This window comes from Streptomyces sp. NPDC048254, assembly GCF_043201895.1.
GTDB lineage: Bacteria > Actinomycetota > Actinomycetes > Streptomycetales > Streptomycetaceae > Streptomyces.
This window is the reverse complement of the sequence record NZ_JBICZJ010000020.1, coordinates 110728-219806: the sequence shown is the minus strand read 5'-3', so window position 1 is coordinate 219806 and position 109079 is coordinate 110728. Positions and strand designations below refer to the sequence as shown.

Below are 109079 nucleotides of genomic sequence, written 5' to 3'. Positions count from 1 at the left end.
CTGGCGTTGACTTTTGGCACGCTGTTGAGTTCTCAAGGAACGGTCGCTTCCTTTGTACTCACCCTCTCGGGCTTTCCTCCGGGCTTCCCTTCGGTCTTGCGTTTCCGACTCTATCAGATCATTTTCCGATCCGATTTCCTCGGTGCTTTCCAGGTTCCCGCTCTCGCGTTTCCCTTTCCGGCGGTTCCGACTCTATCAGATCCTTTCGGCGTCTGATTCCCAGTCAGCGGGTGTTGTCTTCGCGGCTGTTGGGCCGTTCCGACGTCCCAAACCTTAGCGGATTCGCTCCACGATGCCCAATCGGGCCTTGCGGCTCGACCGGACAGCACAGAGACCCGAAATCGAATTGAATTCGGGCACGCCGAAATCAACCCGGTCGGGAGATCGTACTGGTGGTTTGAGTGCCGCTAATGCGGCGGAGGTGCTGTCGCAGAACCGTTACGGCCCCGCGGCAACCCGAAGAACTTTACGGATCGGGCAGGGGGGTGTCAAGTACCCCCTGTCAAGATCTTTTCCCGGCCCCGGTGACCTGCGTCAGTCCAGGTCGGTGAGGCGACCGCCGGCGTCGGGCTGGGCGTGCTCCACGCGGCGCAGCAGCCGGGTGAGGACCTCGCCGAGCACACCGCGCTCCGCCGGGGAGAGGTCCTGGAGCAGCTCCTCCTCGAAGACGGAGGCGAGGCGCATGGCCTCCAGCCACTTCTCGCGGCCCTCGGGGGTCAGCTCGACGATCACCCGGACGCGGTTGGACTCGTCCCGTTCCCGGGTGACCAGACCCTCGGCGACCATCCGGTCGATGCGGTGGGTCATCGCGGCCGGGGTGAGACCGAGCCGCTTGGCCAGCTCGCTGGGGCCCATCCGGTAGGGGGCGCCGGAGAGGACGAGGGCTTTGAGGACCTCCCACTCGGCGTTGCTGATGCCGAGGGCCGAGGTCTGGCGGCCGTAGGCGACGTGCATCCGGCGGTTGAGCCGGGACAGCGCCGAGACGACCTTCTCGACCTGGGGGTCGAGGTCCTGGAACTCACGCTGATAGGCGGCGATCTGTTCGTCGAGTGTCGGCTCGCCGGCGCCGGTGGTGTCGGCCATGCCCGAAGTATGGCACGAGCAAGCTTGGCATTGAAGTCCTTCGCCATGTAGTCTTTAGCTTCGAACTTTAGCTTCTAAGTCTTCAGACTTGAGCAGTCTGCGACTTGACTACCTGAGAGAGGTGAACGTGACCAGGGCGATGGGCGCAGCGATGCGCCGGATCCACGTGGGCAACGCACTCAGCGCGTTCGGGCTCGGCTTCACCGTCCCCTACCTGTACGTCTATGTGGCGCAGGTGCGCGGGCTGGGTGCCATGACGGCGGGGTTCGTGCTCGCCGTCTTCGCCGTGGCCGCGCTGATCATGCTGCCGTTCGCCGGCAGGGCGATCGTGCGGCGCGGCCCGCTGCCGGTCCTTCTCACCGCCTTGGTCATCGCCGCGATAGGAGCGTTGAGCCTGGGCCTGGCGGGCCATGCGGCGACCGTGCTGGCCGCGGCCGCGCTGCTCGGGGCCGGGCAGGCCGTGATGCAGCCGGCGCTGGCGACGATGATCGTGGACTCCTCGACCGCGGAGACCCGGTCCCGGGCGTTCGCGACCCAGTTCTTCCTGCAGAACCTGGGGCTGGGTGTCGGCGGCCTCATCGGCGGTCACCTGGTCGACACGACCCGGGTCTCCTCCTTCACGCTGCTGTTCGCGATCGAGGCGGCGATGTTCCTGCTGCTGGTCGTGGTGATGTCGACGGTTCGAATACCGCACGCCCCGCGGATCGCGGGCGTTCCGGCCTCGGGCGCCAAGGACGGCTGGCAGCGGCTGCTCGGGAACCGGGCGATGGTGCAGCTGTGCGTGCTGGGCTTCGTGCTGTTCTTCGCGTGCTACGGACAGTTCGAGTCCGGGCTGAGCGCGTACGGCGTCGAGGCGGCGGGGATATCGACGTCCGCGCTGGGCACCGCGCTGGCCGCGAACACCCTGATGATCGTGGTCGCTCAGTTCGCCGTGCTCAAGTTCGTGGAGCGCCGGCGGCGGTCCCGGGTGATCGCGGGGGTCGGGCTGATCTGGGCCGTGGCGTGGGTCGCGGCGGGTTACGCGGGGCTGGGGCACGGCAGTCAGGAGATGGCGACGGCCGCGTTCGTGTCGACGTACGCGCTGTTCGGGCTGGGTGAGGCGATGCTGTCGCCGACGGTCGCTCCGCTGGTCGCCGACCTTGCGCCGACGGGCCTGGCCGGGCAGTACAACTCGGCGTTCGCCCTGGTGAAGCAGTTGGCACTGGCCGTGGGGCCGGCGGTGGGGGGTCCGATGGGAGCCTCACTGCATGGGCCGTACGTCGTGACGTTCCTGCTGTTCTCGCTGGGGATCAGCGTGCTGGCGGTACGGCTCGGCAAGCGGCTGACGGCGGCCCAGGACCAGCCTTGGATCGCCTCGAAGAGCGTGGTCGTGGCACGGGGCGGGGCTGCAGCGGAGTCCGTGTCCGCATAGGGGTGGCTGGGGCGGGGGGTTTCGCTTACCGGCGCTGGCAGGGTGCCGCTGCGCCCACCCGTGCCGCCCATGCGGCACGACTGCCCGCAGCTAGGTAGCTGGCGTGAGTGGAGCGCCCCGTAGCGGCGCGGGGCCGTGTCGATTTGCGGCTCCGCCGCGTGGGCGCGATCAGCCCCCACCCACCCGCAGCCAAGGCTCGACCCTCCCCTACCCCTTCGGCAGTACGAACTCGCACCACACCGCCTTCCCACCCCCCGGTGTCCTTCTCGACCCCCACCCCGAGGCGATCGTCGCCACGATCGCGATGCCCCGGCCCGACTCGTCGCCCGGTTCCGCGCGGCGGCGGCGCGGCAGGTGGTCGTCGCCGTCCGTCACCTCGATGATCAGGCGGCGGTCGGTGCGGCGGAGCCGCAGCCGCATGGGCGGGGTGCCGTGCTGAAGGGAATTGGCGACCAGCTCGCTCGTGGCGAGGACGCCCAGGTCGTGGAGTTCGGCCGGGAAGCGCCAGCTGGTCAGCACGCCGGAGGCGAACGCACGCGCGCGTGGTGCCGCTTCGACGCCGCCGAGGAGTTCCAGCGCCGCGTTGCGGAACAGCTCGCCGTCGGGGCCCGTGCGGGCCGGGTGCTGGAGAACCAGGACGGCGACATCGTCGTCGTGGTCGGCCGTGACGCCGGCCGAGCGGACCAGGCGGTCGCAGATGACCTGCGGGGTGCCGGTGGCTCCCGCCAGCGCGCGTTCGAGCGCGGCGATGCCCTCGTCCAGGTCCTCGTTACGGCGCTCCACGAGGCCGTCCGTGTAGAGGACGGCCGTGGAGCCGGGGCCCAGCGGTACCGAGCCCGACGTGTGGATCCAGCCGCCCGTGCCGAGCGGTGGGCCCGTCGGCTCGTCGGTGCGGAGCACACTGCCGTTCTCGTCGCGGACCAGGATCGGCAGGTGGCCGGCCGAGGCGTACACCAGCCGGCCCTCGTTCGGGTCGTGGACGGCGTAGGCGCAGGTGGCGATCTGGTTGGCGTCGATCTCGGTGGCGAGGCCGTCGAGGAGCTGGAGGACCTCGTGCGGGGGGAGGTCCAGGCGGGCGTAGGCGCGGACCGCCGTACGGAGCTGGCCCATGACGGCCGCCGCGCGGACACCCCGGCCCATCACGTCGCCGATGACGAGGGCGGTGCGGCCACCGCCGAGGGTGATGACGTCGTACCAGTCGCCGCCGACCGCGGCCTCGGTGCCGCCGGGCTGGTAGGTCGCGGCGATGCGCAGGTCGTCCGGTTGTTCGAGCTCCTGTGGGAGGAGGCTGCGCTGGAGGGTCACGGCCGTCTCGCGCTGGCGGCGCTCGCTGGCGCGCAGCCGCTCGGCCGCTTCCGCGTGGTCGGTGACGTCGGTGGCGAAGAGGAGGACGCCGCCGTCGTGGTCGCCGTTCTCCGCGACGGGTGTGCAGGTGAACGTGTAGGTGCGGCCGTCGAGCGCTTTGCGTGACTTCAGGGTGCGGGGCTTGCCGCTGCGCAGAACCTGGTCGAGGAGGGGGAGGAGACCGAGTTCGGCCAGTTCGGGCAGGGCCTCGCGGGCGGGAGCCCCAGGGGGTCGTACGCCGAAGGCCGTCGTATAGGCGTCGTTGACGTACCCGATGTGGTGGTCGGGGCCGTGGACGAGGGCGACCAGGGCCGGGACGCGGTCCAGGACGTCTCGGGCGGGCAGTTCGTCGACGGCGGGCAGACACGGCGAGTCGTCGGCCAGTTGTTCGACGCGGGCGGCGGGTACGGAGCCTTCCCCCCGTCGGTCCGGGGGGACCGCGTGGTCGGTCCGCGCTGCGGCGCGGCGCTGCGTTCCGGGGAGCCGGGCGCTCCAGCGCGTGAAGTTCACGAATCCTTGCCTCGTGTCGTCGTCTCCGGCCGGCTAACGGGAGCGGCCGGGGGCCGGGGGAAGTCCCCCGGTGCAGTTCTGGGGAGAAGCCTTGTGCTCGGTCGGGGGGCAGTCTGGCAGGGTGGCCGTCGGCGGCGACATCCGTCAGACGCCGGGGCGGGCCGTGGAGTTCCTGAGTTCCGTCAGGACGACCCGTTCGAGTCGTCGGAGGGACTGTGAGGAGGCTTTCCACCGGCCGCGAGTTCGAACTCCGCTCGGGGATGTTCGAGTGATCCGAGCGAGACGATCTCCCGTTTGAAGAGTCCGGAGAGGGTCCATTCGGCGAGCACACGGGCCTTGCGGTTGAAGGTGGGCACCCTGCTCAGGTGGTAGACGCGGTGCATGAACCAGGCAGGGTAGCCCTTCAGCTTGCGCCCGTAGACCTGGGCGACGCCTTTGTGCAGTCCCAGGGAGGCGACCGAGCCGACGTAGGCGTGGGCGTAGGTGTCGAGGGGTTCGCCGCGCAGTGCGTGGACGATGTTGTCGCCGAGGACCCCGGCCTGGCGGACCGCGTGCTGTGCGTTGGGGGCGGTCTCGGTGCCGGGTTCGGCGGCGGTGACGTCGGGAACGGCGGCGGCGTCGCCCGCGGCCCACGCGTGGTCGACGCCGTCGATCGCCAGCTCGGCGGTGCATTTCAGCCGCCCGCGCGGGGTGAGCGGAAGATCGGTGGCCGCGAGCACGGGGTGCGGTTTGACGCCGGCCGTCCACACGAGCGTCCGGGCCGGGAAGCGCTGGCCGTCGCTGAGGACGGCGATCCGGTCGGCGCAGGATTCCAGGCGGGTGTTCAGCAGCACCTGGATGTTGCGGCGGCGCAGCTCGGTGACGGTGTAGCGGCCCATCTCGGGGCCGACCTCCGGCAGGATCCGGTCGGTGGCCTCGACGAGGATCCACTTCATGTCCTCGGGCTGGACGTTGTGGTAGTACCGCGCGGCGTAGCGGGCCATGTCCTCCAGTTCGCCGAGGGCTTCCACGCCCGCGTAGCCGCCGCCGACGAAGACGAAGGTGAGGGCCGCGTCGCGGATCGCGGGGTCGCGGGTGGAGGAGGCGATGTCCATCTGCTCGATGACGTGGTTGCGCAGGCCGATGGCCTCCTCGACGGTCTTGAAGCCGATGCCGTGCTCGGCGAGACCGGGGATGGGCAGCGTGCGCGCGATCGAGCCGGGCGCGAGGACGAGTTCGTCGTACTCGAGGAAGGTGGCGCCTTTTCGCTCCTCGGCGGTGGCGAGGGTGGTGACTTCGGCGATGCGCTTGGCGTGCTCGATGGACGTCACCTCGCCGATGACGACATGGCACCGGTCCAGAACGCTCCGCAGGGGTACGACGACATGACGAGGGGAAATCGAACCCGCGGCCGCTTCGGGAAGGAACGGCTGGTACGTCATGTAGGGATCGGGGGTGACGACAGTGATGTCGACCTCGTCCCGCCTGAGCTCCGCCTTCAGCTTCCGCTGGAGCCGCAGGGCCGTGTACATCCCGACGTAGCCGCCGCCGACAACGAGAATGCGCGCACGTTCCTTCACCATCCCATGACGCACCCGTGACTGTTGTTTGTCCACAGCCCCGGCAATTTGTGTGACCGGCGGGCCGCTGTGCGGGGTGCCGGGCGCGCGGCCGGAGCCGGACGAAAGGGACCAGGTCAGCGGGGTCGGACGAGGGGGCGTGAAGGCAGCGAATCGGGATGTAAGCGACCCGTACTCCGATCGGGGGGCGCTCCGTGCGGAACGTCCCCCTTCTGAATTGACAGCCTCTCAACTATGTTCGTGTGTCGACGGGGTGTAGGGGATGTGGCCGAACGGTCCGCGACGGGCGGGTTCACCCGGCGGACGGTCCATGGATCGGCGACAGTTCCACTCGCTCCGGCTTTCACAGTGCGGGGAGAGTCTCCGGGGGGAGACATCATTAACCGGGGGAACACAGATGCATATTCAGGACACACATTGGGCATCGGCCTCCGCCCTCACGACGGGCGGCGGAACGGTGAGCGCGGCGACGGGCAACGGACGCGGCGACGGGCCGCGTACGACGCCGCTGCGGGTGGACGCACAGCGCAATCTGGAGCACGTGCTGCGTGCGGCGCGCGAGGTCTTCGGCGAGCTGGGTTACGGCGCGCCGATGGAGGACGTGGCGCGGCGGGCGCGGGTCGGGGTCGGTACGGTGTACCGGCGCTTCCCCAGCAAGGACGTGCTGGTCCGGCGGATAGCCGAGGAGGAGACCTCCAGGCTGACCGACCAGGCGCGGGCCGCGCTCGGGCAGGAGGACGAGCCGTGGTCGGCGCTGTCGCGCTTCCTGCGGACGTCGGTGGCGTCGGGGGCGGGGCGGTTGCTGCCGCCGCAGGTGCTGCGCGTCGGAGTGCCGGAGGAGGTCGGCGGTTCCGGCACCGGGGCCGAGGAGACCCGGGTGCCGCAGCAGCGGACGCAGCCGGGCGCCGGTGAGTTGCGGCTGGTGCCGGAGGAACGGGAGCCGACGCTCGGCGCCGACGACGACGCGGGAGCGGCCGAGCTGCTCGAAGTTGTCGGGCGGCTGGTGGAACGGGCACGTGCGGCGGGTGAGTTGCGGGCGGATGTCTCGGTGTCCGACGTGCTCCTGGTGATCGCCACGGCGGCGCCCTCGCTGCCGGATCCGGCACAGCAGGCGGCGGCTTCGTCGCGGCTGCTGGACATCCTGCTGGAGGGACTGCGGTCCCGGCCCTGACGGTGCCGTGACGGTGCCCCGTGCTTGGCGGCGCGGGGCCCGTCTGCTGATGCTTCCCCTCAGGGGTAATCGTCAGTGCACCGCACCGACAAGTGCGCTCGGACGAGTGGTACGCCCGTCGCCCGGGGGGCTGAACAAAAGCCAATGTGGCAGTCTGACCCGGTGATTCGGTCGGGTTGGGCAGGCATCGGGGGCGTTCCGCGATGAGCGTTGACGGGTGGGACGAGTCCGCCGGTGAGGAACTGACCTCGCCGCAGGTGCCCAGTCAGGGCGGGCGGGCCGGTGTTCCGCCCGTCGGCGAACCGACGGAAGGGAACGTTCCGGCACAGCGGAGCGGGAGTCTGCTGCCGCCGCCCCGGGAGCTGCCGCCCGCCGACACCCAGTTGATCGAGCGGATGCGGGGTGGCGACGACTCGGCGTACGAGGAGTTGTACCGGCGGCACGCGGACGCGGTACGGCGCTACGCGCGGACCTGCTGCCGGGACGGGCACACCGCGGACGACCTGACCGCCGAGGTCTTCGCCCGGATGCTGCAGGCGGTACGCGGCGGGGCCGGGCCCGAGTACGCCGTGCGCGCCTATCTGCTCACCTCCGTACGGCGGGTCGCCGCGCAGTGGACCAAGTCGGCCCGGCGTGAGCAACTGGTCGACGACTTCGCACTGTTCGCGGCGCAGTCCGCGCGCGGCTCCGAGGCCGCCGACGACACCGCATCCGTCGGCTCTTTCGGAGCGGGGCTGGAGCTCGGCGCCGATGTGCGGGCGATGCACGAGGCCGAGCAGTCGATGGCGATGCAGGCCTTCCGTTCGCTGCCCGAGCGCTGGCAGGCGGTGCTGTGGCACACCGAGGTCGAGGACGAGTCGCCGAGCGAGGTGGCCACCCTGTTCGGGCTGGACGCCAACGGCACGCGCGTCCTTGCCAGCCGGGCCCGTGAGGGGCTGAAGCAGGCCTACCTCCAGGCCCATGTGAGCGCCTCGCTCATCGACGACGAGGAGTGCGCCCGCTACGCCGACCAACTCGGCGGCTACGCCCGCCGCAAGCTGCGCATCCGCGCGGAGCGGGGGCTGCGCGAGCATCTGGAGGGGTGCGCCAAGTGCCGGCTGGCCGCCGCCCAGATCGAGGAGGTCGCCGCCGGTATCCCGGCCGTCGTACCGGTCGCTGTCATCGGCTGGTTCGGGGCCGCCGGATACGCCAAGGCGCTGGGGATCATCGCCGGCGGTGCCGGAGTGGGGGCCGCGGGCGCGGCCGCCGCGGCGGGCGGTTCGTCCGGCGGGGCGGGGGGCGGCGGTGCCGGTGGTGGTGCCGCCTCGGAGGGGCTGGGGGCGCCGGTGAAGGCCGGTATCGCGGCCGGGGTGGTCGCGGTGGCCGCCGCCGCGCTGGCCCTCGCCCTGGTGAACGACAGCCACCCGCCCAAGGAGGTGGCCCGCCCCACCCCCTCCGCGCCGGCCGTCGAGCCCGGGACGCCGACCCCGGCCCCCGCCCCGCCGAAGCGGGCGCCGCGACCCGAGCCGGTCGTCCTCGCCCCGGAGCCGACCCCGACGCCCACCCCGAGCCCCACCCCGACTCCGAAGCCGACCCCGAGCCCCAGGCCGACCCCCACCCCCACTCCGAAGCCCCGGCCGACCCCGACGCCGGCGCCCAGTCCCACCCCGACGCCCACGCCGCCGCCCGCCCCGGTCGTCTACCAGTGGAGCGAGCTGCGCTTCGACGTCACCGGCGACGGCACCCAGCCCGAGATGCGGCTCGGCGAGAGCAGCTGGGTGTGGCAGCGGTACGGGGTGACGGTCGCCGGCGAGCGGTATGCGAACGGCGTCGCCGTGCACGGCCGGTCCTCCGTCACCATCGACCTCAACCGCGAGTGCACCGCCTACGACGCGATGGCCGGCGTCGACGACATGACGCTCGGCCTCGGCAAGGTCGCCTTCGCCGTCTACGCGGACGGGGAACGGCTGTGGCGGTCCGGGACGGTCGAGGGCGGACAGGCCGCCGTGCCCGTCCATGTGAACCTCGCCGGGCACCGGACCGTGCGTCTGGTGGTCGAACCGGAGACCGGCCTCGACTCGGTGGCACTCGCCGACTGGGCCGACTCGAAGTTCACCTGCCGGTAGCGGTGCCCGTGGGCGTCCCGCCCAGTTCGCGCAGGACGTCCTCCTCGGTGAGGGACGCACCGCGCGAGCGCTCGGCCGCGTAACGCTCCGGGGTCAGCGACACGCGCGCGGCCGCGTCGATCTCCACGGCGCGGGTGCGCTCCGGCTCGGGGCGGACGCTGCCGGCCCGCCAGTGGTCGGCGGCGGCGAACAGCCGTACCGCGCCCGCCAGATCGCCGAGCCGGGCCAGCAGGTCGGCGCCGACGTCCGCCAGCGCCGCCGTGATCACCTCGGCGCACCGGGCCTCCATCGCCTCGCGCAGCCCACCGGCCAGGATCGGCAGCCCCTGCCGCGGGCCCTGCTCCATCGCCGTGATCAGGGCATCGACCGCGTGGAACCCCGCCATGAACTGCGGCGGCGGGGCGCCGCCCCGCGTCGCCGCGCGGGCGGCCTCGCAGAACGCGCGCGCCTGGACCAGATCCCCCTCGTGCTGGGCCATGTGCGCCCGCAGCAGCGCCACGAACGCCTGAGACTCCGCCACCCCGTACCGGTCGGAGGCCTCGCTCGCCCGGTCCAGGGTGGCCCGGGCGGTCACCCGGTCGCCGGAGCGGTAGGCGATCTCGGCGAGCCGCGCGATCAGGAACGGCGTCTCGGCGTAGGCGCCGACCTCCTGGGCCAGCCGCAGCGCCTCCTCGTACTCGGTCTCGGCCTCCGTGAACAGGCCGCGCGCCATGGCCGCCTCACCGGCCGCGCTGCACACCTGTGCCCGCATCCAGCGGTCCCCGACCCGGCGGCTGAGGATCCGCAGCTCCGCCAGGTCCTCGTCGACGCCCCGCAGATTGCCGGGCGAGTCGACCATGACATGGGCGCGGTACATCAGGGTGACGCCGATCTCCCAGTCGCCGCCGTACACCCGGCAGTTGGCGACGACCGCGGCCATGTCGGGGCCGACGTCCGCCGAGCTGCCGAGAAACCAGGCGGTCAGCGGCCAGATGATGCCCGGCAGCCGGGCGGCCCGGGGACCGCCCGCCTCGAAGGCGCTCCGGACCAGCGCGATGTACTTCGGGGCCCGCTCGTCCGTCACCAGGCCGGCCGAGGCGGACTCGGACGCCAGGAGCAGGTCGAACAGCCGCAGGTCCATGCGCATTTCGTGCAGCGGGTGCCCGGTGTCGGCGTCCGGAGCGGCCAGCAGAGCGCCCACCGGGTCCGCCGCGTCGGCCAGCGCGCGCAGTTCCTCCGGGCCGGCGCCGTCCGGCAGGGCGTCCCGGGCGACGCCCAGGCGCAGCACCGCGCCCATCCAGGTCATGGCCTCCAGGCGGTAGTTCCGCAGCCACCAGAACCAGCTGACGGCGAGGACGATCCCGCCCGCCAGCGCCTCGTCGCCCGCGTACACCGCGCGGTCGAGGGCGGCGCGGATGTTGTCGAGGTCGGTCTCCAGGCGGCGGATCCACGGGAGCTGCTCGACGGACCGCAGCTTCGGCGCCGCCTCCTCCACCAGCGCCCGCACCCAGACGCCGTGCCGGCGCTCGGCCGCCGCGCGCAGCCCCGGGACCTCGGCGGCACGCTCGACGGCGTACTCGTGGATGGTCTCCAGCATGCGGTAGCGCATCCCGCCGGTGCCGTCCGGGCCGTCCGGGGCGGCGACGACCAGGGACTTGTCGACGAGCGCACCGAGGAGGTCGGCGACGGGGCCGGTGCACACGGCCTCCGCCGCCGCGAGGTCCCAGCCGCCGGCGAAGACGGACACCTCGCGCAGGACCGTGCGCTCCCCCTCGTCGAGCAGGTCCCAGGACCAGTCGACGACCGCGCGCAGGGTCTGCTGGCGGGGCAGGAGCGTGCGACTGCCGGAGGTGAGCAGGCGGAAGCGGTCGTCGAGCCGGTCGGCGATCTGCCGGGGCGTCAGCAGCCGCAGCCGGGCCGCCGCGAGCTCGATGGCGAGCGGCAATCCGTCCAGGCGGCGGCAGATCTCGTCGACCGCGGTCCACTCGCCCGGCGCGCCAGGAGCGCCGGGACGGACCGTGGCGGCGCGCTCCTCGAAGAGCCGGTGCGCCTGCTCGGGGGCGAGGGGCTCGACCGGGCGCACCGACTCACCAGGGACGCCGAGGGGTTCACGGCTGGTGGCGAGGATCGTGAGCCCCGGGCAGCGGGTGAGCAGGGTCTCGGCGAGGGCGGCCGCCGCTTCGATGACATGTTCGCAGTTGTCAAGGATCAGGAGTTGGCTGCGCCGCGCGCAGTACTCGACGAGCAGGGCCGTGGGGTCGGCCTGCGGGGTCGCCAGCTCGTTGGTCATGAGCACGGTCTCGCGCAGACCGAGCGCGCTGACCACCGCGCCTGGCACCGCCTCCGGCCGGTCGAGCGGGGCGAGCTCGACGAGCCATGCCTGCGGGAGCCCGGCGGCGGCCTCCTCGGCGAGACGGGTCTTTCCGGAGCCGCCCGGTCCGGTGAGGGTGACGAGGCGGGCCCTGTGCAATTCGGAACGAACCGCGTCGAGTTCGGGTTCCCGGCCCACGAAAGAGGTAAGCCGTGGACGCAGGTTGCCGGTACGGGGCGGGAGTGCGCCCGGCGGGGCCGGCTCCTGTCTCAGCAACGACGCGTGCAGGGCCTGGAGTTCCGGGCCGGGGTCGGTGCCGAGGCCGTCGGCGAGGGTGCGGCGGGCGGTCTCGTACGCGGCGAGGGCGTCCGCCGGGCGGCCGGTGTCGCGCAGGGCGCGGATGAGGAGGGCGTGCAGCGGTTCGTCGTACGGGTGCGCCGTCGTCAGCTGGGTCAGCTCCGGTACGGCGTCGGAGGCGCGGCCGAGGCGGAGGGCGGCGTCGGCGCGGGCGCGGATGGCCTCCAGCCGGAGCGCCTCGGGACGGGCGGCGGCCGGTACACGGTCGGGGAGGTCGGCGAGGACGGGGCCGCGCCACAGGGCGAGGGCCTCGGTGAGGACACGGTGGGCTGTCGCCGGGTCGGCGGCGAGGGCGGCCGCGCCTTCGCGTACCCGGCGTTCGAAGACGTGCAGGTCGATGTCGTCCTCGGCCGCGTCCAGGCGGTAACCGCCGGGGGTGGAGGCGACGGTGTCCTTGCCGAGGACGCGCCGGAGCCGGCCGACGAGGGCCTGGAGGGCGGCCGGGGCGTCCTGCGGCGGGTCGTCGTCCGCCGCCCAGACCTCCTGGATGAGGGTCTCGGGGGTGAGGGTGCGGTTGGGGTGGAGAGCGAGGACGGTGAGCAGCGCGCGGAGGCGGGGGCCGCCGATGGGTATGGGGGTGCCCTGGTCGTCAGTCGCCTGGGCCACACCCAGAATCCGGTACCGCACCGGGTCATTGTCGCCGGGTCGTGGGGATCGGGCACGAGGGTTTCCGAGGCGGGGCACGGGGGCCGTTGGCTGGGGGTGCCCGGGGTGGGGGCTGGGGGCGGGGGGGTTCGCTTACCGGCGCTTGCAGGGTGCCGCTGCGTAGGACGCGGCTGGGCAGCGCCCCGTCAGGGGCGCGGGGAACCGCGCGACAAGCCCCCACCGGCCCGCACTCCGCTACCGGCCGGCCGCACAGCGGCGGGCCCCGGAGGGTCACGCCCCCGACGCCAGCGCCCCCCTCATCGGCCGGATCCCCGCAGGGACCGCACGCGCGCGTGCCGGCGTTCCCGTCCAGCACGTGCCCCGGCGGGACAGCAGGCGGCGGAGCCACAGTTCCAGGGAGACCAGGTCGGCCAGGCCGTCCAGCGGCAGGGGTTCGCCCGCCGCCGCCGCACGGACCGCCTTGCGGACCACCCTGGCCTCCACCAGGCCCGCCTGCGCCAGCAGCGGCGTCGAGAAGAGGGCGATCAGATCGTCGGCCGCCACGCGCAGCCCGGTGCGGGTGGCGGCTGCCGAGGAGGCGTGGGAGGGGGCGCCCCAGCCCGGCGGGAGGTCGGCGACGCCGGCGCCCTCCAGGACCGTGCGGAGGATGGCGGCGCGGGCCCCCGGCCGCACGCGCAGCGCCTCGGGGAGGTCGCGGCAGGCGCGGACCACCTGGTTGTCGAGGAACGGGGCGTGCAGGCGCTGGGAGCGGATCTCGGCGGCCTGCTCCAGGATGCGGATGTCGGCCGCGTGGCGGGCTAGGACGGCACGCGCGCGGTAGTCGCCGGGGCGCTGCCCGGGGCCGACGCCGGAGCGGTTCGCCGCACCCTGGAGCAGAACCGATACTTCAGCCAGCGCCTCACCCGTCAGCCAGCGCGCCGCCGGGCCGGGTCTCGCCCAGGTGAGTGCCGCGAGGGACGCGCCCACCGCGCCTCCCGGGTCGTCGAAACGGCGCCGCAGCAGGCGCTCGGCGAGGGACTCGACGCCCGCGCGGTACGGCGTACGCGCCAGCCGGCGCGCCGCGCTGTACACGCGCGCGGAGACCATCACCGAGCCGTCGGCCTTGGCGAGCGCGGCGACCGGGCGGACGAGGTGCCGGCGCTTGCGGTCCATCAGCAGGTCGGCGAGGCGCGCGGGGTGCGCGTCCAGGACCTGGCGGGCGCCGTAGCCGGTGAAGTGGTCGGCGCTGCCGGCGGCGAGGCGGGCGCGGTGCCGGGCGGCGTGCACGAGGGACGGCCCCGGTTCGTCGGTCAGGGGGCCCTCCAGGTCGGCGTACGGGAGCATGTCCTCGCCGCCGGTCACCACCACGTGGTGCAGCCGCGGGTTGGCCGCCAGGGTGCCCGCGCGTTGGAGTTCCGCCTCGCGGCCGCCGACGGCGAGGTCGTTGAAGGTGACCGCGAGGAGGCGCTCGCCGGCGCCCGTGCCGTGGCCCAGGACCGTGCCGGGCATGCCGGGCAGACCGGCGGCCAGCAGGGCGAGGGTGCCGGAGGCCGGGCCGCCGGACAGGTCGGCGCCGATGCCCGGCACCGGCATCCCGCGCGCCGCGCGCCGCTCGGCGGGGCCCATGCCGGGCACCGGACCGGGGTCGATGTCCGGGACGTGCCGGGGGGCCGACAGCCGCGCGCGTACGGCTTCTACGAGCGCGTCCCGTACGGCGTCCACCGCACGGTCGGGGTCGGCGGAGGGGGCGGCGACCGCGAGCGAGGCGACCTGCTCGTACCCGGCGACCTCGCGCGCCCCGGTGCGCAGGATCAGCGCATGCCCCGGCGGAATGCGCCGTACGCCCTCGTACGGGGTCGAGTCGTGCACCGCGGCCGGTACGTCGGGGGCGGCCAGGAGCGCGGCGAGGTGTCCGTAGTCGAGGTTGGCCTCGATCAGGTCGGCGAGCGGCAGCGCGGCCGTGGCGTAGGCCGTACCGCCTGCCCAGGGGGTGTGGAAGACCGGGCGGGCGCCCGCGAGGTCGCCGCAGACGGTGATCCGGCGGCCGACCTGCACGACGGCGGTGTAGCTGCCGGGCCAGGCGGTCAGATGCCGGAGTGCGCCCCCGCGCGCCGTGAAGAGGCCGAGGCGCAGCTCCTCGTCGGTGGCGCCGCAGGTGCCGAGGACGGCGATGCGGTTCTGGGCGTCCGCCTTGATGACGCGCACCTCGTCGGGGCGCCAGTCGCCGACCGCCCAGAGCGGATCCGGGTCGCCCCACAGCAGCTGGGAGCCGACGGGGTGGACGGTCTCGCCGTCGTGTCCCAGGGCGCCGGCGGAGCCGAGCGTGGCGGCACCGGAGGCGGTGCTGCTCCATCCCACCAACCACCGCATCGACGCCTCCACAGGCTGTGGACAACCATGCACGGTACGAACTGGATCCCCATGCTGCCATGAAGGACGCGCTCCGGAGGGGCGGTGGGGCCGCCTTTGATCCTCGGAAGATTTCACGGAGTTGCCGCAGGACCGGCCCACGCGCGCGTGCTGTGGAAGAGTCGCGGCAGAGCCGCGGAAGACGCGAACCGCCGTACGGCACAAGGCGACTGCGACGCGAATGCGCCCCCGAACGCTCCCCCAGAACGCCCTTCGCGCCCTCAATTCCCATGGTAGGAGCGTTGATCGCCCACAGAAGGAGGGGTCGATTTTCGGCCAATTCGGCGAGGTCGACGCGGCGGTGCGCACGCTCCGTACATGCTTTGCGCACCGCACGCCCGTGTGCTCGAACGCGCACAGTCCGGGAGGCGGGCATCGCCTCCCGGACCGGTCCGCCACCCGCGGGGATTGAGGTGGCGGTGTCCCCCAGCCCACTGGATCCAGTACAGCGGGCCGACCCACGCACCGACCATGGAACCGCTCCCCCGATGGCTGGAGAAGAGCGCACGGACAGGCGCACGGCCACACGGCGGGGGCACGACGCGACAGGCCGTGCACGGTGCGTATATGGGCCGCACTCGCGTACGGACCACAATCCCGCCATCCGGAACAATGCCCCTTAACGCTTGGGATGCGGCGAACTACGCTGGGTTTACGAATGCCGCGTGGTTATGCCACCGCGGCAGCCGTCTGTGTCGAGGGGTGGCGCATGTCCAGGGAGCAACGCGGGCCGAACGAAAAACTCGGCACCGTTCTCGCCCTCGCGGGAATCAGCAACGCAGGACTCGCGCGACGCGTCAACGATCTTGGCGCTCAACGCGGGTTGACTCTTCGCTACGACAAGACGTCGGTGGCGCGCTGGGTGTCGAAGGGCATGGTGCCGCAGGGCGCCGCGCCGCATCTCATCGCGGCCGCGATCGGCCAGAAGCTCGGTCGCCCGGTGCCGCTCCACGAGATCGGCCTGGCGGACGCGGATCCCGCGCCCGAAGTGGGCCTCGCCTTTCCCAGGGACGTAGGACAGGCGGTGCGCTCGGCCACCGAGCTGTACCGGCTCGACCTCGCCGGCCGCCGGGCCGGCTCCGGCGGCATCTGGCAGTCGCTGGCCGGATCGTTCGCAGTAAGCGCGTACGCAACGCCTGCCTCGCGCTGGCTGATAACCCCCGCCGACAGTTCGGTCGCGCGCGAGGCGAACACCGCCGAGGCCTCCGGCGCACCGCTCAAAGTCGGCCACAGCGATGTGCAGAAGCTGCGGGAGGCCGCCGAGGACGCCAGGCGCTGGGACTCCAAGTACGGAGGCGGCGACTGGCGTTCCTCGATGGTGCCGGAGTGTTTACGAGTGGAGGCGGCACCGCTGCTGCTCGGCGCGTACTCCGACGAAGTCGGGCGGGCGCTGTTCGGGGCGAGCGCCGAACTGACCCGGCTCGCCGGGTGGATGGCCTTCGACACGGGACAGCAGGAGGCCGCGCAGCGGTACTACATCCAGGCGCTGCGGCTCGCCCGCGCGGCGGCGGACGTGCCGCTCGGCGGGTATGTCCTGGCATCGATGTCGTTGCAGGCGACGTACCGCGGGTTCGGCGACGAGGGCGTCGATCTCGCGCAGGCGGCCGTCGAGCGCAACCGGGGGCTGGCCACCGCGCGGACCATGAGCTTCTTCCGGCTGGTCGAGGCACGGGCACACGCGCGTGCGGGTGACGCGCAGGCGGCGGGGGCCGCGCTGAAGGCCGCGGAGGGATGGCTGGAGCGGGCGCGGGAGGGGGACAACGATCCCTCCTGGCTCGGTTTCTACGGATACGACCGGTTCGCCGCCGATGCCGCCGAGTGCTACCGGGACCTGAAGGCACCGCGGCAGGTGCGGCGGTTCACGGAGCAGGCGCTGTCGAAGCCGACGGAGGAGTTCGTACGGTCGCACGGGCTGCGGCTGGTCGTCTCCGCTGTCGCCGAACTGGAGTCCGGAAACCTCGACGCGGCGTGCGAGCAGGGGGTGCGGGCCGTGGAGGTGGCCGGGCGGATCTCGTCGGCGCGGACGACCGAGTACGTGAAGGATCTGCTGCACCGGCTGGAACCGTACGGGGACGAGCCGAGGGTGGTGGAGCTGCGGGAGCGGGCTCGACCACTGCTGATGGCGCCGGCGTGAGGGGCGTCTAGCCGTCTGCCGGGCTCGGGTCGTGTGGCGTGTGCGGGTGCGTGGGGGCTGTTCGCTCCCACGCGGCGGCAGCCGCAGATCGAATACAGCCCCGCGGCCCCCGCGTTTGAAGTGGCTGTCAGTGGCGCAGTGCACTATCGAGCGTGGGAGGTGGTGCAGGTGTCTGCCGGGGTTGCTCATGACTGTGATGTGCTCGTCGTCGGGGGTGGGATCGTCGGGCTGTCCACGGCGTACGCGATCAGCCGGGCCGCGCCCGGTACCCGGGTCACCGTGCTGGAGAAGGAAGCCGGGGCCGCACGGCACCAGACCGGGCGGAACAGCGGGGTCATCCACAGCGGTATCTACTACCGGCCCGGGTCGCTCAAGGCGCGGTACGCCGTCAAGGGTGCCGCCGAGATGGTCAAGTTCTGCGCGGAGTACGGCGTCGCGCACGCCGTCACCGGCAAGCTGATCGTCGCCACCGAGCGGGCCGAGCTGCCCCGGCTGCACGCGCTCGTGCAGCGCGGCCGGGAGAACGGGATACCCGTGCGGGAGCTGGGGGCCGCCCAGATCGCGGAGTACGAGCCCGAGGTGCGGGGGCTCGCCGCCATACACGTGGGGACGACCGGTGTGTGCGACTTCGCGGGAGTCGCCCGGCAGCTCGGAGAGGCCTCGGGGGCGGAGATCCGCTACGGGGCCCGGGTCGAGCGCATCGACCGGCGGCCGGGGCGGGGCGTGGCCGTGCTCACCGCGCGCGGAGACGTCGTACGCGGGCGCGTCCTGGTGAACTGCGCCGGGCTGTACTGCGACGAGATCGCCCGGCTGGCCGGGGACGAGCCGGGGATGCGGATCGTGCCGTTCCGTGGGGAGTACTACGAGCTGGCGCGGCGGGAGCTGGTGCGGGGGCTGGTGTACCCGGTGCCGGATCCGGCGTTCCCGTTCCTCGGGGTGCATCTCACCCGGGGCATCGACGGCGGCGTGCACATCGGGCCCAACGCGGTGCCGGCGCTGGCCCGGGAGGGGTACGGGTGGGGGGTCGTACGGCCCCGGGAGATCGCGGGCACGCTGGCCTGGCCGGGGGCGTGGGCGCTGGCGCGGCGGCACTGGCGGTACGGGGGCGGGGAGCTGCGGCGGTCGGTGTCGAAGCGGGCGTTCACGGCGGCCGTACGGCGGCTGCTGCCGGCCGTGACGGAAGCGGACCTGGTGCCGGCGGCGGCCGGGGTGCGGGCGCAGGCCGTGCTGCGGGACGGCTCGCTGGTCGACGACTTCCTGATCAAGGAGGGCGCCCGGACCGTGCACGTGCTGAACGCGCCCTCGCCGGCGGCGACGGCCTCGCTGCCGATCGGGCGGGAGGTGGCGCGCCGGGCACTGGAGATGCTGGGCTCGGTGTGACCCGGGCCCGACCCGGCCACCCCGTCCCGCACGGGCCGTAAAATCGACTCCACTGTGTCTGACTCGCTCAATGCCCCAGAGACCCCCCGGCCCGCCGAGACCGTCCCCGGCGTGGGCTCCCCGCATGCTCCCGGTGTGTCCGTCCGGCACACCCGGGTCAAGGGGGAGCCGCGGTTCCCGGACGGGCCCAGCGCGGATCCGGCCGGATCGCACTTCGAGCGGCGGATCCGCAGCTTCCAGCCACGGCGGAGCCGGGTGACCGCCGGGCAGGCCGACGCCCTGCAGCGGCTGTGGCCCAAGTGGGGGCTGGACATCGACGGTCAGCACGTCATCGATCTCGGTGAGCTGTTCGGCAACGGCAACCCCGTCGTCCTGGAGATCGGGTTCGGGATGGGTGAGGCGACCGCGCAGATGGCCGCCGGGGACCCGGACACCAACATCCTCGCCGTCGACGTGCACACGCCGGGGCAGGGGAACCTGCTCAACCTCGCCGACCAGAACGGGCTGTCCCACATCCGGGTCGGCAACGGGGACGCGATCATCCTGCTCCGGGAGATGCTCACGCCCGACTCGCTGGACGGGCTGCGGGTGTACTTCCCGGACCCCTGGCCCAAGAAGCGGCACCACAAGCGGCGGCTGATCCAGCCCGAGTTCCTCGACCTCGCCGCGACCCGGCTCAGGCCGGGGGCGATCGTGCACTGTGCGACGGACTGGGAGCCGTACGCCGAGCAGATGCTCGAAGTGCTCGACGCGCACCCGGCGTTCGAGAACACCCAGACCGGGGGCGGTTTCGCGGCGCGTCCCGGGTACCGGCCGCTGACCCGTTTCGAGGGGCAGGGGCTGGACAAGGGACATGTGGTGAACGATCTGCTCTTCCGTCGCGTACAGCATCCGGTGCAGCAGGGCGATCAGCACCGACTGGAGTCACCTCGTTAGGGTCGATGCCGTGGCCACCTTCCCGCCGCCGTACCCGTCGTACCCGTCGTATCCCCCGGACCCCGCCGGCGACGGGCTGCGGCATCCCCGCTGGTGGCAGCGGCGCTGGGTGCGGTACGGGGCGCTGAGCACCCTGCTCGCCCTCTCCGGCCTGGTCATCCTCGCGCTGGTGCGGGAGCAGACGGGCACGGAGGGCTTTCTCGTCGGGCTCGGCCTGGCGGTGCTGCCCGTGCCGCTGCTCATAGGCGCGTTCCGCTGGCTCGACCGGGTCCAGCCCGGGCCCTGGCGGAACCTGCTGTTCGCGTTCGCCTGGGGGGCGTGTGCGGCCGCGCTGATAGCGATCGTCGCCAACAGCTTCGCGACGCGGTGGATAGCGACGGCGACGGCGGATCCGAGCAGCGCGGACACGCTCGGGGCGACCGTGATAGCGCCGGTCGTCGAGGAGTCCGCCAAGGCCGCGGCCGTGCTCCTGGTCTTCCTGTTCCGCAGAAGGGACTTCACCGGGATCGTCGACGGGGTGGTGATAGCCGGGGTCACCGCCACCGGCTTCGCGTTCACCGAGAACATCCTCTACCTCGGTACGGCCTTCGGGACCGACCAGCTGAGCGGCGACACCGGCATCGCCTCCGTCACCGCCGCGACGTTCTTCGTGCGCATCGTCATGTCCCCCTTCGCGCACCCCCTGTTCACCGTCCTCACCGGCATAGGGTTCGGCATCGCCGCGTTCTCCGGGGAGGCGCAGCGGGTGCGGCGCGTTCTCGTACCGCTCGCCGGAATGCTGCTCGCGATGAGCATGCACGCGTTCTGGAACGGGTCGTCGACCTTCGGGCAGTACGGGTTCTTCGCCGTGTACGGCACGTTCATGGTGCCGGTGTTCGGGCTGCTGACCTGGCTGGCGATCTGGACACGGCAGCGGGAGCTGCGGACCGTACGGGAGGAGTTGCCGGCGTATGTGTACGCCGGGTGGCTGGGGGCGGCCGAGCCGTTCGTCCTGGGGTCGATGCGGGCGCGGCAGATGGCCAGGGAGTACGCCGCGTACCACTTCGGCAAGCCGGCCGGGCGGGCGGTCGCCGAGTACGAGGCGTACGCGACGACGCTCGCCCTGCTGCGCCGCCGGGGGCAGCGGGGGCGGGCGGGCGCCGACTTCGTGGTGCGGGAGCGGCAGCTGCTGACGGAGCTGCGCAGCCGACGCGAACTGGTCCGCCCCGCCCTCGACTACGCGGCCCGCACAGCCGCCCCGAACGGCTGGCCGGGCTACGCGCCACCGGCCTACGGGGCACCCGGGTGGTACGGGGCGGCTGTGCCGTATCCGTCCTACAACCCGTACCGGGGTTAGGGCCGGGTTAGGGCCTGTCCGGCAGATCATGCCGCAGACGCGGGACTCACCGGCGCTGATGATGTGCCGTTGTTCTCCTGCGACCTGATCCGCCGCACAGGCCCTGGCGGGAAAGCGGCCGTCAGGCGGAAGCCGCCGTGAGCCGGGTCAGTTCCTGCTCCGTCAGCTCCAGGTCCGCCACGCCCAGCAGGGCCGGGAGCTGGTCCAGGGTGCGGGCCGAGGCGATGGGGGCCGTGACGGTGGGCTGGGCCGCCAGCCAGGCCAGGGCGACCGTGGGGACCGGGGCGGAGTGGGCCTCGGCGATCTCGTCCAGGGCGGCCAGGACCTGCCGGCCCCGCTCGGTCTCCAGGTACTGGGCAGCGCGGCCCGCGCGGGCGCTGTCGACCGTCGTGCCGGGGCGGTACTTGCCGGTGAGGAAGCCGGCGGCCAGGGAGAAGTACGGGACCGCCGCGAGGCCGGTGCGGGAGGCCAGCTCCTGGAGGGGGCCCTCGTAGGTGTCGCGGGAGACCAGGTTGTAGTGGGGCTGGAGGGCGACGTACCGGGCGAGGCCCTCGCGGTCGGAGAGGTCCAGGGACTCCTGGAGCCGCTCGGCGGTGATGTTGGAGGCGGCGATGTGCCGGACCTTGCCCGCCCGCACCAGTTCGTCCAGGGCGCCGATGATCTCCTCGACCGGGATCTCGGGCTTGTCGAAGTGGGTGTAGTACAGGTCGATGTAGTCGGTGCCCAGGCGGCGCAGGGACGCGTCGGCGGCGGCCTTGATGTTGGCGCCCGACAGGCCCGGGTAGTCGGGGTGCTGGCTGACCTTCGTCGCGATCACGACGTCGTCGCGGTTGCCGCGCGCCTTGACCCACTTGCCGATGACGGTCTCGGACTCGCCGCCCTTGTGGCCCTCGATCCAGGCCGTGTACGAGTCGGCGGTGTCCACGAAGTTGCCGCCGGCGGCCGTGTACGCGTCGAGGACGGCGAAGGAGGCGGCCTCGTCGGCGGTCCAGCCGAAGACGTTGCCGCCCAGGCAGAGCGGAAAGACCTCCAGGTCGGAGGAGCCGAGCTTACGGAGGGAGCGGGAAGCGGAAGAACCGGAAGAACCGGAAGAAGGCGTCATGCCTCAGTTCAACACCGGCTGCCGGTGCGCCCATGCCGACGCAACGCGAAGTTCTCGTAAAAGCGGAATGCACCCGGGGCCCGTGGACACACCGAACCGGCAGCCCTGACGTCGGGGGGTTGTCGTCAGGGCCGCCGGGGATCAGTGGGGTCCGTCAGGGGTTGAGGCCCTTGCCGCGCAGCCAGGTCATCGGGTCGATGCCGGTGGCCTGACCGCCGGGGTGGACCTCCAGGTGGAGGTGCGGGCCAGTGACGTTGCCGGTGGCGCCGACGCGGCCGATGACGTCACCGGTGGCGACCTTCTGGCCGACCTTGACGCCGATCGAGGACTGGTGGCAGAACCACAGCTCGGTGCCGTCGTCGAGGGTGAGGATGGTGCGGTAGCCGTACGAGCCGGCCCAGCCGGCCTCCGTGACGGTGCCGCTGTGCACGGCCTTGATGATCGTGCCGGTGGGAGCGGCGAAGTCGAGCCCGGTGTGGTAGCCGGAGGCCCACATCGAGCCGGCCTGCCCGAAGGTGCCGGTGATCGTGTAGGAGACGACCGGCAGCGTGTACTGCTTGGCCAGCGCGGCGAGCCGCTTCTGCTCGGCCTGCGCCTTCTCGGCGGCCTGCGCCTGCTCCTTGGCGTCGGCGGCCTTGGCGGCCGCCGCCTTCTCCGCCTTGGCCTCCGCGTCGGAGACCGCCTTGTCGGCGGCGGCCACGGCCTTGGCGGTGGCCTTGACGTCGAGCTGGGTCTGCTGCTGCTCGGCCTGGGCGATGATCCGGCTGCGCAGCGCCTCACCGGCGTCGGCCGAGGAGTCGGAGGAGTCCGAGTCGGTGGCGGTCGTCGTGGTGACGCTGCTGAGCGCGGTCTGGACGGCCTGGTGGCCGCCGTCCTCGCCGAGCAGGGAGTCGACGGAGGACGGCAGGTCGGGCAGGGAGATGGAGACCGGCGGCTTGCCGGTGTTGGCGCTGGCCATGCCGCCCGCGCCGACGGCGGCGATGACGCCGACGCCGAGGACCGTGGAGCTGCGGGCGAGTCCGCCGCCGCGCTGCTTGGCGACCCGGTGCCGGCCGCGTACCGGGGCGAGGGACTCCTCGGTGGGGTTCCACTCCTCCCAGGGGCCCTCGTCGGTGCGGTAGGCGCCGTAGCCGAAGGTCTCGGGTTGACGCTGGCTGGGCACGAACGGGGCTGTCGGAGCAGGCCGGTTGGACGCCACGCGGGCGCACTCCTTTCCTTCCGCTGCCTACCGGGTTAGCTGACGGGTTCGGAGCGGGAAGGTCTCCTACGCGCGTATACCGGCCGTTTCGTACCCGGCGGCAGCCGTGCGATTCACCCCAAGGTGGTGGTTCCCCGGTTCCCTTGCGGGATTCGGCGCGTGCGCGCGGAGCCGTCGCGGGTGACGGCTGGGACGACCGCGCTGCGTTATCGAACGTTAATAGACCCGGCTGCCAGATTCCAAGCTGTTCGCCTTGATCATTAAGCTTTCAAAGCTTGGACTTAACCGCCATGAACGGTCAAAAACGGTCGACTTGACCCTGCGTTCTGTCCAGCTCAGGAGTCACACGCGTTTTGATGGTGACTCAGACGTTATGCGGAGGGCGGTCGTCCGCGCACCGAGGGTGACAATCCCCAGAACGGCGGGGTGATCGCGCTCAGGGCCGTCGTACGGCGAGCAGCGCCATGTCGTCCGTCATGCCACCGCCGGTGTGCCGGCGCACCTCGGCCGCGAGCCGGGCCAGCAGCGCGCCGGGGGCGGTGACGACACGGCCGGCCAGCCGCCGCTCGGGGTCGTAGAACCGGCCGTGCGCGTCCCGCGCCTCGGAGAGGCCGTCGGTGTGCAGCAGCAGCGTGGCCCCGCTCGGGAACGCGTGCTCGGCGGCCCGGTCCGGCCAGGCCCCCAACTCGGCCATCCCGAGCGGCAGCGCGGCCTCGGGCCCCCGTACCGGGCACACCTTGCCGTCGCCGTGCAGCAGCAGGGGCGGCGGATGGCCGCGGTTGACGACCCGCACCGTGCCGTCGCCGCGCGGGAGTTCGGCGAGTACGGCGGTGGTGAACCCCTCGACCGCGTCGAGGCCGCCGCGCCGGACGCCCTCGCGGGCCAGCGCCCGCTCCAGCCGCCCCGCCACCGCCTCCAGCGTGGCCTCCTGCTCGGCGGCCTCCCGGAACGCGCCGATGACCACGGCGACGGCGGCGACCGCACCCATACCCTTGCCGCGGACGTCGCCGACGACCAGCCGCACGCCGTACGGGGTGTCCTGGATCGCGTACAGGTCACCGCCGATGAAGGCGCCCTCCTGGGCCGCCTCGTAGCGGGCCGCGATCTCGAAGCCGCCGATCCGCTCGGCGGGCTCGGGCAGGACCGCCCGCTGGGCGGCCTCGGCGATCTCGCGGGCGGAGGCCAGGCGCTGGTCACCGAGGCGCACGATCCGGTTGATGCCGGCGGCGAGGGCGGCGACGGTGACCACGGTGAGGACCTCGGTGACCGTGTCGACGTTCGGGCCGAAGTCGAAGCGGGCGTGCACGGCGTAGGCGGCGAGGAAGGAGGCGAGGCCGGTCAGGACGGTGGTGCGCAGCGAGGTGAGGGGCGCGGCGATCAGCGGGGCGGCCGTGAAGAACGGGACGGCCGTGAAGGCCCTCGGGGTGAGGAAGTCGTAGCAGACGCCGGCGACGATCAGCAGGACGGGCAGGAAGCGGGCCAGGGTGCGGACGGCTGCGGACCCGTCCTCCTGCGCCTCTCCAGGGGCCACGGTGCGACTCCCCATATGTCCCAGGTGTCCAATGCGTGTCCGTCCAGGTTTGCGGTTGCGAGCGAGCGGCGGCGAGTGGTGTGGGCCGGGCGGATGAGTGCGGACGGATGTGATGTGGAACACGTGCCGGTATAGGACCCGGTATACGACTCAGGGCCGGAATCCTCGTTCTTGGATTCCGGCCCTGATTCTTCAGTAGCGGGGACAGGATTTGAACCTGCGACCTCTGGGTTATGAGCCCAGCGAGCTACCGAGCTGCTCCACCCCGCGTCGTTGACACCAGCATACGCCATCCGAAGGGGGAGAGTCACACGGGTTGAGGGAGGTCAGCCCAGCAGGTGCGCGTTCGGGGTCTTCGCCAGGTCCTCGTACTGGTCCAGCACCAGCACCGCCACCCCCGTCTCCCGCAGCATCCCCGTCCCGTCGGCCGCCTCGACGAAGGTGTCCGGCTCGCGCCACGCCGTCACCACCCGCCGTACCCCGGCCCGGAGGATCAGCTCGGCGCAGGGGTGCGGCCGGGAGGCGCGGTGGGTGCAGGGTTCGAGGCTGGTGTAGACGGTGGCCGTGGCCAGCCGGGGGTCGGCCGGGGGGATCTTGGCCAGGGCCGCCTCCTCCGCGTGGACGACGGGGTCACCGGCCTCCCGGGAGTGGCCACGGGCCAGTTCCGTGCCGTCGGCCGCGACCACCACCGCGCCGACGCTGAACGCGGTCCCAGAGGGCGGGCAGTCCGCCGCCAGCTCGCAGGCGAGCCGCAGCCAGTGCCGGTCCGCGGCGGACGCCGTCGCACCCGCGCCGGGCGCGGTGGGCTCGTACCGCATCAGGACGACGTCCTCGATACGGCGGCTCTCCAGCAGCCGCAGCCGCCCGGCCTGGTACCCGCCCGGGCCGAACAGGCGCGATGCCTTCGGGTCGCCGACGAAGAGCGGGGCCAGGACCAGCTGGAGTTCGTCGGCCAGGCCCTGCTGGAGGAGCTGGGTGTGGACGGTGCCGCCGCCCTCGACCATCAGCCGGCCGACCGACCGCGCCTCGCGTAGATCCGTCAGCAGCGCGGGCCAGTCGAGGTCGGCGCCGAGGGAGACGACGTCCGCGGCGATACCGAGGCCCCGGATCCGCGCCGCGCCCGTCTCCGTCGTGTACACGACCTTCTCGCCGCCGGTGTGCCAGAACTTCGCGTCCGGGTCAAGGTCGCCGGTCGCGGTGACCGTGACCTTGAGGGGGTACTCGGGCCTGCCCGCGGCGACCCGGGCCGCGCGCCGCCCGGGGTCGTTGACCAGGAGCCGCGGGTTGTCCGCGCGGATGGTGCCGGCGCCGATCAGGATCGCGTCGACGCCGGCCCGTACCTCGTCGACGCGGTCGAAGTCGGCCGGGGACGAGAGCAGCAGCCGTTCGGGGCCGGTGTCGTCGAGGTAGCCGTCGAGGGAGACGGCGGCGGACAGCAGGACGTAGGGGTACGGCATCGGACGTGCTCACTCCCGAGGGCGACGGGCAGGCTTGGTTAAACTTTGAAACAAACCTACACTGGCTGCATGACGACTCGCTGGCTGACGCCGAAGGAGCAGAGCGCCTGGCGCGCCTACGTCTCGGCGACGCACCTCCTGGACGACGCGATGGACCGGCAGCTCCAGCAGGACGCCGGCATGCCGCATCTGTACTACGGCATCCTCGTCAGTCTCTCCGAGGCGCCGGAGCGCAAGCTCCGCATGACCGACCTCGCCGAGAAGTCGAAGATCACCCGGAGCCGGCTGACGTACGCGGTGACCCGGCTGGAGAAGGACGGGCTGATCCGGCGCGAGGACTGCCAGTGGGACAAACGCAGCAGCTTCGCGCTGCTGACCGACGAGGGCCTGGCGGTGCTGGAGCGTGCCGCGCCGGGGCATGTGGAGACGGTACGGGCGGCGGTGTTCGACCATCTCTCCGCCGAGCAGGTGACCCAGCTGGAGGAGATCAGCTCGGTGATCGCGCGGGCGCTGGAGGGTGACGCGACGACCCCGCGGCCGACCTCCGACGAGGTTCCCTGGCGGCGGCGGTCGTCGCCCTGTTCGGGTCCCTCGTAAGGCCCCGGCCCGCCGTGAGACCTCGCGGATATTCCCGCGGAATCCTGTTGCTTCAAATTTAAAACATGGATAGGGTTCCAGCCGTGGATCTGCTTCAAATCTGAAGCAGAGGCCGCTACCGTCCTCCACCCGGACACAGGAGAACCCGATGCCAGACTTCCCCGCCGCCACCCAGCGCGCCCGCGTCCGGGTTCCGCTGCGTTTCACCGATGGCTACAGCGTCAACTCCGACCTCGTCACTTTCCATGGCCTCACCGACGGCCAGGAACATCTGGCCGTCGTCCTCGGCGATCCCGCCCCCGGCACGCTCCCGCTGGTCCGGCTGCACTCCGAGTGCCTGACCGGCGACGTCTTCGGCTCGGCCCGCTGCGACTGCGGACCCCAGCTGCGCGAGGCCGTCGAGCGCATCTCGGAGCGCGGTGGCATCCTGCTCTACCTGCGCCAGGAGGGACGCGGCATCGGCCTCTACAACAAGCTCGACGCCTACGCCCTCCAGGACCAGGGCCTCGACACCTACGAGGCGAACGCCGCCCTCGGCCTCCCCGAGGACGGCCGCGACTACACCGCCGCCGCCCAGATGCTGGCCGCTCTCGGCGTCACCGAGCTCGACCTGCTCTCCAACAACCCCGACAAGGCCGAGCAGCTGCGCGACCTCGGCGTCACCGTCCGCGACCGCGTCCCGACCGGTGTCTTCCGCACCGCCCACAACGTCCGCTACCTGCGCGCCAAGGTCCTGCACACCCAGCACACGCTCCCGCTCGGCGAGCTGACGGAACTCAACGCGGGCTGAGGAACCGGGCGGGACCCGGCACGGCCGGATCAGGAGAGCCAGTCTGTGTAGTGGGTGGGGGCGAGGTGGGCGTCCTTGTCGGTGAGGACGTCGCCCTTGACCGCGGCGAACATGCCGGCGGTGGGGTCGACGACGACGGTGCGGTCGTCGCCCTGGTGGGACAGGGTGAGCCGGCCCAGCTCGTCCAGGGTGAAGATGTCGGGGCCGGCGATGTTGCGGATGCCGTTGAGCGGGGGGCCCGCGGCGACCTCGGCGACCGCCGCGGCCACGTCCCCGGCGGCGATGGGCTGGATGGGCGTGGCGGGCAGCCGGACGGTGTCGGCGTCGGAGGTCCAGGACATGACGGCGTCCATGAACTCCATGAACTGCGTCGCCCGGACGATCGAGTAGGGGATCGGCCCGTCCGCGAGGAGGTGCTCCTGGAGCGTCTTGGCCCGGTAGTAGTCCATCTCCGGCACCTGGTCCACGCCGACGATCGAGAGGATGACGAAGTGGCCGACGCCGCCCCGTTGGGCCGCGGCCAGGAGGTTGTCCATCGAGGTCTGGAAGAAGGCCGGCGAGGCCTCGTCGAAGGTCGGGGAGTTCGTCAGGTTGACGACGACGTCGGCTCCCGCCAGCGCCTCGTCCAGTCCCTGGCCCCCGATGACGTCGACGCCGGTGGACTTCGAGTGCGGTACGGCCTCGTGCCCGGCGGCCGTCAGGTCCTTGACGACCTGCGATCCGATCAGCCCGGTACCGCCGATGACTGCGATCTTCATGGCACACCTTTCGCAGGGGTTATGTACAGAAATATGCCATCTGAACGGTTACGTGGGCGAGGCGAGAAACCGTCCCCTCGTCTGCCGCGGAGGTGCGGCGCCGGAGGCCGTCGACGGACGTGACCGTCTGGCCGAGCGGCGCCCGGCCCGTACGGACGGATCCACGCCGCAGAGAGGACGAGTCCGTCAGGGGGCGACAGGACCTCCGCGACGGTCCGGTGGAACTTCGCCCAGGCCGTCTGCGGACAGCTGCGCAGCCCTTCGGCACGCCGCCGCGGCACGACATGCCGGCGTCGGACCATCGGGGGCGGCTCAGGCCGCGGTCGATGCAGCGGAACAGGGCAGCGTGCGCGCCGAAGCACCGCCGGTTCGCGGAAGCGGCCCGCTGGCGGGCCTCCAGGTCCTCGCGCGGGATACCGAGTGCGTCGTGGCGCTGCGCACCGAAGGCGGACCGGCGCTCGGGCTCGTCCCAGGGGTCGCCCGAGGCCGGGCCGGCGCCGGCGCGCTTATCCCTCGTCGTCCGCGGGATGGGCAAACCGGGTCAGCAGATCCCTCAGCTGCTCCACCTCGCCGGAACCCAGTTCGGCGGCAAGACGTCCGGCGAGCGGCTCCGCCGCCACATGGACCGCGTCGAAGAGTTCCAGCCCCTGCGGCGTGATCTCCACCTCCCGGACCCGCCGGTCCCCCGGAACGGCCTTCCGTACGGCCAGGCCCTTCCGCTCCAGGTCATCCACGACCCGCATGATGCCGGCCTTGTCCGTCCCCGTCGCCGCCGCCAGGTCCCGCTGCACCGTGGGCCCCTGATTGACGAGCACGATCAGCACCGCGAAGTGCCGCAGCTCGATGCCGAACGGCCGCAGCGCCTCCCCCATCACCGAGGCCGCGTGCCAGTGCGCCCGGCGCAGAAGCAGGCCGAGAGCGAAAGGCGAGGTGTCCCCCGGGCGGTCCGTCGCACGCGAGGCGGCGGTTCGGGCAGGAAGGTCGGCGGCCATGAGGCCAGACTACTTCAACCAATACGGTATCGCCTGAAACTAAATGCGGTAGCGGCGCCGAGGACGGTGAGGGTGAGGCACGGTCCGGTCCAGGTAGACAAGGGCACAACCAGGTTCGCGGAATGCCCCATTCCGGCTGACGTGCTTTGTCGTGATGATGTCTCGCCGTAAAGGAACTCGCACCGAGATCGGCGGCCAGAACACCTACCGTTTCGGATCGATATCCGGATGCTTCGCACCATGGTCGTTGCGCAATGGAATACCTTGATGCGATCACGACAGTTGGCGCGAGCGTTCCACCGCTCACGCTTTTCAGTCAACCACCGGCAGCGGAATACCGGACACGGCGCAGACCACCAGCAAGGGCCAGTCCCACCGTCGCCCGACGCGCGGCGACTTGCCGGCGGTCGTGGCGCCCGACTCCCCCGGGTGAAGAGCAGTCGACATCAGGCACCGGCATTTCGCCGGCTGCGGACGCCGAGGTCCGCCGCACGATGCCGCCGTTGACGCGTACCGGGTCTGTGGAGGCCGAGTGGAGGGGGGTTGTCGATCATGAAGGGACTATACATTTGATGTGTACACGTCACAGCCCAGCGGCGTCAGCGGTACGCGACCTTCACCTCATGGGCGCGCCCGCGGCCTCCGACGCGAGGCGGCCGACCTCGAAGAGGGCGAAACCCGTCCCCGGGTTCCGTCCGACAACCGCCCGATCCGCAGGCCATGGCCACATACGCCGGCAGCCGACCGTGCGCGAAACTGTGCAGACAGCAGCGACTACCGCCCCGGCGTCGAACCCCGCCGAGCAGTTGATGCGTAAATAGCTGAATCCCCAAATGACTCTGCATTTGCGCATCATCAAGGCCCCATTAAAATGGGCCACATGACTGAGACAGCAACGAAATTCTACGTAGTAAAGAAAGGCGACAACCTGAACAAGATTGCCGCCACACACGGTCTGACTCTGGACCAGATCCTGAAGTGGAATCCGGAGATCACCAATCCGAACGTGATTCAGATAGGCCAGCGGGTCCGTGTCTCCGCACCGGAGTCCTCCGGCGAGTACCAGCCCTTCCCGGGTGCCGACTTCTTCGCGCCGGACACGGCCAGCCCGATCATCGAGGCCATGGGCAACCGCCTCATCGAGGAGCACTGCTCGGCCTACCCCGGCGGGCCCGACGATCACTGGAGCGACGCCGACCGGGCCTCCTACGTCAAGTGGCAGCAGAAGCTGGGATTCTCGGGCAAGGACGCGGACGGCATTCCGGGCAGGAATTCCTGGGACAGACTCCACGTACCCGCCGTTCTGACCGACTGATCACCCTTCGGCCTCCTCGTCGGCCGAGCGGGAACTTGCTGGTCCGGCACGGGGTGCAGGCCCTGCTGCGGGGACGACGGTCGTGCGGCCGGCGGCGGTCGGAGGATCCAGGGGACCACGTACCGACTCCAGGACCCTTTGGCCCTGCCGGTCGACCCATTTGGTGAAGAGTTCCTGGGAGTATCCGAAGATGACGGCCCAGGCGATGATCTGGGCCGAGGAATCCAGCGCGGTGAGCCCCGGCACGAAGCCGCCCCGCATGAGGAGAAGGCCGAGCACGGCGGTGAGGGCACCCGCGGGGAGCTTCAAGGCAGCGAGGGCGACCGGCACCGGATAGGTAGTCGACGTACCCCTGATATTCCGCAGCGCTGACGCGGCCGCGACTCCGGCGGCGACCAGGCCGACGATCTCCACGACGACGTAGTCGCCCCATGACGTGACGGCGGCGAAGTTCTGGTCGAGTTCGGTGGAGTCGAGAGAGCCCTGACTGGCCGTGGGGCAGACGATCGCATAAGGGACCTTCGAATCCGTGGCGGGCTCGGCACTCTGCCGTGAGGGGTTGAAGCACAGCGGAACGGAGTCCGGGAAGAAAGCCGTCAGTACTGCCACCCCTGCCGCCAGGACGAACAGAAAGGCGGCCACCCCACAGACGATGCGCACGAAACTGCCCGCACGGAGCTTCTCACGCAAGGTCACGCTGTACGCGACATCCACGGATTCGAGGACGACGACCAGATCCGTCTCGTCGATGGCCCGTCGGTGGGCGTACTTCTCCATCACGACTTCCGTGGCAACCCTGCGTGGGTCGTCGCGTGCCAGGTGTTCTCTGACCACGGCGAGGAGTCCCGGAAGATAGGGAGCCACCTCGGCGGGGGACGAGAGGAACGACTTCAACCAGAGCAGGCGTGCGGTGTTCAAGTGGAGCTGCGCCGCGGTGACATGAGACCCGAGCGGCGCCCGGCGATGCTCGTCGAAGGTCAGGGTCTGCTCCGCGCAGTCGATCTCCTCGTCGGCCGCACCCAGAATCGCCTGGCCGTCCGGCCTGCCGGAAGCCTCCACCACGTGCCTGCGCTCGCTGACCAGGGCCCGGAGTTTACGGACCGTGGCACGGGCGTCCTCACCGAGTTCCCAGGAGCGCCGCTCGCGGTACCACTCCGGGTATCGCCCCGGCACCCTTCCGCGAACCCATCGACCAAGACCCATGGGCCCATGGTCCGCATCCAGCCACGCACCGACGGCGATTGCCCCGAACGGTGGTGCGTCGCCCTCAACCCGCCGCCGGCTTTCCCACCCTCCGCCAGTGGCTTTCGCTCTACAAGAGGACGACGCACCCCCGCCGCTCCAGTTCGGTCAGCAGCGACGGGGTCGGCTCGCAGTCGTTCCACCGCAGGTCCAGCTTCTCCAGCGCGGGCATGTCGACGACCCAGTCCGGCAGCCGCGTGAGGTGGTTGCTGCGTACGTCGAGTCGGCGCAGTCGGGACAGGCCGGCCAGCACCTCCGGGAGTTCGGTGAGGGTGTTCTCCCGCAGGTCGAGATGGCGCAGTTCGCGGAGGTCGGCCATGGATGGCGGCAGGCTTTCGACCGCGTTGCCCCGCAGCCAGAGTTCGCGCAGGTTGCGTAGGTCTCCGACGCTGTCAGGCAGCGAGGTGAGTCGGTTGTGCTGTGCCCGGAGTTCGATCAGGGCAGCCATGCGGCCGATGGGCTCGGGCAGGGCGGTGAGGGCGTTCTCGCCGATATTGAGGTAGCGCAGCCGAGTCAGGCTTCCCAACGCGTCCGGGATCTCCGACAGCTTGTTGTCGTGCAGGTAGAGGAAACCTGTGAGGTCGGCCAGATCACCCAGTTCGGCGGGCACCGAGGTGAGGTGGTTGTGGCCGAGGTCCAGGGTGGCCAGCCGGTGCAGTCGTCCGATCTCGGGCGGGAGGTCGGTGAGCCCGTTGTCCGCGAGGATCAGCACCTGGAGGTCGGGGTCCTGCCAGACCGACGCGGGTACTTTTCCGAGCTGTCGACGCCACAGGTTCAGCGTGTGCGGCACGGCGTGGTCCTTCCTCGGAAGCCTGACCAAGACCAGGAGTCACGCCAGGTCTGCCACTGGGGCCTGTGCGCCGGCCGCCGCCAACAGGTTCAACACGTCGCCGAGTTGACGGCGGACCTCCGCGTCGTCGATGAGGCCGTCCGCGCCGACCGTCCGCCGGTCCACCGGGGCCTTCACACAGGCCGACTCCACGATGTCGGCGCCGGTGTAGCCCAGAACCGCTCGTAGCGTGGCCTCCGCGCCCTGGCCGCGGGCGGGCGCCGCCGCGTTGACCCAGGCCACCGGCTTGTCACAGATCTCGGTACCACCGACCGTCCAGTCCAGCAGGTTCTTGAACGAACCCGGCAGGGTTCCGGCGTACTCCGGGGTGCAGATCAGGATTCCGTGCGCCCCCTCGATCGCCGCCCGCAGCCGCGCCACAGGGGGCGGCAACGGGTCGGTGTCGTCATCCGGGTTGAAGTGCGGAAGCTCCGCCAGACCGTCATACATGACGGCACACGCCTGCACCGACGGCGCCACGACCTGCGCGGTGCGCAGCACGGCCTCATTGGTGGAACCGGCGCGCAGGCTCCCCGACAGCAACAGAATCACGGGCACAGCGGACATCTGCTCAACCTACCTCCCTGGCATTCCCATCGGAGGTGTACGACGGATCGCTGCCGCCTCACCGGCAGCGGGGCGACGACCGTGGTAATCGCGAAGGAGTACTGGAACACCGCCACGGTGAGACAGGGGACCCACCAAGCCCGCGGCAACGAGAGCGGTGCGGCCGTCAGGTACGCCCGGGAAGCCCAGAGAGCTCCGGCCAGGCACAGCGACGTGTGCCTGGGCAGCGGTCGGATCAGGCGGCCGACCGGCGCAGGCGCCGTATCACCCTGCGGGACCTGCGCCACGTCGCCGCGTCGCGCACGCAAGGCCCCCGAAAACGCAGCAGGTCAGGGGCCATATCCCCCGCCCACCACCCGTAGGCCGTGTGGGACTCGAACCCACAACCAATGGATTAAAAGTCCTGGCCAAAGCTTGCCTGATGGTTCCGGACGGTGCTTCGAGTTCCGGAACCACCAGGTCAGAACACGTTCACGGCGAGGGGCGTGCTGCCTCGTGACGGCTCGTACCGCACCGTCCGCTCACGCATCGCTCACGCGGAAAGGCGGCTGACGGCTGGTCTTCGGGCAGGTGAAACGGGCAGCAGCGCTGCAGCCGTCCCACCGCGGGCGGCTCTTCCGGGCGGGGCGAGAAGCACCCCGTTTGATGTCATATAAGCCGGAAACTCGTAATTATCCAGGTTGCTGCGTAGATATCCACCAGGCAAAACCAAGGCCAACCGGCGGGCAGTTGAGAACCGAGAGGAACCAGTGCCATGACGACTCCTGATCCTGAGCCGGGCCGAACACCGGGACTCGAACCAGGCGGCGGGGTGTCGCCCGGCGACACTCCACCCGCGGAGGGGAGCACCTCCGGCATCTCTCATCCGGAGCCGCCCGAGCTGCGTAAAGGATGGGGACCTATGGCGCTCGTCCTGATCATGGCCGTGGTGCTGCTGGTAGTGATCGGCCTCATCGCGATGGTGGTGGCGCTGATCGGCTAGCGCGCGCACTACGCGGCGGCTTGAGGACGTGACGTGTCCACTGTGCGTGATCACTGGTACTCGCCGTTGGGCAGGGCGTCCATCGTGACCCGTCGGCAGCTGGTCAATGCCAGGGCGAAAGCGACAGCCTCTCGGGCGCCGAGCTCAGGGCAGGTCCGCGCTGTCGAGGGTGAGCAGTTCAATGAGCTGGGATCGGTGGAGGCCCGCGACGTTCTCCAGCAGGTCGGGATGGCGCAGCAGAGGCACGGCCTGGGTGTCCCGCTCCCCGGGGTCGGTCAGCCGGCGCAGGCCCTCGGCGGCGTGGTGCCCGCTCACGGCGAGAGCCTGGTCTGCGGCGTGGGCGGCCAGGGCGGGGTCGGCCAGGAGGCAGGCTGCCCAGCTGACGACGGTTTCGTCGATCCAGGTCCGCCAGTCGGTGTCGCCGGGCTGCGGCTCGCATCCGGTGAGCCGGTCCAGCCGGTGGGATCCGCTGGGGGCAAGCAGGTGGAGCAGCTGTACGTCGAGGTCGGTGGGGTAGCGCAGAGCGGCGGCGAGTGTGACCGCCTGCCGGGCCTGGGCCTCGGCCAGCGCCCTGCTGAGCGCGCCGCCGGGAGCGGGGTAGGCGGTGAGGAGCCAGCGGGTGGAGGCGGCTATGACAGGCGTCAGGTCTTCGGTCACGGCGGACGGTCCCTCGGGGAGCGTGCTCGCCTGTGTCCGGCAGATCGGTCCCGCGAGCTGTGGTGCGGAGCCGCGCTGCCCCGCTCGTGACACACCAGCCTAGGCAGCCGGGCCCGAAGAGGGAATGAGCCGCGTCACAGGAGGCCGCCCCTGGTGCCCGCCCGGCAACCCGGGCCGGCACCACCCGGCCCGGAACCGGCCCCTGCAACGATCAGGACTTGCCGCGGCCGGTGATCAGGTCGCGAGCCCGGTCCACCAGACCGGCGCCCGGCGCGAGGAGCTTGTTGGCCGGCGGAGTGTTCGGCGCGGAGGGGTGCGGGCGGGTGGGGGCCATGGACTTGGCCCGGCGGATCTTGTCCCCGAGGTCGTTGAGAGCCTCGGGAGAGCAGGACCGGCGCAGCATGGGGAAGAGGTTGTCCTCCTCGTCCTGGACGTGCGCGGAGACCTCGTCCATGAGCTCCTGCAGCAGGGGGCTCATCTTCGGATCGCCGGTGTCCGTCTTCTCCAGCTGCTTGAGGAGCTTCTCGACCCGCCCATGGTCCGCGATCTCCTTGTCCGCGATCCGGTCTCCGCCCTCGATGTGCTTGCGTACCGCCGGGTACAGGTACTCCTCCTCTGCGATCGAGTGCCGTACCAGTTCGATCGTGACCTCGTCCACCACGTCACGGAGTTCCTGTCCGCCGCCCGGCATCCCCTGGATCCGGGCGAACATCTCCTCGACCTCCCGGTGGTCGGTCGTCAGTTCCGCGATCGCGTCTCCGCCGTGCCCCATTGTCCGTCCGCCTTTCGCTGGTCGTGCCTGGGCCGGGTCGGTCCCGCCCAGCTGACAGTGGTTCCCCATCCGGACAGGCACGGCGCCGCACCGGGCGATGTACACCCGGTCGGGCGTGTCCGTCGTTCCGTAAGGGGCGGACGAACCGGCACGTGACCGCGCGTATGGCGGGACGACAGAGCGCCGTGCGTACGGCGGGGTGGCAGAGCGCCGTGCGTACGGCGGGGTGGCAGAGCGCTGCCGACGTGAGCGATGCGGCGGTCAGTCCTCGCCCCTTACGACGTTCCGGTCGTCCCCCTGCCGCAGTTGCCCCGAGTTGTTGTCGAGCGTCGCGCGCAGGCAGGTCCGTATGCCTGACCCGCGCAGGCGACGCGCCCTCGCCCAACCGGTCTCGGCTCGGCGTACGGCTGTCGGGGTACTGGCTTCCGCAGTCACGGCTGCTCATCTTCCTTCTGGCTCGGGCCTGTTGCGGTCCGGCTCGTCCGTCCTGCCCCCGTTGTTCTTCTCATCCCGAGTGTCCAACGGGCCCGGCGTGAAACCTGGTTCGTGGCGGTGAGCTCGACGAGCGAAGCGCCCTGGCGGGGTGGGGCGTTGCGGCAGTCGGGGCGAGCCCACGCACGGTGCGAGTCACACCTGCGGTGTGCACGGCGACGTGATCGAGTACGGCTACTAACTCGTCGCAGGACCTGCCGGGCGCGCAGCCGGCTCGCGGACCGCGACCACGGTGATTTCCGCGCATGCTTTCGCGGCCCCGGTCGACCAAGGAGCGGGCCTCTCGACCAAGCCCTCAGAGCGGCGTGCGCTCGTCTGCCCCCGGCCACGCGGCCCTCTCGTTCTCCCCCGGCGCCGGCCCCTCGGCCACCGCGGACAGGACCTCCTGCGCCTCCTCGGCGGCGTCCTGAGGGGCGGCGCGGGTCACGCAGGTACACGGGGAGGGGCCGGATCACCGCGTTGACCGTGATGCCGAACACGCGCCGAAAATCGCCTCTTCGACGCGCGCGTCCGCGGTGGCGAGGGAGACCTGGCCGCTGGTGAGAACGAACAGCACGCCGGTGGGGGCGCAGCTGCGCTGGCACGTGTCCACAACACGTGGAGTCGTGCGTCCCGGACCACACCGAAAAGGTTGCCGACCGGCTCCCGCGGTGCCTCGCGTCCCTTCGGGGTACTCGGCCGGTCCGGACGACAAGGCCGGCGGGCCGAGCGCCCGCTTCGACACAACGGAACGGAGTGATGCGACGATGGCCAGTGCCACGGAGACCGGACACGTCACCGGAACCCCCGACAAGGACTACAACCTCCTCTGGTACGTCGAGAGCTGCCTGGAGAACGCCCTGCGACTGGACACCTACATCAAGGACGCCGAGCGGGCGAAGGACGAGCAACTGGTCGAGCTGTTCAGCAAGGCGCAGGCTGACAGCCGTAAGGGCGCAGGCCTGGGCAAGGAACTGCTGCGCAGCCGCTTGACCGGCTGATTCCAGGTGCGGGCGGGACTCCGCTCTCTCGACTCAACCGCCGACCGCCTGCGGTAAGGCCCCCGAAGCCAGGTCCCGGGGCACCCAGGGGTCCGTTCGCACTTCATTCGGACTGCCGATCCACAAGACTTGGTCCTCGGTTTGGCGGTCCGTCTGCCTGCCGTCCAGCGCCACGGGGACGACCGAGCAGTACCCGGAGCCATTTTCCCGCCCGCCACGGGTATCCGTCTGCGATGTGAAGGTGAGCCTCGCCCGAGACGGGTATGAGGCTTGTCCAGACGTGACGAGCAGCGGAGGACGACGTGGACTGGGGGGCGGTTCGCGGAGCAGATGGCTTCGATGGCGCGGGATCTTCTGGCACAGGACTCGGTCGATGACACTCTGCGGCGGATCACCGAGTCGGCCACCGAGCTGGTCGACGGCTGTGACGCGGCCGGCATCCTCGTGCTGCACGACTCGCAGGTGGAGACGCTCGCCACCACCCATCAGCTGGTCACCGACAGCGATCGGCTGCAGCAGCGGCTGGGGGAAGGGCCGTGCTTCGACGCCGCCCGGACATCGCAGGGGCGAACGGGTCTTCCGCATCGCGGACCTCACCGCCGAACAGCAGCGCTGGCCCGCCTACGCCCCTCAGGCACACAAGCTCGGTTGTCGGCAGCATGATGGGTTTCCTGCTCTTCACCGAGGAGGAGGACCTCGGCGCGCTGAACTTCTACTCCCGCGAGTCGGGGGCCTTCACCGAGGCCAGTGAGGTGGCCGGATGGTCGCTGGCCTCGCATGCGGCGGTCGCCTTCTCCGCCGCCCGCACCCATGCCCAGCTGGAAAGGGCCCTCGCCACCCGCCACACCATCGGCGAGGCCATGGGTATCGTCATGGGCAGCCACCGCCTCACCGAGGACGAGGCGTTCAACGTGCTGCGCCGTTACTCCCAGGCGAACAACATCAAGCTCCGTGAGGTAGCCCGCCGGGTCTGCGAGGAGGGCACCCTGTCGTGACCCCGGGCGAGCGGCTCCTCCGGCACTTCGGCTGAACCAGAGAAGGCCGGGCCAGGCCAGTCCCCAGGGAAACGCTGCTGAACCGGCTTGCCCACCGAGTCCCCCACCCGACAGCACGTACACCTGCACCGGCGGACCGGCACCAGCCGTGGTGACCGCCCCCGGTCAGGTCGGCCTCGCGGCCCTCACCAGGGGGGCGAGCTCACCCGGCACCGCCCAGCAGTTCGGCCCACCCCCCTGACGCGGCCAGACCTCCGGGCCCCCGCCGTACCACTCGATGAGGCCCGACTCGGCCACATCCACCTCGTCCCGGCACCCGAGCCCGGCGTGCCGCAGCAACATCGTCAGCTCGTGCAGGGAATACGCCGTGCCCAGGAGCTGGTCGTCGAGATACGCGCGGCGCCCTCCACACCCACCGGGCGCCTCCACGATCGCGGAACCCTCGGCCATGGACTCAGCTTCTCCCCAGGAGAGCCGGTCCGCATTCCGGAGGACAGCCGCCGGGTGCCCTGGCGACCGCCGGCCCACCGGACCGCCCCTACAGCCATTGCGTCGCCGAACGGTGACTGGACATCCTGCCCGTGGACATGCGTCGAGCACCGGGACCTCGCTGTCGATCGGTCGGGCATAGCCCAGTAGCTCTACGCCCGCCCGGCGCCCCGGCGCGGCTGCCCTCCGCGACACCGTCAACCCCTCAGCATGTCCGGACAGCCCCGACCGCAGCGAGTGGAGGTCCTTTGTCGCGCCGGAGGAGTACGGGCGGCCTGATGGCACTCGCCTGTGCTGTCTGCCTGAGCTCCTGCAGCACGCTCGGTGAGTGAGAGGCTGCCGCGTCCCGAGCCGCCGTGTGCTTCGAGGAGAGCGTCCGGCGCGCCGACGGGGCGCGCGCCTGTGCGGCGCTGGCCCCCCAGACACGGCAGGAACTTCAGCAGCCGGCGAAGACGTCCTGCCCCAAGGCTCTCTCCGAAGAGCAGCTGTCCCCCGCGGGGGCGGTGCGCACGGTCCAGGTCTACGGGCGGCAGGCACGGGTGGTCCTCGCCGCCGACACGCTGTTCCTGTCGGTCTTCCCGTCCGGCTGGAAGATCACCGCGGCAGGCTGTGAGCCGCGGCCCCACCAGCCGTACCAGTGCCAGGTCAAAGGAGGGTGACCGGAGAATGCGAGCCCTGTTCACGTTGCTGCTGCTCACGGTCGGCGCCGGACTCTCCTACTTCACCGCCGTGGGGCTGATGCAGCGGTGAACCGCCTGACACGGTTCGTGAGCCACAACAGCCTGACCCTGGCCTTCGGTACCGGCTTTCTGCTCACCCTCGCGGGCCAGGCCGTGTCCGGGCACGCGGACTTCGACAACCAGCTGGTCACCGACGGGCTCCATCCCATCGGCTTCCTTTACTACCTCACGACCTCGGACTTCGCGGTGGACGTCACCGAGAACTGGCAGTCGGAATACCTGCAGTTCTCCCTCTACATCTTCGGCACCGTCTGGCTGCTCCAACGCGGCTCGCCCGAGTCCAAGGAGCTGGACCGGGCCGGTGTGCAGAGCGACCGGGAACAGAAGGTCGGCGAGCACGCCGGACCGTTCTCACCCCGCTGGGCGGCCGACACGGGATGGCGGCAGACGGTGTACTCACGCTCCCTGGGCATCGTCATGGGCGCGATCTTCATCTGGTCGTGGCTCGCCCAGTCCATCACCGGCGCGGCCGCCTACAACGAGCAGCACCTGCGCCAGCTCCAGGCATCGGTCTCCTGGCCGCAGTACCTCGGCTCGGCCGACTTCTGGAACCGCACCCTGCAGAACTGGCAGTCCGAACTCCTCGCCGTCGCCTCGATGGCCATCCTCTCGGTCTACCTGCGCCAACGCGGATCCCCTGAATCCAAGCCCGTCGGCGCGGCCCACACCGCCACGGGAGTCGAGGGCTGAGGCCCACCGGTCACGCCGTGGCGTCCTCCGGGTTCGCCTGCACCTTGAGGACCCGGTCGGCCCCGGTGAGCTCCAGCAAGCGCCGCAGTTGGGCCGGCGGCGCGACTATGCGCAGGTCGGTCGTGTGGTGGATGCCGAGCAGGAGATTCAGGAAGGTCGAATCCGCGAAGGTGACGCCACCGGTGTCGACCACCACCCTGGAGTGCTTCTCGGCAGCTGCCTGCAGCGTTTCCGCGAGCGGCGCGATCGAGGCCGGGTCGTAGGCGCCGTGGGCCACGAACACCTGGACCCCGTGCGACTCGTACTGGACTACCGCAGGCGGCCCCGGGCGGGAATGACCGGCCTCGCTGGAACGATCGTCGTCACTCCCGGTTGTATGGGTCATGCCCCCCAGTGTCCCCCCGCGGCCTTGGCGTCACCCCAGGGTCAGCAGAACGATCGCGAGGGCCGCACTCACCAGGCCGGTCACCTGTGCCCGGGTGAGTCTCTCGCGCAGTACCGCGACGCCGAGAACGGTGGGGATCGCCGGGTACAGGGACGCCAGCACGACGGCGACGGCCAGCATCTGCAGCTGGGCGGCCCGCATGTAGAGGATGAGCGCGAAGGCCGCGCCCGCTCCGGTCACCACCGCTTCGGCCAGGAGGCCCGGTGGCCGCCGAAAGCGGGAAACATGCCGTAGGGCGCCCGGCAGCAGGAGGAGAACGGCGGCCAGACGGCCGGCGGCCACGGGCCACAGGCCGCTCGCCGGGCCCGCCTGGGCGAGCCCGATGTACTGCACGGCGATCGCCGAGCTGGCAAGCAGGCCGTCCGCCAGGGCCCTCCGGTCCCCGCCCGGACCGATGCCGCCGGAGACGAGCCACAGGGCGGGCACGGTGGCGCAGATGCCCAGCCAGGCCGCCGGGGTGGGCCGGTCGCCCAGGAAGAACACCCCGCACAGTACGGACAGGGCGACTCCGGTGACGGCGCTGACCGGCACCACGACACTCATGGCTCCCCGCGTCAGGCCCCGGTTGAGGCAGTACATGGCGGTCCCGCTGCCCGCCCCGGACAGCGCTCCCCAGCAGACGTCCGGAGAGCGGACCGCCGCTGCGGGCAGCAGGACCGCGGCCGCCAGCGCGAGCAGCAGCCCGCCGATCTGCCCGAGGAAGGTGACCACCGTGAAGTGCGCCCGGCGTGACAGCAGCCCGCCGGCGAAGTCGACGACGCCGTAACAGACAGCCGAGGCCAGCGAGAGCAGAGCACCCATCAATCCCCAGTGCCCGGCACGGGCGCTTCGACCCGCCTCGGTACCGACCCGTCGGTGCCGCTCCCCGAGGCTTCACGTCGCAAGTGCGCTTGCCGGGCCTCGCCGACTGGTGGATGCACCGGCGGACCCGGGTCGAGCACACCAGCGGAACCAAGGAGTCCGCGGTCCACGCCCTGATGATGACCGAGGCCGGAATCCCCGTCCTCATGGGCCTGCTGGCCCGCGTCAACCCGCTGGTGCTCAGCGTGATGGGCGGCGCCGCCCTCGCCCACGGCGCGACGGCCGTGTACGACGTGTCGCTGGCCGTCAAGGAGCGGGAGGTCCACCCGATCGAGCAGCACATCCACAGCTTCCTGGAGGTGCTGCCGCTCACCGCGCTGGCCTTCACCGCCTGTCTCCACGCCGACCAGGTCCGCAAGACCCTGCGGGGCGGCCCGGACCCGCAGGACTGGCGGCTGCTGCCCAAGGAGCACCCGCTGCCCGCCGCGTACCTCGCGGGGCTCGCCGCGATCATCGCGGGCGGTGTCGCCCTGCCCTACGCCGAGGAACTCCGGCGCTGCCTGCGGACCGCGACCGCGTCGCGCGAAGTCCCGGCCCTCGGCTGATCGAGCGCCGCGGCCTGTCCGCGCGGGCAGTCAGGCCCTGTCACAGTTGTCGGCGGATCCCCAGCTCTTTGGGCACGCGGCGGCCGTTGTCCGTCACCGCCACGGCGTCGACAGCCTGCTCGCGCATCAGCCGGAACGCGCTCAGTGCAGACCGGGGCTCCGCAGTCACGAGGACACTCGCACGCAGGCGCGGGGCGGGCTTCCACATGCGATTGTTCCCGAGGTGATCGGGTTGCCGCTCGTGTCCCGCACCGGCTCCCAGGGACATGCCCCCTGTCCCTTCCTTCGTCCCCGAACGGGCGCCTGCCGGGTGGTGACTGACCGCGCAACGGGCATGCGGTCAGTCGTCGTGGGAACTCCGCAGCCATGTGTCTCAACCATGATGAAGCACCCGTCCTGGACGCCCTCGCCCGCTACCACGAGGCCGACGAGCTGGGGTTCTCCCCGCCGGGGCACAAACAGGCACGCGGCGCGGACCCCCGGGCCCGAGCGGTCCTCGGCGACGCCGTGTACCTCGGTGACGTGCTGGCCAGCGGCGGCATGGACGACCGGCTGTCCCGGGGCCGGGTACTGGAGCGGGCCGAGGAGCTGATGGCCGACGCGGTGCACGCGGAACACACGTTCTTCTCGACCTGCGGCAGCTCCCTGTCGGTCAAGGCCGCCATGTTGAGCGTGACCTGCCACGGCCGGGGCCTGATCGTGGGCCGGGACGCCCACAAGTCGGTGATCGCCGGGCTCATCCTGTCCGGCGTGGAGCCGATCTGGGTCGAACCCCAGTGGGACCCGGAACGCCACCTCGCGCACCCCCCGTCGGCCGCCGCCTACGAGAAGGCGTTCGCGGAGCATCCCGAGGCGGACGGCGCCCTCGTCACCAGCCCCACCCCGTACGGCACCGCCGCCGAGCTGCGCGGCATCGCCGAGATCTGTCACCGCCGGGGCAAACCGCTGATCGTCGACGAGGCATGGGGCGCGCATCTGCCCTTCCACGACGAGCTGCCCACCTGGGCGATGGACGCGGGCGCCGACGTCTGCGTCACCAGCATCCACAAGATGGGCAGCGGCCTGGAACAGGGCTCGGTCTTCCACCTCCAGGGCGACCTCATCGACCCCGCCGAACTCTCCTCCCGCGCCGACCTGCTCGGCACCACCAGCCCCAACGTCCTGCTCTACGCGGGAATCGACGCCTGGCGCCGGCAGATGGCCCAGCACGGCCACGACCTCCTCGACCACGCCCTGCGGCTGGCCGGGCGCACCCGGGCCGCGATCGAGGACATCGACGGCTTCCACGTCAACGACGCCGGCGACTTCTGCGGGCCGGACCGCGCCGCCGAGTTCGACCCCCTCCCGGTCGTCATGGACATCGAGGCGCTGGCGACCACCGGCTACCGGGCCGCCGGCTGGCTGCGCGAGCACCACCACCTCGACATGCACCTCTTCGACCACCGGCGGATCAGCGCCCAGCTCACCCACGCCGAGGACGAGCAGACCGCCGACCGGTTGCTCACCGCCCTGCGCGACCTCGCCGACCACGCCGACGAGTTGCGGGACGCGCCGCGCGTCGCCGTGCCCTCCCCGGCCGAGCTGCGGATGGAACAGGCCCGGCTGCCCCGCGACGCCTACTTCGAGCCCCACGAGGACATCCCCACGCACCGCGCGGCAGGGCGGATCGCCGGCGAGATGATCACGCCGTACCCGCCCGGCATCCCCGCCGTACTCCCCGGCGAACGCCTCACCGACCCCGTCCTGCGCTACCTGACCAGCGGAGTGACGGCAGGCATGAACCTGCCCGACGCGGCCGACACACAGCTGGACACGATCCGGGTGGTCGCACAGGAGTGACCTCCGGGATGGTCGGCGTCCCAGAGAGACTTACCGGCCCAGATGTAGTCCATGACCAGCCAGGTGAAGACTCACAGCCGTTGTCAAGCGCCGTTGGCGGAGCCCGGCAGCCGATACCCGGTGGCGTCCGGAACAAGCCATCGCGGCCAGGAGCCGATCCGTCGCACCCGTCACGACGAGTCCGCGACGTCCGTCGGCACGAGCGTTCGGAGGGGACCTCGAAAAGCCGGCTCGGCTGCGCTCCATGGTCACCCGATCGGAGCTCGAAGAAGCAGCTGGTCACCTCAAAGGTGAGCCCGGCCCGCGCGCAGCCGGTCGGGCTCACCGGCGGCGGTCCGGGGCCCTTGACCGACACCTCGCGATTGGGTGAAGCCGTGGCCAAGCGCCCCAGTGCACGTCACACCTGACCTCCGCGTTTCGAGCCTACGCTCGCCCGGGCCGGTCACGGCTGCTTCCGATGGGCCGAGGTCGTCACAGGCGGATGACGATCAAGGCGATGTCGTCGTGTCCGCCGCCGCCGGCCTGCCAGCCGAACAGGTCCTTCGGCCCGAGCCGGCCCCGGTTCACCCGGTCGCCGGGCCGCCCGCGCACCCCGACGATCCGGCCGCGGGCGACGGCGACGTCCATCGCATCACCGTTGGAGTGCAGCAGCGACGCGGCGGGGACCCATCGCTCGACGGCGTCGGCCGTGACGCCGGATTCGAGATACGAGTCGACGAGCACCGGCCAGGCTCCGCCGCGTCCGTAGGGGGTGCGGTCGCCCCAGGGCTGCGCGATCCGGTCCACCTCGGGCCGCACCCGCCTCACCCCCTCAACGGCCGAGAGCGTTCTGCAACTGCTGCTTGGTCATCGAGGAACGGCCGTCGATGTTGCGCTTCTTGGCCTCCTCGTACAGCTGGTCCTTGGTCGGTCCCTGCGCACCGGTGTGCGAGCGCTGCCCGCCGCGCTGGGACGCGGACTTGCGGTCACCGGTCGAGGACTTGCTCGCGGTCTTCGACTCGCCCGACCTCGCCCGCTCCTTGTTGACCGTCCGCGAGGCGATCTCCTTGGCCCGCCCGGCGGACTCGCCCCGGTCCTGGGCGCTCTTCTTGATGTGCTCGTACTGTCGTTCCCGCTTGGAACTCGATCCGGCAGGCATCTCGTTACCTCCTCGTTCGTTCTCTCGGATGGTCACGATGGTCACGCGGTCCCGGCGGCTCAGGGATGATCGGGCTGCTGGTCCGGCGGCACTCCGCCGCCTTCTCCGCCGCCCTTGTTCCCCTTGTCCGTGCCAGGGCGTGGCCCTCGCCCGTCTCCTCGATCTGGCGGGCCTTGAGCTCGCCGCTGTCCTGCGGCGTTACGCCACGCCCCCCTTACGGCTGCGCCGCTGCTGGGGCCGCTGAGGGTCGGACATGTTCGATCCTTTCCCTCTTCTCTTGCGATGAGGTCGACATTTCGAGTTCCCTGAAGTTGTCGTCCAACCCGTCGGCTTCCCGCTCGGCGTCAACCGGTGAGCAGGACATCCCGGACCGCCCTGACGCGCAGCTCCTCCAGCGTGCCCATCTGCCGCTCGGCCCGTTCGATCAGTCCGTCGAGTTCCTGCTCGTCGATGCGGCCGTCCGCCTCGGCCAGGGCGCGCAACGTGCGCCAGCCGAGTTCCTTGCCCTTCACCCCCAGCCGGAGGAACTCCAGCTCGATCACCAGAGTGAGCGGTGAACGCCGGCAGAGGCGCCCGTTGCTCTTGAGTCGCCCCAGCCGCTCGGCCACGCCGGACGCCGCGACCTTGTAACGGCGCTTGGGCACGCCCAGGCTCCCCATGATGCGCAGCAGACTCGCACGGTCCTCGGCGATCTCGCCCGCGAGGCGCCGCAACGGTTCCGCGAACGGCGGGTCACGATGCGACCGGGCCGCGAACCCGGAGCGAGCGGATCCGACCGTGGCACCTGCCAGATGGTCGTTGAGGTAGATCCCGAGCAGGTTCGTGCGGACCCCACGGATCTGGGTCCCCGGGCGGGTGCCCGGCATCGGTGTCGTCATGGCTCGTGCCCTCGCTTCTCTCCGCCGCGTGCGGCGGCGTTGCACGAGTACCCCGACCGGGCGTACCTGTCCCCGCCATGCTGAGCATCCGCGCCGGGTGTCTGCCCCGTATCGGTCTTCGGTCAGCTGCCGGGTACCGCGACGCAACCGCACACCCGGCTCACCCGGCCCGGGGCCAGGCGCCCGTTCGGACACCTGCGCGTGTCACTTCGGCGGAGAGGGAACTCGGCGGCCATGAACGCCCATGAAGGACTCCGGGGGTCGTACTGGATCGAGACCGCGCCGGGTGGTGAGCCCGCTCCTCCGCCGGCCGGGGACATCTCCGTCGATGTCGCGGTGGTCGGCGGCGGCATGGCGGGGCTCAGCACCGCCTGGGAGCTGTCCCGGCGCGGGCGGGAGGTGGCCGTGCTGGAGGCGGGCCGGATCGCCGGCGGGGTCACCGGGCACACGACGGCCAAGCTGACCGCGCTCCACACCCTGGTCTACGACCACCTGCGCCGCACCCGCGGCAGCGAGGGCGCGCGGCTGTACGCCGAGTCGCAGTCGGCGGCGATCCGCCGGGCCGCCGAGACCGTCGCCGACCTCGGCATCGACTGCGACTGGGAGGAAGCGGCGGCCTGCACCTACGCTGAGGACGCGGAGCATGTCGCGCAGCTCCGGGCGGAAGCCGAGGCGGCGCGCGAAGCGGGCCTGCCGGCCGAGTTCGTCACCGACACCGAGCTGCCCTTCCCGGTGGCCGGAGCGGTCCGGGTGACCGGGCAGGCCCAGTTCCATCCCGTGAAGTACCTGCACGCCCTGGCCGCAGATCTCCGCGACCGCGGCGGCACCGTCCACGAAGGGACCCGTGTCACCGGCCTCACCGAGGGCGAACCCTGCGTCCTGTCCACCGACGCCGGCATCGAGGTGCGGGCGCGCGAGGTCGTCGTCGCCACGCACTACCCCGTCTTCGACCGGGCGCTGCTCTTCACTCGACTCTCCCCACGCCGCGAACTGGTCGTCGCGGGGACCATAGACGCGAACGCGGCACCGCGCGACATGTACATCACCCCCGAACAGAACACCCGGTCCGTGCGCAGCGCCCCCTACACCGACGGGCAGCGTCTGCTCGTCGTCACCGGCGAGCACTTCACCCCCGGCGCCGCCGACGTCGAGGAACGCCTCGCCCGGCTGGCCGCCTGGGCCACCGGCCGCTTCCCGGGCCTGACGCTCACCCACCGATGGGCCACCCAGGACAACGACTCCACCGACTCCGTGCCCCTCGTCGGCCCCCTCCACCCCGGCAGCCGCCACACCTACGTGGCCACCGGCTTCGGCGGCTGGGGCCTGAGCGGCGGCATCATGGCCGGCCTGCTGATCAGCGACCTCATCGAGGGCCGGAAAGTCGCATGGGCGGGCTTGTACGATCCCCGCCGACTGGGCTCCGTGGTCCGCGAGGGCGGCTCGTTCCTCAAGCACCAGGCGCACGTGGCCAGGCACTTCGTCGGCGACCGGATCCCACCCGTGACAGCCCCCGCACCCGAGGACCTCGCCCCCGGAGACGGAGCCGTCATCCGGGTCGGCGGGCACCAGTGCGCCGTCCACCGGGACGACAGCGGCCAGCTGCACGCCGTCTCGGCCCGCTGCACCCACCTCGGCTGCCTCGTCGCCTTCAACCATGCGGAACAGGCATGGGAATGCCCCTGCCACGGCTCCCGCTTCGCCCCGGACGGCAGCATCCTCCAGGGCCCGGCCGTGCGGCCGCTGGAGAAGCGCGAGGTCCAGTCGCCCTGACGGTCCGGGGGTTGTGGGAGCGGCACCTGCTCAGGGCTGGCTTCACGTCCGCTGAGGCGAAGGTGGTGGACGCCCCGAAGGCCGGGCACATCGGCACACTCATCGTCCGAGCCCGCGCCTGACGGTCGCGTCACAGCCCCGGCCGAGCATGTCCGGCCGGCCGGGGCCTCTCTGTGCAACGGCTGAGGCCCCAGCTCGAAATCCCTCCGAGCTGGGGCCTCTTCCGTAGGCCGTGTGGGACTCGAACCCACAACCAATGGATTAAAAGTCCACTGCTCTGCCAATTGAGCTAACGGCCCAGGCGATGTTGCCTCCCCGAGCATAGCCGGACGGAGCCGTGTCGCCGATCGGGTATCGGGGTCGCGGCCGCGTCGTGAGGCAGAAGTGGCCCGGAGCGTCAGAGATCGACCAGTTTGGCGGTGTCCTCGTGGCGTGCTCTGTCCGGGTGGAGGAACCAGTGCCGGGCCGAGGCCTGCCACCAGATCGCGGCGAAGCCGAGGACCGCGAGAACGGCCACCGGAGCGTAGTTGAAGGACTTCCAGGTGACCGGGGAGACCTGCGGGAGCATGAAGAGGACGGTGATGACACCGACCCAGGCCACCGAGATCACGCCGATCACCCCCGACCAGCGGCCCAGATGCCACGGCCCGCGTTCGAACGCGGCGCCCTTCCTGACCCGCAGCAGCGTCGGGATCACGTACGCCACGTACAGCCCGATCACCGCGATCGACGTCACGGCGGCGTAGGCCGTGTAGTTGATCAGGTACGGGAGGCCCAGTGCGAGCGCGGCGAAGGCCGCGAGCCAGACCGCCGCAACGGGGGTGCGGGTGCGCGGGCTGACCGTGTGCCAGACGCGGGAGAACGGGAGCGCCCCGTCGCGGGAGAACGCGTAGATCATGCGGCTGTTGGCCGTCACCGACGCCATCCCGCAGAAGAGCTGGGCACCGATCACGACGAGGAGCAGCAGCTTGCCCGTGGTCGCGCCGAGCGCGTCCAGCAGGATCTGCGCCGGGGGCGCGCCCGTCGGGGAGCCCAGTTCCTTGTCGTACGACTGGATGGCGAAGGTGAAGCCGAGGAGCAGGACGAAGCCGGCGATCCACGACGTCCAGATCGAGCGGACGATGCCCCGCGGGCCCGCCGTCGACGCGTCGTGCGTCTCCTCCGTCATGTGCGCCGAGGCGTCGTACCCGGTGAAGGTGTACTGCGCCATCAGAAGACCGAGCAGGACCACGTACGGGCCGCTGCTCCAGCCCGTCCTGTTCACGAACTCGGTGAAGACGAAGGACGCCGACTGGTGGTGGTCGGGTACGAAGGTCAGCGCGCCGACGATGACCGCGACACCGACGACGTGCCACCACACGCTCACGCTGTTGAGCAGCGCGACGATGCGGACGCCGAAGGTGTTCAGCAGGCCGTGCAGGAACAGGATCGCGGCGAAGAGGAGGATCGTGCGGCCCGGCGTCACCTTGAAGTCGAACTGCAGGTTCAGGTAGGCGCCCAGGAAGGACGCGGCGCCGAAGTCGATGCCGGCGGTCACCGCCACCTGGCCGAGCACGTTGAACCAGCCCGTGAACCACGCCCAGGCGGCCGCGCTGCGGGGCGGGGCCAGGCGGTGGGCCCAGAAGTAGAGGCCCGCCGAGGTGGGATAGGCGGAGCAGATCTCGGCCATGGAGAGGCCTACGAAGAGGGTCATCAGGCCCACGGCCACCCAGCCCCAGGTGATCACCGCGGGACCGCCGGTGATCATGCCGAAGAGGTAGAGGGTGAGGCAGCCGGAGAGGACCGAGATGATCGTGAAGGAGACCGCGTAGTTCGAGAAGGCCGACATACGGCGGGCCAGGACCTGGGTGTAGCCGAGCTGGGCCAGCCGCTCCTCGTCGGAGGTCGCTTTGCCTATCGCGTCATCTGTCATGCCCCCAGCGATTCCCCCGCCAGGGGCGTGACATGCGTCACAGCATGGCTGAAAACACTCTGGAACCCCTTGGAAACAGGGTGCCTAGAAGAGTCCCTTGTAGCCCTGCCAGCCCGTCGCGATCTTCACCCGGGCCGCGAACGAACCCTTGCCGGTCCCGGTCTGCCGGTACAGGTTGCCCCCGGTGTCCCGCATGACCAGGTCGTTCTTGCCGTCCCCGGTGATGTCGCCGACGCCCACGACCGCGTTGTACGACGAGCCCCACCCGGTGGCGATCTTCACCCGGCCGCCGAAGCCGCCCTTGCCGGTGCCGTAGTACCGGTACAGGTTGTTCGCCTTGTCCTGCGCGACCAGGTCCCCGACCCCGTCGCCGTTCAGGTCCCCGGCGCCGACGACCTTCTTGTACGTCTTCCAGTTGCCGTACAGCTTCACGCGGGCGGAGAGCTTGCCCGTGCTCGTCGTCTTGTACAGGTACACCGCGCCGGTCGCGGAGTTGCGGGCGATCAGGTCGGGGCGGCCGTCCTTGTTCAGATCGCCGGGCGAGGTGAGGACGTCGTACTGGTTCCAGCCGCTCGTGCCGAGGCTCGTGTACGACGTCGACGGGGTGAGTGCGGCACCGCAGGCGGGCTTGTAGGCGCGCAGCGCGCCGCCTGGCGTGCGGACCAGCACGTCGTTGCAGCGGTCGTTGTTCAGGTCGCCGTACGGCACGGCCAGCGTCTTGGCCGACCAGCCCTTCCCGGAGACCGTCCCGGCGAAGCCGCCCTTGCCGGTGCCCTGTTGGAAGGCCAGCGTCGTCCCCGAGGAGTTGAGGGTGAGCAGGTCGCCGATGCCGTCCGAACCCACCTGGTCGTGCCGCACCGGGCTGCCGGTCCGGATCCGCACCGAACCGGTCGCCTGGAGCGCCCCGGTCCCGTCGGCCGGGGTGACGGACAGCGACCACTCGTACGTGCCGTTCGGCACCGGCACGTCCCCGGGGGCCGTCCGGTCCATGCCGAACCAGCCGACCTTCAGCTCACCGCGCGCCGACGCAGTGCTCTCCGCCGTGTCCACGACCCTCCCGGTCGCCTTGGAACGCACGGTCAGCCGCCACCCGGACGTCGGCTTCGAGAGCAGCAGGGTGGTCAGCGGGTCCGGTGTCGTGTCGATCGGCGTCGGATCGACCGAGGCCGCGTTCTGTGCGGGAGAGAGCAGCCGCAGGGGCTGCTGCGGCACCCCGGACGGTACGAGGTGGATCTGCTGCGCGCCGTCCACGTAGGCCGCGTTCGAACCGGACTCGTCGACGGTCCAGCGCACGTCCCGCTGCGAGACGCCCGTGTCGGGCAGGTCGCCGATGACCCGGCTGGCGGGAGTCCCGCCGGCGACGGTCGTCAGCACCAGCTTCCCGGCCGTCCTGTCGTGCGTGACGACGTACCCGTCCCCGAGCTTGGCCTCGTCGGCCGGGACGGGCACCGACTTCTTCGCCGTACGGTCGTAAACCCCGGCCGTCGTGCCACCGCAGTTCCAGTACAGGTAGCGGCCGTTCGCCTGGAGTTCGGTGGGTGCGCAGCCGCCGTTGTCGAGGGTGAGCGTCTCGGCGGTCTTCTTCGCCGCCAGGTCGTACGCGCTGACCTGCCCGTGGGCCGTGGCGCTCGCCGTCCAGAGCAGATCGCCGGAGAGGGCGGCGGCGCCGGGGGTGCGAGCGACCTTGGGGCCCGCGTAGTCGCCGATCTCGTAGACGTACTGCTGGGTGGCGGTGGCGTAGAGGACGTACTCGCCGGAGACGTCGGTGATCTGTCCGCCGACGGGGATGTCGTGTTCCCAGAGCGAGTTCCCGGGGCCGTGGGCCCGGAGCAGGTCGACTTCGGAATCGGCGCTGCCGCCGGCGCCGCGCTCCAGCCACACCGTCCGGCCCGCGGCCGTACCGAACAGCTGCGAACAGCCGACATCGGTCGTCGAGCAGATGCCCAGCAGCACGTCCGTGCCGTCGTAGTTCGAGCGCGCGCCGTACGTGGGCGTGCCGGTCGCGGCGACGGTACGGCCGAAGGTGTCGCGCCCCCCGGAGTAGCTCTCGTCCGCTTCCACCAGTCGCCCCTGGTCCAGCGACAGCCCCTGGATCGGGTACGGCGGCTTCGGCAGCGCCTTGACCAGGGTGACGGTCGGCTTGCCGTCGGCGCCTGCGGTGATGTGCTGGACCCCCCAGTCGTCGGCGCCGGTGCGGCCGACGACGACCGCCGTGCCGTCCTGGGCGACCGAGATCCCGCCGTTCGAGGCAGCAAGCAGGGTGACCGGGTCACCGCCCGCGATCGGCACGGCGGTGACCTGTCCCCGGCCCCCCGGCTGGTGGACAAGCCAGTCGCCGACGATCGCGACGCCCGTGGGAGACACCCCGGTGCTCACCGGGTTGTCCAGGGTGACCGCGACCGGGTCCGCCGTCAGGTCGGCGCGGGAGTACACGTACGCCGTGGTGGCGTTGCCCCCGGCGTAGGCGACGACGTGATCGGGCGAGAGCCGGACCGTGGTGCCGGTGCCCGAGGGCAGGGCGGACGTCCAGCTCACGACCTGGCCGCTCTTCGGATCGACCTGGGCCAGGCGCAGGGAACCGTCCAGCGTCGCCCGGAAGACGAACCCGTCCGCGTCTCCGCGCACCGGACCGCCGAGGACCATGCCCTCCGGCGCCCCGCCCACGGTCACCTCGTTCGTCATGCCGTCGGCGCCGGGGGTCAGCAGACGCTTGACCTTGCCGGTGGTGCCGTCCGCGTAGGTGACGTTCTGGTTGGTGGCGACCGTGGTGCCGAAGACGCCGTAGACCGACTGGTTCGAGGGCACCTGGACGGTGCTGGTGGTGCCGTCGACCGCGTTCCACAGGTCGATACGGCCGTCACCGTGGTGGTAGGCGAGGACATCGCTGCCGGTGCCGCCGTTGTAGAACGTGCTGCCGCCCATGGCCGTCGGCACGTCGAAGGACTCGCCGTCCGAGTACCGCGTCCAGACCGTTGCCGAGTGGCCCTCCAGCCGGTGGAAGACGCCCTGCGCCCCCGCGCCGTCACCACCGGCGGTGGAGTTGGTGTAGATGACGTTGGCCGTGAGGTTCGAACTGCGATAGGTGGCCGGTACGACCGTCTCCTGCGCGGTGTCGACCGCGACGGCGGTGCTCACCGGACCAAACGCGGTGACCAGCGCGGTGGACGCGGCGACGGCGACCGCCGCGGACACGAAGGCGTGACGCGCCAAGGTGAATCCTCCCCGTGGGAAAAGGAGGGACACTCGCCGCTCGGTTGCCCCGCCCCCGGCTGTCATGTCCCCCTCTGAAGTAGCTGATCTTACGGCCACTTCACAGGAGCACGGGGATCTGTTTCCGATCTCTTGTCCGGGCCCCGGAAACGGCTGAGCGCCGCGCCCCGGGAGGGACGCGGCGCTCAGCCGTGGTGCATCACAGAACGTCAGCCGTTGCGCTTCCAGCGCGGCTTGTCGTCGCGGCGGCCGAAGGAGCCGCCGGTGCCGGTGCCGGTGCCGCGGTGGTCGTCACGGCGGCCGTACGGGCGGTCGTGGCCGCCGCTGCGGAAGCCCGGACGGTCGTCGCGGTGGTCACGGTTGAAGGGACGGTCGCTGCCCCGGTGGCCGGACGGACGGTCGTCGCGGCGGAAGCCGCCACGGTCGCCGCCGTCACGACGGTCGTCCCGGCGGAAACCACCCGAGGGACGGTCATCGCGACGCTCGAAGGAACGGCCACGGTCGCCGTCACGACGGTCGTCACGGCGGTCGTCCCGACGGAAGCCACCGGAGGGACGCTCGTCACGACGCTCGAAGGAACGGCCACCACGGTCGTCGCGGCGGTCGTCACGGCGGAAGCCACCCGACGGACGGTCGTCGCGGCGGAAGCCGCCACGGTCGCCGCCATCACGGCGGTCGTCCCGACGGAAACCACCCGAGGGACGGTCATCGCGACGCTCGAAGGAACGGCCACCACGGTCGTCGCGGCGGTCGTCACGGCGGAAGCCACCCGACGGACGGTCGTCACGGCGGTCACGGCGCTCGTAGTTGCCCCGCTCGTCGCGCTGCTGACGCGGACGCTCGTACGAGGAGGACTCCTGACGGGCCGGCGCCTCGACGGCCGGCTGCTCCGCCACCTCGGCCTCGGCCTCGGTCACGGCAGCGGCCTCGGCCACCGCCGTCTCCGGGTCCTCGCCGCGCTCGCGGGCGGCACGGGCGACCAGACGGTCGGCCTCCTCGCGCAGCTCGGCCGCACGGCGGGTGGCCCGCTCCAGCTCCTTGGTGAGCTGGGTGACCTCGCGCTCGGCCTGCTGCGCCGCGTTGCCCGCGGACTCGGCCTGGACCTCGGTCATCGAACGGGCGCCGGTGATCTCGGCGACCTCGGGCTCGAAGGCCGTACCGGAGTTGATGATGTGACGGCCGGCGTCGACGCCCGCGTCCTCCATCAGCCGGAAGATCTGGCGGCGCTGGTGCGGCAGGGAGAGGGAGACGACGGTTCCCGTGCGGCCGGCGCGAGCGGTACGGCCCGCGCGGTGCAGGTAGTCCTTGTGGTCGCCGGCCGGGTCGACGTTCAGGACCAGGTCGATGCCGTCGACGTGGATGCCGCGGGCGGCGACGTCGGTGGCGACGAGCGCGTTGACGTAACCGTCCTTGAAGTCGGCCAGCGTCCGGGTGCGGGCGCCCTGGGTCATGCCGCCGTGCAGCGCGTCGGCCTTCACACCGGCGTCACGCAGCTGCTCGGCGATGCGGTCGGCGCCCAGCTGGGTGCGGACGAAGATGATCGTGCGGCCCTTGCGGGAGGCGATCGCGGCGGTGACCGGCGCCTTGTCCTTGGGCTTCACGATGAGGATGTGGTGGGACATCGTCGTGACGTTGCCCTGGGCGCTGTCGACCTCGTGGGTGACCGGGTCGGTCAGGTAGCGCTTGACCAGCGTGGAGATCTCGTTCTCCATCGTGGCCGAGAACAGCATGCGCTGGCCGCCGGCCGGGATCTGGTCGAGCAGCTCCGTGACCTCGGGCAGGAAGCCCAGGTCGGACATCTGGTCGGCCTCGTCGAGGACGGCGATCTGCACGTCTTCGAGGGAGCAGGCCCCGCGGTTGATGATGTCGCGGAGACGGCCGGGGGTGGCGACGAGGACGTCGACGCCGCGCTCCAGGGCGTAGATCTGGTTGCCCATGGACGTACCGCCGCAGACGACCTTCATCTTCAGGCCGAGGACGTCGCCGTACGGCTGGAGGGCGTCCGCGACCTGCATGGCCAGCTCACGGGTCGGGGTGAGGATGACGGCACGGGGCCGCTTCTTCTCGGTGCGGCCGCCGGCCAGCGTGGCCAGGGTGGGCAGACCGAAGGAGAGGGTCTTGCCGGAGCCGGTACGGCCACGGCCGAGGATGTCCTTGCCGGTCAGGGCGTCCGGGATGGTCGCGGCCTGGATCGGGAAGGGGCTGGTCACACCGTTCTGCGCGAGCTTGCGCACGACGCCCTCGGGGAGACCGAGGTCGGCGAAGGTGATCTGGGGGGTGTCGGTGGGGTCAGTGGTGTCGGTGGTGTCAGCGGTCTCCTCGGAGACCTGGGTCACCAGCTCGTTGTCCTCGTTGTTCTCGGGCACGACGAACTGATCAGTACTGGACACGGACATGCGAATGCGAAACCTTCCGGAGTCTCTTCGGCACGCGCCCGTCAACTCCGTGATTCGCTCACGACCGCCTCAATGCGGTCCGCCACGGCAAGGGAGAGTACGCGCCACACGGCGCGCTCTGCGGTGGCGCCGGGCAAATGGGATCAAACGATCTACCACCATACGCACCCAACCCCCCTCAAGGCAAACCACCCCCTAAACCCGCAGCTCACACCCCCTACCCCCCTTCCCACGCCGCCCAATTTTCTGCCCGCCGCAACGGCTCTCGGCCCCCACGGCGCTCTCCGGCGGTGCCGAACCACCGGTGCTCGTCGTGCCCGCGCCCCCCGTGCTCGTCGTGGCGAAGGCCGAGCCGTCGCTCGTCGTGGCGAACCCACCGTTGCGCTGAAGGCCGACGGGAACCTACGCCGGCGTCCCCGCCTCCGGCGCCGGTTCCCGTTGCACCAGCTGCGGCCCCGTGTCCTCGTGCGCCGAGGAGGACGGCTCGGCGGACGGCGGGTCCGTGACCGGCGGTGGCGGTGTCGGCGAGTCCGGCGGTGGCGTGGGGGAGGCCGCCGGCGGTGTGGGCGACGCCGGCGCCCCCGTCGGCCCGGCCGGCACCCCCGGCGCCGCACTCTGCCCCGGCTTCACCGGCACCGTCGGCCCCGCACTCGCACCCTTCGTCGGCTTGGCGGACGCCGACCCGGACTCCCCCGGCTTCGGCTTCCCCCCATGCCCCCGCTTCCCGTCGCCCACCGCACCGCCGTACCCCGCGCCGCCCGCACCGGACGCCCCGGAACCTCCGTCGGCCTCGTCACCGGCCCGGTGCCCGGCGGAGTGCGACGGCTTGGCCTTCCCCGCGTCGTCCCCGACGTTCACACAGCCGGCGGCGGCCGCGACGGCCATCACGGTGACGGCCAGACGGACGGGTACGTACAAGGGGCGCACGGCGGCCACCTCCGGGGGCGAAGAAAGGAGTCAACCTCCCCAACTCCCGCCGCCCACAAGAGGACACGCAACCGAGGCGTCACCCGCACCGGGGAATCACCCGCGCCCGAGGGCGCACGCCGGACCCGCCGCCCCCGTCACCCGTACCCGAGCGCATGCAGCCGCGCGTCGTCGATGCCGAAGTGATGGGCGATCTCGTGCACCACGGTCACCTCGGTCTCCGCGACGACCTCCTCGCGCGACGCGCACATCCGCAGTGTCGGCCCGCGGTAGATGGTGATCCGGTCCGGCAGCACGCCCGCGTACCACTCCCCGCGGTCGGTCAGCGGAGTCCCCTCGTAGAGCCCGAGCAGCTCGGGGTCGGACGGATCGTCGGGCTCGTCCTCGACGAACACCGCCACGTTGTCCATCAACCGGGTCAGCTCCGGCGGGATCCGGTCGAGCGACTCGGCGACCAGTTCCTCGAACTCCTCGCGCGTCATCTCCAGCACAGACCCATTGTCCGGTACGGAACGCCCGTGCGAGAGTCCCGAGCCCCCGACATACGGGCGGCACACCGTCGCATACGCGCCCGCAATCCTGGGCATACGGCACCAATGGTCCGAGCCCGTGCCCATGCCCGCCTGCCCGATCTGGAACTCGCCCCCGACGCGCACGCACCGCCCGTCTGGATCCGCGTCCTCGGCCTGATAACCGTCGTGCTCGTCGGCGCCTGGCTCGGCCTGCTGGTCGTCGGGAACGTCCGGGCCCAGGTCGGCCCGATGGACACGACGATGACCCTGCGCCCGTCCCTGCACGGCGGCACGAAGATCAACGTCTCGCCGCTGGGCGCCCTCTACCTGGACACCCACACCGCCCCCGTCCGTCTGGACGTCAACGTCGACCAGCTCGACCCGGTCCGCTCCCAGGCGCTGGTAGACCACCCCGAGCGCCTCTCCGGCCTCCAGGACGAGGTCGCCCAGGACGTCGCGCACGGCACCCTCGACGTGGCCGTACGCTCCTGCGCGGCCGTCGTCTCCGGCGCCACCGCCCTCGGCCTCGCCGTCTACCGCCGCCCCCGCCGCGCCCTGACCGCCGGCGGCCTCGCCCTCGCCCTGCTGGCCGGCTCCGGCGTGACCGCGTACGCCACCTGGAACCCCGAGTCGGTCCTGGAACCGAGGTTCTCCGGCCTGCTCTCCTCCGCCCCCGCCCTGGTCGGCAACGCGCGCAGCATCGTCACCGAATTCGACGTCTACCAGAAGGAGTTGGCGCGACTGGTGACCAATGTGACGAAGCTGTACGACGCCACCTCCACGCTCCCCGCCTACACGCCGGACCCGACCACCCTGCGCGTCCTGCACGTCTCCGACATCCATCTCAACCCGGCGAGCTGGAAGATCATCGCCTCGCTGGTGGAGCAGTACAAGGTGAACGTGATCGTCGACTCCGGCGACACCATGGACCACGGCACAGCGGCCGAGAACGGCTTCCTGGACCCGATCGCCGATCTGGGCGTGCCGTACGTCTGGGTCCGGGGCAACCACGACTCGGGCATCACCCAGCGCTATCTGTCCCGGATGAAGAACGTGCACGTCCTGGACGACGGCCGAGCCGAGACGATCGCCGGGCTGCGCTTCGCCGGGATCGGCGATCCCCAGTTCACGCCCGACCGCTCGGGCGTGCCGGGCGGGGACGCGGCCGAGGAACAGGCCGGGGACCGTCTGGCCACGGCCCTGCGGGAGCAGCGGGCGGCCGACACCCCGGCGGATGTGGCCATCGTCCATGAACCGACGGCCGCCCGGATGACGGACGGCGAGGTGCCCCTGGTCCTGGCGGGCCATCTCCATCACGAGCAGAGCGAGATCCTGCCGCACGGCACCCGCCTTCGGGTGGAGGGCTCCACGGGCGGCAGCGGTCTGCGCGCGGTCGAGGGCAGGTATCCGGACCCCATCGAGGCCTCGATTCTCTACTTCGACCGCGACACCCGCCGGCTCCAGGCCTGGGACGAGATCAGACTGGGCGGTCTGGGCGAGACGACGGCCGAGGTCAGCCGCCACCTACCGGAAGACGCGTTGCCGGGAGCCACCCCCTCCCCCTCGGAGAGCCCGTCACCCTCAGGAGGCACGCCGGAAACGCCGTCGCCCTCGGGGTCGTAAACCGTTTTGGCGATACTCCCCGCCATCCCATATGCTTCTCACGTCCCCGACGCGCTGAGAAGCGCCCAGGCGGGCCGATAGCCCTCATCGTCTAGCGGCCTAGGACGCCGCCCTTTCAAGGCGGTAGCACGGGTTCGAATCCCGTTGGGGGCACGCAAGATCGTGTGCGACACTGTTGCACGCAGAGCTTGGTCCTGTGGAGCAGTTTGGAGTGCTCGCCACCCTGTCAAGGTGGAGGCCGCGGGTTCAAATCCCGTCAGGACCGCTGGGGTTTCACGTGAAACCTCGTGGCTGGGTAGCTCAGTTGGTACGAGCGATCGCCTGAAAAGCGATAGGTCGCCGGTTCGACCCCGGCCCCAGCCACAACAGACAGCCCCTCCGGCATACCGGAGGGGCTGTTTTCATGCTCCATGCCTTTCATGCCCCACGGCCTCGCCGATCCGGTGCTCGCCGAGGTCCTGACCGGCGGGCTGACCCGATCTCCTTGGCGGCAGGGCCGCTCGGCGCTAGGTTCTGGCGGGTCGACACGTCATCAGGGTGGGGAAGATGAGCCGGGACCAGGACATACAGCTGGAGAAGGACCGCGCGAGATACGGCCTGCTCGCCGTCGTCATCAGCAACCTCTCGATCGCCCTGGTCGCGGTCTTCGGAGTCTGGCGGCTGAGCGGCGACACCTCGGTGATCATCGGCGTGCTCTCCGCCGCCTTCACCGCCGTGAGCAGCATGACCACGGCATACCTGGGCATCAAGGCGGTGTCCAACACGGCGAAGTCGATGGCCGCCGCCGCGTCCCCCGCCGCCCACACCACCCCACCGACTCCGACCACCCCCACCACCACCGCGCCTGCCGCTCCCACTCAGCGCGCCCAGTAGCCGCCCGCCGGCACCCGGAACCACCCGCGGCCGAAGCCGTCCCGCCGACTCCGGCCGCGCCCGCCACCACCGCTCCCACACACCGCGCCCAGCACCCGGCCACAGGCAGCCCCCAACCACCCGACTCCACCCCAACCGCGGCCCCGCCGCCCCGGCGCCGGCCCCGCCGAGGCCCCCTCCGCCGCCACCCCGCCCGCCCGGCAGGGCCGGTGGAGCCGGTGGGTCAACCCCGGCCGAACCGCCGGAGGCAAAAGCGTTCGCCACGGATTTGCCCGAGGTGAGATCCTGGACCGCGTATGTCTACGCACCCCGCCCCCGCCCTCGGCGCTCTCACCCCCCGCCTGACCGAGCTCTCGCTGCGCGACGCGCACCGGCTCGGGCGCAGGCTGGAAGGCGCACGCAAGATCCGTAAACCGGAGGCCCGGGCCGCCGTCCTCGCGGAGGTCGAGGCCGAGGTGGCCAGGGCCGAGGAACGGATGGCCGGCCGACGCGCCGTCGTGCCCGCCGTGTCGTACCCCGAGCAGCTGCCCGTCAGTCAGAAGAAGGACGAGATCGCGAAGGCGATACGCGATCACCAGGTCGTGATCGTGGCCGGCGAGACCGGGTCCGGGAAGACCACGCAGATCCCGAAGATCTGTCTGGAGCTCGGGCGCGGTGTCCGGGGAATGATCGGGCACACCCAGCCCCGCCGGATCGCCGCCCGCACCGTCGCCGAGCGGGTCGCCGAGGAGCTGCGCACGCCCCTCGGGGAGGCCGTCGGCTGGAAGGTCCGCTTCACCGACCAGGTGAACCCGGACGCCACCTTCGTCAAGCTGATGACGGACGGCATCCTGCTCGCCGAGATCCAGACCGACCGCGAGCTGCGTGCCTACGACACGATCATCATCGACGAGGCCCACGAGCGGTCCCTCAACATCGACTTCCTGCTCGGCTATCTGGCCCAGCTGCTGCCCAAGCGGCCGGACCTGAAGGTGGTCATCACCTCCGCGACCATCGACCCCGAGCGGTTCTCCCGGCACTTCGGGGACGCCCCGATCGTCGAGGTCAGCGGCCGGACGTACCCCGTGGAGGTGCGCTACCGGCCGCTCCTCGAAGAGGACGCCGAGGACGCCGACCGCGACCAGATCACCGCGATCTGCGACGCGGTCGAGGAGCTCCAGGCCGAGGGCAAGGGCGACATCCTCGTCTTCCTCTCCGGAGAGCGCGAGATCCGGGACACCGCGGACGCGCTGGAGAAGAAGAACTACCGGTTCACCGAGGTACTGCCGCTGTACGCCCGGCTCTCGCACGCCGAGCAGCACCGCGTCTTCCAGCCGCACACCGGTCGCAGGATCGTTCTGGCGACCAACGTCGCCGAGACCTCGCTGACCGTCCCGGGCATCAAGTACGTCATCGACCCCGGTTTCGCCCGGATCAGCCGCTACAGCCACCGCACCAAGGTGCAGCGGTTGCCCATCGAGCCGATCAGCCAGGCCAGCGCCAACCAGCGCAAGGGCCGCTGCGGCCGTACCAGCGACGGTGTCTGCATCCGGCTCTACGACGAGGACGACTTCCTCGCCCGCCCGGAGTTCACCGACGCGGAGATCCTCCGGACCAACCTCGCCTCCGTCATCCTGCAGATGACCGCGGCCGGCCTCGGCGACATCGAGAAGTTCCCCTTCATCGACCCGCCGGACCACCGCAACATCCGCGACGGTGTGCAGCTGCTCCAGGAGCTGGGCGCGATCGACCCGGCCGAGAAGGACGCCCGCAAGCGGCTCACCGACACCGGCCGCAAGCTCGCCCAGCTGCCCGTCGACCCGCGCCTCGCGCGCATGGTCCTGGAGGCCGACAAGAACGGCTGTGTCCGCGAGGTCATGGTCATCGCCGCCGCGCTCTCCATCCAGGACCCGCGCGAACGCCCGGCCGACAAGCAGACCCAGGCCGACCAGCAGCACGCCCGCTTCCGCGACGAGACCAGCGACTTCCTGGCCTTCCTCAACCTGTGGAGGTACGTCCGCGAGCAGCAGCGCGAACGCGGCTCGTCCTCCTTCCGGCGCATGTGCAAGCAGGAGTACCTGAACTTCCTGCGCATCCGGGAGTGGCAGGACATCTACACCCAGCTGCGTACGGTCGCCAAGCAGATGGGCATCCACCTCAACGAGGAGGACGCCCCCGGCGACCGCGTCCATGTCTCGCTGCTCGCCGGTCTGCTGTCCCACATCGGCATGAAGGACGTGAAGAACGCCGGGGGGGAGGGTGGGAAAAACACAGCGAAGAACGAGTACCTCGGCGCCCGCAGCGCCAAGTTCGCGATCTTCCCCGGCTCGGCGCTCTTCAAAAAGACTCCCCGGTTTGTGATGTCGGCCGAGCTGGTGGAGACCTCGCGCCTCTGGGCCCGGGTCAACGCCAAGATCGAGCCCGAGTGGGTGGAACCCCTCGCCGAGCATCTCCTCAAGCGGACGTACAGCGAACCGCACTGGGAGAAGGACCAGGCGGCCGTGCTGGCGTTCGAGAAGGTCACGCTGTACGGCGTGCCGATCGTCGCCCAGCGGAAGGTCAACTACGGCCGGATCGACCCGGAGACCAGCCGCGAGCTTTTCATTCGCAACGCACTGGTCGAGGGCGACTGGCGGACCCACCACAAGTTCTTCGCCGACAACCGCAGGCTGCTGAGCGAGGTCGAGGAGCTGGAGCACCGGGCCCGGCGCCGGGACATCGTCGTGGACGACGACACGCTCTTCGACTTCTACGACCAACGGGTGCCCGAACACGTCGTCTCCGGCGCCCACTTCGACTCCTGGTGGAAACACAAGCGGCACGAGCAGCCGGAGTTCCTCGACTTCGAGCGGGAGATGCTGATCCGGGAGTCGGCGGAGGCGGTCACCAAGGCCGACTACCCGGACTCCTGGCGGCAGGGGCAGCTCAAGTTCCGGGTGACGTACCAGTTCGAGCCGGGCGCGGACGCCGACGGTGTGACCCTCCACATCCCGCTCCAGGTCCTCAACCAGGTCCGGGACGAGGGCTTCGACTGGCAGATCCCGGGCCTCAGGGAAGAGGTCGTCACGGAGCTGATCCGGTCCCTGCCCAAGCCGATCCGCCGCAACTACGTCCCGGCACCGAACTTCGCCAAGCGCTTCCTGAACGCGGCGGTCCCTCTCCAGGAGCCCCTCACCACGACCATGGCCCGCGAGCTGAAGCGGATGGTCGGGGTGCCCTTCGAGGCCGAGGACTTCGACTGGGCGAAGCTCCCGGACCACCTGAAGATCACCTTCCGGATCGTCGACGAGCGGCGCCGGAAGCTGGCCGAGGACAAGGACCTGGAGGCGCTGAAGCTCCGGCTGAAGCCGAAGGCCCGTCAGGCCATCTCGCAGGCCGCCGCGGCCACCGCGGAGCGCGAGGGCGGCGAGTCGCTGGAGCGCAAGGGGCTCACGGACTGGTCGATCGGCGCGCTCACGCGCGTCTTCGAGACCCGTCGGGCCGGCCAGCCGGTGAAGGCGTACCCGGCGCTCGTCGACGACGGTGACACGGTCTCGGTCCGCCTCTTCGACACCGAGGAGGAGCAGGCCGAGGCGATGTGGAAGGGCACGCGCAGGCTGATCCTCCGCAACATCCCGGTCAACCCCGCGAAGTTCGCCTCGGAGAAGCTCACCAACGCGCAGAAGCTGGCGCTGTCCGCCAGCCCGCACGGCACGATCCAGGCCCTGTTCGACGACTGCGCGATGGCGGCGGCGGACAAGCTGATCGGCGACTTCGGGGGGCCGGTGTGGGACGAGGAGTCGTACCGGAAGCTGTACGACAAGGTGCGCGCGGAGATCGTCGACACGACGGTCCGAACGGTCGGGCAGGTGCAGCAGGTGCTGGCCGCCTGGCAGGCCTGTGAGCGCCGCCTGAAGGCCGCCCGGAGCCCCGCGCTGCTGGCAAACCTGACGGACGTCCGCAAGCAGCTGGACGCCCTGGTGAAGCCGGGCTTCGTGACGTGGGCCGGTATACGACGGCTTCCCGACCTGATGCGCTATCTGGTGGCCGCCGACCGGCGCCTGCAGCAGATGCCGGCCAACGTCCAGCGGGACAACACCCGGATGGAGAAGGTCCACGAGATGCAGGACGAGTACGCCTGGCTCCTGGAGCAGCTCCCCCAGGGACGGCCGGTGCCGCAGCAGGTGCTGGACATCCGCTGGATGCTGGAGGAGCTGCGGGTCAGCTACTTCGCGCACGCGCTGGGCACGGCGTACCCGATCTCCGACAAGCGGATCGTGAAGGCGATCGACTCCGCGGTACCGTAACCGACCAGGCACGCTGCGTGAGTTCGACCAGGACCCTCACCCTCCTGTACAGTCCTTCTCGCAGCACAGCGCAGACAAAGTGCCGCAAAACCTGGTCCTGTGGAGCAGTTTGGAGTGCTCGCCACCCTGTCAAGGTGGAGGCCGCGGGTTCAAATCCCGTCAGGACCGCACAACGCTGAGGCCCGCGCCCCCTAGGGGACGCGGGCCTCTCGCATGTCACGACAAACCCCGTCAGGACCGCACAACGAAAAGGCCCGCGTCCGAGGGAGGCGGGCCCTTTCCGCGCCCCACGGCCCCCAGGGGGCACGTCCGCCGCCGCCGCAACGGCCAGCCGGCATGACAGTGCCGGGCCCGTGGGCGCCGGGCCGGCCGGCTGGTGGCCGGGCAGCATGGGTCGGCTCTTGACGGGGTCACATTCGGTCGGTACCCAGAAGACAGGGCTCGCTTCCCCTCGGCTCCCCTTCTGGAGGTGGCGTATGGCGGCTTCGGTGCGGCATGAGACGCGAGCCCTGCTGCGGGCCCATCTGGCGGCCGCCTCGTCGTACCGGCATGTGACCCGTCACTGCCCGGTCTGCCGTCGGCTGCTGCGGCTGGCCATGGACTCCGCCCCGTACTCCACAGAGGCCCCCGAGGACGCCGCGGAGGACGAAGGTCCCGTCGGCGCGTGAGCGGCGCCGGGCCCAACGGCCGTTCCTCCGTGGGGCGATGGAGCCTCCGGCCCCATTAGCGCACCCGCCCCAGTACAAACAACCCGTGCGGTATGTGACGGGAGTCACCGCATAAGTTCCTGAAACAACGGTACTTACACCCCTCCTACAACAAGTCAATTTAATATGTGCAATTGCACCACCCTGAGACGCCTCCCGCGACCCGGATCCGACAGGCCTCCCCAGACTCCGACAAGGCTGCTCACAGAGCCGTCGGCCATGATCGATCAAGCCCCATGGACGCACAAAAAAGATCGCGCTGGACCCGGCGGAGTCCAGCGCGATCTACGACGCACCCTGTGTCGCTGCCTGAGAAGTTCTGTCGGCTTGGGCGTGGGTCCCGTTGGGGCAGGTCCCGCGTCGCTCGGAGCTAGGGTTTCGGGCTTTTCGGCCAGTTGGGGGACCGGTCGGTTTGCCCGCTATTCAGTTGGTCAGGCCTCGCTGCGCTGCTGCGGAATGCCCGCCAGCAGAGCGCGGACCTCAGCCTCGCGGTAGCGTCGGTGTCCGCCCAGCGTGCGGATCGACGTGAGCTTGCCGGCCTTCGCCCACCGCGTGACCGTCTTGGGGTCGACACGGAACATGGTGGCGACCTCAGCCGGGGTCAGCAGCGGCTCGGCATCAGGGGTGCGAGCGGTCATGAGCGGCCTCCTCGGGAGAACCGAACCTTCTCGGTTCTTTCCTCTAAATTCTGCACCTTGACCCGCGTTGCCCGAAATGGCGGACGCGAGTCGAGTCGGTTATAGGACGAACGGCTTGTCCTCGGCACTACAACTACACCATCCGTCCAGCCGCGTCGGCCAAACCGATGGAATTGCCCTCCCAGGTAGTCATCAGCCGCGGAAGCCGATGGACCATGCCATAGCGGACAGTCACGCCACTGTGACGATCAGTCACATGGCGATCAGGAGTCGTCAGACCCCCCAAAGCAAGTGCAATGCTGAGATACCGCCCACAGTGCACCACAAGTGGACGGAAGGAGCCCTCCCCGGACTCCTTGTCCTATTTTGGCACGAGGAGTGGCAAGAGGCGCAAGAGCCGTGTAAGTGCGGTCCGTCACCCTTGACGCAAAAGCCCGGATCGGGACCAACGTCCCGTGCGTTCACTGAAGTGCCGTCAACGTACGTTGTTTCATGGCATCTGGGCCGTGACGTACATCACTCAGCACTCATACGTCACCGAGGTGTCATCCGACTGTCACACCATCACATGACCTGACACTCAGTACGGAGCAGTCGGCATCAGTGCTCAGACCGGTGCTCAGACCGATGCTCAGACCGGTGCTCAGTTCGCGGACCGCCGGTCCCGCACCGCCCGCCACCGCTCCACCAGCCGCCCGTACGCCTCCCCGGCCGCGGCCCCGTCACCCTGGCGCAGCGCCTCGATGCCGGCCGCCACGTCGGCCGCCGAATGGTCGTCCTCCAGGTCACCGGCCGGCAGGGCGTGCACCAGGCCGCCGTAGTCCAGCTCGACCAGCGACCGCGGATGGAACTCCTCCAGCCAGCGGCCGACGTCCACCAGGCCGTCGATCAGCGGCCCTTCCTCGATGGCGTCCTTGAGCGTGCGCAGCGCCCGGGCCACCCGGCGCCGGGCCTGCACCATCGGCGTGCGGTAGCGCAGCATCGGCGGGATCTCGCCGGTGCCCTTCTCGTACCGGCGCTCCTCGTCGGAGACCAGCACGAACCAGTTCAGCGGCACCTGCCAGGTCGCGGTACGGATCCAGGGCCGGGAGTCGGGGTTGCGGACCAGCCACCGCTCGTAGTCCATCGTGGCCTGCCGGCGGACCACCGGGGGCAGCATCGCGTCCAGGACCGTGTTCGGCAGTTCGTCGGACAGCTCCTGCAGGGCCTGCCAGCCGCGCAGCCGGGTCCGCCACGGGCATACGCACACGACACCGTCGACTTCCAGGACGAAGGCGTCGGCGCTCTCCTGCACCGGCACCGGGATCGGCGGAGTGGGCAGCAAGTCGGCCAGCGCGCGCCGGAGTTCGTCCTGGTAGGAGGGCCGGTCGGAGCGGCGGGCGTAGCGCGTCCAGTAGCCGCGCTCGGGCTCCGGGAAGGCGGCCAGCGGCTCGTACACACGCAAGTAGGTCGCGTAGGGGACGACCACCGAGGACACCTTGGGCACGCCTGCTCCCTCCCCATCGGACCGGGCTCGAAACCAGCGGAACCCACAGTGCGGTCAGCCGTGGTCAGCCGCGAAAACCACAGCAAATCGTCCCACGCTCATACGTGCACTCACGACGCGGGAGAGTGATCCTGAACACGGCGCGGATGGTGGCCGGGCAATAGCTCTACGCTCATGCCAAGCTCCCGCCACCCTCCCCCACTGGCCAAAAGCCGTGGGGGGACCCCCAGGGAGCCCCCGTCTCCACCCGCCGCGAACACAACCGGGAGTCACCACAGTGACCGACGTTTCCACCGGCGTCCTGCACACCCTGTTCCACTCGGACCAGGGCGGTCACGAGCAGGTCGTGCTCTGCCAGGACCGCAAGAGCGGCCTCAAGGCCGTCATCGCCATCCACTCCACCGCGCTGGGCCCCGCCCTCGGCGGCACCCGCTTCTACCCGTACGCGAACGAGGAGGAGGCCGTCGCCGACGCCCTCAACCTCGCGCGCGGGATGTCGTACAAGAACGCCATGGCCGGTCTGGACCACGGCGGCGGCAAAGCCGTGATCATCGGGCACCCCGAGCGTGACAAGACCGAGGAGCTGCTGCTCGCCTACGGGCGGTTCGTGGCCTCGCTCGGCGGCCGGTACGTCACCGCCTGCGATGTCGGCACCTATGTCGCCGACATGGACGTCGTGGCCCGCGAGTGCCGCTGGACCACCGGCCGTTCCCCGGAGAACGGCGGCGCCGGCGACTCCTCCGTGCTCACCGCGTACGGCGTCTACCAGGGCATGCGGGCCAGCGCCCAGCACCTGTGGGGCGACCCCTCGCTGCGCGGCCGCACCGTCGGCATCGCGGGCGTCGGCAAGGTCGGCCACCACCTGGTGGAGCACCTGCTGGAGGAGGGCGCCCGGGTGGTGATCACCGACGTGCGCCGGGAGGCCGTCGGCCGGATCTCCGACCGGCACTCCCAGGTCCAGGTCGCCGCCGACACCGAAGCGCTGATCCGCGTCGAGGGCCTCGACATCTACGCCCCCTGCGCCCTCGGCGGCGCCCTCAGCGACGCGTCGGTGCCGGCGCTGACCGCCAAGGTGGTGTGCGGGGCGGCCAACAACCAGCTCGCCCACCCCGGCGTCGAGAAGGACCTCGCCGACCGCGGGATCCTCTACGCGCCGGACTACGTGGTGAACGCCGGCGGGGTCATCCAGGTCGCCGACGAGCTGCACGGGTTCGACTTCGACCGGTGCAAGGCCAAGGCGGCGAAGATCTTCGACACCACGCTGGCCATATTCGCTCGTGCGAAGGACGACGGAATTCCGCCTGCCGCGGCGGCCGACCGGATCGCCGAACAGCGGATGCACGAAGCGGCAACGGCGGGTGGACGCTGACCGAACGCCGGGTTTCCGCACGGATTTCCGGTACCCGCCGGCGGACAGTTGGAGAGAACTCTCACGTTCGTCGGCGGGTCGCCCGCCAGGAAGTGGTTAAAATCGTCGTTGACCAGCGGGGACAGGGCGCCTCGCGGGTCGTGCAGCCAGGCGCGTGGTGCGGGCGACGTACCGTATGGGCGCGGGCTCAGGTACCGTGGAAGCCCTACGGACCGGTCTCTCCGAGGAGAGCCCGTTCCGGATCATGAACGCGTGTCAGACTCTGGGGCCGTCGAGCCCCGTCACCGAGGGGGTCGAGCCATGGGGCGCGGCCGGGCCAAGGCCAAGCAGACGAAGGTCGCCCGCCAGCTGAAGTACAACAGCGGTGGGACTGACCTGTCACGTCTGGCCAGCGAGCTGGGCGCTTCGACTTCGAGCCAGCCGCCGAATGGCGAGCCGTTCGAGGACGACGACGAGGACGACGACCCGTACGCCCAGTACGCGGATCTCTACAACGACGATGACGACGAGGACGAGGACGACCAGTCCGGTCCCCAGTCTCAACATCGTCGCGGTGCGTAATGCCCGCGGCTGCTTAGCCGTTCACTGACCCGGTCCGGGGTTCTGCCGCCGGACCGGGTTTTGTGCTGGCCTCACCGCCGGCCGGCCTATGCGTAGTCGCCCACCATTTCCGCACCCGTGGTGTGCTCGCCGCGCTCGGTGATCTCGCCGGCCACCCATGCGTCGACCCCGCGGTCGGCCAGTGTGCCCAGCGCCACATCCACCGATTCCTGCGGGACCATCGCGATCATGCCGACGCCCATGTTGAGCGTCTTCTCCAGTTCGAGCCGCTCGACGTTGCCGGTCCGGCCGACCAGGTCGAAGATCGCACCCGGCGTCCAGGTGGCCCGGTCGACGGTCGCGTGCAGGTGGTCCGGGATGACCCGGGCCAGGTTCGCGGCGAGTCCACCGCCGGTCACATGGCTGAACGCGTGCACCTCGGCCGTGCGGATCAGGGCCAGGCAGTCCAGCGAGTAGATCTTGGTCGGCTCCAGGAGTTCCTCGCCGAGGGTGCGGCCGAGGTCCTCGACGTGCGCGTCTAGCGCGAGTCCCGCCTGGTTCAGCAGAACATGCCGGACCAGGGAGTACCCGTTGGAGTGAAGCCCGGAGGACGCCATGGCGATCACCGCGTCACCCGTACGGATACGATCCGCGCCGAGCAGCCGGTCGGCCTCCACCACGCCCGTACCGGCGCCGGCCACGTCGAAGTCGTCCGCGCCGAGGAGGCCCGGGTGTTCGGCGGTCTCGCCGCCCACCAGAGCGCAGCCGGCCAGCACACAGCCCTCGGCGATGCCCTTGACGATCGCGGCGACCCGCTCGGGGTGGACCTTGCCGACGCAGATGTAGTCGGTCATGAAGAGCGGCTCGGCGCCGCACACCACGATGTCGTCCATGACCATGGCGACCAGGTCGTGGCCGATCGTGTCGTACACGCCCAGCTGCCGGGCGATGTCGACCTTGGTGCCCACGCCGTCCGTGGCGGAGGCGAGCAGCGGGCGCTCGTAGTGCTTGAGGGCGGAGGCGTCGAAGAGGCCGGCGAAACCGCCGAGGCCGCCGAGGACCTCGGGACGCCGCGTCTTCTTCACCCACTCCTTCATCAACTCGACGGCGCGGTCGCCCGCCTCGATATCAACACCGGCAGCCGCGTAGGAAGCACCGGAGGACGTGGTCTCAGACATTGCCTGGGATCTTTCGGGTTGGTTGCTACGGGGCTTACGGGCGACGGATCGCGTCGGCCGCGGCCGTGGCTGCCGGACCGGCGGCCAGTTCGGTCTCCAGGAGCTGCTTGCCCAGCAGCTCGGGGTCCGGGAGCTCCATCGGGTACTCGCCGTCGAAGCAGGCACGGCACAGGTTCGGCTTGGCGATGGTGGTCGCCTCGATCATGCCGTCGATGGAGATGTACGCCAGGGAGTCGGCGCCGAGCGAGGTGCCGATCTCCTCGATGGTCATGCCGTTGGCGATGAGCTCGGCGCGGGTGGCGAAGTCGATGCCGAAGAAGCAGGGCCACTTCACGGGCGGCGAGGAGATCCGGATGTGGACCTCGGCCGCGCCCGCCTCGCGGAGCATGCGCACCAGCGCCCGCTGGGTGTTGCCGCGCACGATCGAGTCGTCGACGACGACCAGCCGCTTGCCCCTGATGACTTCCTTCAGCGGGTTCAGCTTCAGACGGATGCCGAGCTGTCGGATGGTCTGCGAGGGCTGGATGAAGGTCCGGCCGACATAGGCGTTCTTGACCAGACCGTTGCCGAACGGGATGCCGGAGGCCTCCGCGTAGCCGACGGCGGCGGGAGTGCCGGACTCCGGGGTCGCTATCACCAGGTCGGCGTCGACCGGGGCTTCCTTGGCCAGCTTCCGGCCCATCTCCACGCGGGAGAGGTAGACGTTCCGCCCGGCGATGTCGGTGTCGGGGCGGGCCAGGTACACGTATTCGAAGACACAGCCCTTGGGCTTCGCATCCGCGAATCGCGAGGTACGCAGGCCGTTCTCGTCGATGGCGACGAACTCGCCCGGCTCGATCTCGCGCACGTAGCTGGCGCCGCAGATGTCGAGGGCGGCGGACTCGGAGGCGATGACCCAGCCGCGCTCAAGGCGGCCGAGGACCAGCGGGCGGATGCCCTGCGGGTCACGGGCGGCGTAGAGGGTGTGCTCGTCCATGAAGACGAGGGAGAAGGCACCCCGGACCTTCGGCAGGACCGCGTGCGCGGCCTCCTCGATGGTCAGCGGCTTGCCGTCGGTGTCGACCTGGGCCGCGAGGAGCGCGGTGAGCAGGTCGGTGTCGTTGGTTGCGGCGACCCGGGTGGACCGGCCGTGGGTGTCCTTCGGGAGGTCGGCGACCATCTCGGCGAGCTGCGCCGTGTTGACGAGGTTGCCGTTGTGGCCGAGCGCGATCGAGCCGTGCGCGGTGGCGCGGAACGTCGGCTGGGCGTTCTCCCAGACGGAGGCGCCGGTGGTCGAGTAGCGGGCGTGACCGACCGCGATATGACCCTGGAGCGAGCTGAGGGAGGTCTCGTCGAAGACCTGGGAGACCAGCCCCATGTCCTTGAAGACGAGGATCTGGGAGCCGTTGCTGACCGCGATACCCGCGGATTCCTGGCCCCGATGCTGGAGGGCGTACAGCCCGAAGTACGTGAGCTTGGCGACCTCTTCGCCCGGAGCCCAGACACCGAAGACGCCGCAAGCGTCCTGGGGGCCCTTCTCACCGGGGAGCAGATCGTGATTGAGGAGACCGTCACCACGTGGCACGGCACCGAGTGTAGGCGAGATCGACCACTGGTCCGAATTGGGGATACCCGGCCGTAATGGATCTACGATCGTGGACGCGTTGGTGGTTTTCTCCATTTCCGCTGGTCAAGGCGGTGGGAGGATTCTCCAGCCGGGGCACGTTCGTGCGGACCGGTGCTCGCGCAACCCCCTCGCACCGTATCTCTGAGTGAGGTGTCGCACATCATTCGGGGCGCCGGAGGTCACTTCCTGGACAGCTCGACCCGGTCGCCGCCGACGGTGGTGAGGGTGAGTTTCCGGCCGTCGGCCCGGGTGGTGAGCGGCCCCGCGGTGAGGGTGCCGGCGAGGGCGCGTTCGAAGGCCATGCGGGTGTTGTCGCAGGCCATGCGGGTGGTGCGGGCGTTGCTCAGCCGGATCCGGTCGTCCGTGACCTTCGCCGTGGCGCTGAACTGGTTGCACCCGTAGCTGCCGATGGCCTTGCCGTCGTCGATCTTCACGTGGGCGGATGCCGGGGCGCGCCGGGTGGTGCCGTCCACGGTCACGCTGTCGACGGTCCACTCGATCCCGGTCACCGGTGGCTGACTCCCCACCGAGACACCGGCTTTCTCACCGCCGCAGGCCACCGCGAGCGGGACGAGCACGGCGGCCGCCGTCATGGTCAGGGTCCTGCGCTGCGTGCGCTGCTTGTACCCGTACATGCCGGTTCGACGGAACACCCCGGTTGATCGGTTCCCTCAGCTCATGAGGGGCAGCAGGGCCCCGATGTCCGCCCGCTCCCCGCTGGCGCTGACCTTGGCGTCCGCCAGGGCCTCCGGCCACCCCAGGCGTCCGGTGGCCAGCCGGATCCAGGTGAGCGGATCGGTCTCGACGACGTTCGGCGGGGTACCCCGGGTGTGCCGGGGGCCTTCGACGCACTGCACCACGGCGTACGGCGGCACGCGCACCTCGGTGGAGCCGCCGGGTGCCTTCACCGCGAGCGCGTCGGCGAGCAGCCGGGTGCAGGCGGCCAGGGCCTGCCGGTCGAACGGCACCTCCGGTCCCGCGACGGCCGCGTTGAGGTCGTCGGTGTGGACGACCAGCTCGACGGTCCGGGTGACCAGGTAGTCGTCCAGGGACATCGCGCCGGCACTGGTGGCGAGCAGCCGGGTGCCGGGGTGTGCCGCGAGGAGCGCGCGCAGGCTGCCGTCGGCGTCGGCGAGGTAGGCGCCGAGGTCGGGGTGGCCGTCGGCGAGCCGCCGGGTGAAGTCGGAGATCGCCGAGGAGTTGGCGGCGGTCCGGAAGGGCCAGTCGAGAAGGACCGCGTCCGCCGTGGCCGGCTCGGGTTCGTCCAGGGCCCGCTGGACGGCGGTCACGGCCATGCCGACGTGGGCGACGAGGTCCCGTACGGTCCAGTCGCCGAGCCGGGTGGGGAGCGCGAGCTGCTCGGGGGTGAGGCTCCCGACGGCCTCTCGCACGTTGCCGAACTGGGCGAGGACCGCGGCGCGGGTCTTGGCCGGGTCGTAACTGCGGGCACGCTTCTTGGCCTGAGGCATGGCGGTGAGCCTATTCATGGGCGCAGCTTCACGGCGAACGAATACAGGCGGGTGATCTGGTCGCCGCTGTCGTTGTCGTCGGAGACCAGGTAGAGCGGGCGCCAGCCCTTGTACCGGCCGGAGGTCCAGGGGGTGCCGAGGGCCATGCCCTCCGCGTTGTCGACGAGCGGGTGCTCCGGGGAGGAGGACGGGACGGCGACCTGGCCGGGGCCGCCGACGGGGCAGGTCGCCAGGTCGACGACCAGTTCGGTACTGGCGAGGATCCTGGCCGGCTGGTGCCACAGGGAGGTCATGCCGGTCACGTCCGCGGCGTCGGCGACGGAGAGCTCCACGATCCGGATGGCCGTGCCGAGGCCTGCGGTGTACTGGCGTTCCAGGGCGAGGAGATGCCCGTCGTCGTCGATGGCGGTCAGCTCGGACAGGTACATGCCGTCGTCGGCCAGGAAGGCGTACTGCCAGTCCGGGGTGTAGCTGCCGCCGGACGTTCCCGAGTAGCGCTGGATACGGATGATGCCCCGGCCGCGCTGGTCGCCGTCCTCGGCGAGCGGGGCCTCCCAGCCCGCGTAGAGATGGCGGCCGTCCGGGGAGGCGGTCAGGGACTCGATGCTGCGGCCGGTCTGCGCGGAGCCCTGGGGCCAGTAGCGCAGTTCCTTGCGGATGGGGAAGTCCTTGCCGAGCTGCCGGCCGGTGGCGATGTCGAAGCGGCGGATGGCCGGTCCGGTCTCGGCGGCGATCAGCATCGTCCTGCCGTCGGTTCCGCCGCCCCTTTCGATGACCATGGCCTCGCCGTCGTACCAGTTGTCGAACAGCTTGCCGTCGGCGTGGCGCAGGGGCACCGCGGTGTCGGCGCTGGGGCTGAGATCGAAGGGGGACCCCAGAGTGAGCGGCCAGACCCGGCCCGGGGAGTTGTCGGCGAGCGCGAGGGCTTTGACGTCCTTGCCCTGCGAGACCAGGGCGAGGGCGGACAGCCCGTAGATCTTCTCGTAGTCGACGTTCGCCTTGTTCAGCTTGTCGGAATGATCGAGCAGTACGGCGCGGGGCGCGGCGGCGTCGGACGGCGAGGGCACCGCGCAGGGACCGGCGGCGGCCGCCGGGTGGGTGTCGTGCCACCAGTGGACGAGCGGCTGGGTGCCCAGGCCGAGGACGAGACCGAGGGCGCCGGCGGTCACGGACAGGACGGGGGTGCGGACGCGCTGCCAGCGTGTGGGAGGGGACGGCGGGGGACCCGTGATCCGCCGGGGCGATACCGCGGCATTGTGGACGAAGCCGAGTCCGCCGACGCCGTTGTGGTCTTCGTCCTGTGGTTCCTGTGGCACCTCGGGTCTGATGGCGACGATGCGTTTTCTGACCTCCTGGAAGAGGTCGCGCAGACTCAGCGTCTCCGGGCCGTCGGCGAGCCCCTGGCGCATGACGTCGACCAGGGCGCCGGTGAACAGGGTGCAGCGTTTGGGGTCGGGGGCGTGGGAGGGCCGGTCGCGGGGTGCGGAGGTCATGACGTAGGCGCCCTCGACGTCGTGCAGCGTCCGCAGGGCCGTCTCGACGTCCTGGCGGTGGCCGTCCGTCATCTCCGTCAGGACCTGGCCGCTGAAGCAGCAGTCGAGGATCAGGACCCGGCGCAGCGCGGAGCCCGTGTCGCGGATGGCGCGGCGGACGTCGCTGGAGCGGACACAGGTGTCCGGCTGGTCCTCGACCGAATCGGGCAGGGTGAGCAGCAACTGCCGTTCGTGGCGGTCGATGAGCCCGTGACCGGCGTAGTAGACGATCAGCGTGTCCTCGGCGAGTTCGGCCGCCTGCCGGATCGGGCGGACCAGGTCGGCCGGGGAGGTCGGGTTGGGGACCGAGCGGATCCGCTTCTGGTCGTCCGGGATCCCCCAGATATCCGGGTCCGTGAGCGCGGCCCGCAGCTCCGTGAGGTTGTGCTTGACGCTGCGCAGCGGGTCCAGGTGTGCGTAGTTGTCCACTCCGATCAGCACGCATGCGGAGCGCTCCGGGTCGATTCGGCCCAGACTCTCGACCATGGGCGTCTGTGTGGTGCCCGTCACCGCGGCTCCCCGTCCGAGTCGTCGGCCGCCCCGAACCTGCGCAGCAGTTCCGCCACCTGGTCGGGGTCGGCCGCGGTGATGTCGATACTGACCCGGGACCGGGGCCGGTGACTCTGCCGCCACGCCAGATACGACAGGTGGAGCTGGCCCACGCCGCTCACGGCGGACAGCACCGCGACAACGGCGTCCAGGCCGGGGCCCATCCGGCCGACGTCGAGGTCGGCTTCCGCGACCCGGGTCACCCGGATCTGGCCGCGCAGGGCGCGGTCGGCCGCCAACCAGTCGTACAGGGACAGCAGTTCTTCTTCGCGAGTACTACCCGCAGCCTCGAACCTGATCTCCATCCGGCCGCTCCCCCAGCTCGCCCACGGATGTGTCCGACTGTCCAACTACCCCACGGACATCGGTAGTTGGCAAGTCACTTTTTCCCGGAGGGTAGCGGTGAAACTCCTGTGCCCGAAGAGGCGGCCCTACTCCTTCACGGCATATCCCCGCAGCCCCTTCCCGACCAGGCCGATGCCCTCACCCTCGGCGAGCCTGCGCTGGTGCTCCTCGGCCGGCAGGTCGGCCGTTTCCCGGGTGCCCTTCTGCATGGCATGACCGCCGTCGGCATCGTCGCGGGCAGGCTGGCCGACCGCGGCTGGTCCGCGCGGACGTTCGCGATCAGCGGCGCGGCGGCCTCCTGCGCGGCCTTCCTGCTGCTGTCCACCCAGGCCCTCGGCACGGTCGTCATCCGCCTGTACGACGGCCCGGGCGGCGCCCCGGACGCGGTACCGCACCTCACGGGCACGGCCAGGACGGCCGGCATCTGCGGGAGGCCGTACCCGCGTGAGGGCGGTCAGCGGGGCGTGATGACCCAGTGGTTGCTGTGGATGACTCGGTCCGCGAAGTCGACGTCGACCTCGCCGAGGAGGCGGAAGCCGAGGGAGCGGCAGATGCCGTTCGAGGGACCGTTGGCCGTCGCCGGGAACGCATGGATGTCTCCCCAGCGGTCCTCGTCCCGGGCCTGCCGGAGAAGGGTGCGGGTGGCGAGCTTGCCGAGGCCACGCCCCTGGAACTCGGGCAGGACCATCCACCCGATCTCCGAGATCGACTTCCCGTCCTCGTCGTGCGCCCAGACGCACACATGGCCCGCGACGATGTCGGGGGTGCCGGGATCAGGGACGATCACCTTGATCCAGGAGGTACCGGCCGCAGCCGCCTCGGCGTCCCGGCGCACCTTGTCCTCCATGCCGTCACGGGGCAACGGCCCACCGAGGTCCTTCATCATGACGGGGTCGCAGCGCATGCGGACATAGGCGTCCACGTCGTCCGGGGTGACGTCACGCAGGAGCATCGCCGGGCTCCTCAGAAGGACGATGTGTCCAGCTCGAACCCGAGGGGTTCCGGGAGGGCGATGGGCTTCCCGAAGGGCAGGGTGTGCCTGGCGACATAGTCTCCGTCCTCCGGGTCACTGAAGAGGGACACGGTTTCCCGTTCGCGGTCCACGAGCAGGTAGAGCGGGATCTGTGCGCGAGCGTAACAGCGCCGCTTGCCTTCACGGTCGATCTGCGGCTTCCCGCTGGTGATCTCGCAGACCAGCTCAAGGCCGGCCGGAGGCATCCAGCCGGGGGCGTCACGGAAGAGTTCGGCGTCCTCCGGCGCGACGGCGAGGTCCGGGACGACGTGGTCCTTGGGACAACCCCCGCCGACGGGTACCTGCACGCCCTTGTGGCCACTGATGTCCATCTCGACGGTGGAGCGGCGGGCGATCTGTGTGTTGATGCGGGACGCGATGTGTTCGTGGTGTCCCTCTGGAACGCCGCTGATGTAGATCTCCCCCTCGATGAGCTCCAGCGTGACGTCTTCGGGGGCCTCTCTTTCGGCGACAGCGAAGACGTTTTCGATCCATGCGCCGTCACCGCCTGCGGACGAGAGCAGCCGAGCTGTGGGTGCGATGGTCACTGGCGATCACCTCCTTCGTCAGCACGGTAGCGGCGGCCACGGCCCACATGCCCGACGAACGCGGCGAACGCCTCCGGCGGGAGAGCCAGGGCGGGGCCGTCGGGGAGCTTGGAGTCCCGGACGGCGACGAGGGTGTGGGTGGGGATGAGGTTGGCTATCTCGACGCAGCTGCCGCCCCCTTGGTCGCTATAGGACGACTTGAACCACGCTGACTCTGGGACGTTCATGACTGTTCCAACTCTCCTGCTAGTCGCTTCAGGAAATCGAAGGTCTGGCTCGGCCCGGCGGCTTCAGCGCGCATGGCGTCGAACCGGCGCCGGAAAGCCCAGATTTCCGTGTCCTTGTCCGTGACGTTCACCGTGGACAAGGCATCGACGCTCACCACGTGGGGCATGGACGGCTCCAACTCCATGAGGATGAAGTTCTGGTGGCATCGATAGACGGGCTGACTCATCGGCAGGATCTGGAGGGTGACATGGTCCAGTGTGGCCAGTTCCGCCAAGTGCTCGTACTGTTCCCGCATCACCTCCGGGCCACCGTACACACGCCGTAGGACTGCCTCGTCGAGAATCGCGTGGATCTCCACTGGACGGTCACTACGGGTGATGATCTCTTTGCGCCTCATCCTGAGCTCGATGTTCCGCTCGACGAACTCGGTGTTGCGCTCGTCGACCGGCTTGGCCGACTCGAACATCGCTCGCGCGTACCCGGCCGTCTGGAACAGCCCGAACACGACGTCGGGCTGGTAGACCCGGAGGATCTTGGCGTCGCCCTCAAGCCCCACACTGATGTTGAAGCCAGAGGGCATGAACAGGCGATACGGCGACCACCACCCCCGGTTCAGCGAGTTCTTGTGGACCTCCAGCAGGAACTCCACGTCCTCCGGGTCCGTGACCCCGTACCGGTCCAGCAACTGCCGTAGTTGCTCGACCTTGGGAAGGCCGGTCATCCCCTTTTCCACGCGGTGCAGTTGCGACTCGGTGACGCTGGTGCCGCGCACCGCCTGCGCCCTCGTCAAGCCCCGCCCCGTGCCGTCGTCCAGCTGTGTCTTCTCGCGCAGCCGCCTCAGCTCCTGCCCGAGTTGCATGCGCCGGATCGTAGGCCCCGTCTTCGCAGCCACCCGTGACCCTCGCCTTCCGTGTTCGTGCCCGCCGACTGAGCCCCCCATGCCCGGTGAATCACTCACCGTGTCGATTCGTTCTCGGTCGGTGTTGGCAGTCTGGCACGCCATGCCCCACTCATGCAGAGCCTTGCCTTTGTTAGGGCATATACCAATTTTTTCGGGATTCCCATGTTTGATTGCTGAACGGATCAACCAAGCCCGACAGTGATCCCATGACCAGCCAAAACCCCCACCCCCGCCCCCTCACCGACGCCCCCTTCCTCGTCGGCGACCGGGTACGCGGCACGACCTACGTCCCGCCCGACCCCCACCGCCGCGAACACCCCGAACCTTTCGAAGGCGTCGTCGTCCAAGTCGGCTCCGGATACGCCGGGGTGGACGCCGAAAAGACCTTCCTCTGGGTGCGGCTCGCCGATCACACCGAGCGCCAAGCCCTGCTCTGCGACACGGAGTTGCTGCCGTGAACCTGCTCCTCGGCAGCCTCGCCGGCCTCCTCGCCCTGCGCGCCCTCTACTTGCTGCTCCCGCGATGCGCCGCACGGCCTGAGCCGGAGACCGAACCCGACCCCGCGCCGGATCCGCCGCCGCCCCCGCCTCCCCTCACGTGGTTCGGGCTGGGCGGTCCGTGGCCTTACGTCATCAGGGGCGATCATCCGTGCGAGTGATCAACGGCGAACGCCGCGCCCGCGGCGCCGGGGGCGGACAACACTGGCCTTCGACTGGAAGGGGCCCCCATGACGGCTATGGCCGAGCCCACGTCTCAGATGTCGGTGGAGGAGTTCGAAACGATCGCCTCCGCCGGTCCCGAGACCGTCACGTTGGAGTTCATCAACGGACGGATCGGGGTCAAGAAGGGGGCGGACGGGGACCACAGCACCATCGTGTCCTGGTTGGCCCGGCGCTGCATGCAGACCAGGCCTGACCTGGACCTGTATCAGGGCCGAGGACTCAGGGTGGAGGCGTACCGGGAGGGCAGGGCGAAATCGGACGCGGTGCTCGCCCCCGAGGCCCACTTCGCGGGACACGGTGAGTGGGCCGACCCGGACGGCGCGCTCATGGTCGTCGAAGTCACCTCGTACGACTCGGACACCGACCAGCGGGACCGGCACGAGAAGCCAGCTGCGTACGGCCAGGCGGACATCCCTCTCTACCTTTTGATCGACCGCGACTCCTGCACGGTCACAGTGCACAGTTCACCGGACCGGAAGGTCGGTGGCTATCGCGTCGTCCTTACCGCGAAGTTCGGTGAGAAGGTGCTCCTTCCCGATCCGATCAGCATCGAACTCGACACGGAGATCCTCAAGAACTACGTCCGATGAGCCGCGAAGGTCCCGTCCGTTGCACACGGGCGGGACCTTCGCGTCGTACCACCGGCTACGCCAGCAGTGCCTCGATCGTGCCCTCGTGGGCCTCGCGGAGTTCGGTCAGGGAGAGTTCGAACTCGCCCTGGATCTCCACCGAGTCCCCGTCCACGACACCGATGCGCGTCACCGGCAGGCCCCGCGCGCCGCACATGTCGTTGAAGCGGACCTCCTCGGAGCGCGGCACCGCGACGACCGCGCGCCCGGCCGACTCGGAGAGCAGGAACGTGAACGCGTCGAGCCCGTCCGGTACGACGAGACGCGCGCCCTTCCCACCCAGCAGCGCCGACTCCACGACCGCCTGGATCAGACCGCCGTCGGACAGGTCGTGCGCCGAGTCGATCATGCCGTCGCGGGAGGCGGAGATCAGGATCTCGGCCAGGAGGCGTTCGCGCTCCAGGTCGACCTTGGGCGGGAGGCCGCCCAGGTGGTCGTGGACGACCTGGGACCAGGCCGAGCCGCCGAACTCCTCGCGGGTGTCGCCGAGGAGATAGAGCAGCTGGCCCTCCTCCTGGAAGGCGACCGGGGTGCGCCGGGCGACGTCGTCGATCACGCCGAGGACGGCGACGACCGGGGTGGGGTGGATGGCCGCCTCGCCGGTCTGGTTGTAGAGAGAGACGTTGCCGCCGGTCACCGGGGTGCCCAGCTGCAGACAGCCGTCCGCCAGACCGCGCACGGCCTCGGCGAACTGCCACATCACCGCCGGGTCCTCCGGCGAACCGAAGTTCAGGCAGTCGGAGACGGCGAGGGGCTTGGCGCCGGTCGTCGCCACGTTCCGGTAGGCCTCGGCCAGCGCCAGCTGCGCGCCCGTGTACGGGTCCAGCTTGGCGAAGCGGCCGTTGCCGTCCGTCGCGATGGCGACCCCGAGGCCGGTCTCCTCGTCCACGCGGATCATGCCGGAGTCCTCCGGCTGGGCGAGGACGGTGTTGCCCTGCACGAAGTGGTCGTACTGCGAGGTGATCCACTTCTTGGAGGCCTGGTTGGGGGAGCCGACCAGCTTGAGGACCTGGTCCTTCAGCTCCTCGGCGGTGGCCGGCCGGGCCAGCTTGTTCGCGTCGTCCGCCTGGAGGGCGTCCTGCCAGGCCGGGCGGGCGTACGGACGCTCGTAGACCGGTCCGTCGTGCGCGACCGTGCGCGGGTCGACGTCCACGATCTTCTCGCCGTGCCAGAAGATCTCAAGGCGGTCGCCGTCGGTCACTTCACCGATGACCGTCGCGATGACGTCCCACTTGGCGCAGATCTCCAGGAACCGGTCGACCTTCGCCGGCTCGACCACCGCGCACATGCGTTCCTGCGACTCGCTCATGAGGATTTCCTCGGGCGAGAGGGTCGAGTCGCGCAGGGGCACGTCGTCGAGTACGACGGTCATGCCGCCGGAGCCGTTCGACGCCAGTTCGCTGGTCGCGCAGGACAGGCCCGCCGCGCCCAGGTCCTGGATGCCGACGACCAGCTTCTCGCGGAAGGCTTCCAGGGTGCACTCGATGAGGAGCTTCTCCTGGAACGGGTCGCCGACCTGGACGGCGGGGCGCTTGGAGGGCTTCGCGTCGTCGAAGGTCTCGCTCGCCAGGATCGACGCGCCGCCGATGCCGTCGCCGCCGGTCCGCGCGCCGTACAGGATGACCTGGTTGCCCGCGCCGGAGGCCTTGGCGAGGTGGATGTCCTCGTGCCGCATCACACCGATGGCACCGGCGTTGACCAGCGGGTTGCCCTGGTAGCAGGCGTCGAAGACGACCTCGCCGCCGATGTTGGGCAGGCCCAGGCAGTTGCCGTAGCCGCCGATGCCGGCGACGACGCCGGGCAGGACCCGCTTGGTGTCGGGGTGGTCGGCGGCACCGAAGCGCAGCGGGTCGACCACGGCGACCGGGCGGGCGCCCATCGCGATGATGTCTCGGACGATGCCGCCGACACCGGTCGCGGCGCCCTGGTACGGCTCGACGTACGAGGGGTGGTTGTGCGACTCGACCTTGAAGGTCACGGCGTAACCCTGGCCGACGTCGACGACACCCGCGTTCTCACCGATGCCGACGAGCAGCGCGTCGCTCTGCGGGGCCTTCTCGCCGAACTGGCGGAGGTGGACCTTGGAGGACTTGTACGAGCAGTGCTCGGACCACATGACCGAGTACATGGCGAGTTCGGCGCCGGTCGGGCGGCGGCCGAGGATCTCCACCACCCGCTCGTACTCGTCCTTCTTCAGGCCGAGTTCGGCCCAGGGCAGCTCGACGTCGGGGGTCTCGGCCGCGTGCTCGACCGTGTCCAGAGGCGTCCGGCTCATGCGTTGACCAGCTTCTTGAGGATCGAGGTGAAGAACGGCAGACCGTCGGTGCGGCCGGAGCCGATGAGCGGCTCGACGGCGTGCTCCGGGTGCGGCATGAGGCCTACGACGTTCCCGGCCTCGTTGGTGATGCCGGCGATGTCACGGAGCGAGCCGTTCGGGTTCAGGTCGAGGTACCGGAACGCCACCCGCCCCTCGGCCTCCAGCTTGTCGAGCGTGTACTCGTCGGCGACGTACCGGCCGTCCATGTTCTTCAGCGGGATGTGGATCTCCTGGCCCTCGCGGTAGTCGCTGGTCCAGGCGGTCCCCGCGTTCTCCACCCGCAGCTTCTGGTCGCGGCAGATGAAGTGGAGGTGGTTGTTGCCGAGCATCGCGCCCGGGAGCAGATGGGCCTCGGTGAGGATCTGGAAGCCGTTGCAGATACCGAGGACCGGGAGGCCGGCCTTCGCCTGCTCGATGACGGTCTCCATCACCGGCGAGAAACGCGAGATGGCGCCGGCCCGCAGATAGTCGCCGTAGGAGAAACCCCCGGGGAGGACCACCGCGTCGACCTGGTGGAGGTCCTTGTCCTTGTGCCAGAGGGCGACCGGTTCGGCACCCGCGAGCCGGATCGCACGCTGGGTGTCCCGGTCGTCGAGACTTCCCGGGAAAGTGACGACGCCAATACGAGCGGTCACTTGGCCGCCTCCGCGACTTCATCCACCCGAACCGTGAAGTCCTCGATCACGGTGTTGGCGAGGAAGGATTCCGCAAGATCGTGGATGCGGGCGAGCGCGGCCTCGTCGACCGGCCCGTCAACTTCCAGTTCGAATCGCTTTCCCTGACGGACATCGGAGATGCCTTCGAAACCCAGGCGCGGCAGCGCACGCTGGACCGCCTGGCCCTGGGGGTCGAGGATCTCCGGCTTGAGCATGACGTCGACTACGACGCGTGCCACTGGCACTCCCGGTGTTGTGGTGCTGGCTGCTGAGCAGTTACCCGCCGACGCTCCGACAGGCGTCTTCAGACTACCCGCACAAAATTTCTACGCGGGTAGAGTTGTAGGAAACTACGTGAGCCGCATCACGATCGGGTGACAGCGGGGGATCCACACGAAAAGTTCTGGGAAAGTTCCCCGGGTTCGCCCACGACATCTATTGCGTCCGGGACACGCGGACGGATTTAGTCGGGCTTCACTTTGTATTGCCAGGCACTGTACAAATGAATTGGCAATAGCCGATACTCGGCACGTCATCTCCGCCATCGCGTCATCGCCGATGAGCTGTATAGACGTGCCACACGAAGGGACCGATATTCGTGGCGCAGAAGGTCGTGGTCACTCTCTTTGACGACATCGACGGCTCGGAAGCGGCGGAAACGATCGCCTTCGGACTCGACGGCAAGTCGTACGAGATCGATCTGAATCAAGCCAACGCCAAGGAACTGCGTAAGGCCCTGGAGCCGTACGTGACGGCCGGCCGCAAGCGGTCGAAGTCGGGCAAGGCGTACAAGCAGACGGAGGTCGCCCCCGACCCGGCGGCCGTCCGCGCCTGGGCGCAGGCGAACAAGATGGATGTCCCGGCGCGCGGTCGTATCCCGAAGAAGGTCTACGAGGCGTTCAGCGCCGCGCAGTGAGACGCGGCTCGGGCTGTCCTCAGGGACCGTCACCGGCCCCCGAGGACAGCCGACTTGCGCTACCCCCCTGCTGATCAGCTAATGTCTGGAGCACGCCGAGGGGCGCGGCCGAAAGGCCGGAACCCACGGAGTACATGCGGGTGTAGTTCAGTAGCAGAACATCCCCCTTCCAGGGGGAAGGCGCAGTGTGCAATTCCTGTCACCCGCTCTGCACCGCCGGTCCTGGTCATGCTTGTGGATCAGGTAGGCTGGTGCTCGCACCGATCGGTGGGAGCCGGTCGGGAGCAGTGCGGACGTAGCTCAGTTGGTAGAGCGCAACCTTGCCAAGGTTGAGGTCGCGAGTTCGAGCCTCGTCGTCCGCTCCAGCTCGTAGGAGAAACCCCAGTCATGTGACTGGGGTTTTTTCATGCCCTGGAGCGGGCCCTGACATTTGTCATGGCGAGTGATGACACCGCGCACTGCTGCCGGGCCCGGTCCCCGGGGAGGCTCGTTTCCATGGAAGCCATGGACGACAACGAACACGTGATTGAGGTCACAGACCTCCGTCGTGTCTACGGGGGCGGGTTCGAGGCGGTCCGCGGAGTCACCTTCTCCGTGCGCCGCGGGGAGATCTTCGCGCTCCTCGGCACCAACGGCGCCGGAAAGACCTCCACGGTCGAGCTGCTGGAGGGCCTCGCCCCACCGAGCGGGGGCCGGGTGCGGGTGCTGGGCCACGATCCGCACCGGGAGCGGGCCGCCGTACGGCCGCGCACCGGCGTGATGCTCCAGTTGGGCGGCTTCCCGTCCGAGCTGACCGTCGGCGAGACGACCCGGATGTGGGCCGGCTGCACGACCGGAGCCCGGCCGGCGACCGAGGCACTCGGCCTGGTCGGGCTCGCCGGCAAGACGGACGTCCGGGTCAAGCAGCTCTCCGGCGGTGAGCGGCGCCGCCTCGACCTGGCGCTCGCGCTGCTCGGCCGGCCCGAGGTGCTGTTCCTGGACGAGCCGACCACCGGCCTGGACGCCGAAGGGCGCCGGGACACCTGGGAGTTGGTGCGATCCCTGCGCGACACCGGAACGACCGTCCTGCTCACCACGCACTACCTGGAAGAGGCCGAGGACCTCGCCGACCGGCTCGCCATCCTGCACGAGGGCCGGATCGCGGCCACCGGAACACCGGGCGAGGTGACCGCGGACCGGCCGGCGCGCATCTCCTTCGGGCTGCCGCTCGGCTACTTCGTGGGCGACCTGCCGCCGCTCGCCGCCCTGGGCGTGTGCGGCCACGAGACCGCCGGCCGGGCCGTACGGCTGCGGACCCGCGAGGTGCAGCGGACCGCCACCGAGGTGCTGGCCTGGGCCCAGCGGACCGGGGTCGAGCTGGACCGGCTGGAGGTGCGGTCGGCCTCGCTGGAGGAGGCGTTCCTGGGGATCGCGAAGGAGGCGGTCGTATGAGCACGGTGGACGGCGGTCGTATGAGCGCGGTGGACCTCGGCGGGCGCCGGGCGGCGCGCGCCGCGTCCTGGCACCGGCTGGGTGCCCTGGGCCGCGCCGAGTTGCTGCTCCTCGGCCGCAACCGCGGTGCGGTGCTCACCGCGCTGCTGGTGCCGCTCGCACTGCCGTTCAGCGTGCGGCCCGCCATCGACCAGGTCGACCTGAAGGCCCAGGGGCTGAACGTCGGCACGCTGATGCTGACCGCCGCGACCGGCTTCTCCTTCCTCTTCGCCGTGTACACGTCCCTGGTGAGCGCGTATGTGGCCCGCCGGGAGGAACTCGTCCTCAAACGGCTGCGCACCGGCGAACCGGCCGACGCGGAGATCCTGGCCGGCACCGCCCTGCCCGCCCTCTGCCTCGGCCTGGCCCAGGCCCTGGTGCTCACCGTCGGCTGCACGGTGCTGCTCGACGCGGGCGCGCCCAAGGCGCCGTATCTCACCCTGCTCGGGCTGCTCCTCGGTCTGCTGGTCAGTGCCGCGCTCGCCGCGCTCACCTCGGTTGTCACCCGGATCACCGAGAGCGCCCAGGTCACCGCGCTGCCCCTGGTCTTCCTCTCGATGCTGGGCTCGGGCATCGCCGTGCTCACGGACGTCCTGCCCGACCAGGTCGCCTCGGTCTGTGAACTCCTCCCGCTCTCTCCGGCCGTCCGGCTGGTCCGCGCGGGCTGGACCGGCGAGCTCGGCGGCTACGAGGCGATGGGCACCGTCCTGACCGCGCTGGCCTGGACCGTGGTCGCGGTGTTTGCTGTACGACGGTGGTTCCGCTGGGAACCCCGGCGCTGAGTGGAGACGGGACAGGACGGGACGGAACCGGGATGAGCGGGGCAGGTGGCTGGTGGCGGGAGAAGACCACTCCCGCCAAGGTCGAGACGTACACACGCTGGTCGTTCCACTTCTTCGCGGTGGTCGAGGTCACCGCGATCGGACTCCCGGTGTTCGGGGAGACGAGGGCGGCGGTCTCGGGCTGGCTGATCGCGATGGTCGTCGTCCACGCGGTGCTCTGCGCGCTGACCGCCTCCCGGGCGCTGGACTGGACGCGGGGCCGCCGGGAGCAGCCGGTGCGGCTGCTGTGGGTGCTCGGGGCGGCCACCTACGTCTTCGCCGTCACCGCCCTGGTGCTGCGCGAGCACGGCGGGCCGGGCGCCATGGACAGCGCGGCGGCCACCGTCTTCGTGGGGATCCTGGCCTTCGGGGCCGGCACCACGGCGCTCGGGGTCCGAAACCGGCGGCGGGCCGTGGCGTTGATCGCGGGCTTCGCGTTCGGGGCGGGCCTGGTCTCCTTCCCGCCGGGCGTGCCCGGGACCGCCGCGCTGATCACGGCGTTCGTGGTGTTCCTGGCCGGCGGCTTCCTCGCCGCCACCTCGGTCTTCTCCCTCTGGCTGCTGAACGCCGTCTACGAACTCGACGAGGCCCGGGAGACCCGTGCCCGGCTCGCCGTCGCCGAGGAACGGCTCCGGTTCGGCCGCGATCTGCACGACGTGCTCGGCCGCAACCTCGCCGTCATCGCCCTCAAGAGCGAACTGGCCGTCCAGCTGGCCCGGCGCGAACGGCCCGAGGCCGTGGAGCAGATGATCGAGGTGCAGCGGATCGCCCAGGAGTCGCAGCGGGAGGTACGGGCCGTCGTACGGGGCTACCGGGACGCCGACCTCGCGGCCGAACTCGCGGGCGCGCAGGGCGTGCTGGCCGCCGCGGGCATCGACTGCGCGGTGACCGGCGACACCGCCGGGCTGCCCGCCGAGGTGCAGTCGGCACTCGGCTGGGTGGTCCGGGAGGCGACCACCAATGTCCTGCGACACGGGGACGCGGGGCAGTGCACGGTGGGCCTGCGGGTACTGGAGGGACACGTGGTGCTGACGGTGGAGAACGACGGGGTCGCTGCGCGGGGCGGTCGTGCGGGCGGCGGGGCCGGGGTCGAGGTTGGCGTGGATGCGGGGGAGGGTGGTGGTGAGGACGTCGGCGGCGGGCGGCGGGACGATGGCGTCGAGGGGAGCGTGCCTGCGGGGGACGCGGGCGGCGGGTCGGGGATCGCCGGGTTGCGGGAGCGGCTCGCGGTGGTGGCGGGGACGCTGGAGGCGGGGCCGGTGGGGGCGGACGGGTTCCGGGTGGTGGCTTCGGTGCCGCTGGCCGGCCGTACGTCCGAAGCGCGTGTGAGCGGAGTCACCTCATGACCTCTCCGGTACGGCTGTTGCTCGCCGACGACGAGCATCTGATCCGGGGTGCGCTCGCCGCGCTGCTCGGCCTCGAGGACGACCTCGTCGTGGTCGCGGAGGCGGCCACCGGGCCGGAGGCGCTCGCCATGGCGCGGGCCCACCGGCCCGACGTGGCGGTACTGGATCTGCAGATGCCGGGCGCGGACGGTGTGAAGGTCGCCACATCCCTGCGCGCCGAACTGCCCGGCTGCCAGGTGCTGATCGTCACCGGCCACGGCCGCCCCGGGCATCTGAAACGGGCCCTGGCCGCCGGTGTGCGGGGGTTCGTCCCGAAGACGGTCAGTGCGCAGCGGCTCGCGGAGATCATCCGTACCGTGCACGCGGGAAACCGCTACGTCGACCCGGAGTTGGCCGCCGACGCGATCTCCGCCGGGGACTCGCCGCTGACCGCCCGGGAGGCCGAGGTGCTGGAACTGGCGGCCGACGGGGCGCCGGTCGCGGAGATCGCCGAGCGGGCCGCGCTGTCGCCGGGAACCGTACGGAACTACCTCTCCTCGGCCGTCACCAAACTCGGTGCGGAGAACCGCCATACCGCAGTGCGTCTCGCGCGGGAGCGAGGTTGGGTATAGTTGCTCTCGCGCCACGGCGCATGCGGACGTAGCTCAGTTGGTAGAGCGCAACCTTGCCAAGGTTGAGGTCGCGAGTTCGAGCCTCGTCGTCCGCTCAGAAGAGAAGGCCCCCGGTTTCCGCCGGGGGCCTTCGGCGTTCCCGGGCCGGGGCCCGGGGGTGCCTGCGTCACGACCAGGTGTTGCCGGTCAGCCGTTCGTACGCCTCGATGTACTTCGCCCGGGTCGCCTCGACCACCTGCTGCGGCAGCGGCGGCGGGGGCTGCTCGCTCTTCCGGTCCCAGCCGGACTCGGCCGAGGTCAGCCAGTCGCGCACGAACTGCTTGTCGAACGACGGCTGGACCCGGCCCGGCTCCCACTCGTCGGCCGGCCAGAAGCGGGAGGAGTCCGGGGTGAGGACCTCGTCGGCGAGGACGAGGGTGTCGTCCTCGAAGCCGAACTCGAACTTGGTGTCGGCCAGGACGATGCCCCGGTCGCGGGCGATGTCCCGGGCCCGTCCGTACACCGCGAGGGTGGCCTGGCGCAGCTGGGCGGCCGTCTCGGCGCCGACCTGCCGGGCGACCTCCTCGTACGACACATTCTCGTCGTGCTCGCCGACCTCGGCCTTGGTGGCCGGGGTGAAGATCGGGGCGGGCAGCTCGGAACCGTCGACCAGGCCCTCGGGGAGGGCGAGCCCGCACACCGTGCGGGACTCCTGGTACTCGGCCAGGCCCGAGCCGGTGAGATAGCCGCGCGCCACGCACTCGACCGGGAGCATCTTCAGCGACTTGCAGACCAGGGTGCGGCCCGCCCAGTCGGCGGGGGCGCCCTCGGGCAGCTCGGTGCTGATGACGTGGTTGGGGACGAGGTCGGCGAGCTTGTCGAACCACCACAGGGAGAGCTGCGTGAGCACCCGTCCCTTGTCGGGGATCTCGGTCGGCAGCACCCAGTCGTACGCGGAGATGCGGTCGCTGGCGACCATCACGAGGTCCCCGGCCGCGTTCTGGTACAGCTCGCGCACCTTGCCGGTGTGCAGATGCACCAGACCCGGCACCTCGACGGGCTCGGGCTTTTCGACGAATCCGGACACGGTTCCTCCCCGTGGTTCTGTGCAGGTGCCCCCGATTCTCCCGTATGCCGGGTTGTCCTCGGACACGGGGTCACTCCCGTTTGCAGATGCGGTCCAGGAGGTTGGCGGTGGCGCGCTGGACGCGGGGGTCGACATGGCCGGGGCGGTCCAGGGCCGGGGACCAGGCGAAGGTCCCGGAGGCGAAGACCAGGGCGCCGGAGGGGGCGCGGTAGAGAGAGGTCTCCTGGTGGCGCAGGGCGCCGTCGCTGTCGGCGTAGGGGGAGTGGGCGAGCAGCATGCGCTCCTCGTGCTCGGGCAGCACGGTGCGCGGGAAGTAACGGTCGGCCTCCCCGGCCACCAGCCCCGGCAGTTCGTCGCCCTCCTGCGCGCCGGTGGCCTCCCAGAGCCAGTGGCCGGCGTTGCGCACGATCAGGGGGTGCGGCTCGGGCACCCGGCCCGCGTACTGGATGCCGACCGTCTGCTGCTCGGGCCGGTCGATCTCGCGCCAGAGCACGGGCCTGCCCGGACCCTTGCGTTTGCGGCAGGTGAGCAGACGGTCCGCGACCCCGGACGGGGACGGCCCCAACTCCACCTGCCAGTACATGGTGTTGGCGGAGAGGAAGACCAGCGAGGTGCCGCTGTCCCGGGCCAGATCGACCGTGCGGCGCATCCGCGGCGACCAGTACTCGTCGTGGCCCGGGAAGACCAGGCCCCGGTAGCGGGTGGGGTCGACACGGCCGGCGTGCAGGTCGCGGGCGTCGGCGTAGGCGAGGTCGTAGCCGTAGCGCTCGGCCCAGCGGATGAAGTCGTAGGCGTGGCCGACGTGCAGGGGCAGGCCCGCGCCCGCGTACGGCCGGTCGAAGGAGACGGTGGTCGCCGCGTCGGCCTCGCCGAGCAGCCGGCCCCGCTCGTCCCAGGCGTGGTAGAGGCTGGCGCCGGTGCGGCCGTCCTCGGGGTAGAGGTTGTAGGCCTGCCAGGTGATGTCCGGCAGGAGCAGGAGCAGGTCGGCGGGGTGGTTGTCGCGGATCGTGAAGGGCACGTGGGAGCGGTAGCCGTCGGCCGTGGTGAGCACGGCGACATACGCTCCGATGCTCCAGAAGGACGGGACCTGCAACCGCCAGGACAGCCACCAGTGGTGGCAGGAGACCGTACGGTCGGCGGCCAGCGGCGGGGGCTGCACGATGCCGGACAGCCGCGGGCTGGTGGTGATCTTGGCGGCGCCGTCGCCGCCGTAGTGGCCGATGCGGTAGATGTCGACGCTGAATTCCTGCGGCGGGTCGACGGTGATGTGGAAGTCGACGGCCTCGCCGGGGGAGACCGCTCCGGTCGAGGCGAATCCTTTGATCTGCCGGTGCACGTCGTCCGCCGAGCGGGGGCCGACCGCACTACGGGGTGCGGGGATCCGCGGGTTCTCGCCGGTGGGCTGTGGCCGGCTCGGGTCGACATACCAGGGGACGACATGACCGGTGTCGTCGAAATAGGTCTCGCTGCCGCGCAGCCAGGGGACGGGACCCTGGCCGAAGGGGTCCGTGACGGCGTGCGCGAGTGCTCCCGACTCCCAGCGGCGGATGTGGTCCGATGCCATGGTGGCTCCCCTCCCTCGTGCCCCCGTGAAGTGTGCTGATACGAGTCGTTGTGCGGTGGTGCGTGCGGTGGTGCGGTGTTTCGTGGCCGAGCTTGTGCTGTTCCGGTCGGGCCTGGTTCGCGCCCGGTTCGTGCCTGGTTCGTGCCTGTTTCCGGTTTCGCCCGTGGTGCTGTGCGGGTTCCGCGGGCTGTGACTGTGCCGTCTGCCTCATGTCGGATGCGCTTGCCATTTCACCGAACGGTCCCAGCACATCACATAACGCACGCGTCTGGTCACGGTTCGTTGCGAATTTGCCTGAAGTGGAACGGTTCGCTCCGCTAAAGCGTCGAAACGCCGAGGTCAGACCAGCCGTACGGGCTTCTCGGGACGTATCCCGGATTCGACCAGCCAGGCCCGCAGCGGGGCCGGGTCTCCCTCCTCGACAAGGCTGAGGACTCTGGGCGTCAGGTCGGCGGCCCGCTCGCCGTCGACCAGCAGGGACGGGCCGTCGAGCCAGTCCAGGCCGGGGGTGGCTCCGGCGGTGTCCACGGCCGCGCAGCACACCATCGCCGTGACGTGGTCCGCGAGCAGCTCGCGGGCGGTGCGCGGGGGCTGGAGGGGGAAGAGGGGCAGCGCGCAGTCGTCCCAGAGGGCGCTGTCGGGGCCCTGCCCGGCGGGTGCGGGTGCGGGTGCGGGCGCGTCGGATCCGGGTCCCGGGGTGACGGCGGCGGCCTCCTCGCGGGCGAGGGCCGCGGTGAGCCCCGCGGCCAGGGCGGCGCTGCGCTCGGTGCCGGTGGCTTCCTCGGCGTCCTCGTCGTAGGCCGCGGGCTCCTTGGGCCTGCGGTGGGCGGCCGGGTCGGTCAGGTGGTCCAGGACCCGGGCCAGGGTGGGGCCGCCGGGGTCGGGGGCGGCGGGGTCAAGGGTGGCGCGGACGCCGAGGGAGTCCAGGACGCGGTGCAGCCGGGCCGCCTCGGTGCGCCAGGTGCGGTCGACGACCTCGTCCGGATACTCCTGCCAGGCCACCGGCGACCAGTCCGGGCCCGGCTCGGCGGGGCCGCCGTGGAAGAGACGGGCGGCGAGCAGCGAGGCGGCCTCGTCCACCAGGCCCGGCTCCTCCAGCAGGTCGCAGGCGGGTCGCTCGCCGAGCCGGGAGGCGAAGCCCTCGGCCAGCCGGTCGCGCCGGGACAGCTCGGTGAGCGCCGCGACCACGCCCGCGTCCAGCCGGGACGGCCAGCGGCCCATCCGCCAGGCGGGCAGCGCGACCCGGGTGAGAAGACGGTCCCAGCCGGCATAGGCGAGGCCGACCTGCTCCTGGGCGACGATCCGCAGTCCGTAGTCCACGGCCTGTGCGCGCTCGGCGGCCGCGGCGGCGACCCCGCGCTCCATCAGCGCCGCGTGCTCCCGGCAGCCCCGCAGCAGCACCCGGGCCACCCAGCCGAGGCCCGCGCACACCAACCGGGTCGCCGGACATCGGCCGGTCGTCGAGGAGACGGCGACCGCCGCGTCCAGCCCGCGCACGAAGCGGCGGGCGGCGGCTATGTCCGGGTGCGCCGAGGGTCCCGTACCGGCGACGACCGGGGCGAGGACCGCGCGCAGCTCGCCGACGCGCATCCACCACAGGAACGGGGAGCCGATGACGAGTACGGGGGCGGCCGGGGTACGGCGGTGCGGGCCGGGGTTGCCGAGCTCGTCGCCGCCCTTGGGCGCGGGCGGGCCGTGCGCCGGGTGGGTGCGGTCCTCCAGCCAGCTGTCGCAGTCCGGGGTGAGCGCTATGGCGGAGGGCACCGGGACGTCGAGGCGGTCGGCGAGGTCGCGCACCATCCGGTACAGGTCCGGGGCGGACTCCTGCAGGATCGGGACCGTGGGGCTCACGGCCGGCCGGGCGCGGGCCACGACCAGGCCGATGCCGGCGGCGGCCAGCAGCACGACGACGGCGAGCACACCGACGATCCAGCGGGCCGTGTCCCAGCTCCGGCCGACGAAGTGACCGGTGGAACCGCCGGTCAGCAGGATCACCGTGGCCGCCGCGGGCAGCAGCGCCACGGCCAGGGCCCGGCCGCGGATGCGCAGCACAGCGAGGGCCCGGGTACGCGCTGCCTGCGCTCCCGCCTCCACACCGATACCGGTACTGGTCACGTCCGGACCTCACCCCCTCCCTGCTGTCCTGGTGCCGTCCTGGCTGTTGCTCACTCCCCCACTGTGGCACCCGCCACTGACATCGCAATGCCGGTGGGCCAAGTGCCGGAACGCTTGCGCCGCACCCTAGTTGGGGCCTCGGCCCCCGTCAGCCGGATGGGGCATCGGTCACTCGATGGAATGGCTTTGGTCAGAGGTGATCGACAGACAGCAACGATCAGGCCCCGGATTTTCGGGGTCCGGGGCCTGACCAGGAGCGGTGCACGCATGGAGGCGCTCAGGCCTCGGCCACCTCGCCCGCCTCGGCCGCCGCCTTCGCCGCGATGTCCGTACGGTGCTGGGAGCCGTCGAGCCCGATCCGCGCCACGGCCGCGTACGCCCGCTCGCGCGCCTGCGTCAGATCCTGACCGGTCGCCGTCACCGAGAGGACCCGGCCACCGGCGCTGACGACCGCCTCGCCGTCCCGCTTCGTCCCCGCGTGCAGGACGTAGGCGTGCGGGGCGTCCTCGGCGGCCACGGTGCCGAGGCCGGTGATGGGGTCGCCGGTGCGCGGGGTGTCCGGGTAGTTGTGGGAGGCGACGACCACGGTGACCGCGGCGTCGTCGCGCCAGCGCAGCGGCGGGAGGTCGTCGAGGGTGCCGTTCGCGGCGGCGAGCAGGACGCCGGCCAGCGGGGTCTTCAGACGGGCGAGGACCACCTGGGTCTCGGGGTCGCCGAAGCGGGCGTTGAACTCGATGACCCGGACACCGCGCGAGGTGATCGCGAGGCCGGCGTAGAGGAGACCGGAGAACGGGGTGCCGCGCCGCCGCATCTCGTCGACGGTCGGCTGGAGAACGGTCTCCATGACCTCGTCGACCAGCTTGGGGTCGGCCCAGGGCAGCGGGGAGTACGCCCCCATGCCGCCGGTGTTCGGCCCCTGGTCCCCGTCCAGGGCCCGCTTGAAGTCCTGGGCGGGCTGGAGCGGGAGAACCGTCACACCGTCGGTGATCGCGAAGAGGGAGACCTCGGGGCCGTCGAGGAACTCCTCGATGACGACACGGTCGCACCCGGCGGCGTGCGCCGTGGCGGCCGCCAGGTCGTCGGTGACGACGACACCCTTGCCGGCGGCGAGCCCGTCGTCCTTCACGACGTACGGCGCCCCGAAGGCGTCGAGGGCCTCGGCGACCTCATCCGCGTCTGTGCAAACGTACGAACGGGCGGTGGGGACGCCGGCCGCCGCCATCACGGCCTTGGCGAACGCCTTGGACCCCTCGATCCGCGCGGCCTCCCCGGAGGGACCGAAGACCGGGATACCCGCCTCGCGCACGGCGTCGGCGACCCCCGCGACGAGCGGGGCCTCCGGGCCGACGACGACGAGATCGGCGCCGACCTCCCGGGCCAGCGCGGTGACGGCGACGCCGTCGAGGGCGTCGACCTGGTGCAGCTCGGCGACCTCGCCGATACCGGCGTTGCCGGGGGCGCAGTGCAGCGCGGTGACGTCGGAATCGAGGGACAGAGAGCGGCACAGGGCGTGTTCGCGGGCGCCGCTGCCGATGACGAGGACCTTCACGGGGGCCAGCGTAGCCGGGTCCACCGACTGGAGGATTCTCCAAGGGGGTGGAGGGCGGGTCGGGGAACCCTCGGCTCCCGCCATCTCACCGTCGGCACTCGTCGCGCGTCACTCGTTCCGGAACTCCTCCACCACCGTCGCCCCCAGCTCCCGCACGATCAGTTCATGGCCGGAGAGGGCCGACTCGTCGAGGTCGGGGTCGTCCTCCTCGGGGATGTCGTCCTCGGGAGACACCGGAGGCGGCTCGGGGGCCGCGGGCGACGGGGTCGGAGCCGCTGCCGTCCGGGCGGACGGCGGGGAGCCCTGGGGTGTGGCCGTCGGCGGCCCGGGCTGGGACGTCGCCGGGCGGGCCGGGGCCGCCGGGGCGGAGCCGCCGTAACCGGACGACGCCGCGGGTGCGCCGCCGTAACCGCCGCCGGGCTGGCCGCCGCCGTATCCGGGACCGGCCGGGGCCGAGCCGCCGCCCGTCGGATCGACGATCGCCTCGATCCGCCACTGCACGCTGAACTGTTCGGCCAGCGCCTGCCGCAGCACGTCCTCGCTGCCGCTGCTCGCGAAGTTGTCGCGGGCGCCTGCGTTGACGAAGCCGAGTTGGAGGGTGGTGCCGTCGAAACCGGCGACCTGGGCGTTCTGGCTGAGGAGGATCCAGGTGAAGCGCCGACGGTTCTTGACCGCTTCGAGGATGTTCGGCCAGAGGACACGGGGGTCCAGCCCGCCGGCAGGGGCAGCCGGCGCCGGGGCCGCCGGGGCTGTTTGGGCCGGCTGGGCCGCTGGGGTGCCCGCGCCCGTGGCCCCGCCCGCTGCCGCCGTGCCCGTGCCCTGGCCCGTGGCCGAGGCCGTGGGCCAGCCGCCGGGGCGGCGAGCGGCGCCGCCACCCGCGGGGGCAGCCGTCGGCCAGGCGCCGGGCGTGGCGGCGGGCGGTGCGGCCGGGGGAGCCGCCGGGGCCGTCGGTGTGGGCGCGGGTGGCTGGGGAGCCGGTGTCGGTGCCTGTGCAGGCGCCGGCGCCTGCACCGGCGCGGACTCGGGTGCCGCTCCCCCTCGTACCGCCGCACGGGCCGCCGCAGGGCCGCCCCCCTGCGGAACCGGAACCGGAGGAACCGCAGGAGCAGGAGCAGGAGCCGGAGCCGCCGAAGCCCCTCCCGGCGCCGCCCGGTGTGCCTCGGGCCCGGGGACGTACCCCATCGCGGGCGCACCGCCCCCGCCGGAGAAGTTGACGCCCCGCTCCAGCCGGTCGAGGCGGGCCATCACGGACCGCTCGTCGCCGTAGGCGGCGGGAAGCAGCACGCGCGCGCAGATCAGCTCCAGCTGGAGGCGGGGGGAGGTGGCGCCGCGCATCTCGGTCAGGCCCGCGTTGACGAGGTCGGCCGCGCGGCTGAGCTCGGCGGCGCCGAACGTGCCGGCCTGGGCCTGCATACGCTCCAGGACGTCGGCGGGGGCGTCGAACAACCCCTTCTCCACGGCGTCGGGCACGGCCGCGAGGATCACCAGGTCCCGCAGCCGCTCCAGCAGGTCGGCGACGAAGCGGCGCGGGTCGTTGCCGCCCTCGATGATGTGGTCGACGACCTCGAAGGCGGCGGCGCCGTCCCCGGTCGCGAAGGCCTCGACGACGGAGTCGAGCAGGGACCCGTCGGTGTAGCCGAGCAGGGAGGTGGCCATGGCATACGTCACACCCTCCTCGGTGGCCCCGGAGAGCAGCTGGTCCATGACGGACATGGAGTCACGCACGGAACCGGCACCGGCGCGCACGACGAGCGGCAGCACGCCGTCCTCGACGGCGATCTTCTCCTTGCCGCACACCTCGCCGAGGTAGTCCCGCAGCGTGCCCGGCGGCACCAGCCGGAAGGGATAGTGATGGGTCCGCGACCGGATGGTCCCGATGACCTTCTCGGGCTCGGTGGTGGCGAAGATGAACTTCAGATGCTCCGGGGGCTCCTCGACGACCTTGAGCAGCGCGTTGAAGCCGGCCGACGTGACCATGTGGGCCTCGTCGATGATGTAGATCTTGTAGCGGCTGCCGGCAGGCCCGAAGAAGGCCTTCTCACGCAGCTCACGGGCGTCGTCCACACCACCGTGAGAGGCCGCGTCGATCTCGATGACGTCGATCGAACCGGGCCCGTTGCGGGCGAGGTCGCGGCATGACTGGCACTCACCACAGGGGGTCGGCGTCGGCCCCTGCTCGCAGTTCAGGCAGCGGGCCAGGATCCGTGCGCTGGTGGTCTTCCCGCACCCACGCGGCCCGCTGAACAGGTACGCGTGATTGACCCGGTTGTTCCGCAGCGCCTGCTGCAACGGGTCGGTGACATGCTCCTGCCCGATGACCTCGGCGAACGACTCCGGGCGATAGCGGCGGTACAGCGCGAGAGACGACACGCTTACGAGGTTATAGGCGCCCACTGACAACCAGCCCCGCCCGCAAACGCAAGCGCCCCCCACGCACCCGCCAGAGCCAACCTACCCTTGCTGCCTTCCGGCCCTGGGGGAGTTCAGTCAGATAGCGCCGCGTGAGGGGCTCTGCACAGAGTACCCGACGTCAGCGGGTGGGAACGAGTTCGCGAGCACTCCTCTCGGTCATGTAATGTTCCGAGCGGAGGATTCGCCTAGAGGCCTAGGGCGCACGCTTGGAAAGCGTGTTGGGGGCAACCCCTCACGAGTTCGAATCTCGTATCCTCCGCCAGTGCCTCACCGGGCACGATGTCGAAGGGCCCCACCGTTCGCGGTGGGGCCCTTCGACGTGCGTGGTCTCAGTTTTGGTCTCAGTTGCAGCGATCGGACTGGGCTGGACCTCGGCGAACAGTGATCTGGTTCACCGCGCCTGATCGGGGAGCCCGTGCAAGCCAAAGTGATCTGCCCCGCACCACACCCGGAGCAGCTGAGGGGTGGGGTCGCAGGCCCAATGCGCACTGCCCCGCGGCCCTTGGCAGCCCACCTCGACTGTCAGTGGCGGTCGTTACGGTTGGGATCACGGAGCGTTCTGGCATGACCGAGCGGATCAGGGGATGGCGATGAGCATTCTGCGGGCGGCATGGGTTCCGGATGACGACCCTGAGCGTGACTGGCAGATTGCTGCCGACCTCGCCGTGGGTTGGGTGGAACGCGAGGCCGCCGAACAGGGTGCGACCGCCGTCCTGGTACTGAACGCCTTCGGCGCCGAGCAGACCGTCCCGGCGTTGCGACGGCTTGCTCAACGGCATCGCGTTGCAACGCCGCGATCGGGCAGACAGCGTGCCGGGAGCGGTGTCGGGCCAGTGCTGGCCTACGTGCCGGATGCGAAGACGCTGGAGTTTGCCACTGGTCTGGCGCGGGGCTCGTCGCTTGCGGCGGTTGAGGGGGTCAACCTGTTCCCGCTGCGGGGCTGGGCCACGCAGGTGCATGCCGTCGATCTCACTCGCCCAGAGGACGAAGTCGAGGAGGTGGACTCTCGGCTCACGTCGGCGCTGGACAGGTTGAAGTTCTACGGCAACAACGGCTACGGGCCACCGTTCGACCGTCAACAGGCAGCGCGAGTTCTCGGTGATCTCCGGTCTGCTGGTCTGCTCGACCGTGACGTGGTTCTCGGCGCCATGGCCGCCCAAGGCATCAGCCCCAACGGTCTGAAGCGCCTTGTCCAACTCATCGACTCTGCTGGTGGCCGGTAACCGCCGCCCCGTCCATCAGGCCGCCCTTGGGGTGCCCAACACCAGATAGGCACCCCGGCCCAGTCTCGTCGGCTCAGACCACGGCCGGCGCACCGTCGAGCGCCGACATCGTGTCGAGGTCAGTGAGCGCAGCCAGGTATCGCTCCGCGTCCAGCGCGGCCTGGCAGCCGCTTGCGGCGGCGGTGATGGCCTGGCGGTAGGTGTGGTCGACGACGTCGCCGGCGGCGAAGACGCCGGGGACGTTCGTGCGGGTGGAGGGCGAGGCGACCTTGAGGTAGCCCTCCTCGTCCAGGTCCAGCTGGCCCTGGAACAGCTCGGTACGCGGGTCGTGGCCGATGGCGATGAACAGGCCAGTTACGTCGAGGTCGCGGGTCGTGCCGGTGAGGACATCGCGCAGGACGACGCCGACGAGCATGCCGTTGGCCTCCTTGATTTCCGCGATCTCGCTGTCGAACGCGAAGGAGATCTTGTCGTCGGCGAACGCGCGGTTCTGCATGACCTGGGAGGCCCGCAGGGTGGAGCGCCGGTGGACGACGGTCACCGAGCGGGCGAAGCGGGTAAGGAAGGTCGCTTCCTCCATGGCGGTGTCGCCGCCGCCGACCACCACAATGTCGCGGTCGCGGAAGAAGAAACCGTCGCAGGTCGCGCACCAGGACACGCCCCGGCCGGACAGTTCCTCCTCCTTAGGGAGGCCGAGCTTGCGGTAGCCGGAGCCGGTCGCCACGATCGCCGTCTTCGCCTGGTGCACGGTGCCCGCGGTGTCGGTGACGGTCTTGATGTCTCCGCTGAGATCGACGGCGACGATGTCGTCGTCGACCATCTCCGCGCCGAACCTCTCGGCCTGGGCGCGCATGTTCACCATCAGGTTCGGGCCGTCGATGCCCTCGGGGAAGCCGGGGAAGTTCTCGACCTCGGTCGTCGTGGTCAGCGCGCCGCCGACGAAGATCGCACCGCCGAACACGAGAGGCTTGAGTTCGGCGCGGGCGGCGTAGAGGGCGGCGGTGTATCCGGCGGGGCCGGAGCCGATGACGATGACCTCGCGTATGCCGGTTTCGGTCACGGAGGTCACGCCTCCTGCTTGGCGTCGATCTCGGCGATCAGCGCCTCGATACGGGTCTTGATCTCGTTGCGGATGGGGCGGACGGACTCGACGCCCTTGCCGGCCGGGTCCTCCAGCGCCCAGTCGAGGTACTTCTTGCCCGGGAAGATCGGGCAGGCGTCGCCGCAGCCCATGGTGATGACGTAGTCGGACGCCTGCACAGCCTCAGTGGTGAGGATCTTGGGCTTGGCGTCGGCGATGTCGACGCCAACTTCCTTCATCGCCTCGACCGCGGCCTGGTTGACCTGGTCGCCCGGGATGGAGCCGGCGGATCGGACCTCGATCCGGTCACCCGCGAGATGGGTGAGGAATCCGGCGGCCATCTGCGAGCGCCCGGCGTTGTGTACGCAGACGAACAGCACGGAAGCGAGCGGGCTGGAGGACATCTGTTCTTCCTTCACGATGTGGATCAAGCAGGTCGTACGGGATCGGGATACGGAGTTCAGGTGCTCGGCAGGGAGGCGAGCAGCTCGGTGATGTGGGCGTCGATCTCGTCACGGATGCCGCGGACGACGGCGATCGGGGCACCCTCGGGGTCGGTGACCGGCCAGTCCAGGTAACGGCGGCCAGGCACGATCGGACAGGCATCCCCACACCCCATCGTGATGACGATGTCGGCGGCCTGCACGACCTCGTCGGTCAGCGGCTTGGGGAACGCGTCCGCCACATCCACGCCCGCCTCGGTCAGCACCTGCGCGACGACCGGCTCGACCTCGGTGGCCGGGTGCGTGCCCGCCGAGGAGACGACCACGTGGCCTCCGGCGCGGTGCGCCAGGAGGGCGGCGGCCATCTGGGAGCGGCCGGCGTTGTGGCTGCACACGAACAGAACGCGGGGCAGACCGCTGCCAGGCGCGCCCTCGATGTGCGCGAGCGCGTCCAACCGCTCGGTGGCCAGGTGCTCGGCCAGCACGACCAGGTGGGTGCGGATGCGGGCATGCTCGGCCAGACGCTCGTAAGAGTCGGTGACGAGGCGCTGGATGGTCTCGGGCGAGAAGCGCCCGCGGTAGCGGAGGGCGAGACGGGCGATGCCGGACGCGAGACGTTCGTCGGGCAGGACGGGAGGTGGGGATGCGGTCATGGGAATCCCCTTCGGGTGTGGGCCCCCACGGGTGTGGGGATGCGGGTCCCAGGGATCAGCCCCAGCTGGTATCAGCTCGGGGTGATGTGACAGTATCAGTCCATGATGACGTCAGTCGACACTGATCTGATGCGGGTCCTCGCCGACCCGCTCCGCCTCCAGATCGTCACCCTCCTCGCCCGGGAGACGCTCTGCTCCACGCACCTGATCGAGGAGACCGGTGCGAAGCAGACCAATCTCTCCAACCACTTGAGAGTGCTGCGCGAGGCCGGGGTCGTCGACACGGAACCATGCGGCCGGTACACGTACTACAAGCTGCGCCCCGACGTCATCGCCCAACTCGCCGGTCAGTTCGCCGACCTGGCCGAGTCCGCTCGCAATGCCGCCGACAACAAGAGGGCCTGCCCGTGACCCCCACCGAAGCACCCGCGACCACCGCCGAGGATTCCTCGGTCGTCGCGAAGCTGTCGACGCTCGACCGTTTCCTCGCCGTCTGGATCCTCGCCGCCATGGCGCTCGGCCTCGGTCTCGGCCGCGCCATCCCCGGGCTGAACGACGCCTTGGCGAAGGTCGAGATCGGCGGCATCTCGCTGCCGATCGCCGTCGGTCTGCTGATCATGATGTACCCGGTGCTGGCCAAGGTCCGCTACGACAAGCTCGACGCCGTCACCGGCGACCGCCGGCTCATGGTCTCGTCCCTGGTCATCAACTGGATCGTCGGCCCGGCGGTGATGTTCGCGCTGGCGTGGATCTTCCTGCCGGACCTGCCCGAGTACCGCACCGGCCTGATCATCGTCGGCCTGGCCCGCTGCATCGCCATGGTCATCATCTGGAACGACCTCGCCTGCGGCGACCGCGAGGCCGCTGCCGTCCTGGTGGCCCTCAACTCCGTCTTCCAGGTCCTGGCATTCGGCCTGCTCGGCTGGTTCTACCTCGACCTTCTGCCCGGCTGGCTGAACCTGGGCGACGGCGAGCACCTGGACATCTCCATGTGGAAGATCGCCCTGAACGTCGTCATCTTCCTCGGCGTTCCGCTGCTGGCCGGATTCCTGACCCGCCGCATCGGCGAGCAGAAGCTGGGCCGGGAAAAGTACGAGTCCAACTTCCTCCCGAAGATCGGCCCTTGGGCGCTCTACGGGCTCCTCTTCACGATCGTCATCCTGTTCGCCCTGCAGGGGAAGACGATCACCTCGCAGCCGCTGGACGTCGTCCGGATCGCGCTGCCGCTGCTGGTCTACTTCGCCGTCATGTGGTTCGGCACCTTCGCCCTCGGCAAGGTCATCGGTCTCGCCTACGACCGCACCGCGACCCTCGCCTTCACCGCGGCCGGCAACAACTTCGAGCTGGCCATCGCGGTCGCCATCGCCACCTTCGGCGTCACCTCCGGCCAGGCCCTGTCGGGTGTGGTCGGCCCGCTGATCGAAGTGCCGGTGCTGGTCGCGCTGGTCTACGTCTCGCTGGCCTGGCGCAAGAAGTTCACCGCGCGCACCGCCGAGCCGCTGGAGGCCACGCGGTGATCTGCCTGGACTGCCACAACATCGGCGCGCAGGTCGCTGCGGTCGGCATGTGCAGCCAGTGCGGAGCCGCCGCGTGCGCCGTCCACTCGGAAGTCTCCGAGCAGTTCCTGACCTGCATGAAACCCATCTCGCGTCCGGTGGCCACCGAGCCGCCCGTGCGGCGCCTGCTGTGCTCTACCTGCGCAGCGGCGCACCGGGCCCACGCGGTCTGCTGCCCGCAGTCCGCGAACCTCATCCGGACGTCCTGATGAGCGTGCCGGACACGCAGGTGGTGGTAGTCGGCGGCGGCCAGGCCGGGCTCGCCGCCGGCTACTACCTGCGCCGCCAGGGCCTGGACTTCGTCATCCTGGACGCCCAGGACACGCCGGGCGGCGCGTGGCAGCGCACCTGGGACTCGCTGCACCTGTTCTCCCCAGCGGCGTACTCATCGCTGCCGGGGTGGCTCATGCCGCCGCAGGAGGGCGAGGAGTATCCGGACGCCGGACACGTCGTGTCGTACCTGCGCGACTACGAGAAGCGCTACGAGCTACCGATCCAGCGCCCGGTACGGGTGACGGGCGTCCACCGGGATGGTCAACTCCTGCGCGTGGAGACCGACTCCGGCACCTGGCGGGCGCGGGCAGTGATCAGTGCGGCCGGCACCTGGTCTCGGCCCTTCCTGCCCGCCGTTCCCGGCCGCGCCGAGTTCGGCGGCGAGCAGCTGCACACCGTCGAGTACCGGCGCCCGTACGACTTCGCGGGCCGCCGCGTCATCGTGGTCGGCGGCGGCAACTCCGGCGCCCAGATCGCCGCCGACCTCGCCCACGACACCGAGCTGACCTGGGTCACCCAACGCCCACCCCGGTTCCTGGCCAACGACATCGACGGCCGCGCCCTGTTCGATACCGCCACCGCCCGGCGCCGTGCCCTCGACGAAGGGCGTACCGACACCGGCGGCGTGGCCTCGCTCGGCGACATCGTCGCCATACCGCCGGTACGCGAAGCGCGCGACCGCGGGCAGCTCACAGCCGCTCCGATGTTCAGCCGTCTCACCCCGAGCGGCGTGGAGTGGGCCGACGGCACCCGCGCCGAGGCCGACGCGATCATCTGGTGCACAGGCTTCCGACCCGCCCTGTCCCACCTCGGACCGCTCCAACTCCGCGGCCGACGCGGTCACATCGCCGTAGAGGGCACCCAAGCGATGGAAGAGCCGCGTCTGCACCTGCTCGGCTACGGCGACTGGACCGGCCCCGCCTCCACCACGCTCATCGGCGTCGGGCGTCCCGCCCGGCAAGCGGCCCGCGAGATCTCCGCGCTCCTCGCGGCCGAAGCGACGTAGGGGCGCGGCGGAGATCGTGCTTTTGTCCACTCGCGGATCAGGTCCTGCGGGCTGAAGACTGCCCACCATGACCACGACCCCGGCTCCCGATCAACCCGCCGCCGAGTCCGAGCAGGAACGATGGCTGACACCCGGGGTACGCGGTATCGGCTCCGCCAGCCTCCTCGCGGACGTCGGCCACGAGATACCCACCGCCCTGCTGCCCTCACTACTGAACTCGACGATCGGCGCACCGGCCGCCGCGCTGGGCGCGATCGAGGGCGTCTCGGACGCTCTCGCGGGGGCCGCCCGGTTCGGTGGCGGCGTCCTGGCCGACGATCCGGTCCGCCGCCGCACGGTCGCCGTTGGCGGCTACGCCACCACCGCCGTGCTCGGCGCGGCGATCGGCGGTGCCACGGCCGTCTGGCAGGTCGGCGTGCTGCGGGCAGCCGCCTGGACCGCGCGCGGCCTGCGCGTACCGGCCCGCAACGCACTGCTCGCGGACATCGTCCCGGCCAAGGCGTACGGGCGGGCGTACGGCTTCGAGCGGATGATGGACAACCTCGGAGCGATCTTCGGACCCCTGCTGGCCCTGGGCCTGGTGGCCTGGCTCGGTGTGCAGTGGGCGATCGGGCTGTCGGTGATCCCGGGGCTGCTGGCCGCCGCCGCGATCGTCTACGCCATCCGCCACACCCCCAGGCCGACGAGCAGGGACAAGGTGCCGCTGCGCATCCGCGTACGCCCCGTCCTGCATGGCGAGTTGGGCCGGCTGATGGGGGCCGTCGCCGCCTTCGAGGTCGGCAACGTCGCCGCGACCCTGCTCATCCTCCGGGCGACGGAACTGCTCACACCCGACCACGGTGCCAAGACGGCGACCACCATCGCGCTGGGCCTCTACACCGCCTACAACGTGGCCGCGACCCTCGCCTCGGTCCCGGCGGGACGCCTGGCCGACCGGCTCGGCGCGCGCGGCCCGCTCCTCGTGCTGGCCGCGGGAGTCGCGGCGTTCGCCGCCGCCTACGGACTGTTCGCCTTCAGCGGCGCGGTCGTCACCGTCCTGGCGATCCCGTTCCTCCTGGCCGGTGTCGGGATCGGCGCGGTGGAGACTGCCCAGCACTCCGCCGTCGCCGCGCTCGCCCCCAAGGACCTGCGCGGTTCGGCATTCGGCCTGCTGGCCACGGTGCAGTCCCTGGGCAACCTCGCCGCCTCTGCCATCGCAGGCATCCTGTGGAGCGCGGTCTCCCCGGCCGCCGCCTTCACCTATCTCACGGCGTGGATGCTGCTCGCCTTCGGCGGCCTGCTCACCATCGCCCGGCGCTGACGCCGGGAAATCATCCCCAGGTCGCGAGCATCTGCCCCATGGCCGCCATGACCGACGGCTCGACCCGGTAATACACCCAGGTGCCGCGCCGCTCGGAGGTGAGCAGTCCGGCCTCCTTCAGCTTCTTCAGGTGGTGGGAGACGGTCGGCTGGGAAACGCCGACATCGGAGATGTCGCACACGCACGCCTCGCCGCCCGCGTGCGAGGCGACCAGCGAGAACAGGCGCAGCCGCACCGGGTCGCCCAGCGCCTTGAACATCCGGGCGGTCCGCTCGGCCTCCTCGGCCGTCAGCGGCCGCTCGGTGAGCGGCGGGCAGCACGGCACGACAGCCTCGGCGACCTCGGGTTCCAGCAGCGGCAGCGCCTTGATGTTCGACATACGTCTATGTTGACATACATCGAACCAGAGCGCCCAGGGTGCACAGCCTCAGCCTCGGTGCACATACACCGCCAGGCGCCGGGCGATCCGGCTCGCATCCCTGCCGACCCCGCCGAGGGAGTTCGAGGACAGGCTGCGCTGCCACTCCAGCCCCATGTAGGCGAGGCCGGGGCGGGCGAGCGAGACCCCCTCTCGGTGGATCGGGTGGCCGTGGCCGTCGAGCGCGCCGAGCGGGGCCAAGTAGCCGAGGTCGGGACGGTAGCCGGTGGCCAGCAGGATCGCGTCGACCTCCTCCGTGGTCCCGTCGGCCCAGGTGACCTTGGTTCCGCTGACGCCGGTGAACACCGGGCGCCAATCCGGTGCCCCGGCTGCGACCGCATGGCGATAGCGACCGTCGTCGATGACCAGCTGGGTCGGCGGGGTGCGCAGGAACCGGCCGACGGGCAACGTGTCGATTCCGGTGCGGGTCAGCCACCAGTGCAGATCCCGGCCAAGGGTGCGCCGGCGGGCGAATCGCACCGAATGCCGTGCGGTGAGCGTCACCTGCGCCCGCTCGGCGAGCTCGGCGGCGATCTGCACCGCAGAGTTCCCTGCCCCTACGACCACCACGCGCTACCCGGCGAACCCCTCGGGCACGTGGTAGCCGGCGGCATGCAGCACGGTGCCGGTGAAGCCGTCGAGGCCCGGCAGGGCGGGGCGATGCGGACTGCCGAAGGAGCCGGTTGCCGCGACCACGGCGCGCGCCGTCAACCACCGGCCGCCTTCCAGTCCGACGGTGAAGGCGCCATCTCCGAGGCGGACTTCGTGTACCCGGGTCCGGGTGCGGATTTCGGCATCCAGGTGGCTGGCGTAGCGCAGCAGATAGGCGACGACCTCGTCCCGGTGCGGGTAGCGGTCGGGGTCACCGCCGAATGGCAGCCCGGGCAACGAGCTGTAACCGGCCGGAGAGAACAGGGTGAGGCTGTCGTAGTAGCGCGGCCACGACCCCGCTGCCTCCTCCGACGCTTCAAGGACCACCGGCTCCAGCCCCCGCCTGCGCAGCGCGTATGCGGTGGCAAGCCCGGACTGACCGCCACCGATCACTACGACGTCTACCTGTTCCACAATCCCACCCTCGATTCGACGAATGTCTATGTTGACGTTCATCGAATCAGGTGTAATGCTGGTCGCGCAAGCCATCGACAAATGTCGAAGCAAAGGGGAACCTCGTGGCCGTGTCCATTAACAGCGTGCCCGCCACCGACCAGCTGCCCGTCGTGGTCATCGGAGCCGGCCCGATCGGCCTGGCCGCCGCCGCCCACCTCATCGAACGCGGCCTGGAACCACTGGTCCTGGAGGCCGGACCGTCGGCCGGCACCGCCGTACGCGACTGGGCGCACGTGCGGCTGTTCTCCCCTTGGGCCGAGGTCACCGACCCGGCCGCCGAGAAGCTCCTCGCCCCGACCGGCTGGGTGCGCCCCGACGCGGCGACGTACCCCACGGGTGGCGACTGGGCCGAGCGCTATCTGCAGCCGCTCGCCGACCTGCTCGGGCACACGATCCGCTACGGCACCACCGTCACTGGCGTCGCCCGCGCCGGGCGGGACCGGATCGTCGACTCCGGTCGCGAGGAGCAGCCGTTCACAGTGCACCTTCAGACCGCGGACGGTGGCGAGGAGCGCATCACCGCCCGCGCCGTCATCGACGCCTCCGGCACCTGGTCCACCCCCAGCCCGCTGGGCGCCAACGGCCTGCCCGCCCTCGGCGAGAAGACCGCCGCCGACCACATCTCCTACCGCGTCCCCGACCTCAACGACCCGTCCGTACGGGCCCGTTACGCGGGCAAGCGCACCGCCGTCGTCGGCTCGGGCGCCTCCGCATTCACCGCCCTCGCCTACCTTGCCGACCTGGCCAAGGACAGCGAAGGGACCCACGCGGTGTGGATCCTGCGACGCGGGATCACCGGCTCTACGTTCGGTGGCGGCGAGGCCGACCAGCTTCCGGCCCGCGGTGCACTGGGCCTGCGGGCCAAGGCCGCCGTCGAGGCCGGCCATGCGAGCGCGGTCACCGGATTCCGTACACAGGCTGTGGAAGGCGACGGCGTCCAGCTCATTCTGGTCGCCGAGGACGGCCGCCGCCTGGACCCGGTCGACGAGGTCATCGTCCTGACCGGCTTGCGCCCCGACCTGTCCTTCCTTTCCGAGGTTCGCCTCGGCCTCGACGAGCGCCTCCAAGCCCCGACCGCGCTGGCTCCACTGATCGACCCGAATGTGCACTCCTGCGGCACGGTCTACCCGCACGGCGTCATCGAACTGTCCCACCCCGAACCGGGCGTCTACCTGGTCGGAATGAAGTCCTACGGCCGCGCGCCCACGTTCCTGGCAATGACCGGCTTCGAGCAGGTCCGCTCCATCACCGCTGCCCTCGCCGGAGACCAGGAAGCCGCCGAGCGGGTCGAACTGACCTTGCCCGAGACAGGCGTCTGCAGCGGCGGTGGACTGCTCGACGAGACCGCCCCCGTTCAAAGCGGTGACGGCGGCGGCTGCTGCGCGGCACCGTCCACCCTGCAGATCGGCATCGGCGCCCCAGCCTCCTCCGGCGGCTGCTGACCCGCCAACCCACCCCTTCCAGCAGGAGGTACGCCATGTCCCGCGTGCAACTCGCCCTCCGCGTTCCCGACCTCGCCGCGTCCATCGCCTTCTACACGAAGCTCTTCGGCACCGAGCCCGCCAAACTCCGCGACGGTTACGCCAACTTCGCCATCGCCGAGCCCCCGCTCAAGCTCGTCCTGATCGAAGGCACGGCGGACGAGGCGACCCGCATGGATCACCTCGGCGTCGAGGTCGACAGCACCGAGGCCGTCCAGGCCGCCACCGCCCGCCTGGGCGACGCCGGTCTGGCCACCGACGTGGAGAACGACACGACCTGTTGTTACGCCCTCCAGGACAAGGTCTGGGTCCACGGTCCCGGCCAGGAGCCCTGGGAGGTGTACGTCGTCAAGGCCGACGCCGACTCCCTGGCCAAGCAGCAGGGCAGCACCTGCTGCGCCGGCCCGGTCGAGGCCGACACCGGCTCGAAGGAACCGGCCGTCGCGGGCGGCTGCTGCTGACCCGCCGATGACCAACCTCCACACCAACGAGGCCGTGACCGGCGCGGGGGACCGGTCACGGCCTCGCGCCGCCCTGCCCGCCCTGTGCGCCACACAGATCACCAGCTGGGGAATCGTCTACTACGCCTTCCCTGTGCTGAACCCCCAGATCACCGCGGCCACGGGCTGGTCGGCCACCGCCACAACCGCCGCCTTCTCGGGCGCGCTCCTGGTCTCCGCCCTCACCGGCATCTCCGTCGGGCGCATCCTCGACCGCCGAGGCCCACGCGCCGTCATGACCACCGGCTCCGTCCTGGGCGTCATCGCCGTGCTGGCCATCGCCTACGCGCCCAACCTCGCGGCCTTCACCGCCGCCTGGCTGCTGGCCGGCGTGGCCATGGCCGCCACCTTCTACCAGCCCGCCTTCGCCGCCCTCACCCGCTGGTGGGGAAGCGACCGCGTCCGTGCCCTCACCATCGTCACCCTCGCCGGTGGCCTGGCCTCCACCGCCTTCGCCCCGCTGACCGCCACGCTCGCCGAGCACCTGAGCTGGCGCAGCACGTACGCCGTACTCGCGCTGCTCCTGGCCCTCGTGACCATCCCCGCCCACGCCCTCGCGCTACGAGGACCTTGGCCGCCCGCCCCGATGTCGGCCGCCCAACGGGGCGCTAACAGCGGCTCGGTGACCCGCAGTCGACCGTTCCTGATGCTCGCCACCGCGCTCACGCTGAATAGCTTCGCCATGTACGCGGTCGTCATCGCCCTCGTACCCCTGCTGATCGCACGCGGCGCCAGCCCCACGGCCGCCGCCTGGGCCCTTGGCCTGGGCGGCGCAGGACAGACCCTCGGCCGCACCCTGTACGCGACGCTCGCCAGCCGTACCGGCGTCACCACCCGCACCGTCGCCCTGATCACGCTCGGCGGGACCACGACCGCCGCCTTCGCGATGGTCTCCGGCCCCTTCCCCCTGCTCGTGGGCATCGCGATCGCGGCCGGCATGGTGCGAGGCAACCTCACCCTGCTCCAGGCCACCGCGGTCAGCGACCGCTGGGGCACGACGCACTACGGGCGTCTGTCCGCGCTCTTGGCCGCCCCGGCCACCATCGCGTCTGCCTTGGCCCCCTTCGCGGGAGCCGCCCTGGCCGGACCGTTCGGCGGCTATCCCGGCCTGTTCGCCGTGCTCGCACTGGTCTCCGTCGTAGCGGCCCTCCTCGCGCTCGGGAGCTGAAGAGGTCACTGAAAATTGGGCGACGTCTCGCGGTCAGACCCGGGGATCTCTGGGTGTCTGCGGGCGGTCAGTTGCAGCAATCGCAGCCTCGGCGGCAGCCGCACGCGCCGCCCGCCTCAGCCTCGATGGTCGGGGCCGCCACCGCGGAGGGCGCGCAGCAGCCGTTGCCCTGCCACGTGTCGCGACCTTCCTTTGTGGCAACGGCGGCGATGACCAGGGCGGCAATGGGATCGGCCCAAGACCAGCCGAGGGTGGCGTTGAGGACCAGGCCGACCAGGAGCACGACCGAGAGGTACGTGCACAGCAGGGTCTGCTTGGAGTCGGCGACCGCGCTGGCGGAGCCGAGTTCACGGCCCGCACGACGTTGGGCGGCTGACAGGAACGGCATGACCGCGAGAGAGAGGGCGGCGAGCACGATGCCGGGGATGGAGCGTTCCGCCTCCCCCGTGCCGGTCAGTGCGCGGATGGCGTCGACAGCGACGTAGGCGGCGAGCGCAAAGAACGACAGCGCGATGATCCGCAGCGTTGTCTTCTCTCGTGCCTCGCGTACGGCGTGCTCACGGGCGGAGAACTGCCAAGCCACCGCAGCGGCAGAGGAAACCTCGATGACCGAGTCCAGGCCGAAGCCGATCAGGGCGGTGGACGAGGCGAGGGTGCCGGCGGTGATGGCGCCGATCGCCTCGATGACGTTGTAGGTGATGGTCGCCGCGACCAGCAGACGTATCCGATGGGCGAGCGCATCTCGGCGGGCCGGGGAGGGGCCGAGGGATATCGCGGTCATCAGCAGCATCCCTTGTCGTCGGCGTCGGCACAGGTGCGGTCGGTTTCCACGGCCACCACGGCGGCGCGCAGGTCGTCCAGCGCGTGACCGAGGCGCTCGTCCGCCAGTTCGTAACGGGTGCGGCGACCGTCGGGCAGCGTGACGACCAGGCCGCAGTCGCGCAGGCAGGCGAGGTGATTGGAGAGCCGGGTGCGCGAGACGCCGAGCGCGTCGGCGAGATCGGCGGGGTAGGCCGGGGCTTCGCGCAGCGCGAGCAGAATGCGGCAGCGGATCGGATCGGCGAGCGCGCGGCCGAAGCGGGCCAGCACCTCGATGTCGGAGGCAACAGTCAGCACAGCACGACAGTACATAGATTCCTGAATTCAGGAAAGCGTGGATCGTCGATTGGTGGATCTGCACCTAGTGACCGGTGGGCTGCACCTGCCCTGGTGCAGCCCACCCGCTTCGGCACCAACTACCGCTCGTCGCTGTCGCCGTACTTCCCCGGATCCTTCGCGCGATCCGCAGCCTGTGCGCAAGCCGCCGCAAAGGCCGCCGTCACGGCTCCTTCGTCCGTGCCGCTCGCCCGAACGTCGATCTCTCCTCCCAGACGGCGAAGGGTGCTCCAGCGCACCACCTGGTCGGTGTAGAGGTCCGTTTCGAACTCCCAGGCGTCCACCGACCAGGGATCCAGACGAGTAGCCGGCTCACGCGCCCCGCCGGGCAGGAAGGCGGCGTGGGCGTGGTGGACTACGCGGCGGTCGGGAAGGCGGTCGCGGACGGTGCTCGGGCCACCAGGCCCTTCCCGCTCCCACTTCCACCGGTCCCA

At 70.9% G+C, this 109079-nt stretch carries 97 protein-coding genes, 10 tRNA genes, 1 other RNA gene, 2 pseudogenes and 1 riboswitch (1 of these 111 running past the window's edge); of the genes and pseudogenes, 49 read left to right on the top strand and 61 right to left on the bottom strand.

Features of this window, described 5'->3' with window-relative positions; translation table 11 throughout:
* Positions 1-216 (top strand): hypothetical protein (locus ACGFZQ_RS41550; protein ID WP_393844773.1); only part of this gene is annotated, 216 nt, incomplete at its 5' end.
* 318 nt (positions 217-534) lie between these two features.
* Here ACGFZQ_RS41550 and ACGFZQ_RS41545 read toward each other — a convergent pair.
* Positions 535-1083: a MarR family transcriptional regulator gene (locus tag ACGFZQ_RS41545; protein ID WP_351744371.1), complete on the bottom strand. Its 549-nt coding sequence runs from the start codon at positions 1081-1083 to the stop codon at positions 535-537.
* Between the two features lie 139 nt (positions 1084-1222).
* Here ACGFZQ_RS41545 and ACGFZQ_RS41540 point away from each other — a divergent pair, with 139 nt between their 5' ends.
* A complete protein-coding gene (locus ACGFZQ_RS41540; protein WP_393844781.1) occupies positions 1223-2494 on the top strand; it encodes an MFS transporter in 1272 nt (423 codons plus the stop codon).
* Between the two features lie 207 nt (positions 2495-2701).
* On the opposite strand, the gene ACGFZQ_RS41535 is transcribed toward ACGFZQ_RS41540, so the two are convergent.
* Together ACGFZQ_RS41535 and ACGFZQ_RS41530 are read right to left on the bottom strand one after the other, a co-directional pair.
* Complete coding sequence (locus tag ACGFZQ_RS41535) at positions 2702-4348, bottom strand: SpoIIE family protein phosphatase (protein ID WP_393844772.1); 1647 nt, start codon at positions 4346-4348, stop codon at positions 2702-2704.
* A gap of 182 nt (positions 4349-4530) precedes the next feature.
* A complete protein-coding gene (locus ACGFZQ_RS41530) occupies positions 4531-5910 on the bottom strand; it encodes an NAD(P)/FAD-dependent oxidoreductase (protein ID WP_393844771.1) in 1380 nt (459 codons plus the stop codon).
* 394 nt (positions 5911-6304) lie between these two features.
* Here ACGFZQ_RS41530 and ACGFZQ_RS41525 point away from each other — a divergent pair, with 394 nt between their 5' ends.
* A complete protein-coding gene (locus tag ACGFZQ_RS41525; protein ID WP_351713589.1) occupies positions 6305-7078 on the top strand; it encodes a helix-turn-helix domain-containing protein in 774 nt (257 codons plus the stop codon).
* Positions 7079-7281: 203 nt separating this feature from the next.
* Positions 7282-9183, top strand: a complete 1902-nt coding sequence (locus tag ACGFZQ_RS41520) for a sigma-70 family RNA polymerase sigma factor (protein ID WP_393844770.1) — start codon at positions 7282-7284, stop codon at positions 9181-9183.
* Here ACGFZQ_RS41520 and ACGFZQ_RS41515 read toward each other — a convergent pair.
* Positions 9170-12457, bottom strand: a complete 3288-nt coding sequence (locus tag ACGFZQ_RS41515; protein WP_393844769.1) for a BTAD domain-containing putative transcriptional regulator — start codon at positions 12455-12457, stop codon at positions 9170-9172. The genes ACGFZQ_RS41520 and ACGFZQ_RS41515 overlap by 14 nt on opposite strands.
* A gap of 249 nt (positions 12458-12706) precedes the next feature.
* On the bottom strand, positions 12707-14785 hold the full coding sequence (locus ACGFZQ_RS41510; RefSeq protein WP_393844768.1) for an asparagine synthase-related protein: 2079 nt from the start codon (positions 14783-14785) through the stop codon (positions 12707-12709).
* A gap of 748 nt (positions 14786-15533) precedes the next feature.
* Here ACGFZQ_RS41510 and ACGFZQ_RS41505 point away from each other — a divergent pair.
* From ACGFZQ_RS41505 to ACGFZQ_RS41490, 4 genes are all read left to right on the top strand, one after another.
* Complete coding sequence (locus tag ACGFZQ_RS41505) at positions 15534-16958, top strand: MFS transporter (RefSeq protein WP_351713581.1); 1425 nt, start codon at positions 15534-15536, stop codon at positions 16956-16958.
* A 159-nt stretch (positions 16959-17117) separates the two neighbouring features.
* Positions 17118-18338 (top strand): L-2-hydroxyglutarate oxidase, encoded by a 1221-nt coding sequence (gene lhgO / locus ACGFZQ_RS41500; protein ID WP_393844767.1) that lies wholly within the window; start codon positions 17118-17120, stop codon positions 18336-18338.
* A gap of 54 nt (positions 18339-18392) precedes the next feature.
* The gene (trmB, locus tag ACGFZQ_RS41495) at positions 18393-19274 is read left to right on the top strand and encodes a tRNA (guanosine(46)-N7)-methyltransferase TrmB (protein WP_393844766.1); all 882 of its coding nucleotides are present in this window, start codon (positions 18393-18395) and stop codon (positions 19272-19274) included.
* 10 nt (positions 19275-19284) lie between these two features.
* Positions 19285-20610 carry a PrsW family intramembrane metalloprotease gene (locus ACGFZQ_RS41490; protein ID WP_393844765.1) on the top strand — a complete coding sequence of 442 codons (1326 nt, stop codon included), beginning with the start codon at positions 19285-19287 and terminating at the stop codon, positions 20608-20610.
* Between the two features lie 121 nt (positions 20611-20731).
* Here the strand turns inward: ACGFZQ_RS41490 and ACGFZQ_RS41485 are convergent, their stop codons facing one another.
* The 5 genes from ACGFZQ_RS41485 to ACGFZQ_RS41465 form a co-directional block, all read right to left on the bottom strand.
* A complete protein-coding gene (locus ACGFZQ_RS41485; protein WP_393844764.1) occupies positions 20732-21712 on the bottom strand; it encodes an aldo/keto reductase in 981 nt (326 codons plus the stop codon).
* Positions 21713-21866: 154 nt separating this feature from the next.
* Complete coding sequence (locus tag ACGFZQ_RS41480) at positions 21867-22910, bottom strand: M23 family metallopeptidase (RefSeq protein ID WP_393844763.1); 1044 nt, start codon at positions 22908-22910, stop codon at positions 21867-21869.
* 7 nt (positions 22911-22917) lie between these two features.
* A riboswitch (cyclic di-AMP (ydaO/yuaA leader) is annotated at positions 22918-23078 on the bottom strand.
* Between the two features lie 268 nt (positions 23079-23346).
* Positions 23347-24456 carry a PP2C family protein-serine/threonine phosphatase gene (locus ACGFZQ_RS41475; RefSeq protein ID WP_393844762.1) on the bottom strand — a complete coding sequence of 370 codons (1110 nt, stop codon included), beginning with the start codon at positions 24454-24456 and terminating at the stop codon, positions 23347-23349.
* Between the two features lie 181 nt (positions 24457-24637).
* Positions 24638-24711: transfer RNA gene (locus tag ACGFZQ_RS41470), tRNA-Met, on the bottom strand.
* A 56-nt stretch (positions 24712-24767) separates the two neighbouring features.
* Complete coding sequence (locus ACGFZQ_RS41465; protein ID WP_393844761.1) at positions 24768-25898, bottom strand: dihydrofolate reductase family protein; 1131 nt, start codon at positions 25896-25898, stop codon at positions 24768-24770.
* 69 nt (positions 25899-25967) lie between these two features.
* Here ACGFZQ_RS41465 and ACGFZQ_RS41460 point away from each other — a divergent pair, with 69 nt between their 5' ends.
* Both ACGFZQ_RS41460 and ribA read left to right on the top strand, forming a co-directional pair.
* Entirely contained in the window at positions 25968-26495 is a 528-nt protein-coding gene (locus ACGFZQ_RS41460; protein WP_393844760.1) for a MarR family winged helix-turn-helix transcriptional regulator, read from the top strand.
* Between the two features lie 148 nt (positions 26496-26643).
* A complete protein-coding gene (gene ribA / locus ACGFZQ_RS41455; protein ID WP_393844759.1) occupies positions 26644-27285 on the top strand; it encodes a GTP cyclohydrolase II in 642 nt (213 codons plus the stop codon).
* A 29-nt stretch (positions 27286-27314) separates the two neighbouring features.
* Here ribA and ACGFZQ_RS41450 read toward each other — a convergent pair whose 3' ends face one another.
* Both ACGFZQ_RS41450 and ACGFZQ_RS41445 read right to left on the bottom strand, forming a co-directional pair.
* Positions 27315-28043: an SDR family oxidoreductase gene (locus tag ACGFZQ_RS41450; protein WP_393844758.1), complete on the bottom strand. Its 729-nt coding sequence runs from the start codon at positions 28041-28043 to the stop codon at positions 27315-27317.
* A 506-nt stretch (positions 28044-28549) separates the two neighbouring features.
* On the bottom strand, positions 28550-29035 hold the full coding sequence (locus ACGFZQ_RS41445) for a MarR family winged helix-turn-helix transcriptional regulator (protein ID WP_393844757.1): 486 nt from the start codon (positions 29033-29035) through the stop codon (positions 28550-28552).
* An 880-nt stretch (positions 29036-29915) separates the two neighbouring features.
* Here ACGFZQ_RS41445 and ACGFZQ_RS41440 point away from each other — a divergent pair.
* Positions 29916-30350, top strand: coding sequence for a peptidoglycan-binding protein (locus tag ACGFZQ_RS41440; protein ID WP_393844756.1), 435 nt, complete (start codon positions 29916-29918; stop codon positions 30348-30350).
* Here the strand turns inward: ACGFZQ_RS41440 and ACGFZQ_RS41435 are convergent, their stop codons facing one another.
* The 3 genes from ACGFZQ_RS41435 to ACGFZQ_RS41425 all read right to left on the bottom strand — a co-directional run bounded on the left by ACGFZQ_RS41435 (position 30351) and on the right by ACGFZQ_RS41425 (position 32988).
* Positions 30351-31523, bottom strand: coding sequence for a hypothetical protein (locus tag ACGFZQ_RS41435; protein ID WP_393844755.1), 1173 nt, complete (start codon positions 31521-31523; stop codon positions 30351-30353).
* 139 nt (positions 31524-31662) lie between these two features.
* Complete coding sequence (locus tag ACGFZQ_RS41430) at positions 31663-32382, bottom strand: leucine-rich repeat domain-containing protein (protein ID WP_393844754.1); 720 nt, start codon at positions 32380-32382, stop codon at positions 31663-31665.
* A gap of 39 nt (positions 32383-32421) precedes the next feature.
* Complete coding sequence (locus ACGFZQ_RS41425; protein WP_393844753.1) at positions 32422-32988, bottom strand: NADPH-dependent FMN reductase; 567 nt, start codon at positions 32986-32988, stop codon at positions 32422-32424.
* Between the two features lie 754 nt (positions 32989-33742).
* Between ACGFZQ_RS41425 and ACGFZQ_RS41420 the strand changes: the two genes are divergently transcribed.
* Positions 33743-33970, top strand: a complete 228-nt coding sequence (locus tag ACGFZQ_RS41420; RefSeq protein WP_393844752.1) for a DUF6480 family protein — start codon at positions 33743-33745, stop codon at positions 33968-33970.
* Positions 33971-33998: 28 nt separating this feature from the next.
* The gene (locus ACGFZQ_RS41415; protein WP_393844780.1) at positions 33999-34058 is read left to right on the top strand and encodes a hypothetical protein; all 60 of its coding nucleotides are present in this window, start codon (positions 33999-34001) and stop codon (positions 34056-34058) included.
* Positions 34059-34114: 56 nt separating this feature from the next.
* Here ACGFZQ_RS41415 and ACGFZQ_RS41410 read toward each other — a convergent pair whose 3' ends face one another.
* Together ACGFZQ_RS41410 and ACGFZQ_RS41405 are read right to left on the bottom strand one after the other, a co-directional pair.
* On the bottom strand, positions 34115-34627 hold the full coding sequence (locus ACGFZQ_RS41410; RefSeq protein WP_393844751.1) for a hypothetical protein: 513 nt from the start codon (positions 34625-34627) through the stop codon (positions 34115-34117).
* Between the two features lie 211 nt (positions 34628-34838).
* On the bottom strand, positions 34839-35399 hold the full coding sequence (locus ACGFZQ_RS41405) for a hemerythrin domain-containing protein (RefSeq protein ID WP_393844750.1): 561 nt from the start codon (positions 35397-35399) through the stop codon (positions 34839-34841).
* Positions 35400-36637: 1238 nt separating this feature from the next.
* Between ACGFZQ_RS41405 and ACGFZQ_RS41400 the strand changes: the two genes are divergently transcribed.
* Positions 36638-36871, top strand: a complete 234-nt coding sequence (locus tag ACGFZQ_RS41400; RefSeq protein WP_393844749.1) for a hypothetical protein — start codon at positions 36638-36640, stop codon at positions 36869-36871.
* Positions 36872-37201: 330 nt separating this feature from the next.
* A pseudogene (locus tag ACGFZQ_RS41395) lies at positions 37202-37866 on the top strand (GAF and ANTAR domain-containing protein).
* 165 nt (positions 37867-38031) lie between these two features.
* Here ACGFZQ_RS41395 and ACGFZQ_RS41390 read toward each other — a convergent pair.
* Positions 38032-38316 (bottom strand): hypothetical protein, encoded by a 285-nt coding sequence (locus ACGFZQ_RS41390; RefSeq protein ID WP_393844748.1) that lies wholly within the window; start codon positions 38314-38316, stop codon positions 38032-38034.
* 395 nt (positions 38317-38711) lie between these two features.
* On the opposite strand from ACGFZQ_RS41390, the gene ACGFZQ_RS41385 reads away from it, so the two are divergent.
* Positions 38712-39014: a hypothetical protein gene (locus ACGFZQ_RS41385; protein ID WP_393844747.1), complete on the top strand. Its 303-nt coding sequence runs from the start codon at positions 38712-38714 to the stop codon at positions 39012-39014.
* A gap of 87 nt (positions 39015-39101) precedes the next feature.
* Positions 39102-39785 carry a DUF6766 family protein gene (locus ACGFZQ_RS41380; RefSeq protein ID WP_393844746.1) on the top strand — a complete coding sequence of 228 codons (684 nt, stop codon included), beginning with the start codon at positions 39102-39104 and terminating at the stop codon, positions 39783-39785.
* 10 nt (positions 39786-39795) lie between these two features.
* Here the strand turns inward: ACGFZQ_RS41380 and ACGFZQ_RS41375 are convergent, their stop codons facing one another.
* Together ACGFZQ_RS41375 and ACGFZQ_RS41370 are read right to left on the bottom strand one after the other, a co-directional pair.
* Positions 39796-40170: an STAS domain-containing protein gene (locus ACGFZQ_RS41375; RefSeq protein WP_393844745.1), complete on the bottom strand. Its 375-nt coding sequence runs from the start codon at positions 40168-40170 to the stop codon at positions 39796-39798.
* 30 nt (positions 40171-40200) lie between these two features.
* Positions 40201-41031, bottom strand: a complete 831-nt coding sequence (locus ACGFZQ_RS41370) for an EamA family transporter (RefSeq protein WP_393844744.1) — start codon at positions 41029-41031, stop codon at positions 40201-40203.
* Positions 41032-41114: 83 nt separating this feature from the next.
* On the opposite strand from ACGFZQ_RS41370, the gene ACGFZQ_RS41365 reads away from it, so the two are divergent.
* On the top strand, positions 41115-41636 hold the full coding sequence (locus tag ACGFZQ_RS41365; RefSeq protein ID WP_393844743.1) for a diguanylate cyclase: 522 nt from the start codon (positions 41115-41117) through the stop codon (positions 41634-41636).
* Between the two features lie 40 nt (positions 41637-41676).
* Here the strand turns inward: ACGFZQ_RS41365 and ACGFZQ_RS41360 are convergent, their stop codons facing one another.
* A complete protein-coding gene (locus tag ACGFZQ_RS41360; protein WP_393844742.1) occupies positions 41677-41805 on the bottom strand; it encodes a hypothetical protein in 129 nt (42 codons plus the stop codon).
* A gap of 197 nt (positions 41806-42002) precedes the next feature.
* Between ACGFZQ_RS41360 and ACGFZQ_RS41355 the strand changes: the two genes are divergently transcribed.
* Complete coding sequence (locus tag ACGFZQ_RS41355) at positions 42003-43475, top strand: aminotransferase class I/II-fold pyridoxal phosphate-dependent enzyme (protein WP_393844741.1); 1473 nt, start codon at positions 42003-42005, stop codon at positions 43473-43475.
* 519 nt (positions 43476-43994) lie between these two features.
* Here the strand turns inward: ACGFZQ_RS41355 and ACGFZQ_RS41350 are convergent.
* The 3 genes and pseudogenes from ACGFZQ_RS41350 to ACGFZQ_RS41340 form a co-directional block, all read right to left on the bottom strand.
* Positions 43995-44273: pseudogene (locus ACGFZQ_RS41350) on the bottom strand (nitrate reductase); the annotation flags it as partial.
* 13 nt (positions 44274-44286) lie between these two features.
* Entirely contained in the window at positions 44287-44613 is a 327-nt protein-coding gene (locus ACGFZQ_RS41345; protein ID WP_393844740.1) for a plasmid stabilization protein, read from the bottom strand.
* A 344-nt stretch (positions 44614-44957) separates the two neighbouring features.
* A complete protein-coding gene (locus ACGFZQ_RS41340) occupies positions 44958-45491 on the bottom strand; it encodes a hypothetical protein (RefSeq protein WP_393844739.1) in 534 nt (177 codons plus the stop codon).
* A gap of 234 nt (positions 45492-45725) precedes the next feature.
* Between ACGFZQ_RS41340 and ACGFZQ_RS41335 the strand changes: the two genes are divergently transcribed.
* Complete coding sequence (locus ACGFZQ_RS41335; protein ID WP_393844738.1) at positions 45726-47261, top strand: FAD-dependent oxidoreductase; 1536 nt, start codon at positions 45726-45728, stop codon at positions 47259-47261.
* Between the two features lie 226 nt (positions 47262-47487).
* Here the strand turns inward: ACGFZQ_RS41335 and ACGFZQ_RS41330 are convergent.
* From ACGFZQ_RS41330 to ACGFZQ_RS41305, 6 genes are all read right to left on the bottom strand, one after another.
* Positions 47488-47560, bottom strand: a tRNA-Lys gene (locus ACGFZQ_RS41330).
* A gap of 98 nt (positions 47561-47658) precedes the next feature.
* Positions 47659-49173 carry an amino acid permease gene (locus ACGFZQ_RS41325; RefSeq protein WP_393844737.1) on the bottom strand — a complete coding sequence of 505 codons (1515 nt, stop codon included), beginning with the start codon at positions 49171-49173 and terminating at the stop codon, positions 47659-47661.
* A gap of 84 nt (positions 49174-49257) precedes the next feature.
* Positions 49258-52383 (bottom strand): FG-GAP repeat domain-containing protein, encoded by a 3126-nt coding sequence (locus tag ACGFZQ_RS41320; RefSeq protein ID WP_393844736.1) that lies wholly within the window; start codon positions 52381-52383, stop codon positions 49258-49260.
* Positions 52384-52592: 209 nt separating this feature from the next.
* On the bottom strand, positions 52593-54779 hold the full coding sequence (locus tag ACGFZQ_RS41315; RefSeq protein WP_393844735.1) for a DEAD/DEAH box helicase: 2187 nt from the start codon (positions 54777-54779) through the stop codon (positions 52593-52595).
* A gap of 402 nt (positions 54780-55181) precedes the next feature.
* Positions 55182-55706, bottom strand: coding sequence for a hypothetical protein (locus ACGFZQ_RS41310; protein WP_393844734.1), 525 nt, complete (start codon positions 55704-55706; stop codon positions 55182-55184).
* A 137-nt stretch (positions 55707-55843) separates the two neighbouring features.
* Positions 55844-56197 carry a metallopeptidase family protein gene (locus tag ACGFZQ_RS41305; RefSeq protein WP_351744451.1) on the bottom strand — a complete coding sequence of 118 codons (354 nt, stop codon included), beginning with the start codon at positions 56195-56197 and terminating at the stop codon, positions 55844-55846.
* Between the two features lie 105 nt (positions 56198-56302).
* On the opposite strand from ACGFZQ_RS41305, the gene ACGFZQ_RS41300 reads away from it, so the two are divergent.
* The 8 genes from ACGFZQ_RS41300 to ACGFZQ_RS41265 all read left to right on the top strand — a co-directional run bounded on the left by ACGFZQ_RS41300 (position 56303) and on the right by ACGFZQ_RS41265 (position 63647).
* A complete protein-coding gene (locus tag ACGFZQ_RS41300) occupies positions 56303-57841 on the top strand; it encodes a metallophosphoesterase (protein ID WP_393844733.1) in 1539 nt (512 codons plus the stop codon).
* 80 nt (positions 57842-57921) lie between these two features.
* Positions 57922-57994: transfer RNA gene (locus ACGFZQ_RS41295), tRNA-Glu, on the top strand.
* Between the two features lie 37 nt (positions 57995-58031).
* Positions 58032-58106 (top strand) — tRNA-Asp (locus tag ACGFZQ_RS41290).
* A gap of 24 nt (positions 58107-58130) precedes the next feature.
* Positions 58131-58204, top strand: a tRNA-Phe gene (locus tag ACGFZQ_RS41285).
* Positions 58205-58387: 183 nt separating this feature from the next.
* Positions 58388-58714: a hypothetical protein gene (locus ACGFZQ_RS41280; protein ID WP_393844732.1), complete on the top strand. Its 327-nt coding sequence runs from the start codon at positions 58388-58390 to the stop codon at positions 58712-58714.
* A 296-nt stretch (positions 58715-59010) separates the two neighbouring features.
* Positions 59011-62979 carry an ATP-dependent RNA helicase HrpA gene (gene hrpA, locus ACGFZQ_RS41275; RefSeq protein ID WP_393844731.1) on the top strand — a complete coding sequence of 1323 codons (3969 nt, stop codon included), beginning with the start codon at positions 59011-59013 and terminating at the stop codon, positions 62977-62979.
* Positions 62980-63072: 93 nt separating this feature from the next.
* Positions 63073-63147 (top strand) — tRNA-Asp (locus tag ACGFZQ_RS41270).
* Positions 63148-63455: 308 nt separating this feature from the next.
* Entirely contained in the window at positions 63456-63647 is a 192-nt protein-coding gene (locus tag ACGFZQ_RS41265; RefSeq protein WP_351744465.1) for a DUF6274 family protein, read from the top strand.
* A 470-nt stretch (positions 63648-64117) separates the two neighbouring features.
* On the opposite strand, the gene bldC is transcribed toward ACGFZQ_RS41265, so the two are convergent.
* On the bottom strand, positions 64118-64324 hold the full coding sequence (gene bldC / locus ACGFZQ_RS41260; protein ID WP_003949541.1) for a developmental transcriptional regulator BldC: 207 nt from the start codon (positions 64322-64324) through the stop codon (positions 64118-64120).
* Between the two features lie 643 nt (positions 64325-64967).
* Positions 64968-65810, bottom strand: coding sequence for a hypothetical protein (locus ACGFZQ_RS41255; protein WP_393844730.1), 843 nt, complete (start codon positions 65808-65810; stop codon positions 64968-64970).
* A gap of 277 nt (positions 65811-66087) precedes the next feature.
* Here ACGFZQ_RS41255 and ACGFZQ_RS41250 point away from each other — a divergent pair, with 277 nt between their 5' ends.
* On the top strand, positions 66088-67179 hold the full coding sequence (locus ACGFZQ_RS41250) for a Leu/Phe/Val dehydrogenase (protein ID WP_393844729.1): 1092 nt from the start codon (positions 66088-66090) through the stop codon (positions 67177-67179).
* Positions 67180-67479: 300 nt separating this feature from the next.
* Positions 67480-67740, top strand: coding sequence for a DUF3073 domain-containing protein (locus tag ACGFZQ_RS41245; protein WP_351937593.1), 261 nt, complete (start codon positions 67480-67482; stop codon positions 67738-67740).
* Positions 67741-67826: 86 nt separating this feature from the next.
* Here the strand turns inward: ACGFZQ_RS41245 and purM are convergent, their stop codons facing one another.
* From purM to ACGFZQ_RS41190, 11 genes are all read right to left on the bottom strand, one after another.
* Positions 67827-68897, bottom strand: a complete 1071-nt coding sequence (purM, locus tag ACGFZQ_RS41240) for a phosphoribosylformylglycinamidine cyclo-ligase (RefSeq protein WP_393844728.1) — start codon at positions 68895-68897, stop codon at positions 67827-67829.
* Between the two features lie 34 nt (positions 68898-68931).
* Positions 68932-70461 (bottom strand): amidophosphoribosyltransferase, encoded by a 1530-nt coding sequence (purF, locus tag ACGFZQ_RS41235; protein ID WP_382543162.1) that lies wholly within the window; start codon positions 70459-70461, stop codon positions 68932-68934.
* 221 nt (positions 70462-70682) lie between these two features.
* Positions 70683-71156: an META domain-containing protein gene (locus tag ACGFZQ_RS41230; RefSeq protein ID WP_393844727.1), complete on the bottom strand. Its 474-nt coding sequence runs from the start codon at positions 71154-71156 to the stop codon at positions 70683-70685.
* Between the two features lie 18 nt (positions 71157-71174).
* Positions 71175-71972 carry a sterol carrier family protein gene (locus tag ACGFZQ_RS41225; RefSeq protein WP_393844726.1) on the bottom strand — a complete coding sequence of 266 codons (798 nt, stop codon included), beginning with the start codon at positions 71970-71972 and terminating at the stop codon, positions 71175-71177.
* A gap of 14 nt (positions 71973-71986) precedes the next feature.
* Positions 71987-74014: an esterase-like activity of phytase family protein gene (locus ACGFZQ_RS41220; protein WP_393844725.1), complete on the bottom strand. Its 2028-nt coding sequence runs from the start codon at positions 74012-74014 to the stop codon at positions 71987-71989.
* Complete coding sequence (locus ACGFZQ_RS41215) at positions 74011-74358, bottom strand: hypothetical protein (RefSeq protein WP_393844724.1); 348 nt, start codon at positions 74356-74358, stop codon at positions 74011-74013. The genes ACGFZQ_RS41220 and ACGFZQ_RS41215 overlap by 4 nt, the downstream gene beginning before the upstream one ends.
* Before the next feature lie 126 nt (positions 74359-74484).
* A complete protein-coding gene (locus ACGFZQ_RS41210) occupies positions 74485-74607 on the bottom strand; it encodes a hypothetical protein (RefSeq protein WP_393844723.1) in 123 nt (40 codons plus the stop codon).
* A gap of 245 nt (positions 74608-74852) precedes the next feature.
* Positions 74853-75350: a GNAT family N-acetyltransferase gene (locus ACGFZQ_RS41205; protein ID WP_393844722.1), complete on the bottom strand. Its 498-nt coding sequence runs from the start codon at positions 75348-75350 to the stop codon at positions 74853-74855.
* A gap of 11 nt (positions 75351-75361) precedes the next feature.
* Entirely contained in the window at positions 75362-75958 is a 597-nt protein-coding gene (locus ACGFZQ_RS41200) for a Uma2 family endonuclease (RefSeq protein ID WP_393844721.1), read from the bottom strand.
* Positions 75955-76185 carry a DUF397 domain-containing protein gene (locus tag ACGFZQ_RS41195; RefSeq protein WP_393844720.1) on the bottom strand — a complete coding sequence of 77 codons (231 nt, stop codon included), beginning with the start codon at positions 76183-76185 and terminating at the stop codon, positions 75955-75957. The genes ACGFZQ_RS41200 and ACGFZQ_RS41195 overlap by 4 nt, the downstream gene beginning before the upstream one ends.
* The gene (locus ACGFZQ_RS41190) at positions 76182-77045 is read right to left on the bottom strand and encodes a helix-turn-helix domain-containing protein (RefSeq protein WP_393844719.1); all 864 of its coding nucleotides are present in this window, start codon (positions 77043-77045) and stop codon (positions 76182-76184) included. Before ACGFZQ_RS41190 ends, ACGFZQ_RS41195 begins: the two co-directional genes overlap by 4 nt.
* Positions 77046-77293: 248 nt before the next feature.
* On the opposite strand from ACGFZQ_RS41190, the gene ACGFZQ_RS41185 reads away from it, so the two are divergent.
* Together ACGFZQ_RS41185 and ACGFZQ_RS41180 are read left to right on the top strand one after the other, a co-directional pair.
* Positions 77294-77545 carry a hypothetical protein gene (locus ACGFZQ_RS41185; protein ID WP_393844718.1) on the top strand — a complete coding sequence of 84 codons (252 nt, stop codon included), beginning with the start codon at positions 77294-77296 and terminating at the stop codon, positions 77543-77545.
* Between the two features lie 269 nt (positions 77546-77814).
* Complete coding sequence (locus ACGFZQ_RS41180) at positions 77815-78399, top strand: Uma2 family endonuclease (protein ID WP_393844717.1); 585 nt, start codon at positions 77815-77817, stop codon at positions 78397-78399.
* 55 nt (positions 78400-78454) lie between these two features.
* Here ACGFZQ_RS41180 and purL read toward each other — a convergent pair whose 3' ends face one another.
* The 3 genes from purL to purS are packed head-to-tail and all read right to left on the bottom strand — an operon-like array spanning position 78455 to position 81650.
* On the bottom strand, positions 78455-80713 hold the full coding sequence (gene purL, locus ACGFZQ_RS41175) for a phosphoribosylformylglycinamidine synthase subunit PurL (protein WP_351744499.1): 2259 nt from the start codon (positions 80711-80713) through the stop codon (positions 78455-78457).
* Complete coding sequence (purQ, locus tag ACGFZQ_RS41170; protein ID WP_351744501.1) at positions 80710-81390, bottom strand: phosphoribosylformylglycinamidine synthase subunit PurQ; 681 nt, start codon at positions 81388-81390, stop codon at positions 80710-80712. Before purQ ends, purL begins: the two co-directional genes overlap by 4 nt.
* Entirely contained in the window at positions 81387-81650 is a 264-nt protein-coding gene (gene purS, locus ACGFZQ_RS41165; RefSeq protein ID WP_093501106.1) for a phosphoribosylformylglycinamidine synthase subunit PurS, read from the bottom strand. The genes purQ and purS overlap by 4 nt, the downstream gene beginning before the upstream one ends.
* A 359-nt stretch (positions 81651-82009) precedes the next feature.
* Between purS and ACGFZQ_RS41160 the strand changes: the two genes are divergently transcribed.
* The 8 genes from ACGFZQ_RS41160 (at position 82010) to ACGFZQ_RS41125 (ending at position 86670) form a co-directional block, all read left to right on the top strand.
* Positions 82010-82327 carry an Lsr2 family protein gene (locus ACGFZQ_RS41160; RefSeq protein WP_351695523.1) on the top strand — a complete coding sequence of 106 codons (318 nt, stop codon included), beginning with the start codon at positions 82010-82012 and terminating at the stop codon, positions 82325-82327.
* Between the two features lie 136 nt (positions 82328-82463).
* Positions 82464-82535: transfer RNA gene (locus tag ACGFZQ_RS41155), tRNA-Gly, on the top strand.
* Between the two features lie 81 nt (positions 82536-82616).
* Positions 82617-82692, top strand: a tRNA-Gly gene (locus tag ACGFZQ_RS41150).
* Between the two features lie 139 nt (positions 82693-82831).
* The gene (locus ACGFZQ_RS41145) at positions 82832-83758 is read left to right on the top strand and encodes an ABC transporter ATP-binding protein (RefSeq protein ID WP_393844716.1); all 927 of its coding nucleotides are present in this window, start codon (positions 82832-82834) and stop codon (positions 83756-83758) included.
* 20 nt (positions 83759-83778) lie between these two features.
* The gene (locus tag ACGFZQ_RS41140) at positions 83779-84579 is read left to right on the top strand and encodes an ABC transporter permease (RefSeq protein ID WP_393844779.1); all 801 of its coding nucleotides are present in this window, start codon (positions 83779-83781) and stop codon (positions 84577-84579) included.
* A gap of 32 nt (positions 84580-84611) precedes the next feature.
* Entirely contained in the window at positions 84612-85964 is a 1353-nt protein-coding gene (locus ACGFZQ_RS41135) for a sensor histidine kinase (RefSeq protein WP_393844715.1), read from the top strand.
* On the top strand, positions 85961-86575 hold the full coding sequence (locus ACGFZQ_RS41130) for a response regulator transcription factor (RefSeq protein ID WP_351744512.1): 615 nt from the start codon (positions 85961-85963) through the stop codon (positions 86573-86575). Before ACGFZQ_RS41135 ends, ACGFZQ_RS41130 begins: the two co-directional genes overlap by 4 nt.
* A gap of 22 nt (positions 86576-86597) precedes the next feature.
* Positions 86598-86670: transfer RNA gene (locus ACGFZQ_RS41125), tRNA-Gly, on the top strand.
* Between the two features lie 71 nt (positions 86671-86741).
* On the opposite strand, the gene ACGFZQ_RS41120 is transcribed toward ACGFZQ_RS41125, so the two are convergent.
* The 6 genes from ACGFZQ_RS41120 to ffs form a co-directional block, all read right to left on the bottom strand.
* Positions 86742-87641, bottom strand: a complete 900-nt coding sequence (locus tag ACGFZQ_RS41120) for a phosphoribosylaminoimidazolesuccinocarboxamide synthase (RefSeq protein ID WP_351744515.1) — start codon at positions 87639-87641, stop codon at positions 86742-86744.
* 70 nt (positions 87642-87711) lie between these two features.
* Positions 87712-89205, bottom strand: coding sequence for a N,N-dimethylformamidase beta subunit family domain-containing protein (locus tag ACGFZQ_RS41115; RefSeq protein WP_393844714.1), 1494 nt, complete (start codon positions 89203-89205; stop codon positions 87712-87714).
* A gap of 339 nt (positions 89206-89544) precedes the next feature.
* A complete protein-coding gene (locus ACGFZQ_RS41110) occupies positions 89545-91320 on the bottom strand; it encodes a hypothetical protein (RefSeq protein ID WP_393844713.1) in 1776 nt (591 codons plus the stop codon).
* Between the two features lie 277 nt (positions 91321-91597).
* Positions 91598-92869, bottom strand: a complete 1272-nt coding sequence (purD, locus tag ACGFZQ_RS41105; protein WP_393844712.1) for a phosphoribosylamine--glycine ligase — start codon at positions 92867-92869, stop codon at positions 91598-91600.
* Positions 92870-92977: 108 nt separating this feature from the next.
* Positions 92978-95239 (bottom strand): DNA polymerase III subunit gamma and tau, encoded by a 2262-nt coding sequence (locus ACGFZQ_RS41100; RefSeq protein ID WP_393844711.1) that lies wholly within the window; start codon positions 95237-95239, stop codon positions 92978-92980.
* Positions 95240-95284: 45 nt separating this feature from the next.
* Positions 95285-95383, bottom strand: an RNA gene (gene ffs, locus ACGFZQ_RS41095) — signal recognition particle sRNA small type.
* 72 nt (positions 95384-95455) lie between these two features.
* Here ffs and ACGFZQ_RS41090 point away from each other — a divergent pair.
* Positions 95456-95543 (top strand) — tRNA-Ser (locus ACGFZQ_RS41090).
* A 328-nt stretch (positions 95544-95871) separates the two neighbouring features.
* A complete protein-coding gene (locus ACGFZQ_RS41085) occupies positions 95872-96504 on the top strand; it encodes a hypothetical protein (RefSeq protein WP_393844710.1) in 633 nt (210 codons plus the stop codon).
* 73 nt (positions 96505-96577) lie between these two features.
* Here ACGFZQ_RS41085 and trxB read toward each other — a convergent pair whose 3' ends face one another.
* From trxB to ACGFZQ_RS41070, 3 genes are read right to left on the bottom strand one after another with little or no spacing between them, the layout of a single operon-like run.
* The gene (gene trxB, locus ACGFZQ_RS41080) at positions 96578-97564 is read right to left on the bottom strand and encodes a thioredoxin-disulfide reductase (RefSeq protein ID WP_393844709.1); all 987 of its coding nucleotides are present in this window, start codon (positions 97562-97564) and stop codon (positions 96578-96580) included.
* Positions 97565-97569: 5 nt separating this feature from the next.
* Positions 97570-97989: an arsenate reductase ArsC gene (locus ACGFZQ_RS41075; RefSeq protein WP_393844708.1), complete on the bottom strand. Its 420-nt coding sequence runs from the start codon at positions 97987-97989 to the stop codon at positions 97570-97572.
* 56 nt (positions 97990-98045) lie between these two features.
* Positions 98046-98681, bottom strand: coding sequence for a three-helix bundle dimerization domain-containing protein (locus ACGFZQ_RS41070; RefSeq protein ID WP_393844707.1), 636 nt, complete (start codon positions 98679-98681; stop codon positions 98046-98048).
* A 102-nt stretch (positions 98682-98783) separates the two neighbouring features.
* Between ACGFZQ_RS41070 and ACGFZQ_RS41065 the strand changes: the two genes are divergently transcribed.
* The 4 genes from ACGFZQ_RS41065 (at position 98784) to ACGFZQ_RS41050 (ending at position 102816) form a co-directional block, all read left to right on the top strand.
* Entirely contained in the window at positions 98784-99092 is a 309-nt protein-coding gene (locus ACGFZQ_RS41065) for a metalloregulator ArsR/SmtB family transcription factor (protein WP_355909009.1), read from the top strand.
* Positions 99089-100198 (top strand): ACR3 family arsenite efflux transporter, encoded by a 1110-nt coding sequence (arsB, locus tag ACGFZQ_RS41060; RefSeq protein ID WP_393844706.1) that lies wholly within the window; start codon positions 99089-99091, stop codon positions 100196-100198. The genes ACGFZQ_RS41065 and arsB overlap by 4 nt, the downstream gene beginning before the upstream one ends.
* A 247-nt stretch (positions 100199-100445) precedes the next feature.
* The gene (locus tag ACGFZQ_RS41055) at positions 100446-101516 is read left to right on the top strand and encodes an ArsO family NAD(P)H-dependent flavin-containing monooxygenase (RefSeq protein WP_393844705.1); all 1071 of its coding nucleotides are present in this window, start codon (positions 100446-100448) and stop codon (positions 101514-101516) included.
* A 67-nt stretch (positions 101517-101583) separates the two neighbouring features.
* Entirely contained in the window at positions 101584-102816 is a 1233-nt protein-coding gene (locus ACGFZQ_RS41050) for an MFS transporter (RefSeq protein ID WP_393844704.1), read from the top strand.
* A gap of 10 nt (positions 102817-102826) precedes the next feature.
* On the opposite strand, the gene ACGFZQ_RS41045 is transcribed toward ACGFZQ_RS41050, so the two are convergent.
* The 3 genes from ACGFZQ_RS41045 to ACGFZQ_RS41035 are packed head-to-tail and all read right to left on the bottom strand — an operon-like array spanning position 102827 to position 104341.
* The gene (locus tag ACGFZQ_RS41045; protein ID WP_393844703.1) at positions 102827-103195 is read right to left on the bottom strand and encodes an ArsR/SmtB family transcription factor; all 369 of its coding nucleotides are present in this window, start codon (positions 103193-103195) and stop codon (positions 102827-102829) included.
* Between the two features lie 48 nt (positions 103196-103243).
* Entirely contained in the window at positions 103244-103774 is a 531-nt protein-coding gene (locus ACGFZQ_RS41040) for a hypothetical protein (protein WP_393844702.1), read from the bottom strand.
* 33 nt (positions 103775-103807) lie between these two features.
* A complete protein-coding gene (locus ACGFZQ_RS41035; RefSeq protein ID WP_393844701.1) occupies positions 103808-104341 on the bottom strand; it encodes a flavin-containing monooxygenase in 534 nt (177 codons plus the stop codon).
* Between the two features lie 68 nt (positions 104342-104409).
* Between ACGFZQ_RS41035 and ACGFZQ_RS41030 the strand changes: the two genes are divergently transcribed.
* The 3 genes from ACGFZQ_RS41030 to ACGFZQ_RS41020 are packed head-to-tail and all read left to right on the top strand — an operon-like array spanning position 104410 to position 107490.
* Positions 104410-105783 (top strand): FAD-dependent oxidoreductase, encoded by a 1374-nt coding sequence (locus tag ACGFZQ_RS41030; protein WP_393844778.1) that lies wholly within the window; start codon positions 104410-104412, stop codon positions 105781-105783.
* A 35-nt stretch (positions 105784-105818) separates the two neighbouring features.
* On the top strand, positions 105819-106283 hold the full coding sequence (locus ACGFZQ_RS41025) for an ArsI/CadI family heavy metal resistance metalloenzyme (protein ID WP_393844700.1): 465 nt from the start codon (positions 105819-105821) through the stop codon (positions 106281-106283).
* Positions 106284-106290: 7 nt separating this feature from the next.
* Positions 106291-107490, top strand: a complete 1200-nt coding sequence (locus ACGFZQ_RS41020) for an MFS transporter (RefSeq protein ID WP_393844699.1) — start codon at positions 106291-106293, stop codon at positions 107488-107490.
* 67 nt (positions 107491-107557) lie between these two features.
* On the opposite strand, the gene ACGFZQ_RS41015 is transcribed toward ACGFZQ_RS41020, so the two are convergent.
* The 3 genes from ACGFZQ_RS41015 to ACGFZQ_RS41005 form a co-directional block, all read right to left on the bottom strand.
* On the bottom strand, positions 107558-108280 hold the full coding sequence (locus ACGFZQ_RS41015) for a cation transporter (RefSeq protein WP_393844698.1): 723 nt from the start codon (positions 108278-108280) through the stop codon (positions 107558-107560).
* Positions 108271-108606: a metalloregulator ArsR/SmtB family transcription factor gene (locus tag ACGFZQ_RS41010; protein WP_362503105.1), complete on the bottom strand. Its 336-nt coding sequence runs from the start codon at positions 108604-108606 to the stop codon at positions 108271-108273. Before ACGFZQ_RS41010 ends, ACGFZQ_RS41015 begins: the two co-directional genes overlap by 10 nt.
* 119 nt (positions 108607-108725) lie before the next feature.
* A protein-coding gene (locus tag ACGFZQ_RS41005; protein WP_393844697.1) for a tyrosine-type recombinase/integrase crosses the window boundary here: on the bottom strand, positions 108726-109079 show its final stretch. It continues 705 nt past the right edge of the window; the window shows 354 of its 1059 coding nt (coding positions 706-1059); its start codon lies beyond the right edge, outside the window — the gene reads right to left on this strand; the stop codon is at positions 108726-108728.

Coding starts and splice junctions, on each gene's coding strand:
- ACGFZQ_RS41075 (WP_393844708.1), bottom strand. CDS start 97,989: ATGTCCTCCAGCCCGCTCGCTTCCGTGCTGTTCGTCTGCGTACACAAC.
- ACGFZQ_RS41210 (WP_393844723.1), bottom strand. CDS start 74,607: ATGCAGAAGGGCACCCGGGAAACGGCCGACCTGCCGGCCGAGGAGCAC.
- ACGFZQ_RS41335 (WP_393844738.1), top strand. CDS start 45,726: ATGAACGCCCATGAAGGACTCCGGGGGTCGTACTGGATCGAGACCGCG.
- ACGFZQ_RS41440 (WP_393844756.1), top strand. CDS start 29,916: ATGACTGAGACAGCAACGAAATTCTACGTAGTAAAGAAAGGCGACAAC.
- ribA (WP_393844759.1), top strand. CDS start 26,644: ATGCCAGACTTCCCCGCCGCCACCCAGCGCGCCCGCGTCCGGGTTCCG.
- ACGFZQ_RS41315 (WP_393844735.1), bottom strand. CDS start 54,779: ATGTCCGTGTCCAGTACTGATCAGTTCGTCGTGCCCGAGAACAACGAG.
- ACGFZQ_RS41485 (WP_393844764.1), bottom strand. CDS start 21,712: ATGACGCCTTCTTCCGGTTCTTCCGGTTCTTCCGCTTCCCGCTCCCTC.
- ACGFZQ_RS41300 (WP_393844733.1), top strand. CDS start 56,303: ATGGTCCGAGCCCGTGCCCATGCCCGCCTGCCCGATCTGGAACTCGCC.
- ACGFZQ_RS41390 (WP_393844748.1), bottom strand. CDS start 38,316: ATGGCCGAGGGTTCCGCGATCGTGGAGGCGCCCGGTGGGTGTGGAGGG.
- ACGFZQ_RS41345 (WP_393844740.1), bottom strand. CDS start 44,613: ATGCCTGCCGGATCGAGTTCCAAGCGGGAACGACAGTACGAGCACATC.
- purL (WP_351744499.1), bottom strand. CDS start 80,713: ATGAGCCGGACGCCTCTGGACACGGTCGAGCACGCGGCCGAGACCCCC.
- hrpA (WP_393844731.1), top strand. CDS start 59,011: ATGTCTACGCACCCCGCCCCCGCCCTCGGCGCTCTCACCCCCCGCCTG.
- ACGFZQ_RS41400 (WP_393844749.1), top strand. CDS start 36,638: ATGGCCAGTGCCACGGAGACCGGACACGTCACCGGAACCCCCGACAAG.
- ACGFZQ_RS41530 (WP_393844771.1), bottom strand. CDS start 5,910: ATGGTGAAGGAACGTGCGCGCATTCTCGTTGTCGGCGGCGGCTACGTC.
- ACGFZQ_RS41375 (WP_393844745.1), bottom strand. CDS start 40,170: ATGACCCATACAACCGGGAGTGACGACGATCGTTCCAGCGAGGCCGGT.
- ACGFZQ_RS41225 (WP_393844726.1), bottom strand. CDS start 71,972: ATGCCTCAGGCCAAGAAGCGTGCCCGCAGTTACGACCCGGCCAAGACC.
- ACGFZQ_RS41245 (WP_351937593.1), top strand. CDS start 67,480: ATGGGGCGCGGCCGGGCCAAGGCCAAGCAGACGAAGGTCGCCCGCCAG.
- ACGFZQ_RS41050 (WP_393844704.1), top strand. CDS start 101,584: ATGACCACGACCCCGGCTCCCGATCAACCCGCCGCCGAGTCCGAGCAG.
- ACGFZQ_RS41450 (WP_393844758.1), bottom strand. CDS start 28,043: ATGAAGATCGCAGTCATCGGCGGTACCGGGCTGATCGGATCGCAGGTC.
- ACGFZQ_RS41545 (WP_351744371.1), bottom strand. CDS start 1,083: ATGGCCGACACCACCGGCGCCGGCGAGCCGACACTCGACGAACAGATC.
- ACGFZQ_RS41525 (WP_351713589.1), top strand. CDS start 6,305: ATGCATATTCAGGACACACATTGGGCATCGGCCTCCGCCCTCACGACG.
- ACGFZQ_RS41115 (WP_393844714.1), bottom strand. CDS start 89,205: ATGGCATCGGACCACATCCGCCGCTGGGAGTCGGGAGCACTCGCGCAC.
- ACGFZQ_RS41265 (WP_351744465.1), top strand. CDS start 63,456: ATGGCGGCTTCGGTGCGGCATGAGACGCGAGCCCTGCTGCGGGCCCAT.
- ACGFZQ_RS41185 (WP_393844718.1), top strand. CDS start 77,294: ATGACCAGCCAAAACCCCCACCCCCGCCCCCTCACCGACGCCCCCTTC.
- ACGFZQ_RS41370 (WP_393844744.1), bottom strand. CDS start 41,031: ATGGGTGCTCTGCTCTCGCTGGCCTCGGCTGTCTGTTACGGCGTCGTC.
- ACGFZQ_RS41405 (WP_393844750.1), bottom strand. CDS start 35,399: ATGGGGCACGGCGGAGACGCGATCGCGGAACTGACGACCGACCACCGG.
- ACGFZQ_RS41035 (WP_393844701.1), bottom strand. CDS start 104,341: ATGAACGTCAACATAGACATTCGTCGAATCGAGGGTGGGATTGTGGAA.
- ACGFZQ_RS41045 (WP_393844703.1), bottom strand. CDS start 103,195: ATGTCGAACATCAAGGCGCTGCCGCTGCTGGAACCCGAGGTCGCCGAG.
- ACGFZQ_RS41425 (WP_393844753.1), bottom strand. CDS start 32,988: ATGTCCGCTGTGCCCGTGATTCTGTTGCTGTCGGGGAGCCTGCGCGCC.
- ACGFZQ_RS41065 (WP_355909009.1), top strand. CDS start 98,784: ATGATGACGTCAGTCGACACTGATCTGATGCGGGTCCTCGCCGACCCG.
- ACGFZQ_RS41135 (WP_393844715.1), top strand. CDS start 84,612: ATGAGCGGGGCAGGTGGCTGGTGGCGGGAGAAGACCACTCCCGCCAAG.
- ACGFZQ_RS41465 (WP_393844761.1), bottom strand. CDS start 25,898: ATGCCGTACCCCTACGTCCTGCTGTCCGCCGCCGTCTCCCTCGACGGC.
- ACGFZQ_RS41505 (WP_351713581.1), top strand. CDS start 15,534: ATGTCCAGGGAGCAACGCGGGCCGAACGAAAAACTCGGCACCGTTCTC.
- ACGFZQ_RS41475 (WP_393844762.1), bottom strand. CDS start 24,456: ATGGGGAGTCGCACCGTGGCCCCTGGAGAGGCGCAGGAGGACGGGTCC.
- ACGFZQ_RS41025 (WP_393844700.1), top strand. CDS start 105,819: ATGTCCCGCGTGCAACTCGCCCTCCGCGTTCCCGACCTCGCCGCGTCC.
- bldC (WP_003949541.1), bottom strand. CDS start 64,324: ATGACCGCTCGCACCCCTGATGCCGAGCCGCTGCTGACCCCGGCTGAG.
- ACGFZQ_RS41190 (WP_393844719.1), bottom strand. CDS start 77,045: ATGCAACTCGGGCAGGAGCTGAGGCGGCTGCGCGAGAAGACACAGCTG.
- ACGFZQ_RS41055 (WP_393844705.1), top strand. CDS start 100,446: ATGAGCGTGCCGGACACGCAGGTGGTGGTAGTCGGCGGCGGCCAGGCC.
- ACGFZQ_RS41340 (WP_393844739.1), bottom strand. CDS start 45,491: ATGACGACACCGATGCCGGGCACCCGCCCGGGGACCCAGATCCGTGGG.
- ACGFZQ_RS41510 (WP_393844768.1), bottom strand. CDS start 14,785: ATGCGGTGGTTGGTGGGATGGAGCAGCACCGCCTCCGGTGCCGCCACG.
- purM (WP_393844728.1), bottom strand. CDS start 68,897: ATGTCTGAGACCACGTCCTCCGGTGCTTCCTACGCGGCTGCCGGTGTT.
- ACGFZQ_RS41445 (WP_393844757.1), bottom strand. CDS start 29,035: ATGGCCGCCGACCTTCCTGCCCGAACCGCCGCCTCGCGTGCGACGGAC.
- ACGFZQ_RS41180 (WP_393844717.1), top strand. CDS start 77,815: ATGACGGCTATGGCCGAGCCCACGTCTCAGATGTCGGTGGAGGAGTTC.
- ACGFZQ_RS41355 (WP_393844741.1), top strand. CDS start 42,003: ATGTGTCTCAACCATGATGAAGCACCCGTCCTGGACGCCCTCGCCCGC.
- ACGFZQ_RS41280 (WP_393844732.1), top strand. CDS start 58,388: ATGAGCCGGGACCAGGACATACAGCTGGAGAAGGACCGCGCGAGATAC.
- ACGFZQ_RS41130 (WP_351744512.1), top strand. CDS start 85,961: ATGACCTCTCCGGTACGGCTGTTGCTCGCCGACGACGAGCATCTGATC.
- ACGFZQ_RS41420 (WP_393844752.1), top strand. CDS start 33,743: ATGACGACTCCTGATCCTGAGCCGGGCCGAACACCGGGACTCGAACCA.
- ACGFZQ_RS41460 (WP_393844760.1), top strand. CDS start 25,968: ATGACGACTCGCTGGCTGACGCCGAAGGAGCAGAGCGCCTGGCGCGCC.
- ACGFZQ_RS41140 (WP_393844779.1), top strand. CDS start 83,779: ATGAGCGCGGTGGACCTCGGCGGGCGCCGGGCGGCGCGCGCCGCGTCC.
- ACGFZQ_RS41540 (WP_393844781.1), top strand. CDS start 1,223: ATGGGCGCAGCGATGCGCCGGATCCACGTGGGCAACGCACTCAGCGCG.
- ACGFZQ_RS41195 (WP_393844720.1), bottom strand. CDS start 76,185: ATGAACGTCCCAGAGTCAGCGTGGTTCAAGTCGTCCTATAGCGACCAA.
- ACGFZQ_RS41020 (WP_393844699.1), top strand. CDS start 106,291: ATGACCAACCTCCACACCAACGAGGCCGTGACCGGCGCGGGGGACCGG.
- ACGFZQ_RS41520 (WP_393844770.1), top strand. CDS start 7,282: ATGAGCGTTGACGGGTGGGACGAGTCCGCCGGTGAGGAACTGACCTCG.
- ACGFZQ_RS41325 (WP_393844737.1), bottom strand. CDS start 49,173: ATGACAGATGACGCGATAGGCAAAGCGACCTCCGACGAGGAGCGGCTG.
- ACGFZQ_RS41015 (WP_393844698.1), bottom strand. CDS start 108,280: ATGCTGCTGATGACCGCGATATCCCTCGGCCCCTCCCCGGCCCGCCGA.
- ACGFZQ_RS41145 (WP_393844716.1), top strand. CDS start 82,832: ATGGACGACAACGAACACGTGATTGAGGTCACAGACCTCCGTCGTGTC.
- ACGFZQ_RS41215 (WP_393844724.1), bottom strand. CDS start 74,358: ATGGAGATCAGGTTCGAGGCTGCGGGTAGTACTCGCGAAGAAGAACTG.
- ACGFZQ_RS41085 (WP_393844710.1), top strand. CDS start 95,872: ATGAGCATTCTGCGGGCGGCATGGGTTCCGGATGACGACCCTGAGCGT.
- ACGFZQ_RS41070 (WP_393844707.1), bottom strand. CDS start 98,681: ATGACCGCATCCCCACCTCCCGTCCTGCCCGACGAACGTCTCGCGTCC.
- ACGFZQ_RS41205 (WP_393844722.1), bottom strand. CDS start 75,350: ATGCTCCTGCGTGACGTCACCCCGGACGACGTGGACGCCTATGTCCGC.